Origin of the sequence: Bradyrhizobium nanningense (assembly GCF_004114535.1) — a bacterium.
Classification (GTDB): domain Bacteria; phylum Pseudomonadota; class Alphaproteobacteria; order Rhizobiales; family Xanthobacteraceae; genus Bradyrhizobium; species Bradyrhizobium nanningense.
In genome coordinates this window covers 1-115343 of sequence record NZ_LBJC01000015.1, presented here as the reverse complement: position 1 = coordinate 115343, position 115343 = coordinate 1, and the positions used below count along the sequence as shown (strand labels likewise).

Genomic DNA, 115343 nt, shown 5'->3' with positions numbered 1-115343 from the left:
CAACCATGGTCGTACCGATTCGACCGACGGCCGCGTGTTCCCTTATGTCTTTCCGCTGCTGCTCAATCCCTACAGCGAGACTTCCGGCATCGTGAACTACATTGCCTCCAAAGAAGGAGGTGCGGACAAGCTGAAGGGCAAGAAGATCGTCGTGCTTTATCATGGCTCGCCGTATGGCAAGGAGACGATCCCGATCTACAAGCGCCTGGCGGATAAATACGGCTTTGAGGTGGAACAGATCGAGGTCCCGCACCCAGGCAATGAGCAGCAATCGCAATGGCTCTCCATCCGCCGGGCGAAACCGGACTACGTGGTGTTGCGGGGCTGGGGTGTGATGAACCCGGTGGCGCTGAAGACCGCGCAGAAGGTCGGTTTCCCCGCCGACCACATCATCGGCAACGTCTGGTCCAACTCCGAGGAGGATGTCATTCCCGCCGGTGACGCCGCGAAGGGCTACATCGCGATCACGACCCAGGCCTCCGGCGCCGATTATTCCGTGCTTCAGGAGGTCATCAAGACCGTCTATGGCGCGAACAAGGGCAATCTCGATGACAAGAAGCGGATCGGCAGCGTCTATCACAACCTCGGGATCGTGAACGGCATCCTCAATGTCGAAGCTGTCCGGATTGCGCAGGCAAAGTTTGGCAAGCGCACCTTGACCGGTGACGAGGTCCGCTGGGGCTTCGAGCACCTGCAACTCGATCCGGCGCGGGTGGAGGCGCTGGGCGCGAAGGGTCTGTTCCATTCGATTAACGTCACCTGGGACAATCACGAGGGAGATGGCCGCGTCACATTCCAGCAATGGGATGGCAGCAAATGGAAGGTCGTCTCGGATTGGATTGCGCCGGATTGGGCGTCCCTGCGGCCCATCATCGAGAAGTCGTCGGCCGCCTATGCGAAGGAGCACAACATCAAGATCCGGACCTCCGGCGATGAACCGGTGAGCCAGTAGCGCAAGGCAACGCTTGGGTTACTGCGGGAGCCTCGGCTCCCGCAGTTTCAGACGGGGTGAATCCGGGCATGAGTGACGTTCTGCTTTCGGTTGAAGGGTTGGCGGCAACCTACAACCACGCCATCCGCGCGGTGAGTGACGTATCATTTGCGGTTCGGCGTGGCGAAATCGTCGCCGTACTCGGCGCAAACGGCGCCGGCAAATCGACGACGCTCCAGGCGATCTCGGCGCTGCTGCCGGCTCGGCGCGGCCAAGTGGCCGCCGGGCGCATCATCTTCGACGGCCGCGAAATCGTGTCCGCATCGCCCGCGAAGCTGGTCCGTGCCGGGATCGTTCCGGTGCTCGAAGACCGGCATTGCTTCCCCTCGTTGACCGTGGAGGAGAACCTCATCACCGGCGCCATTGGCCGCGGCGCAAAGTCTAGGGCAATCCGCTCCGATCTGGACGAGGTCTATGAGCTTTTCCCACGACTGAAGCGTCATCGCAGGTCGGTTTCGGGCCTCACCTCGGGCGGCGAGCAGCAGATGACCGCGATCGGCCGTGCGCTGATGTCACATCCGCGCCTCTTGGTGCTGGACGAACCTTCCATGGGGCTTGCGCCGCTCGTCGTTGAAGGCATTTTCCGAGCGCTGAAGCAGCTCAACAGCGAGCGGGGGCTTTCGATCCTGGTCGCGGAACAGAATTCAACGGTTGCGCTGCGCTTTGCCGACCATGCTGTCGTGCTTGAGAGCGGCCGCAGCGCGCTGTCCGGTGCATCAACCGAATTGCGCAGTCGCGACGACATCAAAACCCTTTACCTCGGCGGTTCGCCGCAAATCGATGTCGCCGAGAAGCCGCTGATCCATGCCGTTGTCACGGTTTGACGAACACAGGGGAGAATGACCAATGGCAAATAACAATCTGGCGCGCAAGACCGATTCTGACATCTATTCTCGGCTGGACGCCGCGATCGATGCGACCGTAAAGGTCAACGCCGATCGCAATGATCTGGAAAGTCGCTTTCCAAAAGAAAATCTGAGGGCATTGGCGGAGGCCGGCTGGACCGGCGTGTTGAACGAAACGCGCTTTGGGGGCCTCGGTCTTAGCCATGTTGATTTTGCCGAAGCCGCTTACCGCATCGGGCAGGCCGATGCGTCGACCGGCCTCGTCTACGTCATGCATGTCGGCGCGGCTCAGACGATCAGTCTGTTTGGTAACGACGACCAGAAGGAGCGCTGGCTCAAGGCGAACAATGGCGGCCTGCTTGGCACATATTCGACCAGCGAACGCGCCACCGGTGGGCACTGGTGGTATAACCTCTCCGAGGCTTCGCGCGACGGCGACAATTATCTTCTCAACGCAGAAAAGTCGTTCACAACGAGCTCCGGCCAGGCTGATTTCTATGTCGTGCAGACGCGCAGCCCGGGCGCCAAGGACCAGACCGACATCGTCTTCTTCATCGTTGACGGCAAGTCTGAGGGTATCGAATCCAAGCCTTGGGACGCGCTCGGTGTCCGCGGCAATCACTCAGGTCCGATCCGCTACAAGAACGTACGGGTGCCGCAGCGTGACCGACTCGGCGCTGAGGGACAGGGCAAGGAGATCATCTATGATGGCGTGTCCCCTGTCTATCTGATCGGGCTCGGTGCCGTCTGGGAAGGCGTCGCCCGCGGCGCATTGAACGCAGCGGTCAAACACGCCACGAGTTTCGTTCACAAGGATCGAAACAAGAACCTGTCGGACTATCAGGCCATCCGGCAGGAGCTCGGGGCGGCCAAGGTGTTGGTCGAAACGTTGCGGCCGTGGCGCCTGGAGCTTGCGGCAAGGCTTGATGAGCTCTGGCGAGCCGGTAAGCCGCAGAGCGAGATCCTGATTCCTCTGACAGAGTTCAAGGTCCATGCCGCCGAGGTTGCGAACAAGGTCGCGGCAGCGGCACTCACGGTCACGGGAGGTTACGGCTATCACCGCGGACCCATCGAGCGCGCCTTCCGGGACGCGCGGGCGGCCATCGCCATGGGACCGTCGAATGTGATCGCTCGGGACTGGATCGGCAAGGCGCTGGTCGGGCTGCCGCTCGAGCTGTTCTACGACGGCGGAGAATAGACCCAAATTCGCCGAGCCGGCGGGGCGCTGGGCCCCGCTCGCTCCGGCCTCAGCGGCACGCGCCGCTTCGAAAGGGCGACTTCGTACCGTTCTGGAATCCTGCGCCACACGTGTGGGCTGCGCTATTGGAGGTGCATTTGGACGCCGGAGCCCACTGAGCAGCGAGAGTTCTCTTTCTCTGAAGAGTCGAAATCATCTGGATGAGCGTGTCTGCGAAGACTTTGCCGCAGCTGTCTATCTTGCCCTCTGCAAGCCCGCTCTCCATCGACCGCTTTACGCGATCGCTCGCTATACCGCCGAGCTTCCGCACGGCGACCGCGGCGGCAACGCCGAGATGCTCGTCCCTGCGTCAGCTGCGCCCACGCAGCGAGGACGTGCTGAAAGCTCTGGCGTGTCATGTTTCAGCACGCAAATCGGTGGAGCAATCTACGTCGGCCAGACATTGTCGCCAGTCTACGAACCGTGTCCGAATCGATCCGACCGATAATGTTGGTGCGGACGTAGATGGCAACATCCCCTTCGCTGAGAAGGTGCCGGGCAGCGCCTTCGATGAGACGCAGTCCCTTCTCCAGCTCAGGATCTGAGCCTGAAGATTGGCAGTGGCCCTCTGTAACCGTTGTAGCGCTGCATCCCGCCACTGCGTCGTGCGGAATAGGTTTTTCGTAGGGAATGTGACCTAGGCTTGGCGAATTTGCTCTGCGAAGCGAGCCAATCGGCGGCGTGCTTCCTGCGAAGGCAAGCGACATCGCGGATGGGAGAAGAGAGTATTCAAACCATCATGCAGCGTGCTGAAAGCCACGTGATTGCCGTCGGCGAACTGGTCGAATAGCCATAAGACCCCATGGATATCGATCCGTTCGGCGACGGCGAGCTCTCGCAATATCCCATCGCCGGTAAGCAAGGTCCATTGGCGGGACTCGGCGATCGCAAAGGCGAAGGTATCCGGAACAGAGAGACGTGCATTGCCCCGCCGAACTGTCGTGGCGCGGCTTAACTCGTCAGGCGTCAGGACCTCCACGCGAAGTCCCAACCCCACCAGCTCCTCGCCGAGTGCGCCGGTCAGCTCCCGATCAAAAAGTAGGTCGGGCACGGCAAACTCGAAAGGCAAACGGAACAAATCCTTTAGGAGCTGCGCTCGCTCAAGGTCAATCAGGACCGATGTGTCGGAGACGAGAACTGGGACTTATCAAGCCGCCACCTGATCCAATCTGGCATCAAGTTCTCGAACCGATATCCCCAGTAGTTCAGCAGCCCGCGACTCCCCGATCATGCCTTCGGCCAGGGCTCGATAGCACAGCCGCTCAAAGCGCTTGGGTTCTTCCAGCTCCGGCTCCATCGTCTCCGGCTCCTGAAACGGCGCCGTCCTCCAACCTCGCTCTGCGAATATCTTGAACAGCCGGGCAAAGGCCGCCTGGCTGATAATTCCGAGATCCTTGCAACGATAGACGAGCGCCTGAATGCTCACGCCGAAGCGCTTCTTCAGAGCCACAAGCTCTCCGATGCTGATCGACGAACGATGGGCACCGATTTCGGCTCGCAGCACGTCGGCCGGCACCAAAAAGGCGCCGGCAAAGCGATGTGCCGCCTTTTCTTCGTCAATCCCTCCTGACGGCGCGATGACCATATGGCCGAGTTCGTGCGCGAGATTAAACCGCTTTCGCTCCGACCACGTGCTGCGCTTGATGACGATGACGCGCGCGGCCGCACGATCTTTGCGCCTGACCTTGGCAGCAAGGCCGTCGATATCGTCGAGATCGAACGAAAAGATCTTGATGCCACGCTCCTCGAGCAGTTCAGCAAGCTGGGGAATGGGGTCATTGCCGAGCCCCCAATCCTCGCGCACAGAGCGGGCCGCATCTTCTGCGTCGCGCAAGTCGGCAACGGGATGGGGCGCGCTGCGCGGCTGTTCCCAGTCGATACTGCGCATCTGAAGGAGATCCTCGACCGCGAGATAACGCTCGAGCATGTGAATGGCACGCGCCTCTAGGACGGCCTCCTCCTTGGACGAGGCTCCAACTTTCTTCCTGAAATCCACTCCCTCCAGGGCGATCTCATCTTCGTTAAGGAGATATTCTTCCGTCACACCGAGAGCCTTTGCCAGCGCAATGAGGACACGTGAGCTCGGCATGTCCTCATTTCTTTCATATTTTCCAATGGCTTGCGCTGAGACGATCCCGTCTATGGCGTCCGAGAGACCCCGCAGCGACAAGCCCGACGCCGATCGGGCGACTTTCAGCTTGTTTCCGATCATGGCGACCTCCTCTCGCTTTTGTTGGTTTCCAAGTCTACGATATATGTACAATTTTGTAAACTGGAAAGCCTTGAAATCGGGTAAACCAGCCCGCATATGAGGAACGATGTTGGCCCCTGTTGCCGGTTTTGTAAACCAGCCGACAACGGCGGCTCGCGGCATGATCGCGCCAGATTTGGGCGCCCGCCGGCTGTAGCCGAGCGGGAAGGAAGGGGTGAAATGGCGTTAAGCAATACCGAACTGCGTTACTACGACAGTAACGTCCTGCGCCTACCAGACGACAAGCGGAAGGAATATCACGAGCAGGTGGATCGCCTGATCGCCGAACTGTGCAAGGGCGTGCGCGACAAGACCGAGATCAAGATCACCAAGGTTGTGAAGGCGGGCTCGTTCGCCAAGTACACGATCCTGCGGAAGACCAGCGTCGATCCCGTTGATGTGGATGTCGTGTTCTACATTTCGGGGCGCGACGCCGACAAGGAGACGCTCGATAATCTGAACAACACTATCTACGACCTGCTGATCAAGCAGTACCCCAACAAGTCGGTTGAAGATTTCGAGATTCAGCGCAAGGCCGCGACTGTGACATTCGTCGGCACGGGGCTGAGCGTGGATATCGTCCCCGTCATCGAGGATGAAAAGCGGCCCGGTTACGGCTGGCAGTTCGATATCCATGATGGATCGAAAATCCAGACCTGCGCTCCCTGCCAGATCAAGTTCGTCCGCGACCGGAAGGATAAGGACACTGACTTCCGCACGCTAGTGCGCCTGGCGAAGAAGTGGCGCAATCATGCGGAGATCAAGCCGCTCAAGTCGTTCGCGATCGAGTTGATCATGGCCCATGTGCTGGAGACGCAGGGCAATTCCGGAGGCATCGAGCAGCGCTTCCGCAACTTCCTCCTCTATATCGCCCAATCGGGTCTAAAGGAGCAGATCAGCTTTCCCGAGAACAACCCGCCGTTCGGCACCTTCAATGATCCGGTGGTCATCCTCGATCCGGTTTACAGCCTGAACAACGTGACCAGCCGGATTTCCGAGGCCGAGCGCAAGGAGATCGTCGCGGCTGCGGACGCGGCATGGGAAACTGCCAATTTCGCATCCGCTGAAAATGACAATGAGGTCTGGAAAGAAATCTTCGGTCCTCGCTTCAAGACGGAGGACTGAGATGAGTCAGACCAGAACTGCGAGTGCCAGCGCTACCTATACATATGTCGACGTCGAAAATGTAGTGCGCCGCGTCAAGGCGGATCTCATCATGATCGCCGACAGTACCGGCGCCTGGACTGCCACTGAGGCAACGAATTACGCCCATGACATCGAGGTTTTGGCCAAAGCAGGCTATCTCAAATGGGTCGATGTCACGCTGTTCAGCCATGGCGTCGAAGTCAAAGCTGTCAGGTTCGAGGTCGATACCGATGCCGGGTCTCTGACGACGAGCCGGCCAGGCGGCGTCCGATGGCCGAAGGTCGAGGGGGCGCATCTTCGCATCGTTCTTAGTCATACCGATGCGTACACAAGCACAGCGCGCGAGGCCACGAAAGACAAGCTCAAGATGGGATGGGGACCGTCTTACGACGATACCAGTCATTCGTCGCTGACTTCTTCAGGCGGCCGCAATTACGTAAGCAACGCCTATGGCGTGCAAAGAAAGGATTGGGCGGAGTGAGTCAGCCGAGCATTTTTGATAGCGAAACCCCACTCCCAAGTGAGGCGCTCTCCAGGCGGGAAAACACGCTGTTGGGGTTTGCTGCACGCTATGCTCGCGTCCATGATCAGCTTCGGCTCTTGCTGAACGTGGGCGGTCTGGGCGAATGGAACCGCAAGCACCATGGCGGCAAACTGGCGATCTGTGATCTCGTCGCCGAGCAGTATCCGCTCGTGATCTTTCACGGCGATGTCGGAACCGGCAAGACGGCGATGGCCGAGTGCATTGCGAACAAGCTCGTGGCCGAGGCGCGAAGCGAAGATTCCATTCTCTTCAAGCTGTCCAACCGCGTCCGCGGCAGCGGGATGGTCGGCGAGATGGGAACACTCATCGCTGAGGCGTTTCGCAAGGTGATCCAGTCGGCCGGCAAGACTCGCCGGGCCATCCTGATCATCGATGAGGGCGATAGTCTCGGCGCCTCTCGGGCCCAGGATCATAGCCATCACGAGGACAAGGTGGCGGTGAACACCTTGATCCAGGGCGTCGACGATCTCCGGCAATATGGCGGCCGCATCGTTGTCATCCTTTGCACAAACCGGCTCTCGGTGCTCGACGCCGCACTCCGCCGACGCGCCGCAATCATCGAGGAGTTCAGGCGCCCGACGGATGAAGAGCGTCGGCAGCTCTTTCAGATGGATCTTTCTGGGCTGCGTCTCCCCCCGACCCAGATCTCGGAACTGGTGGCAGCAACGGGTGCGCGCGGCAGTTATCCAGCGTGGACCTATTCGGACATCCGCACGCGACTGTATCCCGCGGCGCTGGCCAAAGCCTTCCCACAGGAGCCGCTGCGGTTCGAACACCTGAAGTCAGTGGCTGCAGTGCTTCATGCCTCGCCTGTGATGGAGGACAAGTGATGGCTCGGTCTCCGCTGCTCGGTCGGCGCATCCATATCTCCGGCAGCATCGTTGAGGATGCGGCCGTAGCTACCGCTAGCGATGTCAACGCCGCGCGCGACCTGGTAGCCGCTTTGGTCAAGGAGCTCGTGAAGCGCGGCGCGAATTTCGTAATTCCAGTCGATGCTGAACCGGTGCGGAAATGCGATAGCCTGCCGATCTGCTTTGACTGGCTGATCTGGACGACGATCAAGAGTAATCTGACGCTGCGGCCTGCAAACGTACCGGGCCCGCTCGCAGTCGCAGTGCAGCATCACAAGTCAGAAGATCAAATTCCTGAGGAGTATGGCGCTCTCTGGGACGAGCTGCGCGCCTCGCCGCTGGTCAAGATCGAGAACGCTGCCCACTGGAACATGGCCAGCAAGCGCATGGAAGCGCAGGCGCGCTTCGGTGACATCTTGGTCGCGCTGGGTGGCTCCGAGGGGGTCCTCTTCCTGGCCAATCTTTATCATGATGCGGGCAAGCCCGTTGTTCCGCTCAACCTGGCTATCTGCCCCGAAACGACAGGCGCGAGACGCCTCTACAATTTCGGGCTGACCAGCAGCCAGAGCCGGCGGCTGTTTCAGATCGTCGAGGACGGAGACGTGCATGACTGGATCAACAAGATCCGCTTTCCGCCACGACAATCCATTTCCGATCGCGTTTCCGTGCTAATAGATCTCCTTGAGTCACTTGAGCGTCCCAAGGCCTTTGCCGTCCGGCTATTGAATCCTGATCTACCCGACTATGCTGACGTTCAGAATTACTTCGACACCGTGGTTCAGCCAGTGATCGAAGGCGAGCTGGGCTATCGCCTCGTCGTTATCGACGGCCGTCAGGCATATGAGCATTCCCGAATCGATCAGGAGATATTCGCGAAGCTCTATCGCAGTAGTGTGGTCCTCGCGGACATCACGGGGGCGCGGCCGAACTGCTTTCTTGAGCTTGGATATGCTCTCGGCCGCGGCCTGCCGACCATGCTAATGGTGCGAGAAGGCGCGAGTCTGCCTTTCGACATTACGACCTTCTCGGGACTGCATTGGAAGACAGCGGGCACTGTGGATGACAGGCGGCGAGCTTTCCGCGAACACTGGCAAGCCATCCGCAACCGACCCTCACTGGTTCAAGCGAAGCCTTTGATTTCATGAACAACAAGCGCGAGGTCTTCGTCTCGGTCGATGTGGAAGCCGCCGGTCCAATTCCCGGCGAGTTCAGTCTGTTGTCGATCGGCGCCTGCTCCGTCTACCAGCCAGAAAAGACATTCGCCTGCGAGCTGAAACCAACCAGCCAGAACTTCGATCCTAAAGCCCTGGAGGTGAGCGGGTTGTCTCTGGACGAACTCGCGCGAGGAGGGCTTGCGCCTGCCGATGGCATGCAAGCCTTTGCTGACTGGCTCTCGACGATCACCGGTCGAAATGAAACGCCGGTATTCGTCGGGTTCAACGCGCCGTTCGATTGGTCTTTCGTAAACTACTATTTCCATCGGTTTTGTGGAAGAAATCCCTTTGGCTTCACGGCGCTTGACATCAAGGCACTGTATATGGGGGCGACCGGCTGTCGTTGGGTCGATACCCGCTCGAGCAAGATTGCCGAAAGGCTGAAACCAGTCTTGACTGGGACGCATGATGCCCTTCGCGATGCATTGTATCAGGCCGAGATCTTTCGGCTAATTCGGTCTGAGCTCGTCGGCAGAAACTGATACGAGGTCTCAGCCCTGGCTGCTGTCGCGCATCTCGAAGCCGTCGTATTCAGAAGCTGCGATGACTGCGGTCGCGCCCCTATGCCGAGTATGCATAGCAAGACAGGCTAAGAACACAGCAAGATCGCCATGCACCTCTTAAGAACATCTTGGTCGGACTTTCGGTCAGCCGAACGACAAATCTCCGGAAAACGCGATACACCACTTTCGCCGATCAGGCCTTTTGACGCAATAAGGCAACAACCTGTTGCACAAATTCGGTCCATGCATCAGCGAACGTGCGCATATGCTTGAGGTTCGGGGCGGATAGCCCGGTCATCTCGGCGAACGCGCCGAAGGTCTTCGCCTAGGCGTCGATGACCTTCGCGCCCACTTCCCATATCGCGTCCGATGATCAGTAAGCGAGATCCAGTCACCGCGCGCCGGAACGTAGCTGTATGCGCATTCGGCTCCCCCTTCAGTCCGATATCGCCGAGGTTCTGCAGGCGAAACGCAGGCCGCGCATGCTATGTCCAATCGATGGTGATCTCCGGCTCGGTTCGGAGTGAGCTGTGGCCGCGCTAGCGGGTCGTCGCGAGAGGGGGATGAGGGGCGGACGCTTATGCGGCTTCTTGCAGCACGGTCTTCCGTCTCTTCTTGGCCAGCAATTCGCGGACGAACTTGTCCCACCTGATCATGGCCACACGCTTCTCCGGCATATAATTCCAACGGTCGTAGCTCTTGGAGCTAACATCCTGGAGGGTGTGGTTTTGCAATCGGTCTCGGATCTCTTTCGACAGGCCGGCCTTGCCGGCGAGTGTCTTCCATGTCCGTCGAAGGTCGCGGTTCGTCACCACAGGAATGACTTCGCGGTCCCGTTGGCGCCACATGAATGAATAGAGCGTACCGTGGCTGACTGGCTTGTTCGGATCGGTCGCCGACGGGAAGAACCACCCATGCTCATTCGGTTTGATCGCCTCTATGAGCTCGGCCGCAATTTTTGGCACGGGAATGGCGTGAGGTTTGCCATTTTTCGTCTTTGACCAGTCGATTATTCGCTCCGCTGCATCCCATTGGTCGACATGCAATCGAGCGATCTCTTCGACGCGCTGACCGGTCAGCATGAGAATTCTGACAGCGCGTGTGTAAGGCGGGTGAACCGGCGCATCGGGGCATTCGAGCCAACGATAGAGACGCACGAATTCTTCTTCGTTGAGCCAGCGCGTGCCCACGTTTTTGGGTTCTGTTGGAATGCCTGCAGCCGGATTGTAAGCGAGACGAAAGCGGCGGGGTGACGTGGTGCGGTAGTCGTGTTCGGACTTCAAGCCCCAGCTGTAAGCCGATCGGATGTAGCTGCGAACGTGATCAGCCATTGAACGTTTGCCGCGTTCATAGATCGGGCGGATGACCTCTCTGATTTCGTCAGGCTCGATGTCGCGGGCGGGGCGGTTACGGCCGAGAATATCGGCGATCTTGTTCAATCCTTTTTCCGCTTCCTTCCAGGAAGGCTTTCCTTCAGCCTTGAGCGAACCGACGTAGGCTTCGAATAGATCGGCAACGGTACCGGGCCGCGTGTCGCCCGCGATCTTAATGCTCCGGCCCTTTTGGATCATGTCGGCGTAGTCGCGCTTGAATACTTCGCGCGCCTGGCTCAGGCTCATCGAGGGATAGGAGCCAAGCTTTTTCTTGAGGCGCTTCTGGTCTCGCCACTGCTGCGCCATCCAATCCGCCGTGACGCGGGTTGGCATCGGCTTCATCACAAGGATGAGGCGACCCGTCCCGTGACCGTCGCCATCCACAAGGCTCAGCTGCTTTCCGGCCTCTTCGACCTGCTTAAGAGCGCGGCGTATTTGGCCATCTGTGAGGCTCGGCACTGGGGTCTCCCTTGGGCTTTGGAGTGGGGTCAGCAGATGGGTTGCAGGGGTCTGCAACTGGGGTCAAAAAGCGCTTCGATCCCCCTTAAAACCGACCCCAATATGCCATAGTGTGCGACTCTGCGACAAGCCGAAAAATCGTTGTTATTCAAAGTGCTGAGGCGTGATCAGGCGTGATCGAAAAGGGCCGAGTGGGATGGTTGCCCGTAAGCCTTCGTGGCGGGGCTAAGCTGAACCATCGCCATGCTGGCTGCCCGATGATGCGCCTGGCACGGCTGCTGCCAATTCGTGCATCATTTGTCGGCGGTCAGCGGCCGCCAATGCGCAAAGCCCAGATGCGTTTGCCTGACTCGCCATCGAGAGTGATGGCGCACCCGACACGATTCGAACGTATCGGAGGGCGCTCTATCCAGCTGAGCTAAGGGTGCATTCCACTTGTCGTCTACGCCGGTCGACCAGCGATGGTCAACTGCGTCGGCTCGCCTCCGATCTCCTTCGCGGCCCAAAAGAACTTGACACCTGCCTTCGAAGAGCAAAGCCAATCCGTCCAAGCACCGAGCAACTATCAAACCTCAGAGGTGACGGACTGAAACAGCAGGCGTATCGAGGCAAGGTGATGATCGTCCGGAACGGGATTGTTTGGGCGCCATGAACGAGCCAAAAAAATGCCGCTTCGTCAACGAAACAAGCTTAGTGTCCTCGGCGAGATCGGGCATGCTCGGCGCGGCGGGTTCAGGAAACGCTGTCAAACTCGCTTTCTTCGACGTGGGGAACTGGATGTGTGACGAATACGTTTGATCGAGCCTAACCCGACGACAAGGTTATCTGCACGGTGGAAACGGCTGCCGACTGAAACCGCAGCGCTCAGGAGATGTCACCGCGTTCGGAAGGCGGTGTTTTCGGCAAACTGAAGGTTCGCGACTTGCTAGGTACAGCGGGACTCGGTCCCCTTCGGATGAACGCGAAGAAACGGCTGACGCTAGCGCCGAGGCACGAGCGATCTCAGTGCAGGCTTGACTCATTTGCTTAAGGCACCGGACGTGCGTTCCGTTCGCCGCAAAAAAACAGTTCGGCGGGTTGCATGTATGACGTGGTTGGTATCGGAATTGGTCCCTTCAATCTCAGCCTTGCCGCTCTCGTAAAGCCGACGGGCCTGCGGTGTGTGTTTTTTGAAGATAAGCCCGGTTTTTCCTGGCACGCCGGCATGGCCTTTTCCAGCGCCAGGTTACAAGTGTCACATCTCAAAGATTGTGTGTCGCTCGTAGATCCAACCAGTCCGTTCTCATTTCTCAATTTTCTGCTACAGACCGGACGACTCCATGCGTTCGTCAATCGACGGTCCGGCGGGGTCTCCCGCAATGAGTTTGGTCAGTATTACGCCTGGGTTGCAGATCAGCTTCCGTATCTCAGATTTGGACAAAAAGTACTGGACGTGTGCTCCGAAACCACACATTTCCGCGTCTTGACAAGCCAGACGGAATGTCGCGCTCAACACGTCGTGCTTGGGCTCGGAATCTGTCCTGACGTCCCGGATTGCGCGCGGCCGTTGTTAGGCGAACGTGTCTATCACGTAGCAGAGTATCTAAATAGACCGCCGCTAGCCGCGGGAGAACGGGTCTTGCTCGTGGGTGCCGGGCAAAGCGGCAGCGAGGTGATGGAACAGTTGCTCTCCGGCCCACCCCTGAAGCAGATACTTTGGGTTACCCTCTACGATAACCTCGAACCAATGGATGATTGCGCATTCACGAACGAGTTCTACACGCCCGCCTATTTGCGCCACTTCCAAACTAAGGCCCTCTCGCGTCGACGAGAATGGGTGCAGGCCAAGAGGCTGAGCAGCGATGGAGTGTCGCGGGATCTCGCAAATCAGCTATTCTCCCAAATATATGAACACCGCTTCGTCGAGAACAAGAACGCCGGCGTCCAGCTGGTTGTCAGTGCTCGCCTTGACAGCCTGCGGCAGAACGATGCGGCTTTCGAAGCTGTCCTCAAGTGTACCGAGACAGCAGTAACGCGCAGGGTGGCGGTCGATCGTGTGATCCTTGCCACTGGTTTTGTGTCAAACACTGCGCCATTTCTTGACCGGATCATGCAGCTCGCCTGCACTGAGAATGGTTTGCCCAAGATCAGAGCAGATTGTTCACTGGAGAGTCGGATTGCCCTACCAGGCAAGATCTACCTCCAGAACAGAACACGCATCCAGCACGGTTTACAAAACCCGAATCTGTCTCTCGTCGCGTACCGCAACGCAACCATCATCAACAGCATCATGGGAAAGGAGTTCTATCCGCTGAACTCGAACCGCTCAATGCTTTCGCGTGTGACCGAATTGCGAGAGGATCGATGAAAAAGCTGCGCGACAACGTGGCTACCCGCCACTTCAACGCATCGAAGTTCTCTCTCGAGAGAGGCGAGTCCACAAGCTTTGACTGCCATGCCGATCACGAGATGCTGTTCGTGTTCTCCGGCGTCGGCGAGGTTACCTATGGTGACGGAACGCTTTCCACGGAGCAGCTCACCCCCGGAGACATGATACTGATGCCGCCGTTCGCTGCCCATCTTATAAAGAACACAGGAGCAGAAACCCTTGTGATGGGAAATGTGTGGTGGGAGGACCGGCAGACCATTGACGAACGGGTCAAGGCACCGAAAAGCGAGCGCCGTCTGCGCGTGGTTCTGCCAAGCTTTACGACACCCAATGGACGCATGCATCTCGGCCATCTGGCCGGGCCGGTCGTCGCTGCTGACATATTTACCCGGGCGCAACGGACACTCGGATTCGATTGTTACCAGCTTTGTGGCTCATTGGGCTTTCAGACGCATGTGGGGATAACCGCTGCGCGCGAAGGGCGAAGCTATCGTGAAACGTCGCGAATGTACTCGGATGATTTCCTCGCCAATTACCGTCTGCTGAAAATAGATTTCGATGTGTTCGCGACGCTGGATGAGCTTCCGCGGTTCGAAGAGATCGCGCGCGAGTTCTTGAGCGCCCTGGACGCCTGCGGCCATCTGATCGAGAAAACCACTCGCGTTCCGTACTGTGAGCATGGGCACGGATACCTGTTTGAAGCAAACGTGCGAGGCTTGTGTCCGCACTGCGGCGAAAAAATAAGCTCGGAATGTGAGAACTGCGGGCTGTTTGTGCCTGATGAAGAACTGGTGGATCCGGTGTGCAATCACTGCGACCGCGCAGCAGCATGGCGCCCGCTAAAGCGCATGTTCGTGCCACTAGAGCCGCATCGGGTCGTGCTCGAGCGGCTCCTGATGTCGGGGGCCTACGTCGGCAAAATGCCGGATTTCGTCGCCAAGGTGCTGCAGCACAAGCTACCGAACATTCCACTCGGAATCTCTTCATCGGAGGGAGTCGCTCTCCCGTTCCGCGGGCAAGAGGACCTGAAGCTCTATTCGGCTGTTGAGCTCGTCCCCCGCTTCTTGACGGCACAGGATATGCTCGCCTCCAGTGCGGAACTCGGCTCGGGCGAAGTAGAGCTTGCGCTGTTCTTTGGCTCCGACAACGCGTATCTGCGCTGCATCATCTTTCCGATTTTGCTGCACCTTTTTGATGCCAGCAGATTTCGCATCGTGGGGTTTTTTGCCAACGAATTCTACCAACTTGACGGCTACAAGCTCTCCACCTCTCGGGGCCATGTCATATATGCTGATGATCTCATTCGCCGGGGAATTCCCGCCGACTGGCTGCGCTTATATGTTTGCCATACGCGTCCTGCGGTTGCCGCGACGAGCTTTAGCCTTGGTGAAGCGTTCGATTGGATCGAACGGCGCCGCAGACGACTCGCATCCGTCATTCAGATTATCAGCAACGCGGTCGAAACGCATCACCGCGGGACAGTGCCGGAGCCCGGCACTTGGGAGCGCCTGCATCGCGCATTTTATCAGCAGCTTTGCGAGCGCCGGCATGAGGGCGGGCGGCTATTCTCGGTCGAAGGTTTCGAGCCGCGGCAGATCGCAGAGTTAATCGATCGCTTGCTTCGCGATCTTGACAGGTTTGCAGTAGAATCGCTGCACTCTCGCTATCATCCGGGCATCGAGCGCGCCGCTTGCGCTCTCAGTCTTGTGGGCCTGCGGCTGTGGGCGACGCTTGCCTGGCCTGTGATGCCTGAGCTGTGCACCGCAGTCCTAGCGCGCCTCGGGAGTCGAGAAACGCCATGTCTGAACCGCGCCTTGCAGTGGGTTCCCGCCGGGCGATCCTTTGACATTGGAGGCTGGGCTGCATGACCGAGTTTCTACTCTATATCAATTATCGCCGACTCATACGAGAAAGCATTCGTGCATTCGAAGCGGCGCATCGGCTCGGTTACCGCGTTGCCGTGCTTGGTCAGCCGCTGCCCCCGGAACTTGCCAGCTACGTCGACGAGTGGCGTCAATGCAATCCGGCGAGCCTTGACTCGCTTGAGAGCGCGGTCGAGGAGTTCAGAAACTCTATCCAAATCGCCGGTGTAGTCTGCTTTACGGAAACTGCTGTCGAAGCCTGCGCCATCGTTGCCGCGAAATTGCGGCTGCCCGGGTTGCCGCGGGCATCCGTGTCTGGGGTGCGGGACAAATCGATACTGCGCGAGCGAACCCAGTCGGTTTCCGGCGTCACGCACCGCCTTTTGCACAATGATAGCGATCTGGAAGAGTTCATCGGTGTGGCGGGGCTCCCCGTCATCGTCAAGCCGTTGAATGCCTCGGGCAGCACCGGAATTTATCTCATTCGCGAGTCTGCCGACCTGGATGTCTTTCATTCCAGTAGCAAGAAGATCGGAAATCCGACGTACGACCCGACCTTGCGCCGGGAAACGCTCACGTTCCTGGCCGAACGTTATATCGCCGGGCAGGAAGTGAGTGTGGAAGGATACGTCTCCCACGGTGAAGTCACCGTTGTCGGGATCACGCACAAGCTCACCTCGGATCCTTATTGCCTAGAGGTGCGGCATATCTTCCCTGCCGACCTCGACGGTGAGATGCGCGGCATGATTGAAGAAAAGGCCAAAGACTGCGTGCTGGCGCTGCGTCTTGACAATGCATCCTTCCACCTCGAAGGCAAGTACGACGGCCCGCAGTTCACGGTCATTGAGGTCGCTGCCCGGCCGGGCGGGGATTACATCGCGTCGCATCTTGTCCCGCTTGCGTTGCAATATGACTTTTACGAAAACCTTGCTCGCATTGCAGTGGGCACGGTGCCTCTCCCCCCGCCCGCGCCGCAGCGCGTGGCAGGGATCCATTACGTCTTGGCCCAACAGGAGGGGCGGCTGCTCGGCTACCATGGCCTTGAGGCGGTTCTCGATCACCCTTGGGTTGAGCAGGCGATCGTCGAAACATCGGTCGGTACACACATTGTGCTTCCGCCAAACGATTTCCGTCTTCAACGTCTGATCGCGGTGATCAGCACCGCGCCGAGCCAAGCACTGCTCACAAAGCATCTCGATTGGGTATCGAAGACGATCACCCCGGTCTTCGCCCGCGAGTGAAACATGCAGGCTGACGTCATAGGCGCTGGTACGATGGGCAGGGGAATGGCAGCGCTGCTGCGCGAAGCGTTTCCGCGGTGGACGGTCCGTCTCATCGATCGCGATATGAGCGCGCTCACAGCTGCGCGAGACGCGTGGAGATGCGAGATCTTGTGCACCGACCAGCCGCAGCACGCAGGCCTCGCACCCGTCGTAATCTGTGCCGCCACGTGGCCGGTAACGCTCGGCGTGATCGAGAGCCTGGCGGGCCGCGCTGCACGTGGCTTGCTTGTGAGCATCAGTCGGCCCGCTAACAAGGACATGCCACGCGTGCAGCAGGCGCTGATCCAAGCTCCGACTCTTGCGGTGGTTCTGCCCTGCGGGCTGGAGCCGGGGCTGACGGAGATCCTGGCCTGCTATTTGCTGGAATCCACTCAGGAGGTGCAATCCCTTCGTATGTGCTGCGGTGGGATTGTGGTGCCACGCCCGGCCAATCCTCTCGGCTACAAAAGGCTCTTCGGAACTTCCCACCTCCCGCTCGCGAAGCGCGACGCCTATTGCATCCGCGATGGCGCCCTCTGCGTCGTTCCGCGCTTTTCCGATGTTCAGCAGCTCGCCTGGCCCGACATCGGAGTTCTTGAGCACTGGCATGACGGGATGCAACCGAGGCTATCGGAATATCCGAAATTGTCTCGGCCGGGAGCCAATGTCGACCAACGCACGTTGCGTTGGACGGGACATGCCGAAGTGGTCGCGTTGCTACACCATCTCGGCGTCCTGGCCGAGGATGCCGTAGATAGAGATACCGGGCTCACCTCAAAGCAGCTTTTCGAACGCGCCGCTCAGCGGACTCTTGGCCTGGCCGAAGGCGAACAGACAGTGACGCTTCTAGCAATCGATCTCGCCGGGCTTCGGCACGGACGACGGCACATGCACAGCTTGCGGCTTAATTTCACCGACCGCCCCGATATACGCTCGATGGCTCTTGCTACCTGCTTGCCAGTGATCTTCCTGATCAACTGCCTGATCAGCGCCGGAAACGCCGTTAGCGGATTGCATTACCCTGAAAACATCATCACGCCCCGGATGACGCCAGGCCTGCTCAGATGGTTGGCGCATCAAGGTGTGGCAATAACAATGGATAGATCCGGTGACAATGCAGAAAGAATTGCTGGTCTTGGGTGGAGTAAGCGCGATTCAGTCCCGCCACGTTTATGATCAGGCGCGCGCGCAAGGCCTGCGGGTGGTGTTGACGGACAGGCCCGAGCGTCTTGAGCCGGCCGGTCAGCTGTCGGATTTCGCCGATGAGGCCCATCCGCTCGATTTCGAGGATGTGAGCGCCTGCCTCGACTGGGTCAGTACCTATCCCCGGCGTGAGCTCCTTGCAGGAGTATTCAGCTTCAAAGAGAAAGCGCAGCCGGCGATCGCCGGACTTGTTCGCCGCTTTGGATTCAGGGGCCCGGGTGAACGTGCGCATGAGTGCACCACCAATAAGTCGGTTTGCCGCGAAACGTTGCGGGCAGCCGGGTTTGCGCAGCCGGAAATGGTGGTGTGCCGATCAGGCGAGGCGGTCGATCGAGCGTTCGCCGAGCTCTCGCGCCGGTATCGCAGGCTTATTCTCAAGCCGATGACCGGTTACGGCAGTGAGAGCGTCTTTCTGCTGGATAGTGCGACGTCTGTTGCCGTTGCGTTGGCGCAGGTTAGGCCGTCGGCCGAGCGACCATTCCTGCTCGAATCGTTTGTCCAGGGGCGAGAGTTCAGCGCGGAAGGGGTGTGTGTCCGTCGCTTGCCGATGGTCTTGAGTCTGACCCGAAAATTCCTGATCGGTGATCGCAATTTCGTCGAGTGCGGCCATGTCGCGCCGGCAGATCTCGCACCTTCCCTGAGTGAGCGCGCGATCAGCCTTGTGCAGGGCGCCGTTCACGCCGTCGGGCTGACTTTCGGCATGTTCCATGCGGAATTCTGGGTTTGCGATACCGGTGAGATCATCATGGGCGAAATTCATTCGCGACCCGGAGGCGATTACATTACGCACCTGACCCAGTACGTGACCGGCATCGCGTATTACGGCAGCGTCTTCGCCCAGATGCTGTGCCCGGAGGCCGGCCTGGTGATGCTTTCATCGGAAAGATACGGCGCGGCCGGCATCCGATATTTCCTTCCGCCCGCTGGCAAGGTGCGGCAAATAGCCGGATATGACCGGTTGGCCGAAATGCCCGGCTATGCCGGTGCCGAGTTGACGATCAAGGTCGGCGATACCGTGAAACCTGTCTGCCACTCGTTCGATCGTGTTGGTCATGTGCTTGCCACCGGGGCAAGCGCTGGCGAAGTCGATGACCGGCTCGCCCGTATGATTATGACGGTCACCATCGCCGTTCAATAAAAAGCCTGTGCGCCACCATGCTGAAACTGAAACCCGCACAGCGAAAATTCTGCAATGTATTTGCTCTGAATTTCCTCAACAACTACGGCTACTTTGCGCCGCTCTCCGCGCTTGGCCTCTATCTTCTCGATCGATCCCTCTCGGCGGCTCAGGTCGGTACTCTCTTGCTGCTGCTGTCCGCTTCCGGGCGAGCCTCACGTGCCGTGTTCGCTCCGCTGCTTGATCGCACGCCCACCCGTTACGGTCTGACGATAGCCTATCTCGTGATGGGCGCGGGCCATATAATGGTGGCAGAGAGCGCCGCGCCTGTCGGAACCGCGCTCGGACTGGTTTTGGTCGGCACTTCTTACGGCGCCTGCAGCCTCCTGCTGCGGCTCATTACGGTCCACCTGGTGGAAGATCGATCAGTCCGTTTGACGCTGGCGAAGTTCGCCGTAGGAACGAATATCGCCGCCACGCTCGGACCGTTGCTCTCGAGCCTGATGTACGTGCAAATCGCACCAAACGCTCCTTTTCTCTTCACCGGCGTGGTGATGTTATTGGCTGGACTGCTCTGCCATGCCTCGTTGGGCAAGGGTCTGCACGTTCCGGATCGCCCTGGCAGTTGGTGGAAGCCACTGCTGCACAGCATAACGCGGTTCGACCTCCGTCTGGTATTCGTTGCAACTGCATTTACTTGGTTCGCTTTGGCCCAGATCTTCTCATTTGCACCGATCGTACTCGGCCGCTTGCTGGCAGGCCCGCAGATTGTTTGGACGATTGCCGCCCTCAATGCAGCCTTGGTAGTTGGGGCATCGATCCCGTTAATGAAGACGCTCGATCGCGCGCATGCAGACGACGTCGACATGTTGATCTTATCGGCCGTCCTGATCACGGCGTGCTTCGCGCTGTTATCAGCCCTTCTGAACTTGTTTACGCTTTACCTCGCCGTCGTATTGTTGACAGTTGTGGAGATTGTCGCCCTGCCATCGTTGTCTGTATTGCTCGTACGGAATACCCCAGGAAGGGATCACCTCGCCTTGCTAGGCATTAACGCTGTCGCTATGGGTATTGGAGAAGCGCTCGGCACATTTGCTGGCGCTCTGCTCAGCACATCAGGGCTTCAAAACACGTTCGCTTTCGCGGCGATCGCCGCCCTTTATGCCCTGGGCACGATTTGGCTCTACAGCTTTCGCGGTGAGATGCGGGGCCGGAAACCCACGCAGGACGGCGTTGACCTCGGGTAGCAGTTGAGGAGATTCCCTCACCCTAGAATTACGAAGCTGCGCATAAAGCAAGCGACATTTGCACATCCGTGCATGCCGACCTTACACAGTCCCGCGGCTCGCACCATGAGTCTTGCTCGCCGGAAGCGCATCGCCGAAGTCGATGAGCAGCTCGATCGTAATAGAGTATGACGTTTACGGTTTTTTCTTCACCGAGCGTCCTGTGCCAATCGCGTCGTTGGCACCAACCCGCTCCTTCTACGTCACGTCCTACTCCAAATGTCTTGCGCCAGCCTTTCGGCTGGGCACATTGGCGGTCCCGGCAGCCTACACTGCTCAAACTGAGCTCCTTCTGCACGCCTCCGCCTGGTTTGTGGCTCCGATACCGCGTGAGGTGGTGGTGCGGCTGATCGACGGCGGTCAGCTTGAAACGCTTCTGCGCGAGCGGCGCCTGCAGGCGCTTGAGCGCTACCGCGTGATCCTGCATATCTTTCCGAAAGCCGCAAAACTCCAGTTTCCGGCCTTCTACGGATGGTTGCCATTGCCTCAGGAGTGGTCCGCAGATCAATTTGCCGCCGCCGCCGCCCGCGGTCGCGGCATACTTGTGATCCCACGCATTGCGGCCGCGGTTGGGAAGGGCGACCCCGGCGCAAGCCGCATTTGCCTTGGCGCGCCTAGAGATGTTGTCGCACTGTCTGATGTGCTCCAGACTCTGCGGAATATCCTGGCTCGGCACGCAATAACGTTGTTTCTGTAGCCTGACCTGGGATCCCGTCGGCCAGAGGAAAGACTTACGCTACGCAGCCCGTCGCGGAATCGTACTCTCGACCAAACGCAAGAATCGGGTGTTGCGAGCCCCGGCAACCACCAACTCTTGCGTAACCGGCGACGGCACTCCGGAAAAGGCGCCGCTCGCGTCCCGAGTTCCATTTCGCAGCGATCGGGTGTTGCGCCTCCCCGATTTGAACCTATCGATCGATGGCTGGTAGTCGCAGTTGACCCCTGTAAAGTCCGAGTAGCGCGTGTTCGGATATCCGGCAGTGCAATCACTACGATCGTGCGACGAATGCCCACTTTCAGTCGGATAAGCCCAGTGGTGCGACCAGTAAGTCATTGATTGTTCTCAACCCGTGGCTATCTCTTAATCAGCGGGTCCCAGGTTCGAGCCCTGGTGCGCCCACCATCCCAAGCCCCTGCTGATGCAGGGCTTTTCGTTTCCGGGTAGAGAACAAGGCGCGTCTCGTGCAACGCTTTCTGGTCGGAGGCAGCACGACCACTCTTGCGCGCATTTTCCTTTGTTGTTGTATCTTCGCCGATTCGATACGGCGCGCAGACCCTTGAGCAAAGGTCGGTCACGTCCTCGTCGTAGAATAGGATATTCGGGCGAGCAAAGCGGACGATCTATTCCAGCGGTCGCCGCAGGATGGCGTTTGCTGCAGAACCAGAAACTGGACGATGGGGCCTCAGTCTGGATTCTCTCCATCGATTCGAACCCGACCTCTCGCAGGCGGACTCCTCAAGTGCAGGGAGATCTCCCGGCCACTGGCAACAGCAATTACAGGGTCATTCGATCAAGCAGGTGAGCGCGCCAGACATGCAAGCGCTGCCATCGCATGCAGGAAATTCATTGATGCTGTAGCGAGTAGCGGGATCGCCCGTCCCGGACTGCTCTACGGACCAGACGCAACTGAATCGCCAGATCGCATCCCGCATCTTGCTCCGTCGCGCGGCAAGTTCGGGATCTCCGTACTGGCCAGAATCTCAAGCAATTCTGCGGATGCCTGCTTCTGAACAAGCCGGGTAAGTGATCCCAAATGCTGGAGTTCGTGAAAAACTCCGGCGCCGATCGTGACCGCGCCGGAGGACAAGCTTCGCGTCGCTGGCCCGCATGTCGCTCAGATTCGCACCGTGCCGCCGAGACCGGGGCCCTCGCGTTTGCGGTCAGAAAATTGGCGCGCATGTGATTTAATATAAGGAGGCCTAGTTAACAGGCCCGAACGGAGAGAAGTCGCGCGATTCATTATGTCCGTATTATTTCGGTAATCCAAGTGGATTGTTGGTTAATTTCGCATGCCATTGTAAGAAAAAGATTTTTTATCGACGCGTCGTCAAATCCGGCGTTATCGGTCGACGTTTTTAAACTAATCTGATTATTAAATATTGACTAAGAATAATATTTAATGAAGAGTTTGCAAGGTGGCGAGGCGGTCATCGCCCCCAGCCGCTGAAGTTTGCCAAGGGTGTCTGAAGCTTCATCTCGAGAGAAAGGTTTTTCCTATGTTGCAGTATTACATCAAGACCACCGACGCCTTGAAGCGCTTGCGTGCCGACCAGAATGGCGTGGTGTCGTTCGAGTACATCATCGTCGCGGTTTGCATCATCGGTGCAGTGTCAGCTGTGTTCGGCGTTGGAGCTGGCGGTGCGATCGGAACGGCGCTGACGGGCGGGATCACGGCGATCACCACCGCTTTTACTGCGGCAGTTTGATCCGGCCATCTGACGCCAGAGGGGGGCATCGGAATGTGTCCCCCTCGAATGTTCTCTCTCCATTTTGAGTGTGCCTTCCACCTCCTCGAGGCATGCATGGGCTGGGTTTCTTACATCGCCTCGATACTGGAAATCCTGTTGCTGCTGTATGTCGCAATGCTCGATGTCGCGACCCGTTTGATCCGAAATGACGTCTGTCTCGTGCTGGCGCTGTTCGGGATCGCCGGTCAGCTTGCCAGCCCGGTGCAACTTGCCCAATCCCTCATCGCCGCGACGATCCTGTTCGTGCTGCTGCTCGCGCTTTACCGGCGTGGAGGGATTGGCGGGGGCGACGTCAAGTTGCTGGTAACTTTGGCCATTGGCCTGACGCCGACGGGCCTGATCCAATTGTTGACCGTAACTTCGCTGGCGGGGGGCGTTCTTGCCCTGCTGCATCTAATGATGCGCGTCCTGCCATATCCGAAGCTGGCGCCAGTCGGATCGTCGCTCGCACGTCGCGTCTACGCGATCGAGCGTTGGCGCCATGTGCGACATGCGCCCTTACCTTACGGCGTCGCCATAGCGTGCGGTGGCATCTGGACCATCTTGAGCAGAGGATTTTGACATGTCATCCGCGTTGCGCCTCTCAATCATCCTGGTGCTTTTGCTCGCAACCACCGCGTTCGGGCTGATTGCCTACAACATGAACCTGCCGAAGCAGGTTCCGGTAACGGTTACAGAGCAGGGGCCGGCGCCTCCTTCGACTGTCGGGTATTTTGTTGCGGCACGTCCGCTGTCGAAAGGTACATTGGCTCGCGAAGAAGATTTCACGGTGCGCTCGGTGTCGCCTGAACGCCTTCCTGCAGGGGCGATCCTAGAAACACCTGACTCGAAGGCCGGACTTCCCGGCTCTCTGATTCGCAAGTTCGTTGAAGCTGGCAGTCCGATCACCTTGCAGGACGTATTGCGACCTCGAGATCGTGGTTTCCTAGCCAGCGTCTTGGCACCGGATAGCCGTGCAATCAGCATCAAGGTGGATGAGGAGTCCGGCGTGTCGGGGCTGATCAGGCCAGGTGATCATGTTGATGTCTTGCTGACCCAGGTGTTCGAGAAGGCAGATCCCGCGCGTCGAGCCCTGAGCGAAACCGTTCTAGGCAACGTTCGAGTCATCGCGATTGACCAGGAGATTATGCAGGGCGGCCGAACCGTAAGCTCGGTGGCGGGCTCGGTTGCCGGCAAGCAAGCGCAGACTGTGTCGTTGGAGCTTGCGCCAGACCAGGTCAAGAAGATCACAGTCGCAAGGCAGCTCGGAACGCTCTCCCTGGCGGTACGGGCAGCAGTCGAGCAGTGGGACACGGCGGACACTGGTGCCATGTCCAGCTGCGATGTGTCGCCGGAAATCGCCCGCCAGAATGCAATTGCCGGCCGGACTGCAGCGGTCGTCGTTCATTCTGGTGGTCAGACAAAGCAATACTCGGTCAGGAAACAGGATTCAGCCGACGGCGACACTCTGACCAACTGCGACGGGTCGGAAGTTTCCCGCCGCGGCGGGACGATGGTGGTCCAGGCAGGCAAGTTGCTGGAGAAACGTTGATGAGCGTTAACATAGCGGCCCTCAGTTCGCCTGAAGAAGCGACCTCTGTTGTCGCGCGCAATCGAATCGTCTGCTTCGTAAATGACGAGCTGAGTGCTGCGGCTCTACGCAAGGGCCTCGAAGGCAGCAACTTATCGATCAAGCGGGGCACGATCCGTAATGCCATACGGATGCTCGAAACCGATACCGAGCTGCTCGCGCTGGTGACTGACATCAGCGGCATCGATGATCCATTTGCCGAACTGGAGAAGTTGGCCGGCGTCTGCCCGCCCGATGTCCGGGTGGCCCTGATCGGTGAAAGCAGGGAGATCACCTTCTACCGCGCGCTTATGGAGCTCGGCTTGACCGAGTACCTGCCGAGGCCGATCACGCGGGACATGGTGCTGGACCAGCTGCGCCCAAAGCTGCTTGGCGACCGTGCGCCGGGTCCGACCGACCGAGGCGGGCATGTGATCTCGATCTGTGGCGCGCAGGGCGGTGCCGGCGCAACGAGTATCGCCATCAATCTCGCACTGCAACTGGCTGAGACCACCAAGGCCAAGGTCGCGCTGCTCGACCTTCATCTTCAAGGCGGCGAAACAGCCGTGATGTTGGGTGTTCAGCCCGGACCAGGCCTGCGCATCGCTTTGGAGAACCCAATGCGGGCGGACACGTTGTTCCTCGAGCGCGCCGCAATTGCAGTCAACGAACGAGTTTGCCTGATTTCCGCCGATGAGGACCTGGATGCTCAGCTCGACATCACCGAAGCGGGCGTGAGGCACGTCCTTGGTCTGCTCCGCCAACGATTCAATTACATCGTTGTCGATGTCCCGGTCCCGTTTCCGCCATCCATCCATCCGGTGATCTCTCTTTCTCGGCACGTGTTGGTGCTGCTGGAGGCCGAGGTGACCGGACTTCGCAATGCTCATGCATTGCGGACCGCCGTCACCAACATTGCCGGCAGGGATCGGGTCTTTACCTTGCTAAACCGTGCAAATCGCCCCGGCGGCCTTCCCAGGGCCGCGGTGGTAAAGGCGCTGGGGACTGAGCCAGACATGGTTGTACCCGATCTCGGGAAGGGGATGACCCAGGCGGTCAATCTCGGAATCCCAGCGCTGAAGCACGTATCAGGATTGCGGCGCCACCTCGCGCCGATCGTACGGGAGATCACCGGGCTCGGCGTCGAGCGCAAGGGAAGGCTGAGGAGGCTGCTCGGATTATGAGAAGGTTTGGTAGGCGCGAAGACGAAACGTCGGTTCGCTTGCCTGCAATGATGCCGGGCCTGGCTGCAGCGGTGCCGAGCGTGCCTGCATCAATGTCAAGGCGCGAGGACCCCTTGATTGAGCGGCCAGTGATGCCGGCTTCACTGCGCGAACGCGTCATCGGGCAGATTGAGCCATCGTTGGCCGCAACTGTCTCGCGTGACGTCCTTCGGCGGCAGATCGAGGAAATCATCCATGGCATCGCCAACGAGGAGCGGCTCGAACTATCGGGTCGCGAGCAGCTTCAACTGGCGGATGAGATTGCTGACGACATGACCGGCTACGGGCCGCTGCGCCCGCTTCTGCTCGATCAATCAATCAACGATATCATGATCAACGGACCGAGCAGCGTTTATGTCGAACGGGCCGGCAAGCTGGAGCGGATCGCCGTGCGCTTCCGCGACAATGATCACATTGCATCGGTAGCCCAGAAAATCGCCGCGCAAGTTGGGCGGCGCATCGATGAATCCAGTCCAATGGTGGATTGCCGCTTGCCCGATGGCAGCCGGGTCAACATCATCTTCCCGCCGCTGGCGATCCATAGCCCCTGCATCTCGATCCGAAAATTTCCAAGCCGCCGTTTGGATGTTGCCGCAATGGTCGAAAACGGCTCGATGACCGAAGCCATCGGACAATTACTGGAGATCGCCGCCCGGTGTCGGCTCAATGTTCTGGTCTCCGGCGGCACCGGGTCCGGCAAGACGACGCTGCTCAACGCCATGAGCCAGTTCATCGATCACAGCGAACGCGTTGTCACCATCGAGGATGCGGCAGAGTTGCAGCTTCAGCAGCCGCACGTGATCAGCCTGGAGACCCGGCCTCCCAGCCTCGAAGGCACGGGGCAGGTGACACAACGCGATCTCCTCTGGAATGCGCTGCGCATGCGTCCCGACCGGATCGTCGTGGGTGAGGTGCGCGGCGCTGAAGCGTTTGACATGCTGCAGGCAATGAACACCGGCCATGATGGTTCGATCTCCACGGTCCATGCCAATAGCGCCCGCGACGCCCTGACCCGCATCGAGAACATGGTGCAGATGGGGCAGGTGAATCTTCCGTCGCGAGCCATCCGAGCTCAGATCGTCGCTGCGCTGGATCTCATCGTGCAAGTCGAGCGCATGCGCGATGGACAACGTCGCATTGTCCAGATCAGCGAGGTGATGGGGTTAGAAGCGGATGTGATCACCACCAATGACATCGCAGCCTTCGAGTACCAGGACGAGGATGAACATGGGCGGATCTCGGGCACCTACAGGGCCACCCTTGCAGTCCCGAAATTCAAAAGCCGTCTTGTCTATTTCGGGCTTGATCGTGCCTGGGCCGAGGCCGTGAGGCAAATATGATACCTGAGTCCATGATCGTCGCTGTTCTGGTGCTTGCGATCTGCGCAGCCGTTTGTTCGTTGTGGCTCGACGGCCGGGAGCGACGCATGCATCGCCGGCTGGCTGTAGCTCTACCGGCCTCCCATCCGGCGAGCCTGCCATCCATTCGCCGGTCGGAGACCGGCTCGAGGTCCCTGCTTCTCCATCGCTTAGCCAATTACAGGGCCGGGATGATTCACGCCTTTCATCCGGCGTATGTGCTGCTTGCCTCAGCGATCGCGGTAGCCGCAGTCTTTTATGCCAATCACCTGCTGGGATTGTCCGTATCCTACGGGGCTGTCGCGGCAGCAATTGCCGCCATCGTCGTCGTGCGAGGTCTGTTTGGATGGCAGCAACGCCGCTTTGCGAGTCAACTTTTCCGACAGCTGCCCGACGCGATCCAGCTGGTAACGAGTACGGTTCGATCGGGTCTGCCTGTGCACGAGGCATTTCGCACCATCGCGCGCGAGATGCCGCAACCAACGTCTGGGCAGTTTGCCATCGTATGCAGCGAAGTGAATCTGGGAAGACCTCCGGAGGAAGCCGTCGAAGCCGTCTATCGGCGGACGCAAGTGGCAGAATATGCGATGTTTGCGGTGACACTTGCGGTCCAGTTGAAGTCGGGCGGTAGCTTGGCCGAAACCTTGCAGACGCTGGGCGACACAGTGAGTCAGCGTGTTGCGCTGGCTGCTCGCGCCAAGGCGTTGGCAGGAGAAGTGATCTTTTCCTCGCGCGCACTCACAATCTCGCCCCTGATTGCCGGAGCATTGCTGTACGCCGCCAATCCGCAGAATGTCGATCTGCTGTTCTCTGATCCGACCGGAAACAAGCTTCTGGCTTACGCGATAGTCTCGGTGCTTATCGGGCATCTGGTGATAAGTTGGATGGTCAGGCGGGAGACGGAGCTATGACTTTTGGTCTCGGTCTGGTGGCCCTGGCAGTAGCAGCCGGGACTGCGGCCTGCATGTTGACCATCCGCGAACTGCACGTCCGTGCATTGGACACGCGGGTGTCAAATGCCGTGATGGGTATCCCTTACCGGTCAGCCCCCTTCAAAGACCTCACCGGTTGGTTTTCATGGCTGGGCACGCGATATCGGCGCTTCTACGCCGAGGAGAATCTGGAAGAACTACGAACGATCCTCCACTCATCTGGTTTCAATCATCATCGAACCTTGCCGATCTGGATCGGCATCAAGGTCGTCAGCATGTTCGCTTTCCCGGTCATTGCGCTGTTTCTGGCGCAACTTTCGGGAGGGGGGGCTGCCGACGTGCTGGTCTTCACGCTGATGGGTGTGGTGGTCGGAATCTTGGGTCCGCGATTGGTTCTGTCGATGATGAAGCGGCGCTTTGATGCTGCCATTCGGCTAGGCACGCCGGATATGATCGATTTGCTGATCGTATGCAGCGAAGCGGGAATGGGCCTGGAAAGCGGGCTGGGGCGTGTCGCCGAAGAAATGAAGTCGACCAATCCTGCCATGGCCTGGGTGCTGCACCGTCTCCTTGATGATCTCCGGATACTGCCAAGTCGCGTCGACGCATTCGAGAACTTGGCGTCCACTTCGGATGGTCTTCGCCGGTTTGGCACAATGATCAGCCAGAGCCTGCAATATGGAACGCCGTTGGGCCAGGCGCTTCGCAGTATCGCGCTCGACCTGCGGCGGGAGCGCATCACCAAGCTGGAAGAAAGAGCGCACAAGTTGGGCGCCAAGCTGACCATTCCGATGGTTCTGTTCCTGCTCCCAGCCATGTTCGTCATCATGGGAGGAAGTCCCGTTCTGCATCTCGTGCGTTCGTTCGCAAGCTTCGGTAAGTAGCCATGAGCACAATTGCCCTCTCTAAGAGCGGATCTTACGATCGAATGATGCGGCTGCTTGGCAGCTTGTGGTTCGTGTTGCTGGCACTTTGCGTCGCCGTCAGAATTGGGGCGTCGCTGACCGATTCATGGCCCTCGCTGTTGTCGAGTTTTTGCCTTGGCATCTTCTACGTGCTCCTGGCGCTGTTGATCATGACGCGCTCGCCGGCAAAGGCGCACGCAGACGGGCTGCTTCCAAGAATAGCTGCCTTCGTCGGCAGCTATCTGCCATGGACGATCAGCTTTCTCGGCAAAACCGACGACACGCTGCCCAACCTGGCATCGACGGTTTGTGTGCTGGTCGGTACGATCATGATGCTTGTCACGATCCGACATCTGGGTCGTTCGTTCAGCCTGGTGCCACAGGCGCGCTCGGTGGTGCAGACCGGTCCGTATCGATGGATCAAGCACCCGCTCTATGTCGCAGAAGAAATCGTGGTGCTGGGCGTCGTGCTGCAATACCTGACACCGGTTACGGTGATCGTACTGGTCCTGCATATAGGCATTCAGGTCTGCCGAATACTTTACGAAGAAGACCTGCTTCGGCGCAATTGCCCTGAGTATTCGAGTTACGAAGCATCACGTTGGCGGGTGATCCCTTACGTTTGGTGAGCGGCTATGCGTGGCCGGATTGTCGTGGACATGATTCAAATCGCTGCGGTTAGGGCGGCGCGATCGCACATGGTATGCCCCCGTCGACGCACGCGCGCGTATCGGAGAGTGTCCTTCATCGCCGATCAGCGCGGCGCCGTCGCGTTCGAGACAGTCATAGTTTACATTTTCTTGGTGACGAGCCTGCTGATGCCGCTCGCCGACGTTGCCGCCGCGGGCTTCCGGTTTATTTCCGCATGGACGGCCCTGCGCTCCTTCGGGCAGTATATTCAGTACAAGAATCCGCCCGACCCGGCGAATCCGGGGACCTGGGTGGCAGCGCTGCAGACAACGGTCGCAGGGTATACCATCGGCAACATCCAGGTTATGTGCGGAAGCACTGTCTGCAACTCCGGCAATCTTGGTGCGACTCCCAAATACTTTACGTTTTCGACAACTGTCACTTTGGCCCCGATTGTGTTGACGTCGGTGCTGTGCCCCAACAATTGTACGTACACGCTGCCTTACTCTGAACGTTTCCAGTAGGTGTTTTCATGCGTAATCTGCTCCGTTCCAGACGAGGCTCGGCCGCATTCGCGACAGTCGTCGCACTGGTGCCTCTCATCGGCGTGGTCGCCCTCGGGGCCGAGGCCGGATCGTGGTACGTCACCAGGCAGCACGCGCAGAATGCGGCAGATGCGGCGGCCTACTCGGGCGCCTTGCGGCTTGCATGCGCGAATGCCGGTGTGCTCTGCGATACATCGGTCGATTATCACGCAAAGGAATTCGCAGCACAGAATGGGTTCTGCAACTCCGGCGACACGGCCTATCCGGGCACCAACTGTGTGACGAGCCTTCCAACAGGAATCTCGCGGGCCGTGCAGATTGATGTCGGCAGCTACAGTGCCGGCGCGTTCACTACGCCGGCTGCAGGAGGCGGCAACGCCGTTCGGGCCAGGGTCAGTCAGCAACAGCCGGCCTACTTGTCGGCAGTGCTGGGTTTGACGACCATCAACATCCCCGCCCAAGCCATCGCTCTGGTCGAATTGCCGAGCAAAGTGTGCGCCTTGGCGCTTGGACCTGATCCAAACGGCGGCGGAGGGGCACTTAAAATTGCGGGTAACGTCAGCAACAACGGAGCGGGTTGCCCGGTGATGTCGGATGCGAGTGTTCAATTTGCCAGCACCGCCACTTTCACGGGTTCGGGATGGGCCGTCTTGGGTGCAACGGGCTGTAGTCCAGCCAGCACCTGCGCCAATCCCGGCGTCACGCACAATTATTTCATGCCGTACGCCAACAATCCGCTTAGCAAACTGGACAGCGAATCCTTCAACAGCTTGACGTCGAGCGGGAAACCAAACGATCTGCCATGCAGCGGTACGTTGACGCCCAATACCCCGCCGAGCAGCACTAACCTGTACCGCAACCTAACGTGCACGACCGGAAACGCAGTAGATCTTACTCCGGGCACGTACTTCTTCTACAATGGGACAATAAAGTTCAATGGCGGAACCATCACCTGCAATGCCTGTACACGCTGGCCACCGGCGGGCACTGGTTTAGGCGTAACGCTCGTATTGCTCGGGGATTCGAGCATTTCCATCTCTGGCGGTGCGGCCGTTAATCTGTCCGCGCCTTACACCAACAGTTTCTCTTCGGATCTGAACGGCGTTCTGATTGATGATCAGGCACCGAGCAAGAGCAGTAATCAGGTGACCATCACCGGTGGTGCGGTTAAACTTGGTGGTGCGATGTATTTCCCGCACGTCGACGTTACGTGGAACGGAGCGGCAGAAAGTACTAATACGACGTGTTCACAAGTGATCGCCAAAACACTCACCATGGGTGGTGGCGGCTACCTGAGCACGGATGGATGCAATCCGGTCACCGTCCCTTACACCCAAGTCGTCCGCTTGGTGCAGTGATGAGAAAGCTCGATCAGCGGGGCACCGCATCGTTCGAATTCATCCTCGTCTTCGTGTCCCTTTTCATGTTGATCTTCGCCATCTTCGATCTCGGACGCTATGCGATCACAATGCAGTCCTTGCGGAAGCTTGCGAGCGCCGGGGCTCGGGCGGTCATGATCAGCTGCTACACGCCTGCCTTGCTTCAAAGTCCGCCCCAGTCGCCGTCAAGCTGCACGGGCGATCCCATGTCCACGACCGACAAGCAGAACGCGGCGCCGTTCCTGTATTTCGGCGGTCTCACGCCGACGTTGAGCGTGGCATCCAGCGGCAGCAATTTGACCGTGACCGCTTCTCAAGCAGGCTTCACCATGCTGATGCCGATATGGGGCACGGCACTCAATGCGCCGATCGCGTCGACGCAAATTCCCTTCTAGCGCACTCCCGAGCATCAGCCGATGAACACCCGACCGGCCCCTGGCGATGCCGATCACGATGACGGCGGATGCGAAGCCAAGACACGCCATCACACCAAGTGCCAGCGTGCGGGCACCATTGGCGTAGGCTCGAATATGGCAATATACCTTACATATATTGGACCCACGTCGCACCAGGGTGGCGCGGATCGACATGGCCAACCCTTGGACATCGAACTGCGCCAGAGCAATCTGCACCTGGCCAAGCGCATCTCCAAAGACTGCGAGCCAACGCCGTTCGATGGTGGGCGACGACGGAACCTCGCGCCCAAGCTGGCTAGTCCTGAACAGAGTTGCAGAGAGAATGATGCTCGCTGGCAACATTGGAAAGTTTTCTTTGCGGCTTGTGGCTGTGCGGTAAGCGTCTCATCTTGCAAGCAGGCAGCATGAAGGACGATGATCTTGGAAATACGAAGTAACGAATTGTAGTGGGACAGCTTGTAAGCTCTGCGACGTCGTGCGCAGAGGGGAACTGTTGGGGATATCGAGCACGTAGATTTGCGGGAATGCCGCGGATCGCAACGGGGGGACTCGAATGGGTGGCGGTCGCATTTCGGGTAAGAAGGCAAGGGGGGTTCTCGCCTTCAGCGTGATGGGTCTTGGCGCGGCGCTCGCCTCCTTTGCGTCCGCTGACCGCGCGACGGCTGCAGACCGGCGGGGCTCCTCGGGCGGCGTCTTCGTCAGCGAGATGAGCGACGTCCAGCGGGTCAAGGTGGTCGTCAACAAGTCGCGCACCTTCAAGGTCGATACGGCCTTCTCGACCATCGTGGCCGGCTCGCCGGATATCGTCGACGTGAAGTCGCTCAGCGATCACCTGATCTACGTCCAGGGCAAGCAGACGGGCACCACCAACGTCATCCTGTTCGACTCGTCGATGAAGCAGATCGGGATCCTCGACGTCGAGGTCGTGATCGACACGGGCAATTTGCAGCAGAACATCCGGTCTAGCACCGGCGGCCAGGGTATCCGCGTGTCGGCTTCCGAGGGCCAGGTGGTGCTCAGCGGAACTGCGGCCGACGCGGTTACGGCCGAGCGCGCCATGGCGATCGCCACCAGCACGGTTGCGAAAGGCGGCGTCGTCGTCAATGCGATGAGCGTTGCGGCGCCGCAGCAGGTGATGCTGGAGGTGCGCTTTCTCGAGGTCACCCGGGACGCGGGCCGCGACCTCGGTGTGAACCTGTACGCCGCGAACGCCAATGGGACCAATGTCGGGAATACCGGGCGTGGTGGTGCAACTGCCGCAACGGGCCGACGGCCGATCGGTGGTATTAATACGGTCCAAAATCCCATTGGTAATACCGGCGGCACACCTGTTGGTGCTTCGCCTACCGGCAGTCTTCCGATACTCGGAACGGCGGGAACGCTCTTGGGAACCGCGGGCGGCATAGCTCCGGCACCTTTCGGAAGCCTGTTGACCAGCATTGTCAGGACCAGCGGCGGCGGCTCGGTAGACTTATTGATCTCGGCGCTGGAAACCAAAGGATTGGCCCGCAGGTTAGCGGAGCCAAATCTGACCACGCTTTCCGGCGATGCGGCTCGCTTCCTTGCAGGCGGTGAATTTCCGGTGCCGATACCAAACACGACGACGAACGGTTTTCCCACCGTGACGATCGACTACAAGAAGTTCGGTGTCGAGCTGGCCTTCGTCCCCACCGTTCTCTCGCGCGGCGTGATCAACCTTCGGGTTGAGCCGTCGGTCAGCGAGCTCGATTTCGCCAATGCGGTGACGATTCAGGGGACGACCGTTCCAGCATTGACCCGCCGCGATGCGCGCACGACGGTCGAATTGCGGGACGGCCAGAGTTTTGCCATCGCCGGCTTGCTGCAGACCCGCAACCGTCAGGACGTTTCGCAATTGCCCTGGATCGGCTCGGTACCCGTGCTTGGAGCCTTGTTCAGCAGCAAGTCGTACCAGCAGGAGGAAACCGATCTCGTCATCATCGTGACGCCGCGCCTGGTCGCACCGGCCGCGCCCGGTCAGCAATTGGCGTCGCCGCTCGACTCCCGCCTTCCGGCCAACGACGTCGATTTCTTCCTCAACGGCCAGATGGAAGTCCGCAAACGTTACAATGACTACGTCAATTCCGGAGGCGAGGTCAAAGGACCCTATGGGCACATCATCGCTCCTGAGGTTACTGCGACCATTCCGGCACCGGCCGCTGCGAACCAGCCGGTCGTGAAAACGCTCAACTGAGAAGGAAGCGGGAGATGACCATGAGGTATCTGGCTCTGTTCGCACCGCTCCTGCTCGGGGGATGTTACGGGCTCGCCGGTCATGACGAGGTGGACCGCTACTTCCAGCGTTCCGACACCATCACGATGAGTGCCGGCAATGCCAAAGAGGTCAACGCCGCTACCCACACCATCCATCCCTGGCCGCGTAACGTCGGTGATCGCAGGATCGCGTACGACGCTCGGCGCGTGGGGGCAGCCGTGACACGCTATGGCAACACGCAACGGCCGGTAGATCAGCTTCCCGATATCGGAAATGCGACCGAGGCGATGGGCCCGCGGGGCCAGAATGTTAACGTAACTGGATTGCCGCCTGGATCGCCTGCTGGAGTGTCGTTGCCAGTAGGCGGAGGCGGCAGGTAATGACTTTTCGTGGGCAGTTTTGTTGTTTGCAAACGGTGCAGTGAATGCTGAGCCGTGCGGGGGACGAAGGGGTTATGCGGCGCATCATCTTCATGCTGATTTGTTGCTGGCTGGGGATAGTCCTTGCGGGGTGTGATCAGACACTGAGGGATGCCGCCGTCGTGGCTCCGGTCGAGCCGCCTGGCGGGGACCCCGTGCAGGAGCCGACCGACGTCAAATATTATCCCTCGGACGAGCCGGTACGGCTGGGCCTGGAGCATTTCAACCGCGGCAATTACGGGATTGCACAACGCTACTTCAAGGACGGCGTGGAGAAATCGCCCAAGGACGTGACCGCTTGGGTCGGGCTGGCTGCGAGTTATGATCGGATACGACGGTTCGACCTGGCTGACCAGGCCTATGCCCAGGCGATCCGGCTGGGCGGCGAAACCGTGCAAGTCCTGAATGACCAGGGATATTCGTACATGCTGCGCGGCAATCTGAGTGCGGCGCGGCGAAAGTTTGAGAAGGCCTATTCGCTCGATCCAGGCAACCCGGTTATCGCCAATAACCTCGAGCTTCTCAATGGCAGCCGGCGTTTCATTGAAAGGCCGCCCAACAATCAGCCGTAGGAAGAATCGATCACGGATCGGTCCCGAGATCGGAGAGCCATAGCTGACGGTTTAGGGCATCGAGAGGCCTGAAGCGTGCCCGTGGTCAAGCCTAGTTCGGCCCTAGCACAGCGTCAGCCCGACGGCTGTCTCGTTTGACGATGATGATCGCGCCGTTGCGGATTGCAAATCTGGCCCCGATCAATTTGGGCACCTTCTCAGTGAGAGGAGAAGGAAGGGGGATGGTTGGGCCAATGATGGGATCACCCACGTTCATGGGCGTACTTGCCGGATCCGCTGACTGAGCTGGCTTGATGTAGTCTCGTATGATCCGAATCTCGTCGGCCGAGAGATTCAGGGCTGCTTCTTGTGCCAGATTGTCTCCGGACTTGTTGTCTCCGGACTTGGCCCACCCGGTGTTCGCTTTCTCGAGCTGCCTGGCCTTCTCGGCCTGATCGATGCGCGCCAATCGTTCCTTCAGCGATAGCACTTCACGTTGCAAGTAAGCGATCTCCGATTTCGTTGACCTGAACTGCATCACGACGGCAGCGGCTCCGGCGCACATGGCAAGCAGCATGAGGCTCAGGAGCGCGATGACGGCGCCGATCGCATTCCGGCCTCGATGCTGCATTTTCCTGTCCGGAAGCTCGTGTTCCAGGTGCTTGCGCCACAATGTACCGAAACGCCGGAATGTGGCAGCGATGTCCGGGAATGCGCTGCCTTTCCCTGAGCGGATCTCCGACGCCGATTCAGCAGCAGATCCGAATCCATGCAGGGAAGAAGGCTCATCGACAGAGGTCGCGCGAAAAACAAGAAAGCCCTGATCATCCCTCCAGCTTTTCGCGTCGATGGTACGAGATGATTCCTGTCTCAACTCCCTCAGCGCGTTCAATGCCGATCGCCCGGTGTCGGTGATCTGCAAACCATCACCATCAGGAGTCACAAGTCCCGCTCTGAGAAGATCGATATCATCGAGAGCTTCTTCGTCCGGCAGTGACTCGCCTTCAATGCGTATGTCCCGCTCTATTTCCTCAAAGCTCGCACGTCCTCGCGGGCGCGTGGCGAGCAGAGCAAGAACTGCAAAATTGGGCTTCACGGAGCTATCGCGGGTCCCTAGCGGCAGCAGGATTGGATCTCCATGCTGCCGAAAACGAGCTTACCTCGAGACTGGCGATTAGCAGCTACCCTGCAGCCTGAGTCAAGTCGCTGCCGGCCGTCACATGGACTTAGAATCGCGTTCATGAGCGCGGCCATGCATCAAGGCGAGGGCGTGCAAAGCGGGCAACTTGCTCTGCTCGCCGCCGTCGGACATCAAACCGAGCGTTTAACTTCCGTCTTCAATAAACGTTCGACTACGACGGAAAATCGCGTGGCCTTCGTCTCTTTGGCCGACCGGAACGATGTAGACCCCGGACCTCCTGCTGTTGAAAGAGCTCTCCGCAGAGTTGGCGCAACCATTGGCTTGCCGGGTCGTGATGGAAACGGGCGTGCCAATATTGCTTCACCGTAAAGCCGGCGATCGCGAGTGGGCAGTCGAGCACGCGCAGTCCGTAATAGTGAGCCAACGTTTCGCCGATGTGCCTTGGAAGTGTGGCGATCAGGTCCGTCGTCCCGACGATTGCGGGTAAGCCCAAAAAGCCCGGTAGCTCAAGCGCAACGTCAAGGACCATCCGCTGCTCCCGTAGCGCGTCCCCGAGCAACTGATGTCCGGTGCCGGAGCGAATGAGGACGTGGGCCTCACGCCTGAAATCCTTTGCGGTGATGCGGTCGCGGATTCGGGCATGGTTTGCGTTCGCCAAGCAGACCCAATCCTGCGGAAAGAGCACCTGCTGGAAGTGCCCAGCGTCGAGGTCCGAGATGTAGCCGAGCGCCAGATCGGCCTCGCCAGACTGCAGCATTCGCGGGGTATCGCCGCCGATCTGCGCCGCCTCAATGCGGATACCCGGCGCAACCCGACGAACGTAGGCGAGGATGGCCGGAAGCAGCGTGATGTGGCTCGCATCCGTCATGCAGATCACGAAGCGGCGCTTTGCGGTCGCCGGGTCAAACTCGGGGCGAAGCTCCGCCAGACGACGTAGCATCTCCAACGCCTGTCTGGCCGTGCCGATGAGAGCCTCGGCGCGCGGAGTCGGCAGCATTCCCTCCGCTGACCTGATGAAGAGCGGATCGTCCAGTTCCTTTCGCAGGCGCGCCAGCCAGATCGAAATGGTCGGCTGACTTTGACCGAGCTTCTCGGCTGCTTTGGTGACACTGCCCGTGGAGAACAGTGCGTCAAAGAGCCGAAGCAGGCGCGGCTCCAGCAGGTTCGTCTCGGCGAGATCCCGGTGCTTCATTGCGATCTGCAATAATGGATATAAGAATCATAGCATATCCAAATACTGGGCAGACTGCTACCACGCTTCGGACGGCCGAAATGGGCCAGGGAGAAGCGTTCGGATGAGGATCTGCTTTATCGGAGCGGGAGCCCTCGGCTCGACCATCGGTGGCACCTTAGCGCGCGGTGGGGCCGAAGTCTGGCTGATCGATCCGTTCCAGGCTCACGTCGACGCGATCAATGCTGGCGGTCTCCGGATGCTCGAAGGTGACGCCGAGACGGTTGTGAAGGTCTCCGCCAGCGCCTCCGCGGCCCACGTCGGCATCGTGGCGGACCTCATCATCGTCCTCGTCAAATCCTACCACACGCGGGATGCGATCCGGGCGGCAGCGCCGATCATCGGGCCGCAGACGGTTGTGATGTCGCTTCAAAACGGTCTTGGTCACGAGGACATCCTTTCGGAGGAAGTTGGTCGTGACCGGGTCATGGCAGGCAAGACCTACGTTGGCGGCGTGCTGCTCGGCCCCGGTCACGTTCGCTCGGGGGTCATCGGCAAGGAAACTATCATCGGCGAACTTGATGGACGCTTGACGGAGCGCGCGCAGCGAATTTCCGAGACTTTCAATCGTGCCGGCATTCTCACGCTGCTCAGCGACAACATCTTGGGCACGATGTGGGACAAGTTGTTCATCAACGTCGCCGGAGGAGGAATTACCGCCGTTACCGGACTGACTTATGGAGGCCTCTATTCGCTAACTATCCTGGAAGATTGCGCGCTGGCCGCCATCTCAGAGAGCATCGCGGTCGCGCAGGCTGCCGGCGTGAAGATCTCGATTGCCGATCCGCGCCTCGCCTGGACGATGGCGTCTGCTGGACTGCCGCCCGAGTTCAAGACGTCGATGTTGCAGAGCTTGCAGTCCGGCAATCTGACCGAGGTCGATTACATTCACGGCTCCGTCGTGCGTTGGGGCGCCAAGCTCAACGTGCCGACCCCCGTCAACTCTACCCTCGTCGCGTTGGTCAAAGGGCTCGAATACGCCCGCAGCGATTATCCAGGAAAGGCCTGAGACGATGTCGTTGCCTCGTGCCTATGTCGAACACGTCGCGATCCGCGTGCCGGACGTTGATCGTCACGTCGACTTCTTTCGTGAGGTGCTCGGTCTTGCCATTCGCGACGAGCAACCCGCCGATGGTGCGCGCCCACGTCAGGTATGGGTGCTCGGAAGCGTGCAGCTCATTGAAGATCCGAATTTCGTCGGGCCGGAGGGGCGTCTCGCCCATCTCGGCATCATGGTCGACGATTATGAAGGTGTGCTCGCCCGTGCCGCCGCGTGGGGCGCCAAGGCGTTGCCTGCCGGGCCGAACTGGCTCGAGCTGCCGGGCGGGCTCAACGTCGAAATCTTGCAAGCCAGTGCAGGTGCCGTGGAAGCGGCCCTGGCGATCAATCCCCGTGCCTAGAGGAAGACGCGACATGACCGATGAGCGCTACTGGGACGATGCCAAGATCGGTGACGAGTGCGTCACCCCGTCAGTGAGGGTCACCGAAGCGATGGTGAATGCCTATGCCGAACTGACAGGTGATTTTACGCCTGTGCACGTCGACGAGGAATACGCCAAGACCACACCTTTCGGCACGCGCGTCGCGCACGGGCTGTTTGGTCTGTCGCTGGCTGACGGATTGAAGACTCGAGCCGACTACCGCTTCCTTCCGGGAATGTCGCTGGGCTGGACGTGGGATTTCAAGCTGCCGATCAAGCTCGGCGATACCGTGCATGTGAAGTTTCGCGTTGGTTCAATGCGCTCCACGAAGCGGGAAGGGTGGGGCATCGTGGTGCTGCCCTCGGAGCTCATCAATCAGCGCGGCGAAGTGGTGCAGGCTGGTGAGCATCGACTGATGATTCCGATGCGCCCGAAGGCCAACGCCGCAGGAAAGCAGGCATGACCGCGCAAGATCTACCGCTTAAAGGCATTCGGGTCATCGACTACAGCCATTTCCTGGCAGGCCCGTTCATGGGCCGCTGCCTCGCCGCGATGGGCGCGGACGTCATCAAGGTGGAGCGTCCGAAGGCGGGCGATGCGGGCCGGGCCCACGGCTATTTCAAGGACGGACAATCCGGCTACTTCCTGCAGCAGAACATGGGAAAGCAGGGATTGTGCATCGACCTTCGCGACACGCGTGGTCTCGACATGATGATGAAGCTGGTCGACACGGCCGATGTCTTCATCGAGAACTATCGCCCCGGCGCACTCGAACGCCTCGGGCTCGGTTACAAGGCGCTATCGGCGCGGAATCCAAGGCTGGTTTACTGCTCGGTCTCCGCCTATGGCCACACCGGCCCCTATGCAGACCGTCCGGGCTTCGGCCTGATCGCAGAGGCGATGTCTGGCGCCCTGGCGCAACTGGGCTCCCCCGGTGAAGCGCCGCCGCTGCTGCGGATGCCTCTGGCCGACATGTATACCGGCATTCACGGTGTGGCCGCCATCAATGCGGCGCTGGTCGGCCGCGCGTCGTCCGGGCGCGGCCAGCATATCGATCTGGCGCTGTACGACTGCATGGTCTCGATGCACGACTATGCCGTTCAGCGCTACTTCCTCTCCGGGGGTAGCGACCTGCCGAAGCAGACCGGCAGCGGACAACCGGACTCGACTGTCTACGGCGTTTTTCCGGCCAGGGACGGCAATCTCGTCATCGCTGCCCAAGTCGATGATGCATGGCGGCGATTGGCGAGCCTGATCGGGGGAGACACGTTGGCATCCGACGAACGCTTCGCCAAGCCTGCTGCGCGCAACGCCCATTATGCCGAAGCCATGGAGATTGTGCGCAACTGGACGCTGTCGCAGCCGTCTCGGGATGCCTGTCTTGCGGCACTTGAAGAAGCTGGTGTGCCGTCGGCTCCCGTGCAGACCATCGAAGAGGTCGTGAAGGATCCGCAGATCCACGCGCGCGGCATGCTGGTCGAGCAGGAGCATCCGGTGCTCGGCAAGGTAACCCTGCCGGACCTGCCGTTCCGGTTCTCCGATTGCGACACCACGGTACGCGCTCCGGCTCCACTGCTCGGTCAGGATAATCGCCGCGTTGCCGTCTCACTGGGACTGTCGGCCGAAACCATCGACGCGATGGTGCGCGATGGCGTGCTCTACAACGAACCCGCCGTGAGGGAGTGAGCGATGACTGACCGCTATGCCGTCATAGGCAATCCGATCGGGTTCACGAAATCCCCCTTCATCCACGGGACGTTCGCCAAAGTGACCGGACAGGACCTCTCCTATGAAGCGATCGAGGGCCCGATTGGCGGCTTTGCTGCACGGGTCGATCAATTCCGCGCTGAGGGCGCCAAGGGGTTGAACATCACCGCCCCGTTCAAACTTGATGCTTTCGCCTACGCAAACGAGCTTTCGGAGAGCGCCAGACGCGCTGGCGCCGCAAACTGCCTGAAGTTCGAGGGCGATCGGGTCATTGCCGAGAATTTCGACGGGATCGGTCTCCTGCGTGACATTACTCTCAATCTCGGCGTCAAAGTGGCCGGCCGGCGCGTCCTGATGCTCGGCGCCGGAGGAGCGGCGCGTGGCGCGCTGCTTCCGTTCCTGCGCCAGGACCCATCCGAACTGGTTCTCGTCAATCGAATGCTGTCGAAAGCGGTAGCCTTGGCCGAAGAGTTTGCCGGCCGTGGTCCCCTGATTGTCAGTGGTTATGCTGAACTGGCCGATCTTGCCGAGGGTTATGACGTCGTGATCAACGCGACATCGGCCAGCCTGCGAGGTGAAATGCCGCCGCTTCCAGGCAATGTCTTCCGCGGTGCGGAACTGGCGTACGAACTTGCCTACGGCAAAGGATTGACTCCTTTTCTGCAAGCGGCTCGCGCGGAGGGCGTAGCCAAGCTCGCCGACGGCGTCGGCATGCTGGTCGAGCAAGCGGCGGAAGCGTTTTCCTGGTGGCGTGGCGTTCGACCGAGCACGGCCCAGGTCATCGCCGAACTGACCGTTCCATTGAGCTGACGGGCCATGCCGAACATGCATCCGAACTCCAGCTTTCTCGTCGGTCTGATTGGCAGCGGCATCGCGGCGTCCCGCACGCCGCCCATGCACGAAGCGGCCGCTGACGCCGCTGGAATCCGGTATCTCTACAAGAAGATCGACCTGACCGAGTTGAAACTCGGCGTCGAAGCCTTGCCCGAATTGCTCACGGCCGCAAAGCGGATGGGCTTTGACGGCTTGAACGTGACCCATCCCTGCAAGCAGGCGATTCTCCCGCTTTTGGACGCGCTCTCGTCGGATGCAGAGGCGCTTGGTGCGGTGAACACCGTAGTCATCAGGAATGGCCGAACGAAGGGCCATAACACGGATTGGTTCGGCTTCGCCGAGAATTTTCGCCGCAACATGCAAGGTGCCCCGCTCGGCCGCGCCGTGCAGTTCGGCGCGGGCGGCGCAGGCGCGGCGGTGGCTTTCGCGCTGATGAAGCTCGGCGTGCAGGAACTGACCATCATCGATGTTGACTCGGCGAAGGCGGAAAGCGTGGCCGACAGTTTGTCCTCTCGATTCGAAAAAGGACGCCTAAAGGTCGGCCAGGATGTCGCAGCGGCGGTGGCTGCCGCGGACGGAATTGTCAACGCGACGCCGATCGGCATGGACAAGTATCCAGGGACGCCGCTGCCGACGGCCCTGCTGCGTGCCGATCTGTGGGTCGCCGAGATCGTCTACTTCCCGCTGGAAACCGCCCTGCTGCGCGCGGCGCGCGCCCTCGGCTGTCGCACCGTCGATGGTAGTGGCATGGCGATCTTCCAGGGCACGGAGGCATTCCGCTTGTTCACGGGCATCTCACCTGATCCCGACGTCTTCTTCGCGACTTTCGCGTCCCAGGGAGGATGACACCCCGGCCGATGGGCGAGCGGCACGCACAACGCCCGAGAGGAAACGAAAGATGGGCTACACGCTCGATTTCTCGGTGGTTTGGCATGCGATGCCCGCACTGCTGTGGGGTTGCGTGGGCACGTTGGGCCTGGCGCTCGCCGGCATGACGCTCGCGATGATTATCGGTGTCGCCGGCGTCGCGACGCGCGATGCGAAAGCGGCTTGGTTGCGCGCTCTCGTGATCGGCTTCGTCGAGATCGTGCGTAACACGCCTTTCCTGGTGCAGATCTTTTTTCTGTTCTTCGCCCTGCCGCTCGTCGGATTGAAGCTCAATCCGACAGCCACTGCCATTATCGCACTCGGTGTCAATGGCGGCGCCTATGCCATCGAGATCATCCGCGGCGGCGTCCAGTCTATTCACAAAGGACAGGTGGAGGCCGGCTACGCGCTCGGACTGCACAAAGGACAGGTATTCCGGTTCATTGTGCTCAAGCCCGCACTTCGCGCGATCTACCCCTCGCTTACGGGTCAATTCATCATGCTGACGCTCACCTCGTCGATCTGTTCGGCTGTGTCCGCCTACGAACTGACATCGGTCGCGCAGCGCATCGAAAGCGACACCTTCCGCAGCTTCGAGGTCTATTTCTCCGTCACCTTCCTCTATCTCGCGATCTCCTGGCTGCTGATGCTTGGCTTCGCGGTCATCTCTCACCGCTTCTTCGCATATCCGACACGCTGAGGGCGAGATCATGGTACCGCATTTTGGCCTTCCGGAGTTCGGTTTCCTGCTGCGTGGCCTGCAATGGACCGTGCTGCTTACGCTGGTCGCATTCGCAGGTGGCTGCACGGCGGGGCTCGCTATCGCATTGCTGCGCACCTGTGGCCACAAGGGAGTGGAATGGATCACCCGCATCTACATCGGGATATTCCAGGGCACTCCGCTGCTGCTGCAGCTTTTCGTCGTGTATTACGGGTTGGCGCTAACGGGGTTGAAGCTCGACGCCTTCGTCGCGGTGGCGATCGGTTTCACCGTGAATGCATCCGCCTTTCTTGGTGAGATTTGGCGCGGCGCGATACAGGCCGTGCCGCGCGGCCAGACCGAAGCGGCAATGGCGCTTGGACTGCACTATTCGTCCCGCATGCGCGATATCGTGCTGCCACAGGCGATCCGAATCTCGCTGCCGGCGACCATCGGCTATCTCGTGCAGCTCATCAAGGGCACCTCGCTCGCCGCCATCGTCGGGTTCATCGAACTCGCCCGCGCCGGTCAAATCGTTTCGAACCAGACCTTCCAGCCGTTGCTCGTTTTCGGCGTGGTCGGCGCAATGTACTTCGTCCTCTGCTGGCCACTCTCATGGTGGGGCAGTCGGATGGAGGCCAGGCTCGCCCTGGCCAGTCAAAGGTAGGAACGGCGCACCTGCTCAAAATATACAGCCATCACCAGGAGGAGATATTCATGTTGTTTTCACCCAATCGTCGCCAGCTCGGGGTCGCGCTATTGGCATTGGCAGCTATCGCCATCGCAGGCGAATCGCAGGCGGGCACTCTGGAAGACGTGAAGAAGAAGGGCGTCGTCGTCATCGGCATTCAGGGCGATAATCCGCCTTGGGGCTATGTCGATAGCTCAGGAAGGCAAGATGGCATCGATGCCGACATGGGTCGCGCCTTCGCTGAATATCTCGGCGTCAAGGCCGAGTTCGTCCCGCTGGCGGTGGCCAATCGTATTCCGGCGCTGACCACAGGCCGCGTCGACATTCTGTTCGCAACCATGGCCATGCTGCCCGAGCGCGCAAAGGCGGTGCAGTATTCCAAGCCGTATGTTGCCAATGAGATCACGCTTGTCGCTGCCCAGGCGACCCCGATCAACAGCAATGCCGACATGGGCAAGTACGTTATCGGCGTTCCGAGGTCCTCCACGCAGGATACGCAGGTCACCAACAGTGCTCCAGCAGGCACCGAAATCCGCAGATTTGATGATGATGCGGCCACGATCCAGGCGCTGCTCTCCGGTCAGGTGCAGGCCGTCGGCGCAAACAGCTTCTACCCGCAGCGTCTGAACGCCGCAAAGCCGGAACTTGGGTTCGAGCCCAAGCTTCACTTCACCGCGCTGTACAACGGGGCCTGCACCCGCCTAGGAGAGAAGGAGTGGAACGAGACGGCCAACAAGTTCATCGACCAGATCAAGTCTAACGGCAAATTGGCCGGCTTCTACGCCAAATGGATGAAGGCGCCCGTGCCGACCTTCCCCGACTCGGTGCCCGGCGTTCCGTTCACAGTTCAATAATGAGGGCGAGCGGCCGACGCAATGCGCGTCGGCCGTCGTCCGATAGTGGAGGCCGAATCCATGCAGGATCATATCCTGATCGAGATGATGGGTGTGCAGAAGTGGTACGGCGGGTACCAAGCTCTCCGCAACGTCGATCTCACCGTGCGCAGGGGCGAAAAGATCGTGCTCTGCGGCCCGTCTGGCTCAGGCAAGTCGACGCTGATCCGCTGTATCAACCGGCTGGAGGCGATCCAGCAGGGCAGTATCGTGGTGAACGGTCATCGGCTGGACGACAGCATCAAGGCAATCGATGTCGTACGCCAGGACGTCGGCATGGTCTTTCAGAGCTTCAACCTTTTTCCGCATATGACGGTCTTGCAGAACTGTACACTCGCGCCGATTCGCGCGCGCCGCATCAGCAAGACCGAGGCGGAAGCGACCGCGCGAAAATACCTCGAGCGCGTCCGCATCGGTGACCAGGCTGAGAAGTATCCGGCTCAGCTTTCCGGCGGTCAGCAACAGCGTGTCGCGATTGCGCGTGCGCTCTGCATGCAGCCCAAGGTGATGCTATTTGATGAACCGACGTCAGCTCTCGATCCCGAAATGGTCAAGGAGGTGCTTGATACGATGATAGGCCTCGCCAACGACGGCATGACCATGATTTGCGTCACCCACGAGATGGGCTTTGCCTGCCAGGTTGCCGATCGTGTGATCTTCATGGCTGAAGGCCAGATCATCGAAGAAGGCGCGCCCGACGCCTTCTTCCGCAATCCACAGCACGTCCGCACCAGGCAGTTCCTTGGCGAAATCCTCGCCCATCACTGAACGGAGTACTTCCATGAGTCGTCTTGTTTATGTCCTCAATGGGCCCAATCTAAATTTGCTTGGCAAGCGTCAGCCTCACATCTACGGTCACGAGACACTTGCGGACGTCGAGCGGGAATGTCGGGCGCTGGTCAAGGAGCTTGGCCTGGAGATCCGCTTTCATCAAACCAACAGGGAATACGAGCTGATCGACTGGATCCACGAGGCGCGCGAGACGGCTGCCGGTATCGTAATGAATCCCGCGGCTTTCACCCATACGTCGGTCGCCATCCTGGATGCTTTGAACACGTTCGAGGGGACGGTGATCGAGGTGCATATTTCCAACGTGCACAAGCGCGAGGAATTCCGCCACCACTCGTTTGTTTCGAAACGAGCCGATGGAGTTATCGCAGGCTTCGGCACTCAGGGTTATCTGCTCGGCTTGCGTCGTGTGGCCAGGCTGCTTGACGAGAAGGGATAACATCGCATGAGTGCACCCGTCCGCCTGTCGGCGATGGGAGCGGGCCTCATCGGCAAATGACACATCGAACACATTCTCGTCCGGCCGGAGGCCGTGCCTTTTATTCGCGGCATCGGGCCACGAGCAGCCGAGGCATCACTAGCGAAGATATGCTTAACGGCGTAAGCTGCCGAGACCTGCCCTTCAGAGGCGGGGGTATTGTCGGGAGGACGCTAATATGTTGCGCGCCATAGGATTGTCGTTTGCAGCCGCCATGCTGCTCGGTACGAGCTTTAGCACTGGGCACGCGAAGCCCCTCATGATCGTCGGCCTCGATGAAAAACTGCTGTGGGACGAAAGCGGCAAGCCCATTCTGTCCGCACCTGGCAAGGACCAGATTCTGATCGTCGATCTCGCTTCTCCTGAAACTCCCAAGATCGTCGCTGCTCTGCCGCTCAAGAACTCGGTGGTCGGACCGCCCGTGAATGTGGCGATCGATCCCAGCGGGACAGTGGCGCTGGTCGCCGACTCCGTCGATGTCGTCAAGGACGGCGAAGCGCTGAAACAGGTACCCGACAACAAGATCTACGTCGTCGACCTGCAGGCCAGTCCGCCGAAGCTGGCAGCTACGCTTACTGGCGGGAAGCAGCCTTCCGGGCTCAGCTTCAGTCCAGATGGCAAGATGGCACTGGTCGCCAATCGCGGCGATAATTCAATCAGCGTCCTCTCCGTGAACGGCACAGACGTCAAGATCACGGACACCGTTGCAATGCCGGACAGTCCGTCGCACGTGACGTTCACCCCGGATGGCAAGCGAGCCTTGGTCGCCCGATTTCCTGCTCACAAAATCTCCATGATGGACATCGCGGGCGACAAAGTGACGTACAACAAGATCGACCTGCCGGCCGGCCAGTGGCCCTACAATGTCGCGGCAGTACCCGGGGGGAAACTCGCCCTGACGTCCGACAATGGCAACGCAGGTGCCTCCGATGGAAGTGTGGATACCACGAGCGTCATCGATTTGGAGGTCAATCCGCCGCGCATCATCGATCGCGTTGTGGTGGGCGACGGCCCAGAGGGACTTGCAATCAGCCCTAAGGGCGACGTCGCGGTTGCTGTGATTCTGCGCGGTTCCAATATGAAGAACGCGTATTTCTACGAAAAGAATGGCAGCATTTCGGTGCTCAAGATCGACGGCAAGAAAGTGAGCAAGACCGGAGACATCGAGGTCGGCGGCTTGCCCGAGGCGGCAGTCTTCACGCCCGACGGCAAGTATCTTCTTGTCGGCAACTACCTCACGCAGGACTTCTCTATCCTGAAGGTCGATGCCAGCAATGTCACGGATACCGGCAAGCGCTTCAAGGTGCCCGGACATCCCGCCTCGGCGAGAATGGGACCGTAAAGGTCTTGGTCCATTCGAGTCCGTCAGAGGCCGCTTCACTGCGGGCATTTATTGTGTCGTTGACAACAGTAGTTAGCCGGGCGGTAGCTTTGAGTTGGCCAGTGCGATCGACGCGCGAGCGCATCATGTGCATCGATGCGTCGGTAACCGCTTCGGGTCAATCGCGCTGCAGAACCTAGCGGATCGCCACTTCCGATGTACCCAAGAAGCCGACCTGACCTCAAGGAGGCCAATCGACAGGAACGGGCCAAAAGGCGACGATCCGCGCTCAATCTGGACCGCTCGCTCTCGCTCAACCGGATCTTCAAGGCGCGCAACGTCGACATCGGACGGGCGACCTTGGAGCAGGCCTGGGCCTGGGGCTTCTCGGGCGTGGCGGCGAGGATCGGGCGCTGCCTGGGACCCGATACAAATGCCTTGCTTCTATTTGCCTCGCCGCGCTGAATCCGGGGGTCTAACGCGGACGGTGATTTTGTCCGATACGATTGGCGGATCGAAAGGATAGTGCTTGGCATCCCCTAGCACCAGTTGGAGCGTATGAGTACCGGGCGGAAGCTCAAGGAAGGTCTCAGTCTGTCCTGCTCCAAAATGGAGATGCGATTTATCCTGAAGAATGGGCTCCTTTGCATCAATGGGGTCGCTGACATCAACCAGCAAATGATGATGACCCGCGTTCTGGTAATCGTCGCCCGCATGCGTCACGCCCATGTTGCGCAACCCGAACCGAACCCAGAACCCGGCTCGGATTTTCTGACCATCATGCGGGGTAATGAAGTAGAGCTTTGCGTCCTTGGGGGCCGTCTTGCCCTGTGAATGTGCGACAGCCGGAAGCAATGCGAGTATCGCCGATAACGCAACGCAGCGAACGATTCCCATTGGGCCTACTCCAGCAACTAAGGATCGAGCGCAATACGGAAGCCGTGAGTCGGGTAACGAACATTAGTGTCGTAACCATCTCGATTTGCAGGCCGTACATATCTTGAATCATTTTTCCAGGATCCCGAGCGCAGAACGTGCGAAGTGCAGTCAGGACTGCTCCATGCCGATCCATCGCCGGGCGCACCCTGATACGTCTTATGCCAGCAATCCTCAACCCACTGATCGACGCCACCACCCATGTCGTAGAGTCCGAACGGATTAGGTTTGTAGATCCCCACTTTCGCCGGCTGCTCAGCCGCCATATCACCGCAATCCTTGCATCCAGCCATTCGCGGCTGGAGCTTGTCGCCCCACCAATATTTAGTTTGCGTTCCACCGCGCGCGGCATATTCCCATTCAGCTTCGCTCGGGAGGCGATAAGGCTTCTTCGTCACCCGCGCGAGCCAGGCGACATATTGCTGCGCGTCGGTCCAGCTCACATTGCTCATCGGCGCATCGTCAAGGCCGCTGCCGGAGAAGGCGCATGCCTGGGCGGCTGCGCAAGTGTTCCACTCCTGAACCGTCACTGGGTACTTGCCTATTGAGAACGGCCTTAGCGTGACCTGGTGAATAGGCCTTTCGGTCGGATCATCATTGCTTCCCATTACGAAACTGCCGCCGCGAACGGCGACCATCTCGGGTTCGCGAACAGGCGTCGCGGATTGACTCGGCGCTGGAGATGACGAAGGTGACGAAGACGATGAGGGGGATGGTTGCGCAATCTTCGTCGGTTCGCGCAAGGGAGGCTGCGGCGGAATAACCGGAGGAATGGTTGGCATGGCGACCTGCTCGGTCATTTTATCATGCGGTAAGACCAGCAGATACCACAGCACGCCGCCGGCAATGACCAGCAGCGTGATACTCAGGAGAAAAATCAGAGCGTTCTCTCGGCGGCCGCGCGTCCTGCCGACCGCTTCGGCATCCGGTAGCACGCGATAAACGCGCACGGGATCCGTGATGTTCTTGACTTTGCGATCTCCAAGTGACTCGTAGCTGCACACGACCTTGTGCTTGATCTGCTCGTAGATCGCACCTGAGATGTAGACGTGACCGGGATCGGCTAGACCCTCGATGCGTGTGGCGATGTTAACACCGTCTCCGTAAACGTCGTCTGGTTCTACAATGACGTCCCCGAGATTAACGCCAATTCTGTACTCGATGCGGGAGTGCTTCGGGAGCGAAGCGTTGCGACCGATGAGATTTTGCTGGATGACGATGCTGCAACGAACAGCTTCAACCGGGCTATCGAAAATGGCGATGAAGCCATCGCCCGTTGTTTTTACGAGACTTCCGTGATGCTCCGCGATACTGGGCTGGATGAGGTCCCGCTCTATCCGTTTCACGCGGACATGCGTTCCTTCCTCATCGGCCTGCATCATGCGACTGTAGGATGCGATATCGCCGACGATGATAGCTGCAAGGCGACGTGGCCCGACGCCCAGTGGCGGCGACTCATCCTGAGTTCCGGATTTGAAGTTGCGAATTTCGCCCATAGCGGGGATCCACAAGCTTTCAACGCGAGCTCAGCTTACGACTTCAAAATGCAGCCGTCTGTGAAAGCTATCACATTGGCCAATTGAGACAATAACGAAAGCATTGGGTTCCGCGAGGCGACGTTTCCTCGCCAATTGAACCTTTTGTCCTTGGCGTCGACCAAGCCCGACACGATATTCAAACCTGAGCCTCGTGCTTCCCTGCAAGGCCGCAAATTCGAGACGCGCCCGTGACACCACGGCGCAAGCATCGTTTAAATGCGAAGTCGCCATCTGCCGGAACGGCGCGCTCGCAAGCAGCTTGTCAGAGCTCTACCGGCCTACGCAGCGGCAGCGGCCCAGGACCCCAATCGTTCACCAACTGGGCTCGGGGGTACCGGCATTGAAACGCCTGGCCCACGTTCAGGGCCGCCGGCTGCTTTGGATTGGCGACGCACCGTTAGGCCAACGGTTGTGCGGACTGCTTTCAACCCGCGGCGCGAGGATTGACAACCGTGTAGCCGCGCAATGATCGCGGGTGCATCCTCGTCGCGTGTCCGCCTGAGTTGGCGTCATACGCCATCCAAATATCGCCTCCGAGATGCTGTTCTAGAACGAAGACGTGCCCGCGCCGCGCCGCGACCATTCCGGGCGCGGGCGGCGTGCGGGGGAAACGTAGCCAATTGGCCGCAAGATTTAATTCAGGCACGACACGACCAAACACGCGCAGGGCTGCGCCACAACCACAGAATGAAGACGGGCAGCCGGCCGGCCGGCCGCCGACAATCCGGCTGTCAGCACGGGCACTCCCGGCCGCTACGCTGTTGGACGTGGCTAATGTGAGTTGTTGTGGGCGATGCTCCTGCAGTGAGTAGCGTAAAATTCGTTCGCGGCGCGCCTGCGTAAACGAGAAGTCACATGGCATGATGACATTGCATTCGGGCACTTGGCTGATGCGGTAAGGTCTTGCTTCTGAACAGATTGTACTGATGACAACGAAGAAACACGCAGAAAATACTCGCTTAAACATTGCAGGACTCCGAGCTGAGATCCTGCCCCGTCCCAAGCAACGAACAATTTTTGGGCTGAAAAGAGGCTAAAAGGACGGCAATTCCGCTGCACTCTTGTCGATCCTCACGGCCAGACGTTGCGACTCAATCGATTAACCCGCTGAGGGAGTGCGCGTTGAATCTTTCCATTGATCAAGTCTGCTGCGGGTTAAAAGCGTCAGTCCGCTCTGAGACGAGCCGTCGTCCGGTTTGCTCCTGATGCAGAATCGTTAGGGCTTAACCGCCAAGAACTCACCTCGAGCAATTCGAACTCGCGCTGTCCGATCAAGCGCACTTCAGTGGGCCGAAGCCGCGTGCGAGCTCACTCGATCGTCGTCTGCGCGGGAATGCAGCGCGCGTGCCGGCCCTACTAAGCTCTGACAGGCATAGAGCCGCTGCAAGCCACGACTACCGGATTACGAAAGCACGCGGAAGCCTTCAAAGTCGATAAAACTCGACCGCTCGTTGTTTCAGCGAAACCCTAGTTGCAAAGCCTGCGTGCAGCCACGCCATAGACTGCGTGTGACCTTTGCGCGAACTCTCGTTTCCCCACCATGCACTGAACTTGTAGGCTGATGGTGGTAATGGTCTACGGAGAATTTCTTCGATCTCTGAGAAGGTCAGCCGGATCGTCTGCGCACCCATGCGACGCTGCAACTCCTTCCGCAGTGGGTCGTAAACGGAGACACTCAGCTCGTTAGCAGTCACGGGCATGTTCAAATCCAGGGCAAGCTCCAGCTCGGGCTCAGTGATCCGCTCAAGCCGTGATCCGAAATTGCCCTTGAAGTGATCCCGCGGCTAAAGCATCTAAAGCCAGTAGAAATCGTTCTGAACATTTTCGCTGCAAGCAATTGAATTGCCCTTAGTTCGAATATCCGATGATTCAACGGCACGCGAAGAACAGCGATCAGAATTCGCACGCTTGGTCGACTACAGCGACTATAACGCAGTGAATTTAGATCACTGCACTTTTTGCCCGAGGTCTCTTAGCAGCGTGTGGAGAAAGTCGCTGGCATGGTCGTATTGAGCGTTCCCGTGCGTGTGTTGACCAAGGAACGGATCCATTAACCGACCGATAGTCTCGGAGCCGAGTAGCTCACTTCTGCGCGGCCACTGCAGCAGTAGAGGATCGGGTACGTCTTCTTCAGATCCGAACAGCCCTAAGAGGCAATGTTCACTCCGAGGCTTATGGTCGTGATGAGCCTTTGCTGCATAGAAAGCGAGCAGTCCACGGAAGGCATCACGGGAAACAAAAGGTTTTCCCATCGGAACTTCCCTGAATAAAATCAATAAACGCAAGTCTGAAGCCAATATGCGGGAAAAGCTAGCAAAAAATTTGAGTTCGCGCGTGTCCTCATAAAATGGTGCTGATTGCGATTAATCTGGAAGTCAGCGCTCATTACCTGTCTTGTCAAAACCCTCGAACGGGCGCGCTTTCGGCGGTCTTCTCGCTGATTTAATCGGGCGGCGAGGGGATTTATTTGGCTGGATAGCCACGCAGAGCTCGAATGGCAGACCGCATTGGCAAGGATAACACCTCGGCCCCGTCGCGAGCCGGGAACAAATGGCATATTTGACGATTGCTTCCGTGCTCTGGCGTCCACCGCCCCTGAAGCCGGAGCACGCCACGGCCTCAGCCGCCCAAGCTGAGGCCGTTCTTTTGCATGCCATCTTCCGATCCCTTGCGATCCGCTGCCTATGGTCAAGACCGCGCTAGATCGGCCGAAAAATAGCCAAGAAGCTTGGAAGACAAGTGGGGGCGATTGCACCGCGCGCAGCTTGGGGCTTCTACTCAGAAGATGATCAAGTGCGATGCCGATGGCGGGAGTGCGGCCCCGGCACGGCACACTGGAGGGAGAGACATTGCCCGGGGCCGCCCCGCGGATCCAACGTGGACCAGCATTCGAGCAACCGGGAGTTCGGGGGGATCGTTCCTAAGTGGTAATCAGCCGTTGAAGCGCTAGTTTCGTGACTTGGGCGTCCCCCGGACGCCCAATGTCCGCCGAAACGTCGCAATCCAATTCTCGGCCACATCGTGCTCATCCTCGACGTTGCATGCGTAGCTTCGGGGCCACCGGCGCGCTTGCGCTCACCACTACGCGCGTCGATCTGATCGAGCATGTGGTCGGCCAAACGGTGCGCCTTCCAGTAATTCAGCTGGTCGGTCATAGAGAGGGTTCAGTCAATTAGAGTGAACGGGACGACGTTGAAGCGCCTTCAACGAGCAGGCGGTCCACATAATTACCTTCTGCAGGGGAAAGCTTCAGAAGATCGAGGTCTGGCCAACGGTGCGCCCATGTCTTTGCGCAGGATTGTCTTTCAGCCACTTGCAAACCACGTGTCTCAACGCCACGCTCTCTGGCAAGCTAAACGGCTCTAGAGTGCTGCCGGGCTCAAAATATACGTCCCGGCAGCGATCCATTCTCAACTCAGCACTGAAATCCCAGTTCATTCTAGTTGTTCAATATCTTCGTCATGGGGCTTTTGGCGCGGCCGCCGTCACGCCGGCGCGCTCTCACTCTTCAGGGCCGGGCGAGCTTGGAGCGCATCCCAATCAGCAGCGTATAGGCAAGCCTGCGCCAAATCATGTTTACGAGAACTAGCATAGTGGCATCCCGCGTTTTGAGGGTACCAGCGTCGTCCCGCTTTGTTTCAGGGTCATTTCGTGGAGGGACGAAATGGCTTCACGCCCCCCTTCCTCGGCAGAGGGCAGCCGGGGGACCCCCGCATCACGCCATGAAGGCCGTCGTCGGGGCGACTTCATTTTCGTGACGGGAAGATTTGATCAGCCGCCTTCGCAGCATCGACGTCAACGAAGCGACCGATGTTTCGGATCACCAACCCGTTGCGATCGAACTGGCGGAATAGAGAATGGCGGAATTATCAAAACTTGGCGTCGCAAGGAGGGGCAGGGCGCGCCAGAAGGCTGGCGGAGAACAGAAAATAGGTTTGCGCATCCACGCCGGTTATCAATCCGGCCAGCATAGTAATCAGAAACGCACCGACTGGGGAAATCCCGCGCGTACCATACCCTTGCTTCTCAGCGCCTTCGCGCGCCCGACGAGGACACTGACCGCCGTCTTTCGCCGGAGCGCCGTGCTTCCGCCCTTCGTACTCTCTCCCGGAGCCGCCTCAATTGAGCCAGCAGGCTAACGAGTTCGATCCTCGTGTCACGCAGAACAGCCAGGCTGCAAAACCCACTACTCACTACAACACCCTCAACAGGCCCTCGGCGAATCCGTGACGGAAAGCTGATGATATCCTGATAAGGTCTAAGCAATGGATTCTAGAGCCGTCCGTTCGCTTTACGACGATACCCGGAAAATAGTTTGGGTGTTCTAATGCGTTGCAACACAAATACCTGAATCTGGAGGATGGGAATTTGAACGCACTCTCAGAAACGACCTTCAGAAACGGCCTCGGCATTTGCAGCAGCACGAAGGAAATCCGTCGTCCGAACGGTTGGCTCGTCGACCCAGGCCTCGCGGGCGAACCAGTTGTGATTGGCCTCACAGATTGGGCAACGAGTATTGCCGAAAAAGACGACACTCCGCTGGAAAGTCTCGCGATCGGACTTGATGCCAGTTGGGATCCCGCGACCCGTTTGCGGACACTTGATCATGATCATACCCATGCGCGCCTCCCTTAAAGGTATCGGTTGATAAAAAGGGCCGGTCGGCCGGAGTGCGCTCTCGTCGGTGCGGGTTACTTGGGGGGCATCGCACCTGGGGTCGTTGTTTGAGCAACGGGCAGATTGCTCATGAGGACGCTTCTCCAACCGACCGGATCTCCTGCTTGGCGAATTCTCGGGATACTGCCTACTTTGGCTGCTTCGACCTCAACCAAGAGCTTCTGGGAGGTCCCTCACAATTAATATGTACAAATCCCTGTGGCTTCGTGCCGAATGTTCCGCTCGCAACGAAACCCTTTATCTTCCTGTCAACGTTCAAATCAGCGGACCGGATCACTGGCTTCACTCCCTCATTAACTTCATTATATCCTACGTTTTGATTTAATGTACAAACTAAAATTTGGATCCTCGGTCCGATTTGTGACTCTCCGCTGATTGTTTTGCGGTTCTTGAGGGCACGAGATACTCTCACCAAGAATATCCGGCCCTCGCAGCACTTCAGCCGTGATTTGGCTTGGTAGCGGAGGGTTGGGCGTTAAATATGAAATAATTTTTGATTTTATGGTCGACCTGTAAATCTCGTTGTTAATTGCTGCCGATCACGTAAACTGACCCGTCCAGGTCTCGTTTCGGCTGGAGGAGACGATGTGGGAATTAAGTCTTAACGAATGCAACCACACCTTGAATGAGCCACACTTGGCTCAGATGCGCGCGGAATTGGTGAGCATTGGCGAGAAGGAGCGCATTCTAAGAGAGCGCAGTGCCGATCGCGAAGCATATCGGTACCTATTGGATGCTCATCGCTTGATCGCGAGGGCGAGTCATCTTCCAGAGCAGGTGTTGAACATTTCTCCGCCGGGAGGAGACAAGAACGGTCAGCTCGCGGCATGACCGGCCGGCTTTCCTTTTCAAACCGCGCCCGGTCGGGTGGCGTGTTCGGCTGAAGGGGAAATACAGCGCCGCAGTCCGCGCTAGAGAATCTCGCAGGCGACGGCAGTCCGTTGTGAAGCGCGGCAATGGCGCTTCCCGGACGCTGTCGCCACCTCGTCTGTAAAGGGCGAGGCAGATTTGTTCACAATGGTTGAAGCCGTGCTGGAAAGATCGTCGGCACAGATGGTGTTGAGACCGGCTCCGGACGTGGCGTTCGCGCTGCTGGACGGCCGATCAATGCTGTTCAGTGAAGCAGGGCAGAAGATCTTTGAACTCGACCGAGTAGGAGCATTGATTTGGTGTAAGTTGATGCAAGGCGCCTCTCTGGAAGAGATTTATCAAGAGCTTGGGGCGCTAGACATTGACGAGGACACGGCACGCCAATTCACGCGACAGCTCATAGATGTCTGGATCGATCGAGCGCTGCTCCAAGTCGATTGGCGAATGTCGACCGATTGCGCCTTCTCGGCGATTTTAGGTCGGCACAGAATAAGCGTCCGGGCCGCAAATCGGGACCTCCTGAGACGGCTGCTGTCGCCATTTTGTATTTCGGACCAGGGCGGCGGGAGCGACGGGGACATTGCGATCGAGGCAATGATGCTGGACGAGCAAGTGTTCTTGCGCGGGGAGGATTGCAGCATCTTCAGATGTGAAGTCGAAGCGCTGGCTCCTACGATCAAAGCGCACATCACCGAGCGGCTCATTCGCAGCAATCGTTGGGTCTTCTCCCTTCATGCCGCTTCCCTCGTGAAAGACGGTATGGGCCTGTTGTTGTGCGGCCAACCGGGAGCTGGAAAGTCTACCCTCACACTGCAGCTGGTGGACGCCGGACTCCGGTATGCCGGAGATGACGTTGCGCTGGTTGGTGCTGACGGAGCGATCTGCGGCATCCCGTTTGCTCTCACCTTGAAGGAGGGATCGTGGGACTTGCTCGCACGATTGCATGGTGACCGGTACGACACGACGCATCGCCGCTCCGACGGCATTTCCGTGCGCTACGTGCCCATTCCGGATGCGCACAACCAAAGCCTTTCCGCAAGGTGGCTTATCTTCTTGAACCGCGTCGAGAGCGGTCCGGCCGAATTGACCGCGATAGACCAGTTGGATTCGATGAGGCGGCTCATCGATAACGCATTTGCTGCTGACGGAACACTGTCGCGGGCCGGCTTCTTCGCTTTGAAGCGGATAGTCACCGGCGCGCGATCCCTTCAATTGACCTTCTCCGAAGCCGTGGAGGCTCGGCGCATGCTTGTGGATCTATGCAATGGCAAGGCATAGCACGGCGCTGACGAGCCTCTGCAATTGCTTGCAAGGCCTGCCACCTGCCGATGTCGAGTGGACGTCGGTGATCGGGCTTGCAAATCAGACTCTGACGACGCCGGCGCTCATCGATTTTGTCGATAAATTTGCATCGATCCTGCCGGAGGACGTCGGTGAATATATTCGACAGATCCACCGCCGAAACGTACTGCGCAACAATCGGCTCTTCGTTCAACTCGAAGAAGCCGTCGTTGCCATGAACGGCCACGGCATTACGCCGATCCTGCTCAAGGGGGCATCGACGCTGGCGACCGCGCCCGAGGCGCGAAAAGGCGTTAGGTTAATGTCCGACCTCGATATCATGATCATGCCAGATGAGGCTAGAACGGCGGTCGCCGCTCTATGTGCAATTGGTTACGATATTCATGACCAGGCCCCTCCCGAAAGCCAGAGATGGCATGTCGAGCTGAATCGCTCACAGGATGTCGGGGCCATCGACCTACAGCGGGCAGCTCCAGGTCCCGCGTACCTCTATCAGAGCTTCGGGCATGCGCTGAGCCATTGCGTCCCTGCGACGTTGGGGCGGGGACGCGTATATATTCCCACGCCTATCTATCGCGCGCTCATGTTGATCATCCATGATCAGTTTCAAGACTATGGTTATTGGCTCGGCGATCTCGACCTGCGGCACCTTGTTGAACTGCGCGATCTAAACAATTCTGCCGAGGGCCTCGATTGGAGGGAACTTACCTCTCTTGTCTCGGGCGAATTGATGAAGAACGCGGTTGAAACTCAGCTGCTCGCTCTTGCTGAGTTGCTTGGCGTCGAGATTCCGGAAGAGTTTCGCTCTCGGCTGATTCCCCGTCTGCAGTTCGTGCGACAGTTGATGCAAGCGCGCTTTCCGGTCACACGTGTGCCCTTCCTCGCAATGATGGTGCTGGATCTCGGAAATTACCGGAAGGTGGCAAATGACACCATTCAACCCGCCACGCACCGGCGTGGGTTGTGGTCCTTGCCGAGGATGGGAACCCTGCAGTTTCTGTTAAAGGCGGCCGTCGCGGTGCGCGCAGGGAAGACCTGAACCACAAGCGGCTTCGCCAGTGCGGCAGATTCGCTGGGCCGACGCTTCAATGGCCGCGTTCGGAGTGAGCTGGTGCCTTCCATCCGTGGGCTAACGACATCGCGCATGCCGGCATTTGTAGTGGCAGGGTTATGAATGCTCGTGACCACCAGCATTCCGGTTGGAGGCTTCCCCGTTGTCGTGAATTCTGAACTCGTCCAGCGTGTGCCCCGATTGTAGCGCGGCGACCAGCCAGCGCGGCTGTTTGCCACGCCCAGACCAGGTCTCTGTCGGCTTGAGGGGGTTGAAGTACTTCGGTACGACCTTTGGGTATTTGCGGCGAGGCGGTTGGCTTGGGCCCGTGTCGGTTGCCCCGCCTTCCGCCCCTCCGAATTGATCCGGTTGATTGAGTTGCGCCAGGCGCTTCTCCAACTCACGCTTTTCGGCCGTGATCTTTTCAGCAAGAATCTTTGTTAGCTCCTCGTGGAGGAGCCAAAGCTCTTCAAAATCCATGGCCTCGAGATCCTGCCTGCGCATAGCATTCTCGTCACCGTTCGACCGCCGCCTCCCTACCTTCATCTCACGTGAATACCGATTTTCGAGTGAACAACATGGCAGGGCAAGGCTGGTCATTCAAATTGACGCGAGAATAAATAAATAATATATTATTTAATATATATTGCGAGGATTATTTTCACCGCTCTATTGATGGACGAAAAACCTTGCTGCAAGCTCGAAAAGAAGCATTCGATGTTGTCGGCTGCCCGCTGGTACGTCTTCAAGCGGCAGTGAGTGAGTTTATAGCTCCTTCGGGTGCAGGGACCGACATCCAGGCTTTGAAGCTACAAATCCACCTGCGAAAGCTCGCTTTGAGAGACATCGCAGTCATAAGCTCGCGTTTGCAGCGGGCCGATGGTCGAACTTCAGGAGGATTGCCAGCGAAGCGCGGCCTGGCGCACCGGTCATATTCGCCAGGAATGCGGCGTGGCAGATTGATCAGGCGCCCCGTTTAATCAGCCATTTTCGCTTGAGGTGGGGGGACGGTGCACGTAAGGCGCGTGTTCCCAGTTCGGCTGCTATTAAATTCAGCTGATAATTCATTTTTCAGTCTTGATTGGAACCGGCGACGCAGCTATGTGGAGGCCGCACTTGCCGTTCGGTTCCACATATTTTTTGGGTACAACCCGACACTGTGCTCTTGATTATCGGGACGGGGACGATATTAAATGGGCGCAACTACAGGATGCTAGCATGTCGACCAAGAAGCTCGAACTAGAAGCGCTGTCCATTGATGACCTATGGTCGCTTCATGAGGAAATTAGCGGCATTTTGTCGGATCGGATCAGGGCGGAAAAGCAGGAGCTGGAGAAGCGCCTGGCGGTTCTCGGCGGCGGGGCGGCTATGCTAGCCGAAGCAGGCGGGGCGGGCGTCTCTCCGACCGGCAAGCAGAGGCGCAAATATCCGCGCGTATTGCCGAAATATCGTAACCCGCAGACTTCCGAAACCTGGTCAGGCCGTGGCAAGCGACCGCGTTGGCTGGTCGCTGCCATGAAATCCGGTCGCCGGATCGAGGATTTCCGTATCGGGGAAGCGGCTCCGAAGCTTCGGCAGCGGGCATGAGGACAAGTTGCGCCAGCGGCTGCGCAACTTGGTGTGTGGCGATCTGGTCTAGTAAGCGTTGCGCCCGCGCAATACTTCCATAGGAGTTCGCAACAGGATTGCGAGATCCAGCCCAAGACTCCAATTGTCGATGTACCAGAGATCGTACTGTACTCGTGCTTCGATCATCGGCGCCGTGGGTGTTGCGCCGCGGCAGCCGTGGACCTGGGCCCATCCGGTCAGCCCCGGCCTGACCCTGCGGCGAAAGGCGTAGTTTCGCACAAGCTTGTCAAACTGTCCGTCGTGCGCCAAGGCATGGGGACGCGGGCCCACCAGCGACATGCTGCCCTCAAGAACATTTAGCAGTTGCGGCAGTTCGTCAAAGCTCGTCCGACGCAGCCACTTGCCTACGCGGGTGACGCGTTGGTCGAGTGGGGTGGCCTGAGCGATTACGCTGCCGTCCTCGAGCACATGCATGGTCCGAAATTTGCGGATCAAGAATGTCCGACCATTGAAGCCACAGCGTTGTTGTCGGAAGAATACGGGGCCTGGAGAATCCAGCTTGATTGCGACTGCAGCCAGCGCAAGCAGTGGTGCAGATAGCGCCAGCGCCAGCCCCGCGCCGACAACATCAATGGTTCGCTTGGTGGCGCACTCAAGGTAGGTAAGGGGACCGCGCTGCAATTCAACGCAAACAGCACTTCCCAGACTTCGCGTAGGATGTCGAAGCAATTCGGATGTCGTGCCGACGGGCACGAACATGATCGGGAACGGCAATACCCGCAGATCGGCGACAAGTGCTCGAAGCTCGGGCCATCGCTCCGGACTGGCCTCGACGACCACTTGGTCGAGCGGGGCGTTGCGAATATAGTCGATTAGGCGAGAGGCGAGCCGCTTTCGACCGGCTGGCCCGAAGCCAATCGGCGGCAGGCTGAAGCGTCCCTTGATGCAATAACCGTGCATAGCCAAGGCCTCTGGCAGGCCGGCGTTTTTCGAAAGCGGTTGGTCGCTGATTAGAACGATATTGGTGCTAGCGAATTTTCGTTCGCTCAGACCTCTTACCAGCAGCGTCCTGACCCCCCATCGCTCGGCCACAAGTAACGCCAGGCCGAGGATGGCGAAGACTGGGGCTGTCTCCTGAGATGCGCCGGGGCGGATTGCAAAGCCGTACGCGGCCCAAATCAAGAGCGACAATGACGCCCAGGTCGCGCAGACGGCCCGAACCTGGTTCTTGAGCATGAAGAGCTCAATTGGGCGATAGAGGCCCTGAGCCTTCAGCGCTGACGCCACACACGCTGCGCTGACCAGTGCCAAGCCAAATGCGTTGCCCTGTTCCCCCCCGGTCTGCCCGTTCTGGAACCGGTCCATAAACGTGACGACGACGCTCGCAAGCAAAATCGTCACGATATCGGCACAGAGCGCAACGTGTTCGATCCGGTCATAACGCAGGGGCCATTTGTGCCGGGATACCAACGGCTCAAGGCTGACACGAGCCGTATCGTTTTGATCGGGGAAGTGTCGGTTCACGAAGTTCATGGCGTGGTACTCGAAACAGGTATTTAATATATTATTAACTGATTGAATATATCAAGTTAAAATAACGATCATTTATATCGCGCGCCGCATCGCTTGGGTTCGAATCTAGCGCATGTGCTCCGTCGTCCGCATGTCGAGCGGAAACCCTTTGGTGTTATCGCGCTGTCCCGCGGCCCGATACTCGGTTCGGCGGAGGGAGGTCCGTTCCGGTGGATGGAACCCGAACTTCCTTGCTCATGCTCTGAAGGGCAGCTGAATCCCGCTCGGTGGTCAGTTTGTCCACCAAGCCCTTCCCGTCCGCCGACGCCGATTGATAGGCGGCGTTAAGAGCGGGGCGGAGACTGGGCTGTTTGGCAAGGACAATCCTGACGTCACGCTGCACCAGTTCACGCAGCTCAACCTCGCTTGCGGCCGAGACCTCGCCGAGAGCGACAGTGAGTCTCAGCGGAAACAAGGCCAACTCGTTTGGTGCTGTGTAGTACGAAAGTTTCAGCAAGGCCGCGACATCATATTCGGCTGATCTCTGCTCTCTCGAGAGAGCCGCAAGCATAAGCCAAAGATCACCTCGTAGCGGCGAGTACTGCAGTGCCTGCGCCAATGCGGTCGGCGTGGCCGGGGCGACTTTGATCTCCGGCCTCGACGCTGCCGCTTCATTGGCGTTGAGCTGCGGCGCAGGTGCGAGCCCCCCGGGACGCAAGTCGCCGTCAGCGCGAAGTGAGCTCGGAAGGAGCGCCCTTAGAATGACTTGGCGTGCCGCTTGGCTGGCGGCCGCTTCGATCGGCAAACCACCCGGATTCCGTTGCTGAGCGAGCAGCCAGACCGTTTGCGCGATCAGGGCGACTGCGAAGCAGCCCAATCCAATACGCATCGTCGCCGTGCCAATCTCATAAGTGCGTGTTGGAGCACATGTCGGACCTCGACTATCCGGTTCACTTACAGGTCGCGTTGATTGCGACGGCAAGGCGGCAGTGCCTGTATCACGTTGACTTTGAGCGACCGCCAGTCCGAACATGGCGGCGGCGAGCAGCGATGCGTCGAACTCGAGAATGCCGTCCTCGACCAAGGCCAGCATGGCTAGTGCAGCCGCAGCGCCGGAACCGATGGCCGCGTAGACGTAGTCACGCCTTCGCCGCAGAGAGCATCTGAGCAAAGCCGCGGCGCCAAGTACCGCAACCGTCAACACGCCATACAGAAAGGGGCGGCCCATTTCGATTGCGATGGCAGCGGCAGCCGTCGGGCGCTCTGGCGACACCGGCGCGCCGATATCGCGATGGATCGGCAGCAGTGCCACGTACGTTCCTGCACCGGTCCCGGCTTGGCGGGTGTTTTGCAGCATTCGTTCAGTCGCCGTCGGGGGATGCGCGGATAGGGCGATCGTGAGATCGGTATTCTGCCTCACCGGCAGCAGGGTGAACGCCGCCAGAAAGAGAATTGCAGCCGTCGCAAGCACGCTAGCCATTCCCCAAGGACCATAGAACCAGTTCTGGATCGCGAATGCGGCGAGAACGATTCCCACTCCGAGCAGTGCAGCTATGGCAGTTCTCGTCGAGTCCTCCCTGGCAAGGATCGCCGACAGGCAGAGCAACGTCGCCAGGAGTGCGAACGACAGGGTCGTCGCCAGCTGAAATGAGATTTTCTTGGCCCGGCGGCGTTCCTCGAACGCACGGGCCGTCATCGCCGCAGACAGCACCAGGCCGAGCACTGCCGGTACTGCACCGGCCACGACTGGCAAGGGAGTATCGCCGGGCGAGAGAAAGTCCGCTCCCATCGCCTGTCGCATTAGCAAGTACGCACTGACGATCGTTGCGAACGAGACTAGCATGGTGAGGAGCTGCCAAGCACGCTGTCTATCCAGCGCGACAACGGTCGCGACGAGCGCGAGGGCAACAGCCGTACTGTAATGCACGAATGCCCGCATGGTTGCGCCGATGTCCACCGTGAGCCGTTCAGCAAGGGGGATGTTCAAGGCGGCAGATGCGGTGGCCCATATCGGATTGCCGGAGCCGTGGATAGGAATTGGGACAAGTTGAATAGTCATGTAGATCGCCGGTACAACGAGAATGACGAGGGGAAAGAGCAGTAACCGCCGTACCAGGCGAACGATTGCGGAGGATGAGGTGAAAACTGCGGTTGCAAGCACCCCGATCGCGAGAAGTGCAGAGCATAGAGCTCGCGCTTGTGGGATCTCGGGCATTGCAAAACCCACGGCAACGGACACCAGGAGTGCCACCATCAGGAACCTGTCGAGCATACAACGTCACCTCAGGGGTTGGCGTTTCTCCGAAGGCTCGGGCACAGCAGACTCTTCGACGACAAATCAGCAGGTCGTATGGCGACAGGCCGCTCAGGAGCTCGAAAGACCATAGCGTATATAGTGACTGTCATCGTAATAATCGCTTCGGTGGGTGTCGTATCGCGCCATCGCCTTGATGTCAGTCTTGTTCAGTACTGCGCCGATCAGCGAGTCCGAGATCGTCGGGGCGGTGTGCAGTGCATGCTGCACGACGTCGATCTTGGTGCGTCCCCACTCGACGACGAGAACGTAACAATCGATCAGGGGAGCTGTTACCCGTACGTCGACAAGCGGACTCAGCGGCGGAAGATCGACAATGACGTAGTCATAGCTTTGTCGCAGGCGATCAAAGAGTTTGCATATCGACCCGTCGGACAGAAGTTCGCTTGAGTGAAGCACTCGGCCGCGCTGAACGGCCGGAAGGACGGCAAGAGTCGTGTTCGGATCCCGCCATACGACCTCATCGAGTGAGCGATCGCCTTTCATGACTTCAATAATGCCATCCAAAGCCTTGGGGACGAGACGGGCCGAGAGCGATGGATTCCGCAGATCGCAGTCGACTATGATCACCTTCTTCCCGCTGTGCCCGATAAGTTGCGCCACGGAAGCGGCAATCGTGGTCTTGCCCTCATTTGGGAGGGCCGAAGTTACGCCAATCACCTGGTTGGGGGTCTTCGCCGGGCTATGGTCGATCGCAATCTTAATCGATCGGATGGCCTCAGTGTACCGAGAGAGAGGCATGCCCACGACGGCGCGATGGATGTCCGGAGCGCTCGAAAGTATTCGTTGGTTCGAGTCTTCCTGCGTCTGTTGCGGCCGAGCTGCCGACCTCTGCTGCCTGGGCAAACTCAGGATCGGCACGAGGGATAGGCACGGCAGGTCCAGCGCTGCCTCAAGCTGGGAAGACGTGCGGAAAACGCGATCCATTACGTCCCGCACGAAACCGAGGAGCAGTCCCAGCGCGAGCCCTCCCAGAAGTCCGACGCTCAGCACCACCTTGGCTTTCGGTTTGCTCTTGGTTTGAGCGGCAGAAGCGGGGAAGATGACCCGGGTTTCCGAGATCGGGAAGCTTTCCTGCTGGGCCGAGCCCATGTACTGCTGAAGGAAAGTGTCGTACAGACCCCGTAAGCTCTTGGCCCGACTCTCAAGATCTCTTATCGTCAGCTCTGCCGAGTTTGTGAGGCGCGACTGCGCAATGGCCACAGAGAGACGTTTTTCGATCTCCTGCTGCCGCTGCTTTGCAAGTTCGGCTTCGCTGCGGCTGATCTCGGAGAGTCTCTTAACCTCGTCCAGAATGGAGACGCGAAACTCACGCAGCCTGTTTCGGATGTTGACAACCGCCAGATGATCTCGACCGACGCGGGCGGATAACTCGGCCTCGCGCCTGGCAAGCTCGAGATATTGCTGGCGTAGCGACGTAATGATCGGACTGTTCATCGCGTCGGAGCCTATGGCATCCAGATTGCCGATCGAGGATGGTTTGGCCGGATCGACGGCAAGGAGAGCTTCGTAACGCGACAGCTTGGCCGTGGCTTCTGAACTCTGTGCGCGCGCGGTAGCCAGCCGCGTGTTGAGTTCGGTGATCTGCTGCTCGTCGATCGGCTTTCCTCCGGACGAAACGATGTTGTTTTGAGATTTATAAGCCTCGACTGCACGTTCAGCGGTCAGCGCCTCCTCACCGAGGTTTCGCAGTCGTTCCCGCAGCCAGCTCGTTGCAGTTCGAGTGGCTTCAAATTTCGCCTCGAGCTGGTCGTTGATGTAGGCTTTGGCAATTGCGTTCGCGATGTCCGCCGCCAGCGCTGGGTCGCTCGAGGTGAACGCGATTTCAATAACGTGACTGTAGCCAACTCGGCCGGCAGATAGGCGATCCAGAAAGTTCGCAATTGTGGCTTCCGAGGGCTGCTCTGGCGGAGTAGGTTGCGCACCTTGTGATGGAGCGGACCTCCACCTTCGAAGCAGGCCCAGTAACCAGGATTGCAGCGGCCGTACCTCCTTGAAGTCAGGGTGATCGGCCAACGTCAACTGCTTGATCACAGCCGCAGCAGTCGCCTGCGACTTGATGATCTGCAGCTGCGTTTCGATTTGGGTAACGTCGACGGTTGGTTCGGATAGAAGCGATTGCTTCTGGAGGAACTGCGCCCTTGGATTTTCGAACAGGACCTGAACCTGCGCGGTATAGGCCGGTGAGACCAATCGTAAGTATATGAGGCTGGCGGCACTTGCGAGGAGAGTGGCGAAAATGATGACGAGGTACTGTCGCCGTATAAACACGAGCGCCAATTTAATGAGCTCGCCGATGCCCGCGGCGTTTTGTCGATCCGGCTGCATTTGTGCGGCGGAGGGGAGACGTGCCCCGTCGGTCTGGAGCGTATTGGTCTGAAGCATCGGACAATTCTCTCGACTGTCGACAATCGCGCGGGAGCAGCCCGTGGCCGCGTATTGGCGCCACGGGCTGATTTAAAATAATATATCAGATAAAATTTGTATTGCCAATTAAATCCGGCTCAGGCATTAATTGCCGAATAATTAATTTGAATGACGGAAGGGCCTGGCGTCCGATTAACTCCTGACATTTGTCGCGACCAGAGCGAGGCCGAACTGGTTCGGCCGGAGTGCTCGATGCGCGGTGCATTGAGAGGATCAGGTCGACCGCCCGGGCGATAGCGCTGCGTATCGGAGCGTGCAGTCATGCTGGAAGTGCGAAGTTTGGCGATTCCGGACGTCAAGATAGTCCGATCGAAGCGCTTTTCCGATATGCGGGGCTATTTCTGCGAGACGTTTCGCCGCTCTGCCTTTGCCGAAGAAGGAATTTCTCACGACTTTATCCAGGACAATCAGTCCTGCTCGGAGCGGGTGGGGACGGTTCGCGGATTGCACTTCCAGAGGCCTCCGTTCGCACAGGCCAAGCTCGTCCGCGTGTTAAGGGGCGCGATCCTTGATGTGGTGCTCGATCTTCGGAGGCGATCGCCGACATTCGGCAAGCACGTTTCGGTGAAACTGGATAGCGAGAGTGACGAGCAGCTGCTCGTTCCAAAAGGGTTCGCTCACGGCTTCTGTACGCTCGAGCCTCAAACCACGGTCTTTTATAAGGTCGATGAGGTCTATTCGCCGGACCACGATGGCGGCGTCTATTGGGCGGATCCGGAGTTGGCGATCGAGTGGCCGGTTAAGGCCTCGGAGGCGCAACTGTCGCCGAAGGATCGAGCACTTCCGTCCTTCAATCAACTCGCTTCAGTGTTTGAATAGAGGGCGTGTCATGCGTGTCCTGGTGACGGGTGGAGCGGGATTTATCGGGTCTGCGGTCTGTCGCCAATTGGTCTTGGAAGCTGAGGCCTCGGTGGTCAATGTCGACAAGTTGACCTATGCGGCCAATTTGGCCTCGCTGGCATCAATCGACGGCACCAGCCGTTATCGATTTGAGCAGCACGACATCTGCGATCACGAGGCGGTCACTCGTCTATTCTACGAATGGGAGCCGAGCGCAGTCATCCACTTGGCGGCAGAGAGCCACGTCGATCGATCGATTACCGGCTCGGCAGCGTTCATCAGCACCAACATCGTCGGCACCTATACTCTGCTGGAAGCAGCCAGGCGATATTACGACGGGCTTTCGAGCCAGAAACAGAGACAGTTCAGGTTCATTCACGTGTCGACGGACGAGGTCTACGGTTCATTGGGGCCGGTCGACTGCTTCCGGGAAGACACCCCTTACCGGCCGAGTTCACCCTATTCGGCGAGCAAGGCCGCCTCGGACCACCTCGCGCTCGCCTGGCATAGGACCTATGGCTTGCCGGTGATCGTGTCGAACTGTTCGAACAATTACGGACCGTTCCAATTCCCGGAAAAGCTCATTCCTCTGACGATTCTCAACGCGATTGAGTACAAATCGCTGCCCGTCTATGGCGACGGCAGCAATGTGCGCGATTGGCTTCATGTCGACGATCACGCAGCCGGCCTGATCCGGCTGCTATTCGAGGGCAGAGCCGGCGAGAAGTACAATTTCGGAGGCGATAGCGAACGCTCGAACCTGGAAGTCGTCACCCGGATCTGTGACGTGCTTGATCGTTTACGTCCGGGGCCGGCAGCCAGGCGATCGTTGATCTCGTTTGTGTCGGACCGCCCGGGACACGACGCGCGCTACGCGATCGATGCGTCCAAAGCTCGCAGCGAGCTGGGATGGAAGCCGACCCGAAGCTTCGAACAAGGTCTCGCCGACACGGTGGAATGGTATCTGGCCAGCGGCACCTGGTGGGCGCGGGCTCGCAATATGGTCTACGACGGTTCGCGTCTTGGCCTCCCGGCCACCCGACACTGAGGTTGCCAATGATCGAACAACCGATCCTGATTGCTGGTCGAAGTGGCCAATTGGGCAGTTGCCTTCATGATCTCGCTGCGCTTAGCGGCGTGTCTGCGGTCGCGCTCGGACGTGAGGAGCTCGATCTTGAGGTCCGCGAGGGGGTCGACAGAACGATCGCCTCGATCGCCCCCTGCATGATCATCAATGCCGCGGCCTATACGGCTGTGGATCAAGCTGAATCCGAGGCCGGAAAAGCCTTCAGTATCAACCGCGATGGTGCGGCTGCGTTAGCGGATGTCGCATGGCAGAGAAACATTCCATTTGTGCATGTGTCGACCGATTATGTCTTTGACGGTGCTAAACGCGAGGCTTACGACGAGGCCGACGTGCCAGCGCCGTTGAACACATATGGTGCATCAAAATTGGCCGGCGAGGCGGCCGTATTGGCGGCGCACCCTCTCGCGACCGTCGTCAGATCGTCTTGGATCTACAGCTCAACAGGCACCAACTTCGTTCGCACAATGTTGCGGCTGGCCGAAACGCATCCAATGGTAAGGGTCGTCTGCGACCAACACGGAAGCCCGACGTCGGCGGCGGAGCTGGCCGCAGCGCTCCTGAAGATTGCGAAGCGGTCGCTTGCCGATGATCGCCGCATCGCGGCAGGCATCTTTCATGTGGCCGGCCAGGGGACAACAAGCTGGCACGGCTTTGCCGAAGCAATCTTCGATGGCTTGTCCCGTCGTGGAGTGCGGCCGCCGGCGCTGGAAGCGATCACGACAGAGCAGTATCCCTGCGCCGCGCGCAGGCCTCTGAACTCGCGCCTGGATTCATCTAAAGCGGAGCGCGTGTTCGGAATTCGATTGCCGGCCTGGCGCCACTCTCTCGAAAGCTGTCTCGACCAACTTGTCGGAAAAGGAGACACCGATGCTGAAGGGAATCGTCCTGGCTGGCGGCAGCGGAACTCGGCTCTACCCGATCACGCGTGTGGTCAGCAAGCAGTTGCTGCCCATCTATGACAAGCCGATGATCTACTACCCGCTGTCGACGCTGATGCTGGCAGGAATCCGCGACATCCTGGTGATCACGACCCCGGCGGACCGGTCTCAATTTGAGCGATTGCTCGGCAATGGAAGCCAGTGGGGAATTCGGCTCAGCTATGCGGAACAGCCTCGTCCCGGCGGCTTGGCGGAAGCGTTCATCGTAGGTGCCGATTTCATCGGAACCGATCGGGTCGCAATGGTGCTCGGAGACAATATCTTCTTCGGCGGCGGCTTGCGCGAACTACTCGCAAGGGCCGCAGCCCGCGAGGAGGGGGCAACCGTGTTCGCGTATCACGTACGTGATCCGGAACGATACGGCGTGGTCACGTTCGACGACCTGGGCCGCCCACTTCGAATCGAGGAGAAACCGAAAGAGCCGACATCGAACTGGGCCATCACCGGTCTCTATTTCTTCGACAACCGGGTCGTGCGATATGCCCGCCGTGTCGAGCCGTCGCCGCGGGGAGAGCTCGAGATCACCGATCTGCAAATGCGCTATCTCGCGGCCGGCGCTCTCCACGTCGAGCGCATGGGACGGGGATTCGCATGGTTGGATACGGGCACGGTCGAGTCGCTTATCGATGCAGGGACCTTCGTACAGACGCTCGAAAAGCGGCAGGGCATGAAAGTGGCGTGTCTCGAGGAGGTCGCCTTCCGGCAGGGATTCATCAACGAACATCAGCTCCGCGGACTGATTCAGCCGCTGGAGAAGAGCGGATACGGCAGGTATCTCAATGAAATCCTGCGGTTGCCTGAGGCTCGTTCCGGCGCCGCAATCGAGGTCTGATCTGTGATTTAAATTTGCTTTCATTTAATTAATTGACCGATGCCGCTCTTTTAAATTAAATACTAAACTTGCGAAATTTGAGGCTGGCCATGTTAAATCAGAAGGCGAGCGTCTTTTATCGAGCAGCAAGGCTTCTCCTCGCGGAAGAGGGTGATTTCGCCCAGATAAATGCGGGCTTGCCGGATGCGCCGCCCTGGAAAGCGACCTGGAGCAGAGACGCTGCTTGGTTGTGGGGGACGGCAGGCACGCTGACGCGCCCCGACGGCATCGGCTCGCTGCTGTCTTCCGGCGCCGATCCGCAAGCGTTGGTCGCGCCATCTCGTTCGCGCGCCGGTGCGACGCATTGGATCAATTCGAGCGGCGGCTATTGGAATATGGCCGCGAACTGGAGTGCGGGCATTCCAAACGCCGCGTCGGGCGCCGTCATCGACGCGCCAGGATCCTATGTTGTCACGACCAGAGCCAATGTCGATGTAGGCAGTTTGTTCGTTGATGCAGGCGTGACGATCGCGCTCGGGCGGGAATCGTCGTTCGTCGTGGAAACTGACGCCATCAACAACGGGAGCATCAAGCTCGGATCGTCTGGCGGCCATGGAGCTGCCACAGCGGATTTTAAAGGCGATGTCCGCGGGTCGGGCGCCTTCGCGATCTCGGACAGATCGTCGCTGGAGATCGGAGGCGCGGTCTCCGGGCAGTTCGTGAACGGTTCGTTTGACGGAATAACCGTCTCGTTCGAGACGGAGGTCGGCACCCTGATCCTCGATCACTCCGCCCAATTCCACGGCCTGATCGGAAGTTCGTCGCCGGATCGAGCGCTTTCGGATGGCAACCTGATTGACCTCAAGGATTTCGCCTTCACGGCGACGATGTCAGCGTCGGTTCACTACGACCAGAGCTCAAACATCAGCACGGTCGATTTCGGCAACGGGGCCGGCAATGTCACCCTGTTGTTTTCCGGGAACGATCCAAATTGGACCTTTGCAAGCGATGGGCTGGGCGGCACCATCGTTGCGGATCCGGTGACGAACCCGATCGTGCTGGAGAATCAGAAGCAAGGCACGTCGAAGAGCATTTGGCAGATCAGCCCGGGTGAAGACTCGACGAACATCCAAGGGTTCACCACGGCGATAAGTACCAATGTTGGCGGGGCCGTCCAATTCAAGATCAACAACCAGACCGGCGCTCCCAATTATCACATCGATATCTACCGGCTTGGCTATTATGGCGGCAACGGTGCGAGGCTGATTACGAGCCTGCAGCATCAGGCTGCTGCCTCCGTGGTGCAGCCGGCGCCCTTGAAGGACGCGTCGACCGGGCTCGTCGACGCCGGCAATTGGAGCGTGACCGACTCGTGGAGCGTGCCGACCGACGCGGTTTCTGGCGTGTACATCGCCAACGTCATCGACGGAACGCAGGTGTTTCAAATTCCATTTGTGGTCCGCAATGACGCGTCGCAGAGCGCAATCGTGTTTCAGACGGCCGATCAGACATGGCAGGCCTATAACCCCTGGGGCGGAGCCAATCTCTACACCGGCAACGGACCCGGCGTGAACGGTTCCGCTTATGCTGTAAGCTACAATCGTCCCATTACGACTCGTGACGGCGGGCTCGAGGGCTCCTCGAACGACATGGTATTCTCCGCCGAATATCCGGCGATCTACTGGCTCGAGCAGAATGGATACGATGTTTCCTACATCTCGGGTGTTGATGCGGCCGCAAACGGATCGCTGCTGCTCAATCATCAGATCTACATGGATGTGGGGCACGACGAATACTGGACCGACAGCCAGTTTGCCAACGTCCAAGCCGCCGGCCATGCCGGTGTCAATCTGACGTTTCTGAGCGGCAATGAGGTGTTTTGGCAGACCCGGCTGGCAGCCAGCATTGATCCCAGTCACACGGCCAATCGGACCTTGATCTCGTACAAGGACACCCATGCCAACCAATTAATCGACCCGACAGGAACGGCGACGGGAACGTTCATGGACGCGCGCTTTGCGTCGACCGGAGGCATGTCAGGCATCCCCTCCAACGCGCTGACCGGAACGGTCTTCCAGGTGGACGGGGATTCCTACGGCACGATCAAGATCCCATACGGAATGACCCAGTTGAGACTCTGGCGCAACGCGCCGATTGCCGGGACTGCCCAGGGCCAGACTGCGTCCCTGACCCCGAACCTGCTCGGCTATGAATGGAATGCGTCACCGGATAACGGCTTCCGCCCGGCTGGTCTGGTAGATGTCTCCTCGACCACTCTGCAAACCACAAAATACCTGTTGGATTACGGCAACACGACCGGCAACGGTACAGCCACTCACAATCTGGTCGAGTTTCGGGATCCGGTGAGTGGTGCTCTTGTCTTCGGGGCGGGCACTGTATTCTGGTCCTGGGGCCTTTCATCGGATCACGACCAGTACAACATAGCCCCGCAGACGTCGACTGATCGGAATGTTCAACAGGCCATGGTCAACCTGTTCGCTGACATGGGCGTGCAGCCCGCAACGCTGCAGGCCAGCCTGGTGATTGCCGCCCAATCGACCGATCACACGCCGCCGACCTCCACGGTCACCAATCTCTCCGCCGCAAGCGTTGTGGAGGGCCAGTCCATCACCGTGACCGGAACGGCGAGCGATTCTGGCGGAGTCATCGGTGGTGTTGAGGTGTCATCCGACGGCGGCAACACCTGGCATCCGGCCAGCAGCACCGTCGGCGCTGCCAATGTCACCTGGACATATACGTTTGCTGCGGGCGCGCCGGGACAATTGAAGATCCGGAGCAGAGCGGTCGACGATAATTTGAATCTCGAAGTCCCAGGCGCGGGCGTTGCTTACACGGTGACCCCTTCCTCGAACCTGACGATCTTCAGTCCCACGGACACGCCTGCGGTCGTCAACACTCCAGACAGCGCTGCTGTGGAGTTGGGAGTCAAGTTCGTTGCCGCCATCTCCGGCGATATCACCGGCATCCGGTTCTACAAGAGCACCCAGAACACGGGAACGCACCTCGGCGATCTCTGGACGGCAAACGGGACGCTGCTCGCAAGCGCGACATTCACCAACGAGACGGGAAGCGGCTGGCAACAGGTCAATTTCACCACGCCGGTCCATATACAGGCCGGGGTGACCTACATCGCCTCGTATCACACCAACACCGGCCACTATTCGACGACCGATTTCTATTTCGACAACCCAGGTCATACCAACGGCTCTTTGACAGCGACGGGGAACGGCCTGAACGGCGTCTACGCTTACGGCACGGGACCGATCTTCCCGTCCTCCATCTCGATGGCAAAGGGTGACAACTACTGGGTCGATGTTGTCTTCAAGGATACGAGCCAGCTGCCGCAGGCCAACAATGACAGCGGGTTCACGGTCACGCAGAACGGTGTGCTGAATATCCCGGCATCGGCGCTCCTCGCCAATGATACGGATCCAGCCGGTCTGTCCTTTTCGATCAGTGGCGTAAGCAATCCGGCTAACGGCACCGTAAGCTACAATGTCCAAACCCAGACGGTGACATTCAGTCCAGCCGCCAATTACGCGGGAGCGGCACAATTCGCTTACACGATCACGGACTCCGCGGGCGCCAGCGGAACGGGCCAGGTCTTCCTCAATGTCAACTATCCGCTATCCGCCCAGAGCCTGTTCGGCACCAACGACACACCGAGCGTTGTCAACTCGGGTGACACAAGCTCGGTCGAGGTGGGCCTCAAGTTCAGCGCATCGGCCGGCGGGACTATAACGGGGCTGCGCTTCTACAAGGGCTCGCTGAACACAGGTACCCACGTCGCGCATCTCTGGAGTTCGACGGGAGCGTTGCTCGGCACCGCGACCTTCGCGGGCGAGACCGCCAGCGGTTGGCAGCAGGTCAGTTTCTCGAGCCCGATAGCCATTACCGCGGGCACGACATATGTCGCTTCCTATCACACCAACGGCAATTATTCGGACACTCAGAACTATTTCACCACGTCAATCTCCAATGGCCAGCTGAGCGCCCCCGCCACGGGAAATGGCGTGTATGGCTACGGAACCGGAGCCATATTCCCAACCAACGTCTTCAAGGCAACGAACTACTTCGTCGACGTGATTTTCAACGGATCCGCGGGTACCAACACGCCGCCGACGGCGGTTGCCGACACCGGCGACGCCACCGAGAAGGGCGGAGTCAACAACAGCACCGGCGGTTCGTCTGCCACGGGAAACGTGCTGACCAACGACACTGATCCAGACGCCGGCGACACCAAGGCCGTGACTGCGGTCAGCTTCGGTTCGACCTCCGGCACGCTAGGTTCCGCTCTGAACGGCGCGCATGGAAGTCTTGTGCTCAACGCGTCAGGCGCCTTCACCTATACGATCAATGAGACGGATGCTGCCGTGCAAGCCCTGCGGCTTGCGTCCAACACGCTGACGGAAGTCTTCAATTACACAATGCGTGATGCCGCCGGCGCGACATCCTCGACAACGCTCACGATCACCATTCACGGTGCCAATGATGCACCGGTACTGGCGATCCAGACCGGCAACCAGACCGCAACGGTGGGTTCGGCCTTCTCGCTGACGCTGCCGGCCGGCACCTTCACCGACGTCGATTCCGGAGACACACTCACCTACACGGCAACTGCGGCCGACGGCTCCGCGCTTCCTGCCTGGTTGGCTTTCAACGGTTCGACCCGAACCTTCAGCGGTACACCATCGTCGGCCGATGCCGGCACGCTCAGCGTGAAGACGACCGCGACCGATCTCGGTAGTCTTGCTGCAAGCGAAACGTTCAATATCACGGTAACGACGACCCCGAACACGCCGCCAACAGCGGTTGCCGACACCGGCGACGCCACCGAGAAGGGCGGAGTCAACAACAGCACCGGCGGTTCGTCTGCCACGGGAAACGTGCTGACCAACGACACTGATCCAGACGCCGGCGACACCAAGGCCGTGACTTCGGTCAGCTTCGGTTCGAGCTCCGGCACGCTCGGCTCCGCTTTGAACGGCGCGCATGGAAGTCTCGTGCTCAACACGTCAGGCGCCTTCACCTATACGATCAATGAGACGGATGCTGCCGTGCAAGCCCTGCGGCTTGCGTCCAACACGCTGACGGAAGTCTTCAATTACACAATGCGTGATGCCGCCGGCGCGACATCCTCGACAACGCTCACGATCACCATCCACGGTGCCAATGATGCACCGGTACTGGCGATCCAGACCGGCAACCAGACCGCAACGGTGGGTTCGGCGTTCTCGCTGACGCTGCCGGCCGGCGCCTTCACCGACGTCGATTCCGGAGACACACTCACCTACACGGCAACTGCGGCCGACGGCTCCGCGCTTCCTGCCTGGTTGGCTTTCAACGGTTCGACCCGGACTTTCAGTGGCACGCCGACGTCGGCCGACGTCGGCACGCTCAGCGTGAAGACGACCGCGACCGATCTCGGCAGCCTCACAGCCAGCGAAACGTTCAATATCGCAGTGGGCACGGCCTCCGTCAGCTTGTTCTCTGCTTCCGATACGCCTTCGGTGCTGTCGACGTCCGACACATCTCAGGTCAATCTTGGCGTCAGATTTACGTCCTCGGCTGCCGGCACGATTACCGGGATCAAGTACTACAGGAGTGCGAACGATACCGGCACTCATACCGGCTCACTGTGGAGCAGCACGGGAACGCTGCTCGCGAGCGCAACCTTCTCCAACGAGAGCAGCAGCGGTTGGCAGACCCTCACATTCAGTAGCCCGGTATCGATTGCAGCCGGAACCACCTACGTCGCGAGCTTCCACAGCAACGGCCACTATGCCGATACGCCGAACTACTTCACCACCGCGCACACGAATGGCCCGCTCACGGCCTCCGCGACCACCAATGGTGTGTACACCTATGGAACAGGTAATCTGTTTCCGACGAGCACATTCAGTGCGACCAATTATTGGGTCGATGTCTTGTTCAGTAATTCAGCTGGCGGCACGAACCAGCCTCCGATCGCCAACAACGACAGCGGCTTCAACGCCACCCAAAACGTACCGCTCAGCATTTCCGGCTCGGCGCTTCTCGCAAACGATACCGATCCAAACGGGGACGCTCTGACAATCACGGGCGTCAGCGGGGCTGTCAACGGTACCGTCAGTTTCAGTGCTCAGAACAATACGGTGACGTTCACTCCCGCCAACGGATATACCGGGCCGGCGTCGTTCAACTACGCCATTTCCGATGGCCAGGGCGGTTCAGCAAGCGCGAGTGTGGGCGTAACCGTTTATGCGCCGTCGGCAACCACCGTGAGCCTGTTCAGCTCCAACCCAACGCCCAGCGTCGTCACCGTGAACGATCCGAATTCGGTAGAGCTTGGCATGAAATTCCAGGCGTCCACGTCGGGTGACATTGTCGGCCTGCGCTTCTACAAAGGGCCGTCCAACACCGGCCAGCATGTCGCCGATCTCTGGAGCAGCACAGGGACCCTGCTGGCCACTGCCACCTTCACCAACGAGACGGCGAGCGGCTGGCAACAGGTCAACTTCGCGACGCCGGTCACGATCGCCGCAGGGACGACCTATGTCGCCTCCTACCACACTGCGGGCAACTATTCGGACGATCCAAACCTGTTTGCCAATGCGGTGACGAACGGACCACTAACGGCCCCGTCATCGTCGTCGAGCGGGGGGAACGGCGTGTATGCATACGGATCCGGAAGCCTCTTCCCCACCAACACCTTCAGCGCGACGAGCTACGCAGTTGACGTCCTCTTCAGGCCGCAGCTCATAGCATAGGAGAATCGCAATGCATGCAGAACTCTATACTGACGGGATTGACGAGGTCACAATTGGCGGATCGATCGTGCGGGTGGACCTCGTCAGTCTCTCGCCCACGGAGCGCGACGCTAGCAACGCGCCCAGGAAGGTCTTTCGGCAAAGGCTGATCTTTTCCGCCGAGTCGTTCGCGAACTCTGTGGAAGTGATGCAGAACGCGCTCCAGGGCTTGGTCGACGCCGGCGTCGTCCAGCGCCCTCGCCCGAGGACGCCGGCCGCCGCGCCGCAGGCGAGCGCGCGGGTCGAGCCTGCCTCGTCAGTTTCAGACAATCCGCGATCTCCCAATGTCTCAAGCAACTTCCGTTGAAATCGAGAGGTTCGAAGCAGAACCGCCGTCGTCGGAGGGCGAGCCGCGTCGGGCTGCTCAAACCGCCCTTGAATGTCTGTCAAGGGTCGCTGCCCACCACGGTATCGATCTGCCGTCCGATCGGCTGCGGCACGCCTACGCGGTCGACGAAAGCGGCATCTCGACCGATCTCTTGCTGCGCATGGCTCATGAGGCGGGCCTTCGCGCCTGCACGGCGCAGCTCGATTGGAAGGCCATATGCCAGCTCGGCGAAGCCTATCCAGCCCTTGTTCAGCTCTCGAACCTGAACTGGGTGGTCGTGCTCGGAGCCGGGCCGGAATGCGACGCGGTAACGGTGTTCGATCCACTGGCCGAGCGGAACTCTGAGCACCTGCTGATCGATGCGGACCGCTTTTGCGCCAACTGGTCCGGAAAGGTCGTTCTATTCAAGCGCGAGAGCTCTCCATCGCGGGACCATAGGTCCTTTGGGCTGCGCTGGTTCATACCCGAAATGCTGCGGGAGTGGCGGCTCTTTTCCGACGTCGCAATTGCTGCGGTGTTCCTCTATGCGCTGGGGCTGACGCTTCCGATTTTCTTTCAGCTCGTCATCGACAAGGTTCTTGTCCACGAGAGCCTCACGACACTCTACGTGCTCTCGGGTGGCGCGATCCTAGCACTCTGCTTCGACGCCACCTTCAGCTTCTTGCGACGCTACCTGCTGCTCTATGCCACGAACAAGATCGACATCCGGGTCGCGACCAGGACGTTTCGGCATCTCTTGGGACTTCCGATAACCTTCTTCGAGCGCATCTCGGCCGGCGTCTTGGTGAAGCACATGCAGCAGGCCGGACGAATCCGCGAGTTCCTGACCGGCCGTCTGTTCCTGACGGCCCTAGACGCGTTGTCGCTGGTCGTCGTCCTGCCGATCCTCGCGCTCTACAGTATCAAACTGACGTGTGTTGTTCTGACCTTCACGGCCGTTAGTGCGAGTGTGATCGCCATCTTGATGGGACCGTTCCGCCGGCGGCTCTACCAGCTGTATCAGGCCGAGGCCAGTCGCCAGGCCTTGATGGTCGAGACCGTGCATGGCATGCGCACCGTGAAGTCGCTGGCCATGGAGCCAAGCCAGAACAAGGCGTGGGACGATCGCTGCGCGCAATCGGTCTCGATGCGATTTGGCGTCGAAAAGATCTCGGCGGGCGCTCAGGCGCTGACCGGGTTCCTCGAGAAGATGATGACGCTTGGTATCGTGGCCTTGGGTGCGCTCGACGTCTTCGGCGGCGAGATGACGATCGGCGCACTGGTCGCCTTCAACATGCTGGCGGGACGGGTTTCGGGGCCGCTGGTGCAGATGGTGACCATGGTGCACGAATATCAAGAGATCGCGCTGGCCGTTAAGATGCTCGGCGAGGTCATGAACAGGGAGCTGGAACGGGACGGCCATCGCGAGGGCCTGCGGCCCGATTTCGCCGGGCAGATCGAGTTTGAAAACGTCACGTTTCGCTATGGCGAGGGAACGCCGGCGCTGGACGAGGTGTCGTTCTCGATCCCTTCCGGCTCGATCTTCGGAATTGTCGGCCGGAGCGGTTCGGGCAAGACGACGCTGACGCGGCTTATCGCGGGAATGTACCCGGTGCAGCAGGGATTGGTGCGCATCGACGGTCACGATTCGCGTGAGATCGACCTCGCGCACCTGCGGCGGAATCTCGGGATCGTGCTCCAGGACAACTTCCTATTCCGGGGCACAGTGCGCGAAAATATCGCCTGCGTGAGGCGCGACGCCCCGTTCGAGGAGGTCGTCCGGGCGGCTCAGCTCGCCGGCGCCGACGAATTTATTGAGCGGCTGCCGAGAGGGTTCGATACCATGCTCGAGGAGCAGGCATCAAACCTGTCTGGCGGACAAAAGCAGCGGCTTGCCATCGCGCGGGCCCTGATTGTCAACCCGCGTATCCTGATTCTCGATGAAGCCACGAGCGCGCTGGATTCCGAGAGCGAGACGATCATTCGGCGCAATCTGCGGCGAATCGCGGAGGGACGAACCGTCATTATCGTATCGCACCGGCTTTCGATGCTGTCGGACGCAAGCCAGATTTTGGTGATCGACCGTGGACGTATCGTCGATGTGGATCGGCATGACGCGCTGCTGTCGAAATGCACCTTCTACAGGCATCTCTGGAACCAGCAAACGAGGCAGGTCGCATGACCGCGGCTGAAAAGACCAGAGCTGAAGCAGCCCCGGGCAGATCCGGGCTTCCGTCCGATCGACGGACGAGACGCCGGCTCTTGAGCTCCGGGCCGACAGGGGCTCGCGTTGTCGCGCGATTTCAGTCCGACGCAGCCGAGATCGAGCAATTGACGCCACCGCGGCTGGGACGGATCACGCTCTATTGTGTCGTCGCCCTGATCGCTGCGGCGGTCACATTCGCATGCGTATCTCGCGTTGATATGATTGTGACTGCCCAGGGTAAGTTGATCACGACGAATCCCAATCTGGTCGTACAGCCGCTGGAAGCGTCGGTCATTCGGGAGATTCGGGTCAAGGCCGGCGATATCGTGAATCGCGGCGACGTGCTTGCGGTTCTCGATCCGACGTTCTCTCAGGCCGATCTTGCCCAACTGCGCGGCCGCCTGGCAGGCTTCGACGCCTCCATCGATCGGCTGCGAGCCGAGTTGGACGGCACGGATTATGGCGTCGATGAGACGGCGAATGCCGACCAAGCTCTGCAGAGAAAGGTATTCCTGCAGAGGAGGGCGGCTTACGACCTTCAGATCCAGAACTACGACGCGCAGATTGCGTCCGCACAGGCCAATCTCAAAACGGCGCAGAACGAGGAACTGGTCCTGGCTGAGCGGCTGGATACGATGCAGTCCATTGAAGCCATGCGGAATGCGTTGATGGCCAAAGAGGTCGGTTCAAGATTGAATTTCCTGCTGTCACGCGATGCGCGGTTGGAGGTCGAAAGCAACCTGGCGCGAGTTCGTGGCAGCATCGTCGACAACACGCATCGTCTGGACAAGGCCCGTGCAGACCAGAAGGTGTTCGCCGCCGAGTTTCGCCGCACTGCCTATCAGGAACTTGTAGAGACCTTGCCAAAGCGCGATGGCACGGCCGAAGAGCTCAAGAAGGCGGAGCTCCGCCGGCAACTGATCGTGCTGACTGCACCGGCGGATGCGGTGGTACTCGACATTGCCAATCGGACGGTAGGTTCGGTGGTCCGCGAGGCCGAGACGTTGTTTGTGCTGGTCCCGCGCGACGAGGCGCTCCGTGCGGAGGTCAATGTCGAGGGAAGGGATATCGGGCAGGTGGCGGTCGGGCAAGTCGTCCGAGTCAAGTTCGAGGCATTTCCATTTCAGAAGTACGGCACTGCGACTGGCGAGGTCGGCGTCATCAGCCGGGACTCATTCTCGCCAGACGCGAAAGCCGAAGGTGCGCGCCGGTCGTCAGCTCCCTATTATCGCGTACTGATCGATCTACGGGACGCGCACCTTCGGCTGCCGGCTGAACGAGTTCATTTGATACCCGGCATGGCGGTCACTGCCGAGATGAAGGTTGGACAGCGGACAGTGATTTCATATTTCCTCTATCCCCTGCTTCGCGGCTTGGATGAAAGCATCCGGGAGTACTGAGCCGGATTTACCATGGTGGACCGTCGATGATGATCAGTCCGAATTCTAGGGTGAAGCTCATAGTGCCCGCTCCAGTGCAGGAGCTGTCGCCAAACTCGCCTCTGGTGAACTACGCCCTTAGGGGGCTGGAACGCTGCTGGTTGCCGAAGGAGCGCCGTTGGTCCCACATTTATCACCTCGACGGGCGCGCCTCGCCAAACGAGTCGATAGCGCAGAGCGACGTGTTCTATACCCTCAATGTCCTGCTTGGAATGTCGCGGGTCGCGCACCTTCCAGCTGATATTGATCTTCCAGAGATATTCCATCGGAACGCCACGGATCTCACCGCGTTTCCCGTGCGCAAATATGCGTTCGGCATGGCTTTGTGGGCCGCCGCCGAACTCCGCCTTCCCATTCCGGATCGGGTAAGGTTCGCGCTGAAAGCGATTCTTTCGGATGAGTCGCAGTGGCGGGCGTTTCGGGCCCAGGACTTGGGTATGCTGCTGACGGGAGTCATCGCGCAGGCCAGGGCAGGCGAGAGGGAGTGGCTATGCTTCGCCGGCCCGCTCTACCGTTTCCTGAAGGAGCGTTTCCATAGCGAGTCTGGATTGTTTTTCGATGCGCCGGCCGGCTTCCGTCGGCGCTTTGCATCATTTGCGACGCAAACCTACCTTTCAATCGCCTGCTATCAATATGGCGAATTCACTGGAGATGTGTCCGCGCTCGTCATGGCCGACGCCTGTGTGCGCAATTTGATTGCGCTTCAGGGACCCCAGGGAGAATGGCCGTGGTTTTTCGATGCGATGAGTGGCCGCGTCCTCGATTTCTACGAAGTCTATTCGGTCCATCAGTATGGAATGGCGCCGGCCTTGCTGGAATGGGCCGAGCGTTTTGGACGACGGGGAGCGCGGGATGCCCTGGTCAAAGGATTCAACTGGGTGCTTGGCCACAACCAATTGGGCCGCACCATGCTCGTGCCGGAACTTAGCCTGACGATCCGTTCGCAGGTTCGCAAGAATGAACTGAAGACCAGGGCTCCGCGGATGTTGCGCGCGCTCAGAAACACTTGGCTCGAAAGTGGGGAGACGTTGGCCGACAGTGCCGACGTGGGAGTTCGACTCGAGTGCCGCAGCTACGAACTCGGATGGATCCTCTGGTCATTCGGCCGGCGTACCGATTTGCGGGATCTCAGTCACAACGCCGCTTTCGAACAGCCATCGTGCCTGCCCGGTGGTCAGTCCCAACACAACGGCAGCGGCATCAGTTAGCGATTCCAGACGACCGCGCCCTCTTTCCGAAGCAGGGCGAGCATCTTGGCCGTTCGATGGCTCCGAACTGCGCACAGAACGGCGATCGCTTTGAGGCGGGCGCTGATGCCATGGAGGCGACCGCTCGTCATAACGGTGATCGCGCCGACCACCGGTGATGCGAGGACGACCAAGGCCGTGGCGAACCAGCGCAGCTGCCAGCCGCGCGCGCCTTGTGCCATGTTGCGGTAGTGCGTGATCTGCCGATCCCACTTTGCATAGAGCTCCTGAAGAGAGCGCCGCGCAGGGTGAAACACGACCATCCCGGGGACGTAGCGAAATTCGCAGCCCGCACGGAGAGCCATTTGTCCCCATTGCATGTCTTCCGCGAACTGAATGCCCGGGAAAGGTCCGACCCTCGCAAAGTCGGCCCGGCGAACCGCGAGATTTGCCGTCACCGAGTAGCCGTGCCTGGTGACGTACAGGCGATTGCGAAAGCCGAAAACGCTTTCATAGGCCTCGATCGCGGTGAAACATCCTTCGACGGCGGGCCGGATGCGGACCTCTCCGCCGAGGATCGTCGCCTGCCCGACTTGCTGGAACGCGTTGTGTATCGCGGTCAGCCAGTCCGGATGAGCCCGGCAGTCCGCGTCCATAAAGGCGAGAATGTCACCTCTCGCATAGGCCGCGCCCGCGTTTCGCGCCGGACCCGGACCGGGATGCGGTTCGTACATCAACTTGGCGTCGGGATGGCCGGCCACGACGTCCATAGGGGGGATGGCCGAGCCGTTGTCCACCACGATGACCTCGAACAGGTCCCGGGACAGGGTCTGTGCATCCAGGCTTCGCAAGCAGGCTTCCAGAGCCGCCGCCTGGTTGAGATGGGGAATAATTACCGAAATCATTTCATCGGCCCCTATTTAATTGCCGTTTGGAACTTTGCGTATCCGCGGCGCGGCAGCGCTCATTTTTCGCTTGATTGAAGCACTGCATTTAATCCTTGCAATTAAATATTTGCCATTTATTATCGTTATTATAATCTTAAATACAACTTAGGCAAAGTTGCATTTTGGGAGGTCGATTCAAATGCGTGCATCGTTCTTGGCGTGCCCCATCGACCTCCTGACAATGGCGGAGACCGTAGAGTTGGCGCGCGGCGCCATGCGCAGCCGCGGCCGCCTGCAGCACGTGGCGCTAAACGTCGCCAAATTCGTCAAGATGCGATCCGATCCTGTGCTCGCGGCCGATGTCGCCAACAGTGATATTGTCGGCATAGACGGCATGGGGATTCTCTGGGGCGCTCGAGCAGTGGGGCTTCCGGCGAGGGCGCGAGTCGCCGGCGTCGATCTCCTGGCCGAACTACTCGCAGTATGTGCGCGGGAAGGCTTCAAACCGTATTTCCTGGGAGCTACCCAGGCCGTACTGCATTCGGCAATGCAACGCGCGCGCGAGAGGCATCCCTCACTTGCCTTCGCGGGCTGGCATGACGGCTACTTCAAACCCGAGCAGGAGAGTGACGTCGTTCGGGACATTCGCTCTAGCGGGGCCGACTGTCTCTTCATCGGCATGCCGACACCGCGGAAGGAACGCTTTCTGGCCGCTCACCGCGATGATCTCGGCGTACCCTTCATCATGGGCGTGGGCGGCGCGTTCGATATTCTTGCAGGTACGGTTCGACGCGCGCCTGCACTGGTTCAGAGGCTGGGCCTCGAGTGGTTGTACCGGATCTATCAAGAACCCGGGCGGATGTGGTGGCGATACGCCACGACGAACACGCTGTTTGCGAGCATCCTGGCGCAAGCGCTCGTCAAGCAAGCGATTCAGCATACGCTTGGCGCGCCGGGCTCCGTCCCTCCGGGCGCGAGCCGGATCGGAGGGTGAGACGTGCACAAGCATTTCTTTGTCCTCTTGGGGACTCGGCCCGAAGCAATCAAGCTCTTTCCGGTCATCAACCGACTCAAGGCCGAGAATAGCAAGGACATTTCCCTGACGATCTGTGCGACAGCACAGCATCGGCAGCTGCTTGATCAGGTCCTCAAGCTCGCCAAAGTGGTTCCGGATTTTGATCTGAACGTCATGACGGCCAATCAGACGCTGGATCATCTCACCGCTCGGCTGCTCGGAGAGGTCGGTGAGCTCCTCGAGAAAGTGAAGCCTACCAGGGTTATCGTCCAAGGCGACACAGCGACTGCCATGGCTGGCGCACTTGCGTCCTATTACCACCGGATACCGGTGTCTCACATCGAGGCCGGGCTGCGCAGTGGGGACATCTTTTCTCCTTGGCCGGAGGAGGTGAACCGCAAGATCGTCGGCTCAATCGCAGATCAACATTTTGCCCCAACAGAGCGCGCTGCGCGCGCGCTGCGCTCGGAAAACGTCTCGGATGATCGAATCCACGTCACTGGAAACACGGTGGTTGATGCTCTCATCCTCGCAAAAGCCATGGTCGAATCCGATCCGGGGCTCTCGGGCCGCTGGGACGGCATCAAGAAGCGCCACGGCAACCGGCGCATCATCCTGGTGACCTGCCACCGGCGGGAGAATTTCGGCGGCGGTGTGATCAACATCGTCAACGCCTTGGAAACGATCCTGTGCAGGGAAGACGTTGCCATGGTGCTGCCCGTGCATCCGAATCCGAATGTTCGCGACTTGTTTGCGTCCCGGTTGTCGGATCACCCGAGGGTCGTCCTCACTTCCCCCCAGGAATACACGGACTTCGTGAGCCTGCTCTCGCTGTCGCATCTGGTCTTGACGGATTCAGGTGGCGTCCAGGAGGAGGCCCCCACTTTCGGAAAGCCAGTCCTGGTGATGCGCGATACGACCGAGCGTCCCGAGGGGGTGGAAGCCGGGACGGCGCGTCTCGTCGGCGCGAACTACGACAAAATCGTTGCGGAGACATTTCGCCTGCTCGACGACGACGAGACTTATGCGGCCATGGCCCGTTCGCATAACCCGTTCGGTGACGGGCACGCGAGCGAGCGTATCGTGAAGGTGCTTCTCAATGCCTGAGTTCCAGAAGATCAATGTCGTTGGACTCGGTTATATCGGGCTGCCGACCGCGGCCCTCATTGCAAGCCGAGGAATGCAGGTGGTCGGTGTCGACACCAACGAGCGCATCGTCGATACCGTTGCATCCGGAAGAATTCACATCGCCGAGCCCGATCTCGATGGTCTCGTTTCCAAGGTCGTGTCGAGCGGCGCCCTGACGACATCCACCAAGCCGCAGCCGGCCGACGTCTTCATTATCGCGGTGCCGACGCCGATCGATCGCGAGAACCGTCCGGACTTGTCAAGTGTGAACGCCGCTGTCGACCAAATCGTCGACATCATTGCGCCCGGCAATCTCGTCATCCTCGAATCGACGTCGCCGATCGGCACCACCGAGGCGATCGCCAAGCGGATCATCGACCGCAGGCCAGATTTGCACATAGGCGTCAACGGCAAGGAAGACGCGGCGATTTACATCGCCTACTGCCCAGAACGCGTGTTGCCGGGCCGGATCCTGACCGAGCTCATCAACAACGACAGATGCATTGGGGGCATCACACCAACTTGTACGCGCCGTGCTCAACGATTCTACAAGATGTTCGTTCGCGGGGCCTGCGTCGGGACTACGGCGCGCACGGCCGAGTTGGTCAAGCTGACGGAAAACGCATTCCGCGACACCAACATAGCCTTTGCGAACGAACTCTCGCTGATTTGCGACAGGTTCGACATCAATGTCTGGGAAGTTATCGACATCGCCAACCGCCACCCCCGCGTCAACGTATTGCGGCCGGGACCTGGAGTAGGCGGGCACTGCATTGCGGTCGATCCCTGGTTCATCATCGACTCCGCGCCGGACCTCGCCCGGGTGATGCGGACCAGCCGCGAAGTCAACAACACCAAAACGCAGAAGATCATCGAACGTACCGAGGCGCTGATCGACGATCATCCCTACGCAAGCATCGCCTGCTGTGGATTGACGTTCAAGGCCAATGTCGACGATTTGCGCGAAAGTCCCGCCATGGAAATAGCCACGCATCTTGCGGCAAAGTATGGAGAACGGGTCAAGATCGTTGAGCCGAACCTTCGTCGTTTGCCGCCCCAGTTGGCCGATCATCGTGTCGCTTTCGTGAACATCGAGGAGGCTCTGCGCAGCTGCGAAATCGCGGTTCTCCTCGTCGATCATGACGAGTTCAAGATGGTACCCCTGTCGGAGCGTCGACATCTCGACGTCATAGATACGCGGGGCATCTGGCAGGACATGCCGGCACGGACCTAGTGCCCGGCGTGAGCTGATCGTCTGCGACGGAATGATTGGAAGCGTATTCTCTGGATGCATCGAGGTTAGCATGCGAGACAGTCAATTGGGGATCGGCGTTGTGGGCTACGGTTATTGGGGTCCCAATATCGTTCGCAATTTCTCGATCAATGCCGCCACCCGCGTCGTCGGCGTGAGCGACCTGAACCCAGGAAGGCTCGGCGCGGTAAAGCAGCTTTACCCGGGAGTGGAAACGACCAGGCGCTACGAAGATCTGCTGAAGGACGCCAGCATCGATGCAATCGCTATCGCGACGCCGGTGCATACGCATTACGAACTGGCACTTGCGGCGTTGAGGGCCGGAAAGCATGTACTGGTCGAAAAGCCGCTTGCGACGAGCTCCGAGCTCGTCACCCGCTTGATCGAGGAGGCGGATCGACGCGGGTTGACGCTGATGGTCGATCATACCTTCCTCTACACGCCGGCGGTCCAGAGAATCCGGGAGCTGCTGCTGAGTCGGGAAATTGGAGACATCTACTACTACGACAGCACGCGAGCGAGTCTCGGGTTGTTTCAAAAAGACGTAAATGTAATCTGGGACCTGGCGGTGCACGATATCTCGATTATCCACCATATCCTCGATAAGGACCCGATCGCCGTCTCGGCGACCGGGTCGTGCCACGTCGTCGGCTCGCCAGAGAATATGGCGCACATCACGCTGTTTTTTGCCGACGCGTGCGTCGCTCACGTCAGCGTCAATTGGCTCTCGCCCGTCAAGGTGCGCCAAACGTTTATCGGCGGCAGCAGGAAGATGATTGTCTACGACGATCTCGAGCCGACGGAGAAGATCAAGGTCTATGACAAGGGAATCACACTTGATGGGTCTCCCGAGGATGCGCATCAGTTCCGGATTGGCTACCGCGCCGGCGACATGTGGGCTCCGCATATCTCGCCAACGGAGGCACTGCAGACGGAGGTGGAGCATTTTGTCGATTGCGTACGCACCGGTGGCCAGCCGATTTCCAGCGGCGTCTCGGGACTTCGCGTGGTCGAAGTCTTGGAAGCGGCCTCGTGCTCGATCGCAAAACAGGGGGCGCCGGTATTGCTGCGAGAGCCTCACGGAATCCGGCAGCGCGCGAGAGCGATAGCATGAGGCGTGCGGCGACCTAGCTGACCCAATCGACATGGCAGACAGTGCAATGAGGTCCGTGCAGCGCTCGATCCTGTTCTCCGCGCTCGATCGTTACATCGGCCTGCTGCTGGTCTTTGTCGCGACCGCCGTGCTTGCCCGTTTGCTGTCGCCGGAGGAGTTTGGCATCTATGCCGTGGTTAACGCCATCACATCCATCATTGCCGCCTGTTTCCAGGAGTTTGCAGGCGCAAGCTATCTGATTCAGAAGCGCGAGTTGTCGCGTGCAAGCGTACAGACTACGTTCACGATTACCCTCGTGATCTCGGCGGCCACCGCCATCATGCTGTTCGTGTTTGCGCAGCCCATCGCGCATCTCTTCGAGCTGGACCGCTTGCGCCAAGGCATCGAGATTTCCGCGCTGAATTTTCTCTTGCTGCCGTTCTCCGGAACCATAGCCGCGTTATTCCGGCGTGAGATGCAGTTTGGAACACTGGCAGTCTGTAACCTTGCCGCAAGTACGACGATCGCTGTCGTTTCGATCGCTCTCGCGATGGCCCACTTCAGCTACATGGCACCGCTCTGGGGGGCGGTGGCTGGCAACGCGGTGTTGGCCGTGATGTTGCTCATATGGCGGAAAGATTTTGGTGCAATGCGTCCGTCCCTGGTCGATTGCCGGGAGATCGTCGGCTTTGGCCTCTATTCGGGCGCGGTGAGTGTTGTAAATGTGTTCTATGGCCTGGCACCGCAGCTGTTTCTGGCCAGAGTGCTCGACTTCACGGCCGTCGGTCTCTATAGCCGAGCCACTGCATCGACGCAGATATTCGACAAGCTGGTCACGCAAGTCATAAGTCCGGTCGTCATGCCCGCGGTTGTCGCGCAACGTAAAGCAGGGGGCGATCTCAAGGCCGTCTATCTGGAGGCCATTCAGTTGCTCTCCGCGGTGCAGTGGCCGTTCCTGGCCTTTATGGCAATCATGGCCCGACCAATCATTCTGATCTGGCTCGGTCCGACGTGGCTGGAGGTCGTCCCGCTCGTGCAGCTGCTCTGTATTGGCAATCTTGCGCTTTTCGCCGCCTGCCTGACCTACCCGGTGTTTGTTGCGGTCGGAAGGGTGCAGGATGCGCTGATCTCGTCCTTGATTTCGTTGCCCCCCTCGCTTCTGGTGATCTTCGGCGCATCATTTCTGGGCGTGCACGCCGTTGCGGCATCCGCGCTGGTGACGTTGCCATTTCAAGCAGCGGTGGCGTTTCATTTTCTTGGACGACATCTCGACCTTGGGATCCGCGAATTTGTACGCACCCTGCTCAGAAGCGGGGCCGTAACGGCTCTTGTGATTGCCGGCGTATCCATCTGTGCGGCGCTGACGGACGCTCAAGGACTTATGTCGCTTGCGCGCTTGGCGTCAGCCTTCTCCGTCGCTGTGCTTTGTTGGGGGCTGGGACTGGCGATAACCGGGCACCCGCTCTTGCAGCAGTTTCACTACGCCGCAGCCGGCTTGGCGAGAATGGTGCCGGGGCTGTGGCGTTCGCGGACGGCATCATAGCGGTTTCGGTGACATCATTCGGAGTTCGTACATGCCCATCGGAAAAGACGTCGAGCTTGGTCGCAGTGTTCGCATTCCTCACCCGGAGCTGGTCAATCTGTACGGCTGCACCGTTGGTGACGAGAGCGGGATCGGAACGTTCGTCGAAATTCAGGCGGGGGCAAAGATAGGTGCGCGCTGCAAGATATCCTCGCATAGCTTCATCTGCGAGGGCGTCACGATCGAGGACGAGGTGTTTATCGGTCATGGCGTGATGTTTACAAATGACAAGCATCCGAGGGCAACGACGGCGGCGGGCCGTCCTCAGCAAGCTTCGGATTGGACGCTGCAGCGCACTCACGTCAAGAGGGGCGCTTCCATCGGCTCCAACGCTACCATCTTGTGCGGTGTAACAATCGGTGCGGGGGCATTCGTCGGCGCGGGCTCGGTTGTGACGAAGGATGTTCCAGCGGGCGCCACCGTCGCGGGAGTGCCGGCTCGGACCCTGTCCCGAGCGGGCGCTATGGCCACAGCCGATCATGCCTTCGTCAGCGACGCCTCGCAGGTCAAATCAAATTAATCACCATTTAATTTCTGAAAAAATAGCCTTGATTTAAAAATATAATTCGAGTTAATTCTTTATATATGGTTGACCAATTTCAAGGTGTTGAATCTTGATACCTTTCCTGGATCTGAAAACCCAATATCTTCAAATCAAGCCGGAAATCGACGCCGCGGTGGCAAGAGTCATCCGCAGCGGGCATTTTGTGCTCGGGCCGGAGGTGGCAGCCTTCGAGGGTCGCTTTGCGGAATATTGCCGGACTTCGCATTGTCTCGCAGTGAATAGTGGGACCTCTGCGCTCCACCTTGCGCTGCTGGCAGCGGGCATCGGACCCGGTGATGAAGTCATCACAGTGTCGATGACCTTTGTGGCGACAACCGCCGCCATTCTCTACAGCGGCGCCAAACCGGTTTTTGTCGACGTTGACCCGGTCACCTGGACGATGGATCCCGGTCTGATCGAAGCTGCGATAACACCTCGAACCAGAGCCATCCTGCCGGTTCACCTCCATGGATTGATGGCCGACATGGATTCCATCATGTCGATTGCGCGGCGTTACGGCCTGGTCGTCATTGAAGATGCCGCGCAGGCGCATGGCGCGGAATACCGGGGACGCCGCGCCGGCTCGATCGGAGATCTGGGATGCTTCAGCTTCTACCCGGGCAAGAATCTCGGGGCGTTCGGCGAGGGTGGCGCCGTCGTAACCGATCGGCCTGAATTCGCACGCCGAGTGTCGCTGCTGCGAGACTGGGGGCAGGAGGCGAAATACGACCACGTCATTGCCGGATACAATTATCGCATGGACGAGATCCAGGGCGCGGTACTGAATGTCAAGTTGGACTACATCGAGCGTTGGACCGAGGCCCGCCGATCGTTGGCAGAAAGATACAACGAACTGCTTTCCGCGCTCCCATCCGCGTGTCCGCGGCCGCCCTCGCACTCGCGTCACGTGTATCATGTCTATTCGGTCAGATTGCAGCGGCGTGACGATGCGCTCACATTGTTGCGGGAGGCCGGCATCGGAGCAGGAATTCACTATCCCATTCCGGTGCACCTGCAGAAAGCCTACGCAGAACTCGGTTATCAGGCCGGCGATCTTCCGGTAACCGAGATGCTTGCGAACGAATTTCTCTCCCTTCCCATTTATCCGGAGTTGCTGCCGGACCAGGCGACCGCAGTTGTCTCCACTTTGAGGAACGCCGGGGCATTGCGATCCAGCGAAGCCGTCAGCAACCAAACGCAGCCGTCACAAAGCTTCACAACAAGGTCCTGCAAGAGGAGGGCGTCTTGATTGAGCTCAAGGGAAAGCGCGTTCTTGTCACGGGCGGGGCAGGGTTCATCGGCTCCCACATCGTTGATCTGCTCTGCGAAGAGGGGGGCATCGAGATCGTTGCCCTCGACAACATGGTCAGGGGCCGGCCGGAAAATCTCCGGCGCGCGCTCGGGCGTGGACCGGTGAGACTGGTTCACGGCGACATACGCGATCGCAAGCTGATGGAAGCCCTGGTGAAGGCCGCCGATATCGTCTTTCACCAGGCCGCTCTCCGCATCACTCATTGCGCGGCAGAGCCGCGTCTGGCCAAGGAGGTCATGGTGGACGCCACCTATGACCTCCTGGAGCTGTGCATCAAGCACGACATCGAGAAGATCATCGCGGCCTCCTCGGCATCCGTCTATGGCATGGCAGAGGAGTTTCCGACAACTGAGCGACAGAATCCGTACAACAACCGGACCCTCTACGGAGCCGCCAAGGCGTTCAACGAAGGGCTTTTGCGGGCCTTCAACGACGTATGCGGCCTCGACTACGTGGCATTCCGATATTTCAACGTCTACGGTAGCCGGATGGACATACACGGACGCTACACCGAAGTTTTGATCCGCTGGATGGAGCGGCTCGAGGCCGGATTACCGCCCGTTATCTTTGGCGACGGCCGTCAGACCATGGATTTCGTTCACGTCCGCGACGTCGCGCGCGCCAACATCCTTGCGGCCAGGGCAAAGGTCACCGATGAAGTCTTTAACGTCGGAAGCGGTACTGAGACCAGCCTGACGCAACTGGCTACGGTGCTTGCGCGGGTGATGGGACACCGCAGCCTGACACCCGAATTTGCGCCCGAGCGCTCGGTCAATCCGGTACCGCGACGGCTGGCATCGACGGGAAAGGCCGAGCGACTGCTGGGGTTCCGCACCACTGTTTCGCTCGAACAGGGGCTCGCCGACCTCGTGAAATGGTGGCGATCAGAACGCGATCACGCATCGGACCGTCAGCGGCAGGTGGCAGCATCGTGATCCCGATCGCAGCGCCGCTGCTCGCGGACGAAGAGGCCGATGCTGCTCGCGCGGTCGTGCTGTCAGGCTGGGTATCGCAAGGTCCGCAGGTGGCTGCGTTTGAGGACGAGTTCGCCGCACTTGTCGGCGCCCAGCACGCCTGCGCGGTCGCGAATTGCACGACCGCCCTGCAGCTCGCCTTGGCTGCCCTGGGGATCGGCAGGGGCGATGAGGTGATCACGGTCAGCCATTCCTTCATAGCAACGGCGAACGTGATCCGATATCAGGGCGCCACCCCTGTTTTTGTCGATATCGAGCCCGAGACATACAATTTGGATTGCGCTCGGTTGGCCGAAGCCATCACCGAGCGCACGCGCGCCATCATCGCGGTCCATCAGATGGGCATGCCGTGCGACATGGCCGCGCTCATGGCTGTGGCGCGTCGCCACGGGATCGCTGTGATCGAGGATGCGGCCTGTGCGGCGGGATCGCAGATCTGCATGAACGGGAAGTGGGAAGCGATCGGCAAGCCGCACGGAGACATTGCCTGCTTTTCCTTTCATCCCCGAAAGGTGATCACGACAGGTGAAGGGGGAATGCTCACCACCTCCGATGCCGAGCTCGATCGCAAGTTCAGGCTTCTGCGTCAACACGGGATGAGCGTTCCGGACATCGTGCGTCACGGGTCGCAGCGCGTCATTTTCGAGGAGTACCTCCTCGTCGGCTACAATTATCGAATGACGGATATGCAGGCTGCGATCGGACGCAAACAGCTCGAGCGGCTTCCGCAGTTAATTGCGCAGCGACGCGCGCTGGCATCCCGCTACGCTGAACTGCTCGGCAATATTGAGGGATTGCGGCTGCCGTTCGAGCCGGCGTGGGCGCGATCGAACTGGCAGAGTTACTGCGTACGCTTGCCCGATCGCCTGGATCAGCGGGCGATGATGCAATCGCTGCTCGACCAGGGCATCGCTACGCGCAGGGGCATCATGTGCTCGCATCGCGAGCCGCCCTATGCCGGCACGGTGTCGCGCCATGATCTGCGGCAGTCCGAAATCGCTCAGGATCACGCGATCCTGCTTCCACTCTATGCGCAGATGGATAGCGCAGACCAGGACCGTATCGTGGATGCGGTCAAGCGTGAACTTGCCCGCTGAAATCGCGGTGCTGCCGTGGCGGGTCAAGAATCGGTTTGCCGGGATACCTTGCGAAGCGAATCCGGCGCGGCTCCGTCTGATCGAGGGGCGATGGCTGTTGCGGACAGCACCGCAGAGATTCGCGCCCGATGGTTGTCGTCTTCGGTGGAAGCCAAACCCATCCAACGCTGATATTTTCGCTGCACCTTATAGCTGGCAAGCCTGGCCGCGCATCGGCCGGCATCTGCCAATCGTTGGCTGGTTGAGGACTTGCTGCGCAGGGCATGCAGATAGGTTTGCTCTATCGTTTTCGCCGCGTGCGCGAGGCTGAAGCGGTGCTCCACCAGTCGCCGGCCGAATCCGCCGAGTTCCTGACGGAGCGACGCGGAAGCGAGAATGGTCTCGAGAGCCGATCGGAGTGCGCTGGCGCCGGCTCCGCGCGAACCCTTGCCCAATCCATACCAGCCTTGTTGCAGGAAGGTCGATGCACTCTCGGGCGTCAACAGCTCGCTGAACCCGTCCTCGCCAACGACCACCAGCGGCTTACCAAAAGCCATACCGCGCAGCGCCGAACCGCCCTGGCCAATGATCACGTCCGCGGCGGCATAGCCAGGCCGCGGATCGGACATCTCTCCCACCAATACGACGACGTTCCGGCCGACCAGCGAGTTCGTTCTGGCCGCGCGCGCTTCGACGCTAGGGCGCGCGGGTCCATCACCAATGATCAGCAGCCGCACCGGCGGACCGCCAAGCGCTATTTCGCCAACGGCGTCGCACGCGGATAGCAGACCCTCCAGTTTAAGGTCCGGCACAAGCCGGCAGACCATCGCAATGACGACTTCGTCCGGACCAATATTCCGGGCCGCGCGAAAGTTCGCTCCATTCACGAGGGGATGGTCGGAGCTCGTATCGACTGGCGGCTCGAGCAAGGTAACATCCTGATGTCCTGCAGCGATCGCAGCACGACGGATCATCTCCGTTCCCACGGTCAGAGGAAGGCTGCGCGGCAGGAAGGAAGGGACTGACATCGACATGACGGTTCCCACCACGGCAGCTCTGGTCGATAGCCCAACGCTCAGAAAAGCCTCGACAATGGGGGGCCATTCATGACCGTGCACCACGTCAACCGCGCCTTCGTTAACGATGCTGCGGAGCATCTGGCTGACGCGAGGCGAGGGCCGGGCCCGATGCCGGGGAATTTCAATGTGCCTGAGACCCGTCTCCCTTACCCTGTCCAGAAGCGGCCCGGTCTCCGACGCGACGGTGACATCATGACCGAGGGCCCGAACCGCCTCGGCAAGCTGGATTGCGTTGAGCTGCGACCCTCCCATTTCCATGGAATGGGGATAGACCAGCACCTTCATGCGATGGGATCTCCCGGGCGCCAAACGCCGAGACCAAGCTGACATTGCGAGAACCTTATCGCAATATAATCCGATTTTAAATAATAATAAATATCGACCGATCCGCTTTCGCTATATAATATGCGCGGAATTAAATTTGAAACCGGAATAAACCTTCACGGGATGCCAAATGCGATGAATGAGCATGTTGCCCGGCATGTCGCCCACCGGGGCGGCCGCCGCCCGCCTCGCGTATTGGTCGCGATCGCAAGCCACGGAACCTCGAATGACTGCTATCTCGAGCGGGTCATCCAGGAATACCGGACGATGTCCTTCGTCATTGATATCGTCGTGTTGTCGAACATCGACAAGCGCGCGAGAAGCGGGGTGGAATGCATTGTCGGCCTGCCCACCAGGAACCCGTGGTCTCTGCCGTTCATGCACAAGAAGCTATTTGCGCAACGTCATGACCAGTATGATCTGTTCCTCTACTCGGAAGACGACATTCTGATCACCGAGAGGAACATCCGCGCCTGGCTCGATCTAACGCAGCTTCTAGCTCCGGACGAAGTTGCTGGGTTTCTGCGGGTCGAATTCGGCGAAGATGGCGAGCGAAACTATCCCGATATTCACGCGCACTTTCACTGGGATCCCTCGTCGGTCAGGCGGCGCGGCGACTATATTTTGGCGCATTTCACCAACGAGCACGCCGCCTGCTTCATCCTTACGCGGGACCAGCTGGAAAATGCCCTGCATTCCGGTGGTTTCGATGTGGCTCCGCATGAGGGAAAGTATGATCTCGCCTGTTCGGCCGCGACGGATCCATACACCCAATGTGGTTTGAAGAAGCTGGTCCCGATCTCACACCTGGAGGATTTTACCGTGCACCACCTCACTAACCGGTATGTCGGCCGGATGGGAGTTGGGGCGGAAGAACTTGGCAGGCAGAACGACGTTCTGCTGCAAATCGCGGACGGCCGTCGCTCGCCGTACGCGTTGCTTCCAACCGAGACGCGCCTTCGCCACGCGAGTTTTTCCAAGGACTATTATGAACCGGAATCAGAGGCGACGATCGCGCTTATGCCGGCATGGGCGCGCAGCGTGCTTTCGATTGGTTGTGGTTCTGGCAAGACAGAAAAGCGGCTGCAGGCGCGAGGCCTGAACGTCACGGCGATTCCACTCGATCCGGTGATTGCAGCCGGCCCCGCCAGCGACGGAATCGAGATGATCTACGCCGATCTGGAGAGTATCGGCTCCAATCGCGACACCTACGACTGCGTTGTCTGTCTCAACCTGTTGCACCTCGCTCCAGATCCGCCAAAGCTGCTTCTGAGGCTGCGATCGGTCATGCACGAGCGATCGATAGCCGTGATCCAGATGCCCAACACGATGTCCCCCAGGGGTGTTCGGTCGTATCTCAGGGCGAGGCTCCAGTCCGGGCGCTCCGGCGGCTACGAGGCTGCGGGCGCTCATTTCGCTTCGGCGCGCAAATTGGCGAGTTGGTGCGTCGAGTCAGGCCTGCAAATCGAGGCGATGTTTGGAGTTCCGGCAGAGCGTAACGACGGACTGTTTGGCATGACGTCCCGGTTGGGCCAGCTCGGACCGCGGTTTCTTTCGCTCGGGCTCGCGGCCTCGATCATCGTGACCGTCTCCGGAGGAAGGCCAGGCGATGACAAAATGGCCAAATTGGCGGTCTCGCCCGAACCAACCGGTCCGGCCGACGAGGTCCGCGTCGGTTGAGGTGGTCATCGTATTTAATTGCTTTCGATATTTAATATTATATAATCATCAAATGACAAATAAATCATTCCGGGTGAGAATACGATGATTTCGATCGGGACGACGACGATCGGCGATCGGCTTGCCGTCCTTTCGGCCAGAGGCCCCGGTTTTGATCAGATACGGCTTGTCGCCGCACTCACGGTGGTCGCTCACCATTCCTGGTGGGGAGTCAACGACATCCTCTACCGGTTCAGCGGCGGGTTCATCCAGCTCGGCTTGTTTGCAGTCGTTATCTTCTTCTGCGTCAGCGGCTTCCTCCTGGCGCCTGGCCTAGCCCGATCCGGCGATCTCGTCAGGTTCGGCGTAAACAGAGCGCTGCGCATCTTGCCCGCACTGTCCGTCGTGGTCATCGCGTCGATGTTCGTGCTGGGGCCGGTCCTGACGACATATTCGTTAGCCGACTATTTCGGGAGCGCCGAGCTTTACCTCTACCTGAAGAACGCGATTACCCTGATGTCGCACTACCTGCCGGGCGTGGTGCGACATGGACAGGAAGTGCAGATCAATGGACCGCTGTGGACGCTCAATATCGAAGTCTGGTCCTATGCGGTGCTGGCGGTGATGAGCGTGGCGGGCTTTCTCCGCCGACGTGCGCTGACAATCATCAGCTTCGCGCTGGTCTACCTCGCCTATGTCGGGCTGGCGCTCTCGCCATCGCTGCATGCCGCTTGTCCGCAACGGCTCTTGGATTTCATCGGTCTCTTCGTCTACTTCATCGCCGGTACGAGCCTCTACCTCTACCGTGAAAGTATCCCGTTCTCCGGAATCGGGGCCGCGATTGCCTTGGGGGGTGCGCTGATCGGTCTCGCGAGCGGGGTGGGGGCGGTCGTGCTGCCGCTGTGTATACCCTACGTCGTGGTCTACCTCGGGCTCTCCGAGGTCGCCAGTCGAGTGCCACTCAAGCACGATCTGTCCTATGGCGTATACCTGATCCATTCACCGATCATATTGGCGCTCCTGACCCTGTTCGATCTTACGGTCGGTTGGCCGTTGGCCTTGCTGGCGGGATCCGTGACTCTGGTTCTGGCGTATGCCTCCTGGCGATTTGTCGAAGCGCCGGCGCTGAAGCAAAAGGTGTGGGTCTCGCTTTGGCTGTCGTCGCACCTTGCACGTCCAGGCCGCGGACGGGGCGTTGGAGGTCAGGCGCGCCGTGACGAGCCGAGCAACAATCTGACAGGAACGATCGAGGCCGGCGCAGCGGAGTGAGACGATGCCAGCACCTGAGCTCGGGTCCGAAGGTGATAGCGCGACGAGCGGCACTGTCGTCGAAAGGAGCAGGGTTGCCATGAGCAACGCGTACCGTGATGACGAGCGTCCGGGAGATCGGCAGCTGGAGCTCTCCATCATTATCGTCAGCTACAACACCCGCGACCTGACCCTCGACTGTCTGGCATCGATTGCCCTGGAGACAACCAGGACCAAACACGAGGTCATCGTCGTCGACAACAACTCATCCGACCAGTCAGCTGCCGCAATTGCCTGTCAATTCCCGGAAGTCCGTCTGATTGCATTGGACACCAATATCGGCTTTGCGCGCGCCAACAATCTGGCCGCAAAACAGGCGCAGGGCCGCCGATTGCTTCTGCTCAATCCCGACACCATCGTTCTCGATTGTGCGATTGATCGTCTCTTGGAATTCGCGGACGCAAATCCGTCATTTCAGCTCTGGGGCGGACGCACGGTCTTTGCGGACGGCAGCCTCAATCGCACCTCGTGCTTCCGAAGAATCAGCTTGTGGAATTTGTTGTGCTTTGCGCTGGGGCTGACCTATTTCGGTCGTCGCAATCCGATTTTCAATTCCGAGGCCTATGGCGGATGGGATCGCGATACCGCACGGCACGTCGACATCGTTACGGGGTGTTTTCTGCTGATCGACCGGCTGCTGTGGGAGAGGCTCGGCGGGTTCGACCCCGCGTTCTTCATGTACGGAGAGGAAGCGGACCTTTGCCATCGCGCGCGATCGCTCGGTGCGCGGCCCGCAGTCACGCCTGAGGCGACCATCGTCCACTATGGCGGGGCCTCGGACGTCGTGCCCGTCGACAAGAGGGTGAAGGTGTTCAAGGGAAGAATCACCTTGATCAACCGGCACTTTGGCTGGCCGGCGCGAGTGATCGGACAGGCGCTGCACCTGATCGTGCCGCTCACACGCTGGTGTGGTTACGGCATGGCAGCCGCCCTGGCACGGAACGCCGAATGGCAGAAGAATGCGGCTTACTGGGAAGCCGTCTGGAGGCGCCGGCGAGAGTGGATCGGCGGTTACGAGGCAAAGAGAGTCGAGCCGGCTTGAGGCGTCGGGCCGTTTCCAGGCGAGAAGATGATGAGATCAAAGAGCGCAGCGGAACAGGGACGGAGATGGGGAAGGGCGAAAGGGCTCGCGCTTGGCCACGCGCGCTGGTGTGGGATTGTGCTCGGGTATGCCCGCGTTGCAGCTATGCTCGCGGCGCTGCAAATTCCGGCGGCTGTGGCAGCTGAACCGAACAGCCTGTCCGAGCCAGCATTCGCCTTCCAATGGCCCGACGCAAGCAACACGGGGCCGCCTCGTGATCTCCAGCTGAAGCCGTCCGGACCGCTCACGATTGCCGTTGCCGGCACGACGATTTCTGGACTGGATATCCAGGGCGACGTCATCGTCAACGCCGACAACGTGACCATCGAGATGTCCCGTATCGCGGCCAGCGCTTGGGCCGTCATCAAGATCGATCCGCATCGGACTGGAATTGTCGTCAGGGATTGCACGATTGACGGCCGGGGGGCCGGTCCCGATGGCAATGGCAACCAGGGCATCATGGGACAGGGGACGTTCCAGCGCAACAACATCTCCAACGTCGAAAACGGCATCGTGCTGACCGGAAAGGACAACCTGATTGAAGACAATTTCATTCATGATCTCAACGCCGGTGGAGCACCACACTATGATGGCATCCAGATCGATGGCGGCATCTCGGACACCATCATCCGGCGCAATACAATCATCAATTCTCACGGTGCGGCCGGCGCTATCATGATCGACAACGAATTTGGCCCAGTCTCCAACATCGTCATCGAAGGAAATCTTCTCGCAGGCGGCAGTTACACGGTCTATTCTGACGCGAAGTTCAATGACAATCCGATCTCGGGAGTCTCGATCACCGACAACCATATCGGCCCCGGGCAGTATGGGCCTACTCTGTTCCGGAGAAACCGGCCCACCTATCTTCGAAACGCGACTGACGGCTGGCGCCTGGTGCGCAATCTGAAGTTTGGCAGCGTCGCGACGCAGGAGGCCACCAGATGAACCGCTGGCGTGCTCCGCACCAACTGAAATGCTCGTTGGGTCTAACGGTCCGGTCCGGTCTGTTCGGGGAGATCGCGTCATGAGCTATCCTGGCGATGCTCTCCTCGCGGGGCAGCCGCGTATTCGCGCGATGGGGGCGGGGGTCCAATCGACCATTCCCAAACGTCTCGGTCTGGCCGTTCCGCTCCTTCTCATCGGCATCGTATTGCCGTCGAGCTTCCAGGTGCTGATCGCCGGGGCAAAGCTGACGCCGACCAGGATAGGCCTCATGGTCCTGCTGTTGCCGGCGGTTGCGCGGCTATTGCAGCCGAGCCGGCGGCTCCTGCTGTCGGACGGGCTCGCGGCGACGCTTGCGCTCGCCATGGTGGGGGCGGCCGGTTACGCCGCCGGGCCTCAATCGGCATTTTCCGCAGTCGCAGAGGCACTCGACTTTGTCGGGGCATATTTTGTCGCGCGAGCCTTCGTTCTGGAGCCGCCGGCGGTCCAGCAGTTCATCCGTTTGGTCAAGGCGTTCACCGCGATTGCGATAGGCGTTGCGTTGGTGGACGTGCTGACGGGGCATTGGATCGTCCGCGAGGCCATGGCGGCACTCATGCCGCAACCTGAGGCGTTCGTGGACGACGGGACGTCGAGCGCGGATGGCGTGCGAGCGGGGCTGCGACGCGCAATATCGACATTCGATCATCCTATTCTCTATGGCGTATTCTGCTCGCTGGCCGCAGCTATCGTGCTGTTCTCGACGACAAGCCCCGTCAAGCGGCTGTCGTGGGCGTGTCTGTGCCTCTTCGGCGCATTGTTGTCGCTCTCCTCGGCCGCCGTCATGGGGATGGGCCTCGTCATGTCGAGCTACGTCTACGACCGGGTGTTATTCCGCTACTCCTGGCGATGGCCTCTCCTTTGGACGGGGGCGGGCATGTTCCTGATGGCCGTCATTGCTGTGACAAACAACCCTCTCAGCTGGCTGCTGTCTCACGCGACGCTGGAGCCTCAGACTGGATTCTATCGCCTCATGATCTGGGACGCTGTCTCGGCGCAGGTGTGGCAGTCGCCCTTGACGGGAGCAGGCTTCGTGACGTTTGGCTATTACCTGCTCGATCGTACCGTTGACAGCGTGTGGCTCGTCACGAGCCTCCATTACGGCCTACCGGTCACCATCCTGCTGATTGCTTTGAATCTCTCGGCGGTGTTGCCGGTGCCCGGGCTTCGTCCGACGGAAATTCAAAGGGGTTTTACGATCGCCTGCATGGTCTTCTTGTTCACAGGTTTGACGGTGCATTTCTGGAACTACATGTGGACGTTTTGGGGCGTCTGCATCGGGGTGCGTGCTTCGCTCAGGGAATGGCAGATGTTAGGAGCGCAAGATGAGCAATTTTGACGTGGCGCTATCGCCGACCGGAGGCATCAAGGGACGTTTGCGACCTTATGTCTGGTCATTGCGCAGCGGGCTTCGGACGATCCGCTTCCTGTTCGGGCGATTTGAGAGATCGTGTCCGGTATGCGGATATCGCGGCCGCTTTTTCGCTTACGCAAATCCGCTGGCATTGGGGATCAACTTCGATTCGCTCTGTCCGAATTGCCTGTCGCACGAGCGGCACCGGTTGTTGGCGCTCTGCGACGCCGAACAGAGCCTGTTTACGGGGAAGGATATCCTTCACTTCGCGCCTGAAAAGGGACTCACGAGGTATATTGAGGCGAGAAAGCCCCGCAGCTACGTCACCTGCGAGTTCGGAGGCAAGGGCGCTGATCTCGACATCAATATCGAAAGGATAGATCTCGAAAATGACAAGTTCGATCTGATCATCTGCTGCCATATCCTCGAGCACGTGAACGATCGCCTGGCGATGCCCGAGCTCTTTCGGATCTTGCGTAAGGGCGGGACACTGATCGCGATGATTCCGCTCATTGAAGGGTGGCAAGAAACGTTCGAGGATCGATCGAGGCAGGAAACAGAAGAAGATCGGATACTGTACTTCAATCAGCATGATCACGTCCGCTTCTTCGGCCGTGATTTCCGGCGCCGGCTGGAACGTGCGGGGTTCGTCGTTGATGAATATACCGCGGTCGAACCGCAAGTCGCGAAATATGGGCTCATCCGCGGTGAAAAAGTATTCTTGTGCCGGAAGGCTTAAGCGCATTTGCAATGCTTTGATGATTGTCGACGAAATGAAGCCGCAGATCGCGGGGGCAGCTCTTGCCGACGACCTCGTCCGTGATGATGGATGAGTGAACTCTTTTTCTGTGCCTCTGCGTTCAAGCAGAGTCGAAGCGGTCGCGCTCTATCACTCTAGCCCACTCACTGCGCCATCCTGAGCAATTGCGGGCGAGGATCACAGCCACTCGTGCGGATTGTCGAGCTGCAGTTTGCTGCTGGAAGACGCTTCGCGTGATGCATTTAATGCGTGCCTCGTTTATTTATACATCCATGTGTTTATTTAATACATGCCGGCGCGAGTTGAATAGACGCTTGGAGCCGCTTGACGATTGCGATCGTCGGCCGGGGCGTAAGCTCTAAAGAATTTTTCTGTGAAATGCTTGGCGTTCGCATTTTGCAGCAATCCGAACGCGGTTACAACGAAATTGCGTTTAATTTCCGTAACGTAGATTTCCGCGTCGTATTTCCGGAAATGAGAATCTGACGGTACTTGCGGCGAAATGACCTCAGGGGGGCCGTGGTCTCGTCAAAAAAAGGCCGTCTGCTGACGACCATTAACGCCGCGCAAGCACGGCACTGGCATGTCCTCGATCATGATTAAATCGAGTAGTAAAAACTCACAACAAGCGCTGGTGTCGATTAACGGGGATAATACAGAGAAAGACGGAGAAACTGTTTTGGCAACGACAACGAATGCATGGCCCGATGCGACGAACACCGGCGTGCCGGCGGGGGTGACGCTTACTCCTTCGGGAGACGTGGTGATTACGCAGGCGGGAGCGGTGGTTTCGGGGCTCGACATCACCGGAAGCGTCTACATCAAGGCGGACAACGTGACGCTTGAGAATTGCAAGATCACGTCCGGCGGATGGGCTGGGGTGACCATCGATTCCGGAGTTACGGGTGCGGTCGTCCAGAACTGCACGATCGATGGTACCGGTCAGGCACCGGATGGCACTGGCAATCAGGGCATCATGGGCAGCGGCACGTTCATCGGGAATAACATCTTCAACGTGGAGAATGGCATCGTTCCCGGAAGCAATTCCGTCATCCAAGGCAACTACATCCACAATCTCCAGGCAGGCGGATCGCCGCACTATGACGGCATTCAGATCGATGGAGGCCTTTCCAACATTCAGATCAGCGGCAATTCGATCATCAACCAGTGGGGATGGACCTCGGCGGTCATGATCGACAACGGCTTCGGGGCGGTCTCGAATGTCACAGTCACCAATAATCTGCTGACCGGTGGATCCTACACCGTATATGCGGATTCCAGCCTAGGTACCGCCTCGATTACCGGCGTGTCGTTCACCAACAATCACATTGGTGGCGCGCAATACGGTGACGCGTTGATCCGCGGGAACAATTCGGTGTTCTCGGGGAATTACACGGACGGCGTGCAGCTGGAGTCGACGCTCAATACGTCGGCAAATAGCGGTACGACGACTTCACCGTCCCCGGTCCCCAGTGCGCCCGTCGTAGCCTCGTGGTCGCCTGACACCGGTGTGACCGGGGACGGCATCACTGACGCTGGTCAGATCACTTTGCACGGCACCGCCACGGCTGGCAGCACAGTGAAAGTCTATGACGGTTCGACACAGATCGGTACGGCGACCGCGACTTCGGCCGGAAGCTGGGACTACATCACCCAGGTCTTGACCGATGCGAAGCATACGTTGACAGCGACTGCGACCAACTCGTCGGGTCAGACCAGCGTGGCATCCGCTGCGGTGGCCGTCACCGTCGACACCAAGGCGCCAGCTGCACCGACGATCGCGAGTGACACCGTCAACTCTGCCAATCAGGTCGTTGTGTCGGGGACCGCTGAAGCTAACAGCGCGATCAAGGTGTTTGACGGAACGACCCAGGTCGGGACGGCGACAACCAACTCGAGCGGTGCGTGGAGCGTTACGACGTCGGCGCTGTCGGACGGTTCGCACGTCCTCACGGCGAAGGCGACTGACGTTGCCGGCAACGTCAGCGCTGCGTCGACGGCTGTGGATCCGGTGATTGGCTCTGGAACGACGACGGGCTCCACCGGTTCAGGCACGTCGGGCACGGGCACCACGCCGCCCGCCGCGCCGAAGATCGCCTCGTTCTCAAACGATACCGGCACTGCCGGTGATCACATCACCAGCGACAATACGCTGACCCTGGCGGGGAGTGCGGTCGCCAACAGCACGGTCAAGGTGTTCGACGGCACCACCCAGCTCGGCACGGCCACGGCGGACGCGAACGGAGCGTGGCACTACACCACCGCCGCGCTACCGGACGGCAAGCACAGCTTCACTGCGACGGACACGGTCTCTGGCGTCACCAGCAAGGCATCGACTGCGCTGGATGTCACGGTGGATACCGCTGCCCCCGATGCTCCGGTGCTGTTGAGCGATCCGACCACGCATAACCGCGCCACGGTCTCCGGGACGGCGGAAGCCGGCAGCTTGATCAAGCTCTACGAGGGCACGACCCTGCTCGGCACGACGACCGTTGCAAGTGACGGTGGCTGGAGCGTGACGACCCCGAATCTCAAGCATGGGTCACACACCTTCACCGCGACGGCGACCGACGCCGCCGGCAACACCAGCGCCTTGTCGCAGCCGATCGATCCGCCGATCGGCTCGCACAGTGGTGGCGGCACCAAGGACGCCTCAACCGTCGAAGTCACTAATGTACGCCAACATTGGGATCACACCGCGACGATCAAGGGCACGGCCGATCCCAGCAGCGAGATCAAGCTGTATGACGGCACGACCTCGGTCGGTTCGGCCACGGCGAGTGCCGACGGCAAGTGGAGCTTCCAGACGTCCGATCTGTCGGGCAAGAGCCACGCCTTTACCGCGGAGCAGGTCGACACCACAGGCCACGTGGTCGGAACCAGCTCGGGCGAGGCGATCATCGGCTCGGGCCGCAGCGACACGTTGACCGGCACCACCGGCAACGACGTCATGGTGGGCAAGGCGGGGGCGGATACGTTCCAGTTCGCGTCGAACTTCGGCCAGGACGTGATCAAGGACTTCGCTGTCCGTGGACCTGCTCACGACACGATCGAGTTCAGCAAAAGCGTGTTCGACAGCTTTGCGAGCGTTCTCTCCCATGCGGCCCAGTCGGGCCACGACGTCGTCATCGCGACGGGGAGCGACACCCTCACGCTGAAGAACACGCAGCTCGACAAGCTGAACAGCCACGATTTCCACTTCGCGTAGGGGACGGGTCGGCCACCAACTGGTACTCAACAGCTGTCTCGGGGGATCTCTTCGGGGGATCCCCCGACATAGGCATGACTAAAGGGCAGGTGCCATGACTGACGTTGGACGGCGGGGGATGATCCCCCCGCCCGTGAATCTTTATCGAATCTCGATTATGCATTTGTCTGGGCTATGGTCGGCCGGGCGCCGGCTGGCGGACGATGCCGAACTGCCGACGTCGCGGCTCGTCGGCTGGGCAAGACGCGTAGTTGAAGCCCTTCGGCAACGGATCTTCGTCGGCCGTTTCCGGCCGACGGAGGACTATGAGGAGCCGCACTCGGAAATGTCGGCATTTCTGCGGTCTTGCCGCCGGATATTCTGGGCGCTCGCGGCCTTCAGCGGGATGAGCAATCTCCTCATGCTCACCGGCTCGTTCTTCATGCTGCAAGTGTATGACCGGGTGCTGCCGGGGCGCAGCATACCGACACTGATCGCGTTGATGGTTCTGGCCACAGTCCTCTACCTCTTTCAGGGTGGGCTCGACTTCGTCAGGAGCAGGATCAGCGCGCGGGTCGGCCGGTATTTTGATGAACGGCTCGGCATTCGCATATTCGACGCGCTTGTTCGCCTGCCTTTGAAGACCAGGGCCGATGGCGACGGCTTGCAGCCGGTGCGAGATCTTGACCAGGTCCGCAGCTTCCTGTCGAGCGGCGGGCCGACGGCGCTCTTCGATCTGCCGTGGATGCCGATCTATCTCGGCGTTTGCTTTCTCTTTCACTTTTGGATCGGCGTCGCCGCGCTGACCGGCGCGCTGGTGCTCGTCGGCATTACGATGCTCACGGAGACCCGGACGCGGGGGCCGGCAAAGGCATCCTCTCGTCTCGCAGTCTCGCGAACGGCATTGGCGCTCGAGGGCCGACGAAATGCCGAAGTTCTGCAGGCCATGGGCATGCGGCAGCAGGCGGCGTTGCGGTGGCGGGATGTCAACGCGAAGTATCTCGCGGCCCATGAGCGCGCCAGTGATGTCGCAAACAGCCTCGGAGGCGCCTCCAAGATATTCCGAGCGATCCTGCAGTCGCTGGTTCTTGCCGTTGGCGCAGTCCTTGTCATCAACCAGGAATCGACGGCCGGCATCATCATTGCCGGATCGATCCTCAGCGCGCGGGCGTTGGCGCCCGTCGAACTGGCCATTGCGAACTGGAAAGGGTTCGTCGCCGCGCGGCAGTCGGGACAACGGCTCGATGCTTTGCTGAAGCTTCTGCCCAGCGAGGAAGAGCGGCTGGCATTGCCTCCTCCTGTTGAAGCTCTCACCGTCGAGCATCTCTATATTGGCGCTCCGAACTCGGAGAGGCCCACCGTCAATGAAGTGTCGTTCCAGCTGCAGAGCGGGCAGGCGGTCGGAATCATTGGGCCGAGCGGATCCGGAAAATCGACGCTCGTACGAGCGCTGGTGGGTGTATGGCCGTGCATTCGAGGCCGGATACGGCTGGACAACGCCGCGCTCGAGCACTGGTCTTCTGACGCCCTCGGCAAGCACATCGGTTACCTGCCTCAGGATGTCGAATTGTTCGACGGCAGCATTGCGATGAACATCGCGCGGTTCGATCCGCAGGCGACCGCCGCCGCTGTTCTGGAGGCCGCGCATGCCGCGGGCGCGCACGATCTCATCCTTTCGCTTCCCGATGGCTACGGCACGAAAATCGGCGAGGGAGGATTGGCGCTGTCGGCGGGGCAGCGGCAGCGTATCGGGCTCGCACGTGCCTTCTACGGCAAACCGTTCCTGGTGGTGCTCGACGAGCCCTCCTCAAATCTCGACGCCGAGGGCGAGGAGGCGCTGACAGAGGCGATCCTGAACGTCCGTCGCCGCGGCGGGATTGTCGTCGTTGTTGCCCATCGTCCGAAGGCGCTTGAAGCCGTCGACCATGTCTTGTGCCTCGGTGAGGGCAGGGTTCAGTCCTTCGGAAAGAGAGAGGAGGTCCTCAGGAAGGTCTTGCGGAATCCCGTGCCGCTCAAGGTGGTCGCGGAAGCTCAAGGAGGCAACCGATGAGCGGCCAGGTGGAGCCGGCGATGCAATCCATCCAGCGCTACATGATCGTCGGTATGATCATGTTGGGTCTGGTTACTTTTGGGATCGGCGGCTGGGCAACGACGAGCCAATTGTCGGGCGCGGTGATCGCTCAGGGCGTGGTCGTGGTGGATTCCAGCGTCAAGAAGGTTCAGCACGCCACTGGTGGAATCGTGGGAGAGTTGCGCGTGCGCCAGGGCGACCGGGTCAATGCAGGCGACGTCTTGATCCGCCTCGACGAGACGCAGACGCTCGCGAATGCGACGATCGTCACCAATAGCATCGATGAGCTGCTGGCACGGCAGGCGCGTCTCGAGGCCGAGCGCGATGGTGCCGAGCAGGTCGTGTTTCCAAAATTGCTGCTCGACCGGGCCAAGGAGAGCAACTCCGAAGCGAGCCGCGCGATCACTGCGGAGCGGAAGCTGTTCGACCTTCGCCGTCAAGCGAGGAGCGGCCAGAAAGCGCAGTTGCAGGAGAAAAGCGCGCAGCTGGAAAACGAGATCAAGGGCTATACGGGGCAGACCGAGGCCAAGCAGAAGGAAGTCGAATTCATCCGCCAGGAGCTGGAGGGCGTGCGCAGCCTCTGGCAGAAGAATCTGGTGCCGATCACGCGGCTCAATTCCCTCGAGCGTGACTCCGCGCGTATTGAAGGCGAGCGCAGCCAGTTGGCCGGCATGATCGCGCAGTCGAAGGGCAAGATCTCCGAAATTGGACTCCAGGTCATTCAGATCGACCAGGACCTGCGAACGGAGGTCGGCAAGGACCTGATCGAAACGCGCTCGAAACTCTCCGAGCTGGGCGAGCGCAAGACAGCAGCGGTCGATCAGTTAAATCGCGTTGATATCAGGGCGCCACAATCTGGTCGGGTCCACGAGCTCAGCGTCCACACGGTCGGAGGTGTGATCTCTCCCGGAGAGCAAATCATGCTGATCGTCCCTGATGCTGACTCGCTTGCGGTCGAGGTCAAGATCGCACCGAAGGATATCGACCAGGTCTATATGGGGCAGACGGCAACGATGCGCTTTGCTGCGTTCAACCAAAAAACCACGCCCGAAATCGACGGCGAGGTCAGCATGGTCTCGGCAGATATCACGCAGGATCAGCGCGCCGGCACGAGTTACTATACCGGCCGCGTCCTGCTGAAGCCGGAAGAGCTGGCGAAGCTCGGCTCGGCCAAGCTGCTGCCAGGCATGCCGGTCGAGGTCTTCATTAAGACGGCAGGTCGGACCGCGCTTTCATACTTGCTCAAGCCGCTGCAGGATCAGGCGGGGCGAGCGTTCAAGGAGCGCTGAGTTGGTGCAAGATGGCAGCAGCGCTCGATTGCATGTGTTCTGGACCGGCGCCCTTTCCCTGGGCGTCGGCGTCGCGACCAGCTCCGGAAAGCACGGCCGGGCGGTCACAAGCGCCGGAAGCGGACGTGCCGGTCCAACGAGCAGGCGTCTCAATCCGGACCGGCGTCTGCGGCCTGATTTGAAGTATCCGCCGCAGCATCCTGGTTATCGGTACGCCGTGAGAAATCGGGTGGAGCGAACGTGATGAGACCGCCCACCTCGCGGTGAACCGCAGTAAATCGCGCGCCTTTTGATTGGGCGACCGCGCTGCACGGCTGTTTCCTCCAGGAGGGACGACGGGGTGTTCGAACGATCGTCCGCTCAATACGTCCGTTCGCTTGGTATGCAGGCTCATTGCGACGACGAAGCCGAGTATTGAAGCTTCAGCTCCGAGAATGACGAGTAGCTCGACCGGCATTTGAGATAGGTCCTGCCCGAGAAAGCCTGTTGGACGGTTTGGCGCCCGTGAATATTTAAATCAACACAAAAATATATCGGGGACAAATTAATTGTACGTCGCGTGGTGCGGGGCCAGCGTCGCGCCGTGCCGCCCATGCTTTCTCCGAGCGCCCATCGAGGCTGTCTCGGCTCCATCCCTCCTATTCGTTCCCACCTGTCCTTGCAGGGCCCTCAAGGCGTCGCGGTCGTATCTTTTGCAACCGGCCGCCGATTTAATATTTATTGCCATTTAAATCAACTGGATTTACAAATAAATGATTAAATGATGTTTTGGGTGGTCAGGCGGCTCGCCGGCTGGCGTACGGAGGGGGCGGTAGATGCAGCGAACCTCGGGTCCGGTCATCGCCGCCGCCATAGCGATCGTGATCGGGGGCGTCCAGTGGGCGCGTGCGGCATTGCTGGTCATGCCAAGGGCTCCCCGAGCGGACCTTGCACACATCGAGCTGGGGCGTCCCGCTCTTCCGCCCCTCACTTATACGGTGTTTTGCCTGCGCTATGAGGCCGAATGTCGCCCACGACGCTTCTTCCGCGGCGGACCGATCCGGTTGACTGAGAAGCGATGGGCGGACCTGTGGGACATCAACCGTTCCGTCAATCTGGCGATCGAGCCGGTTCGCAACGAACTTGGTATCGCGGGCGAGGCTTGGACACTCAACCCCGCACGTGGCGACTGCAACGATTACGCGGTGAGCAAGCGCCATGAGCTGCTTCGGCGCGGATGGCCCGCGCGTGTCCTGCTATTGAGCGAAGTCGTCGTCAGTTCCGGCGAACATCATCTGGTACTCCTCGTGCGTACCAAGAGCGGCGATCTCGTCCTCGACAATCTCACGCCACAGATCAAGCCGTGGCTGCGGACGCCCTATCGCTGGGTTCGCGTGCAAAGCCCGGGGCGCGACGGGCTGTGGGTCACGATTGGACGAGAAGGGGTGTGAGCCTCGATCCGCCTTTGGCAAGAACGGTTGCGCTCACTCGTGAGCGTATTCGAGCTGCTCGAGCGAGGCGAGCCTCTCTTCAAGCGCGACGATCCGGCGAAGAAGATCGAGCCGAGATAGACCCAGGGTGGCGCGCGTCGATCCGATGACGGCAGCGGCAGGACATGGTTGCTCGGAATTGGGAGGAAGGACGCTGAGCATGCGCAGGACGCCGTCACCGGTCAGCACATCCACCCAGCCTTCGGAAGGTGACCGTCCTACGATCCGGCCTGGTACGCGGCCGATATAGCAGGGAGCATCACGCCGCGGCGAGGCGTTGGTGATGACGAGCCGCTGCCCGTCAAGGTGGGTGAAGGCACCGGGAAATGGCGGCGTCAAGCCGCGGATCAGCCGATCAATGGCGTCGGTAGGCTGCCGCCAATCTATTTCTCCATCTTCCGCAACACGGGCACAGCCATAGGAGACATGGTCGGAATCTTGGGACGTGCCTTGGTAGCCGGTGATCGCACGTACAACGACCCCGCCGAGCTCACGTTCCTGAATAGCGTTAAGCCGCTCGTAGAGCGCGGTGACCGTGTCGTTCGCGCCGATCGGGATCGCCTGCTGAAACAGCAGATTGCCACCGTCAAGCTCCGGGATCACGAGATGAATGCTGATGCCGGCAGTCGTCTCGCCATTGATGATCGCCCAGTTGACGTTGGCGCGACCGCGATAATGCGGCAGAAGAGAATAGTGAACGTTGACGAAGCGACACAATGTGAGAATGTGCGGCGGAATGATCCGATCGAACGAAGAAATCACAACGGCCGCCGGGCGTGCGTCCGCGATTGCTTTCTGCAGTTGGGCCAATTCCTTGAGCTCCGCGACTGGGATGCCGCGGTTGTTCGCAAATGACCTCAGTGCGCCCGCGTCGGGCTGGTCCGGCTTCCGGAAGATCTGGACCACGCGGCACCGCGCCGCCAACGAGCGAAGCGCCGTGAAGCCGGTCGGTCCGTCCGCGAGGAGCACGACGTTGGGCTGCAGTGGCTCCGTCATGTCACCGCCGGCCATGGTACGAGCTGGGCGAAGCCATCCCGTGTAACGGCACCGCCGCGGGAAACCCATTCGGCCGCGCGCAAGCCGCCAGTCTGCAGCCGTACGATCGGCTCGGGACCAATCTCCGACAGCAGAATGCCCATATGGCCCTGTCCGACCGATTGCGTGGGCCAGACCGCGAGGCCATTGGCGGCCAACGCTGCCCGATCGATGTCGCCCCAGAACTGCACGACTACGGTGCCGGGTGGGGCGCAAGCGGCCAGATGCGCGGCCTCCGCCTCGCCGACGCGCGGCATGTCTGCAGGCTGCAAGGCGACAACGAAGGCGTCCCATGCGCCGGGAAGGACCGCCGCAACGTTGTTGAACGTCTCGACGTTCGCCCCCAGGCTCGCCAGCCCGTTGTGCAGCGGGGAGAGGAAGTCATTGTCGCAGAGTAAGCCGATTCTGTTGCCAAAGACCGCCAGACCACAGTCGTGCAGCTGCTTGACGGCAAGCGGGCCAAGGAATGAGAAGACATCGACGGCGGGGTGCCGCTCGTTGACGCCGACCACTGGGATCTTGCGCCGGGCACACGCTTCGATATCCAGGTCCTCACGACGAAATTCCCAAGCCTCGAACATCAAGGCAATCACGGCGTCGTCGCGCAGCTGGGCGATCAGCCCAGCCGTGAGAGGACGAAGGTGGCCACTATTGGTCACGATGTCGACGTTATGAAGTACCTCAGGACTGACCTTCTCCAGAAACTCGATGCGATCAGCGACCCCAAGAGGGGCCGCGAGCTCCAAAGTCTCCCGTTTGGCATCGGACACGGTCCCATGGCGGCCAGATTTGGTGAACGCGTAGACGTGCTTGGCTCCGGCCATTGCAGCAAGGACCGGGGTCACGGCATACGCGCCGGTCGCGGCTTCGGTCAGCACAGTCATTCCCGACATGTCCAGTCCCGTTTCAGCGAGCGCGCGCTTCATCAGCATTCGCAGTCGAATGGGCGAGAAGCCTGGACTGCGAAGTGCGCTCGCATTCGCATCGACAGATCGCAGTTGCGCGACTGAGGTCTTGGTCGCGGTCATTGATGGGTCTCGCTGTTGTCGCTGAACGATGCCGGCTTCATGGTGTTCTCGACCGGTGCGCGCTGGATATCCAGTCGCGCGCAGACCGAAGCATGTTATAGAGCGGATCGGGTATGAGCGCGCGCAGGTGATCAGGCCAACTCATTCGCTCGATCCATTGATCTTCGCCGGGGCGCGCGGCCCAATACCGCACGCGGCGCTCGCCCGATGCCGCAACGCGGCGCGTCGTCGTGTAGTAATAGGATGCGACCGATAGGCGCGTTCGACCAGGCGGGCAGCTGACCGGATCCGGAAGGCCGTGGAGGGTGGCGCCGTGCGTCTCCCAGAGGATCATGGTGTTGAACCGCGGGAAGATACGGCATCCAAGCGCTGACATGTCCGCAGGCCACAATTCCAGGCTGCCGCCGTAAGCTTCGGGCCAATCCCGATTGAGATAGATGAGCAAATTGACCCGGTGGAACAGCCCGGTCGTCGGGTGAACCTCGAAATCGCGGTGAATCTTCGTGAAGCCGCCCGGAGGCGTTCGATGCACCCCCGCAAATTTGTGCGTCGGATCGGAATGGAGATCGTGAACGCCGGTGACTGCCGAAATGAATTCTCGGAAGCGGGCACTGTCCACCAGGTTCAGCAGATGCTGGGTGGCCGGCCCCAATCCATCCGATACCTCTTGCTTCACCAGGCGATCGGTGTTCGTGGTAATCAGATGGGTCTCTTGGAGGGCAGCGCATTCGGCCGCGACCATATCCAACAGCTTCTCGGGAAAGGCGTCATTGACGACAATGTGTGGCCAGGGTTTTGCACCTACGTATTCGGCGCGCAGGGTGCTGGCTCGGGCAAAGAGGCCGCCCAACGAGTGAAGCTGGAGATCAGCATGCAATTCCGCAGATTCCCGCAGTGCCTGGGACATTATCCGGCCCGCCAACTGGCTCTAAATTAAATTTAATATTATCGCTCCAAAAATTAAATGTCAAAATAAATAGCTCAACGAACTTGCAGGTTCCTGCAGTTTGGCGCGACAACAATGAATCTGCTGTTCCACCCTCGGTCCAAATCTGGTGCCGCAAAATTAAAAGTCCGAAATTATCATATTTAATTTGAAGGGTGGCAATTGCAGCATTACCTTGAACGAGGGCTGGATTAGCAGGACGAGCCAATGACCCATCTCGATGAAGGCGATGATCGTCGTGAATTCTTGAAGAGCTGCGGAAAATTTGCCGCCGTTACCCCGCCGACCATGACGCTGTTGCTCTCCACCTCGCTGACCTCAGCCGCGATAGCCAGTTCAGGCGGCCGCATTGTGCGCGGCAACAATGGTTTCGGCAATGACGGCGGTGACGGCAGCCCTAACGGGAAAGAGGATCGTGACCGCTAATTCTGCGGTCCAACGGGCAGCCGCAGGTATATAGGCCGCCGCAGCGGGGCCGGGGTTCAGCCGGCCCGGCGGCGCCTTGGTGCGGACGATCGATCGATAAGGAGATCATTTAGCTTCTTCCCGGCTCGAAGTTGAGCTTTCAGCCATCGGGGCTGCTTGCCGCGACCGGACCAAGTCTCGGAGGGATTCTTCGGGTTCTTATATTTCGGCAGCACGGGGGGGTAGGGGCGGCGAGGACGTTCCTGGTCCTCGGTCGCAGCGGCCGTCCCCTCAATCTTGCGCAGCCGCTCTTCAAGCTTGGCCTTCTCCGCGGTCATCCGCCGACCAAGAACGGTCGTGACCTCATCGTAGAGTCGCCACAGCTCGGCTGTGGGCATGGATGCCCAATCCTCGTTCTCCATGGAAGCCGTCCCCAATTACCTCCGAACCGAAACAGGAGGGGGATTATCAGGTCAAACCGGGGTCCGGCAAGCAAGATCCACTCGCGCGCCTGCAGCGATCTGCAACGTGGTGGTCGGAGTTACGGGCTGAGCCCGTGCATTCGAACAAGTGGCCGCCTCCCAAGCGCCCTCCGCCTTTGGGCTCGTGGTCGCCTGGGCGCGAGCAATCGCTGCTCGGCCTTCAACACGCGGCTACGTAGGTTCTGCAATTCAGTAAATTGAACGATGAGGGCTTGATGAGTTTGACGCAATACAGCCGAAGAATACATGTGAATACCTACTCATTGCCAACGATGCCTCCTGCGACCCGTTCATTGAAGGTGCTGAATTGAGGAAGATACACCTCCAACGTGGGTGAGCAGCTTTCATCGGTGCTAGACGAGCTGCGAACAGACGCAGCAGCTATTTTCGGAGTTATTTGCCCAGCTTTGCTTTGATGAATAGTATTACTTTTCTCCCTTTCAGAAGCGAGGGGTCTCCCAATCGCCTCGCTTTTGCTAAAACTGCGTCGAATGTTAGATTTGAATCGTGAAGATCCCAATATATCATTCGTAATAACGACGCGAACGAGGTTAATTGGATGTGACCATAATGCTAGGCGACCAATCGGCACGGCGATGACATTTTCTGAGCGAATCTCTCGATCTAATCTGCCCAAAGTCGACTAAGGCGCGGTTCTTGCATTCGGGATTTCCGGACCTCAATTTTGCGGGAAGCACCGCATTCTTACGGTGCTGCGCGCATTCGCTGCCCAAGTTACGGTAGCGCGACGTTGCCGGACAGTCCAAGACTTGACGGCGCGGCGTTATAGTCGAGCGGACTGGTTTTCCTCGCGTATTTGAAAAGAGAGTCTTGGATTAAACGGCTGCACGGGGGGTGTCAGCAATAGGCAGGGGCAACATGCGCCGCATCAGAATTGTCATTGCGGATCGACATCCGATCGTCTTGCAAGGCATCAGGAGCGTTCTTGCGATGCATCGTGATTTTACGGTCGTTGCGTCGTGCAGCGATGGTGCAAGCTGCATCGAGGCAATCCAATTCCTTGTGCCGGACGTCGCGCTTGTCGATGCTGCACTGCCAGACGTCAGTCGACAGCAGATTCTTGCTCCTGCAAACGCTGTAAATCCAGGGATGCCGATAATCTTCTTCGGGACCACGCGCGACCGTGACTTACAACGGCTGGCCTTGGACGGCGCCTGCATCGTCCTCCCGAAAGACGCAATTCCGGAGATGCTGGTCGCGACCCTGCGGGAGGCTGCGCAGGGCCAAACAGCGGTCTCGCCGAGCGCCGGGCAGGCCAGCGAGGAGCCCCGCGCCGGTGACCAGGCCCTGACACAACTCACGGACCGGGAGCGTCAGATCGTGCGGCTCGTGTCGGAGGGTCTATCGAATAAAGCGATCGGGCGTCGGTTGAACCTTGCCGATGGTACGATCAAGGTCCACCTCCATCACATCTTCCAGAAGCTGGATATCAGCAATCGCACACTGCTTGCGGCATTGGCGATTTCGCGAAGCGAGCTGCATGCAGCGTCACGTGAGCCGAAGCCTCCCGATCTGTTACAGCAGGATCTGCTCGGGGAGTAACGGGGCGGCTCGCGCTTCCGGAGCGTGCGCCAAGCGGCGGGCTATCGCGGCGCCAGATGCTCAATTGTGCTGCGGCAGGCCCCCTCGGCCTCGGCTAACGTTCGAAAGGGCGAACCGCCAATCTTGATTGCGGCCTGGTTCTTGTAGAGCGGACGCCAGCTCGCCAGGTAGCCGGTGCGGCCGTGAAAGCCCGGACCTCCGGGGCTTCCAAAACTGATCACGAACGAGAAGCCGGCGCTGCTCGCGCTCCAGATCTCCATCTCGCCCAGGGACCGGTGGAATTGCAGCGGCATCGCAATGATTCCATTATAGTCGAAGCTGCGTTCAATTGCATTAAATTCAGAATAACTATATTAAATGCTGAACGCAACCCGAAATCGCGCGCGAGCGACAGGAGTGCCCGGAAGTCGAGGGGCGAGCCCGGAAATTACCGGCGATCTGACTGCGGCGCACGTTCAGCAACGTCATTTAGGTAAAGAAAATTACTGGTTGAAATGGTGTTTAATATATAATATCATGGATTGAATTTTTAAATCGAGGAGTGCGAATCGTGACCCGGGACGGCAACGAAGACGATGACCGGCGAGCGTTTTTAAAGACCTGCGGAAGATTTGCGGCCGTGACACCCCCAGTGATGACTGTGCTTCTATCCACGTCTCTGACCTCAAGAGCCATTGCAAGTTCGGGCGGCCTGCGTGGAGTGACGCAGAACGAGCGGGGGCCGTCGATCTTCGACAACGATCGGCCGTCCGCGGCGGGGCCGGGGAGTTCCAGCGGCGGAAGCTCCAGCGGCGGGTCATCAGGAGGTGGGGGAGCGCCTGGCGGCGGCTCCGCTGGATCATCTCGCGTCGCAGCGACATCCGGCGGTGATGGCGGATCCGGTGGTGGCGGCGGATCCGGTGGTGGAGGCAATGCCAAAGGGCCTTTCGCAACCGGCGGCGGCTCTGGAATTCCCAGCGCCGATGGTGGGGTCGATTGCGCCGACGAAGAGAACGAGGAAAGGCGCAAGGCCGACTGCCCCGGAGCTGGTACTCGGATTTCCAGTGTAACCGGATCGGGCCGGTAGGAGTCTTTCTCAGCAGCGTATGCGTCCGTGGGCGGCTGTATGGCGAGGTAAGGCTGGGCTCCTGATCCGGAGTGCCAAACGGATCAGGAGGCGCGTCATGAATAGCCCCGTTCAAGCCGGCGATCCCAGGGCTCTGCTTCGAGAGCGTCTCGAAGCGCTTGTCTCCCAACTGGCGGAGCTTGAGAAGCTGCGAGAGTGGGTAAGTCGAGAGGAGAATCGTCAGCGCGAGCTGCGCGAGGCGGGTAGGTCGCATAACCCAGCTCGGTCCGTGAGCGGTCGTTGTGATCGTGTCCCGTGGCGTGGTGTAGCTGGCGGCGGGTCACCGCGTTCACCGGCAAGAGCCGGGCCGGTCAGCTGGCGATAGCCGGAAGACTGA

The 115343-nt window shown here is 59.5% G+C and carries 95 protein-coding genes and 3 pseudogenes (1 of these 98 running past the window's edge); 76 read left to right on the top strand and 22 right to left on the bottom strand.

Annotated elements, in window-relative coordinates; all coding sequences use genetic code 11:
• The 3 genes from XH84_RS10255 to XH84_RS10245 all read left to right on the top strand — a co-directional run.
• Nucleotides 1-952 carry the 3' portion of an ABC transporter substrate-binding protein gene (locus tag XH84_RS10255; protein ID WP_430641884.1) on the top strand. Its footprint begins 371 nt before the window's first position, so 952 of the gene's 1323 nt are visible here — the last part of the coding sequence; its start codon lies beyond the left edge, outside the window; its stop codon occupies nt 950-952.
• A 68-nt stretch (nt 953-1020) separates the two neighbouring features.
• Nucleotides 1021-1815, top strand: a complete 795-nt coding sequence (locus tag XH84_RS10250; protein ID WP_128948151.1) for an ABC transporter ATP-binding protein — start codon at nt 1021-1023, stop codon at nt 1813-1815.
• A gap of 22 nt (nt 1816-1837) precedes the next feature.
• Nucleotides 1838-3034 carry an acyl-CoA dehydrogenase family protein gene (locus XH84_RS10245; protein ID WP_128948150.1) on the top strand — a complete coding sequence of 399 codons (1197 nt, stop codon included), beginning with the start codon at nt 1838-1840 and terminating at the stop codon, nt 3032-3034.
• 676 nt (nt 3035-3710) lie between these two features.
• Here XH84_RS10245 and XH84_RS10240 read toward each other — a convergent pair.
• Together XH84_RS10240 and XH84_RS10235 are read right to left on the bottom strand one after the other, a co-directional pair.
• Nucleotides 3711-4196 (bottom strand): annotated as a pseudogene (locus XH84_RS10240) (PIN domain-containing protein); the annotation flags it as partial.
• Between the two features lie 24 nt (nt 4197-4220).
• A complete protein-coding gene (locus XH84_RS10235) occupies nt 4221-5285 on the bottom strand; it encodes a helix-turn-helix domain-containing protein (protein WP_128948148.1) in 1065 nt (354 codons plus the stop codon).
• Between the two features lie 96 nt (nt 5286-5381).
• On the opposite strand from XH84_RS10235, the gene XH84_RS10230 reads away from it, so the two are divergent.
• From XH84_RS10230 to XH84_RS10210, 5 genes are read left to right on the top strand one after another with little or no spacing between them, the layout of a single operon-like run.
• The gene (locus XH84_RS10230; RefSeq protein WP_245471668.1) at nt 5382-6449 is read left to right on the top strand and encodes a CBASS oligonucleotide cyclase; all 1068 of its coding nucleotides are present in this window, start codon (nt 5382-5384) and stop codon (nt 6447-6449) included.
• Nucleotides 6394-6951, top strand: coding sequence for an HORMA-1 domain-containing protein (locus XH84_RS10225; protein WP_347338868.1), 558 nt, complete (start codon nt 6394-6396; stop codon nt 6949-6951). Before XH84_RS10230 ends, XH84_RS10225 begins: the two co-directional genes overlap by 56 nt.
• On the top strand, nt 6948-7844 hold the full coding sequence (locus XH84_RS10220) for an AAA family ATPase (RefSeq protein ID WP_128948146.1): 897 nt from the start codon (nt 6948-6950) through the stop codon (nt 7842-7844). The genes XH84_RS10225 and XH84_RS10220 overlap by 4 nt, the downstream gene beginning before the upstream one ends.
• Complete coding sequence (locus XH84_RS10215; RefSeq protein ID WP_128948145.1) at nt 7844-9010, top strand: hypothetical protein; 1167 nt, start codon at nt 7844-7846, stop codon at nt 9008-9010. Before XH84_RS10220 ends, XH84_RS10215 begins: the two co-directional genes overlap by 1 nt.
• A complete protein-coding gene (locus XH84_RS10210; RefSeq protein WP_128948144.1) occupies nt 9007-9561 on the top strand; it encodes a 3'-5' exonuclease in 555 nt (184 codons plus the stop codon). Before XH84_RS10215 ends, XH84_RS10210 begins: the two co-directional genes overlap by 4 nt.
• A gap of 599 nt (nt 9562-10160) precedes the next feature.
• Here XH84_RS10210 and XH84_RS10205 read toward each other — a convergent pair.
• Entirely contained in the window at nt 10161-11414 is a 1254-nt protein-coding gene (locus tag XH84_RS10205; RefSeq protein ID WP_128948143.1) for a tyrosine-type recombinase/integrase, read from the bottom strand.
• 1081 nt (nt 11415-12495) lie between these two features.
• Here XH84_RS10205 and XH84_RS10200 point away from each other — a divergent pair.
• The 21 genes from XH84_RS10200 to XH84_RS10100 all read left to right on the top strand — a co-directional run bounded on the left by XH84_RS10200 (nt 12496) and on the right by XH84_RS10100 (nt 35142).
• Entirely contained in the window at nt 12496-13761 is a 1266-nt protein-coding gene (locus XH84_RS10200; protein WP_128948142.1) for a lysine N(6)-hydroxylase/L-ornithine N(5)-oxygenase family protein, read from the top strand.
• On the top strand, nt 13758-15650 hold the full coding sequence (locus XH84_RS10195) for a class I tRNA ligase family protein (protein ID WP_128948141.1): 1893 nt from the start codon (nt 13758-13760) through the stop codon (nt 15648-15650). Before XH84_RS10200 ends, XH84_RS10195 begins: the two co-directional genes overlap by 4 nt.
• Nucleotides 15647-16885, top strand: coding sequence for an ATP-grasp domain-containing protein (locus XH84_RS10190; protein WP_128948140.1), 1239 nt, complete (start codon nt 15647-15649; stop codon nt 16883-16885). Before XH84_RS10195 ends, XH84_RS10190 begins: the two co-directional genes overlap by 4 nt.
• Nucleotides 16886-16930: 45 nt before the next feature.
• Entirely contained in the window at nt 16931-18082 is a 1152-nt protein-coding gene (locus XH84_RS10185; protein ID WP_164937345.1) for a saccharopine dehydrogenase C-terminal domain-containing protein, read from the top strand.
• A complete protein-coding gene (locus XH84_RS10180; protein ID WP_128948138.1) occupies nt 18021-19247 on the top strand; it encodes an ATP-grasp domain-containing protein in 1227 nt (408 codons plus the stop codon). The genes XH84_RS10185 and XH84_RS10180 overlap by 62 nt, the downstream gene beginning before the upstream one ends.
• Before the next feature lie 17 nt (nt 19248-19264).
• The gene (locus XH84_RS10175; protein WP_128948137.1) at nt 19265-20473 is read left to right on the top strand and encodes an MFS transporter; all 1209 of its coding nucleotides are present in this window, start codon (nt 19265-19267) and stop codon (nt 20471-20473) included.
• A 142-nt stretch (nt 20474-20615) separates the two neighbouring features.
• Complete coding sequence (locus XH84_RS10170; protein ID WP_347338867.1) at nt 20616-21209, top strand: aminotransferase-like domain-containing protein; 594 nt, start codon at nt 20616-20618, stop codon at nt 21207-21209.
• A gap of 1520 nt (nt 21210-22729) precedes the next feature.
• A complete protein-coding gene (locus XH84_RS10165; RefSeq protein WP_128918739.1) occupies nt 22730-22939 on the top strand; it encodes a hypothetical protein in 210 nt (69 codons plus the stop codon).
• A gap of 96 nt (nt 22940-23035) precedes the next feature.
• Complete coding sequence (locus XH84_RS10160; protein WP_164936172.1) at nt 23036-23542, top strand: A24 family peptidase; 507 nt, start codon at nt 23036-23038, stop codon at nt 23540-23542.
• 1 nt (nt 23543) lies between these two features.
• Nucleotides 23544-24512 carry a Flp pilus assembly protein CpaB gene (cpaB, locus tag XH84_RS10155; protein ID WP_128918737.1) on the top strand — a complete coding sequence of 323 codons (969 nt, stop codon included), beginning with the start codon at nt 23544-23546 and terminating at the stop codon, nt 24510-24512.
• Nucleotides 24512-25714 carry a CpaE/TadZ family protein gene (locus XH84_RS10150; RefSeq protein WP_128918736.1) on the top strand — a complete coding sequence of 401 codons (1203 nt, stop codon included), beginning with the start codon at nt 24512-24514 and terminating at the stop codon, nt 25712-25714. Before cpaB ends, XH84_RS10150 begins: the two co-directional genes overlap by 1 nt.
• The gene (locus tag XH84_RS10145) at nt 25711-27093 is read left to right on the top strand and encodes a TadA family conjugal transfer-associated ATPase (RefSeq protein ID WP_128948136.1); all 1383 of its coding nucleotides are present in this window, start codon (nt 25711-25713) and stop codon (nt 27091-27093) included. Before XH84_RS10150 ends, XH84_RS10145 begins: the two co-directional genes overlap by 4 nt.
• An 11-nt stretch (nt 27094-27104) precedes the next feature.
• Entirely contained in the window at nt 27105-28022 is a 918-nt protein-coding gene (locus XH84_RS10140) for a type II secretion system F family protein (RefSeq protein ID WP_245471667.1), read from the top strand.
• Complete coding sequence (locus XH84_RS10135) at nt 28019-28927, top strand: type II secretion system F family protein (protein WP_128918733.1); 909 nt, start codon at nt 28019-28021, stop codon at nt 28925-28927. The genes XH84_RS10140 and XH84_RS10135 overlap by 4 nt, the downstream gene beginning before the upstream one ends.
• 2 nt (nt 28928-28929) lie before the next feature.
• A complete protein-coding gene (locus tag XH84_RS10130; RefSeq protein WP_128918732.1) occupies nt 28930-29577 on the top strand; it encodes a methyltransferase family protein in 648 nt (215 codons plus the stop codon).
• 108 nt (nt 29578-29685) lie between these two features.
• Nucleotides 29686-30102: a hypothetical protein gene (locus XH84_RS10125; RefSeq protein WP_245471666.1), complete on the top strand. Its 417-nt coding sequence runs from the start codon at nt 29686-29688 to the stop codon at nt 30100-30102.
• An 8-nt stretch (nt 30103-30110) separates the two neighbouring features.
• Entirely contained in the window at nt 30111-31481 is a 1371-nt protein-coding gene (locus tag XH84_RS10120) for a pilus assembly protein TadG-related protein (protein ID WP_128918731.1), read from the top strand.
• Entirely contained in the window at nt 31430-31897 is a 468-nt protein-coding gene (locus tag XH84_RS10115; RefSeq protein WP_245471665.1) for a TadE/TadG family type IV pilus assembly protein, read from the top strand. Before XH84_RS10120 ends, XH84_RS10115 begins: the two co-directional genes overlap by 52 nt.
• Before the next feature lie 574 nt (nt 31898-32471).
• Complete coding sequence (locus XH84_RS10110; RefSeq protein ID WP_128918730.1) at nt 32472-34130, top strand: type II and III secretion system protein family protein; 1659 nt, start codon at nt 32472-32474, stop codon at nt 34128-34130.
• Between the two features lie 20 nt (nt 34131-34150).
• Nucleotides 34151-34531 (top strand): hypothetical protein, encoded by a 381-nt coding sequence (locus XH84_RS10105; protein WP_245471664.1) that lies wholly within the window; start codon nt 34151-34153, stop codon nt 34529-34531.
• Nucleotides 34532-34605: 74 nt separating this feature from the next.
• Complete coding sequence (locus XH84_RS10100; protein WP_206734121.1) at nt 34606-35142, top strand: tetratricopeptide repeat protein; 537 nt, start codon at nt 34606-34608, stop codon at nt 35140-35142.
• A 91-nt stretch (nt 35143-35233) separates the two neighbouring features.
• Here XH84_RS10100 and XH84_RS10095 read toward each other — a convergent pair whose 3' ends face one another.
• Both XH84_RS10095 and XH84_RS10090 read right to left on the bottom strand, forming a co-directional pair.
• Nucleotides 35234-36217, bottom strand: a complete 984-nt coding sequence (locus XH84_RS10095; protein ID WP_128918727.1) for a hypothetical protein — start codon at nt 36215-36217, stop codon at nt 35234-35236.
• Nucleotides 36218-36473: 256 nt separating this feature from the next.
• Nucleotides 36474-37454: a LysR family transcriptional regulator gene (locus tag XH84_RS10090; protein WP_128918726.1), complete on the bottom strand. Its 981-nt coding sequence runs from the start codon at nt 37452-37454 to the stop codon at nt 36474-36476.
• A 103-nt stretch (nt 37455-37557) separates the two neighbouring features.
• On the opposite strand from XH84_RS10090, the gene XH84_RS10085 reads away from it, so the two are divergent.
• From XH84_RS10085 to XH84_RS40645, 13 genes and pseudogenes are all read left to right on the top strand, one after another.
• Nucleotides 37558-38502: a ketopantoate reductase family protein gene (locus XH84_RS10085; protein ID WP_128918725.1), complete on the top strand. Its 945-nt coding sequence runs from the start codon at nt 37558-37560 to the stop codon at nt 38500-38502.
• Between the two features lie 4 nt (nt 38503-38506).
• Nucleotides 38507-38893, top strand: coding sequence for a VOC family protein (locus tag XH84_RS10080; RefSeq protein WP_027571023.1), 387 nt, complete (start codon nt 38507-38509; stop codon nt 38891-38893).
• A 13-nt stretch (nt 38894-38906) separates the two neighbouring features.
• Nucleotides 38907-39377, top strand: a complete 471-nt coding sequence (locus tag XH84_RS10075; protein ID WP_128918724.1) for a MaoC family dehydratase — start codon at nt 38907-38909, stop codon at nt 39375-39377.
• Nucleotides 39374-40600, top strand: coding sequence for a CaiB/BaiF CoA transferase family protein (locus XH84_RS10070; protein WP_128918723.1), 1227 nt, complete (start codon nt 39374-39376; stop codon nt 40598-40600). Before XH84_RS10075 ends, XH84_RS10070 begins: the two co-directional genes overlap by 4 nt.
• 3 nt (nt 40601-40603) lie before the next feature.
• Complete coding sequence (gene aroE, locus XH84_RS10065; RefSeq protein WP_128918722.1) at nt 40604-41431, top strand: shikimate dehydrogenase; 828 nt, start codon at nt 40604-40606, stop codon at nt 41429-41431.
• A gap of 15 nt (nt 41432-41446) precedes the next feature.
• The gene (locus XH84_RS10060) at nt 41447-42301 is read left to right on the top strand and encodes a shikimate dehydrogenase (protein ID WP_128918809.1); all 855 of its coding nucleotides are present in this window, start codon (nt 41447-41449) and stop codon (nt 42299-42301) included.
• A gap of 52 nt (nt 42302-42353) precedes the next feature.
• Nucleotides 42354-43022: an amino acid ABC transporter permease gene (locus XH84_RS10055; RefSeq protein ID WP_128918721.1), complete on the top strand. Its 669-nt coding sequence runs from the start codon at nt 42354-42356 to the stop codon at nt 43020-43022.
• Nucleotides 43023-43032: 10 nt separating this feature from the next.
• Nucleotides 43033-43689: an amino acid ABC transporter permease gene (locus XH84_RS10050; protein WP_128918720.1), complete on the top strand. Its 657-nt coding sequence runs from the start codon at nt 43033-43035 to the stop codon at nt 43687-43689.
• A 50-nt stretch (nt 43690-43739) separates the two neighbouring features.
• Nucleotides 43740-44567 carry a transporter substrate-binding domain-containing protein gene (locus tag XH84_RS10045; RefSeq protein WP_128918719.1) on the top strand — a complete coding sequence of 276 codons (828 nt, stop codon included), beginning with the start codon at nt 43740-43742 and terminating at the stop codon, nt 44565-44567.
• 60 nt (nt 44568-44627) lie between these two features.
• Entirely contained in the window at nt 44628-45374 is a 747-nt protein-coding gene (locus XH84_RS10040; protein WP_128918808.1) for an amino acid ABC transporter ATP-binding protein, read from the top strand.
• Nucleotides 45375-45387: 13 nt separating this feature from the next.
• Entirely contained in the window at nt 45388-45834 is a 447-nt protein-coding gene (gene aroQ / locus XH84_RS10035; RefSeq protein WP_128918718.1) for a type II 3-dehydroquinate dehydratase, read from the top strand.
• Nucleotides 45835-46051: 217 nt separating this feature from the next.
• Entirely contained in the window at nt 46052-47215 is a 1164-nt protein-coding gene (locus XH84_RS10030; RefSeq protein ID WP_245471663.1) for a lactonase family protein, read from the top strand.
• Nucleotides 47216-47485: 270 nt separating this feature from the next.
• Nucleotides 47486-47618 (top strand): annotated as a pseudogene (locus tag XH84_RS40645) (NADH-quinone oxidoreductase subunit D-related protein); the annotation flags it as partial.
• 20 nt (nt 47619-47638) lie between these two features.
• Here the strand turns inward: XH84_RS40645 and XH84_RS10020 are convergent.
• The 5 genes from XH84_RS10020 to XH84_RS10000 form a co-directional block, all read right to left on the bottom strand.
• Nucleotides 47639-48091, bottom strand: a complete 453-nt coding sequence (locus XH84_RS10020) for a DUF4399 domain-containing protein (protein ID WP_128918717.1) — start codon at nt 48089-48091, stop codon at nt 47639-47641.
• Nucleotides 48092-48108: 17 nt separating this feature from the next.
• Nucleotides 48109-49626, bottom strand: coding sequence for an SUMF1/EgtB/PvdO family nonheme iron enzyme (locus XH84_RS10015; protein WP_128918716.1), 1518 nt, complete (start codon nt 49624-49626; stop codon nt 48109-48111).
• A 466-nt stretch (nt 49627-50092) separates the two neighbouring features.
• Complete coding sequence (locus tag XH84_RS39610) at nt 50093-50635, bottom strand: hypothetical protein (protein WP_164936164.1); 543 nt, start codon at nt 50633-50635, stop codon at nt 50093-50095.
• Between the two features lie 457 nt (nt 50636-51092).
• Nucleotides 51093-51368, bottom strand: a complete 276-nt coding sequence (locus XH84_RS41815) for a DUF7662 domain-containing protein (RefSeq protein WP_430641883.1) — start codon at nt 51366-51368, stop codon at nt 51093-51095.
• A gap of 2680 nt (nt 51369-54048) precedes the next feature.
• A complete protein-coding gene (locus XH84_RS10000; RefSeq protein WP_128918715.1) occupies nt 54049-54288 on the bottom strand; it encodes a hypothetical protein in 240 nt (79 codons plus the stop codon).
• Nucleotides 54289-55362: 1074 nt separating this feature from the next.
• Here XH84_RS10000 and XH84_RS09990 point away from each other — a divergent pair.
• The gene (locus tag XH84_RS09990) at nt 55363-56493 is read left to right on the top strand and encodes a PqqD family peptide modification chaperone (protein ID WP_128918713.1); all 1131 of its coding nucleotides are present in this window, start codon (nt 55363-55365) and stop codon (nt 56491-56493) included.
• Nucleotides 56480-57556, top strand: a complete 1077-nt coding sequence (locus XH84_RS09985; protein WP_128918712.1) for a nucleotidyltransferase family protein — start codon at nt 56480-56482, stop codon at nt 57554-57556. The genes XH84_RS09990 and XH84_RS09985 overlap by 14 nt, the downstream gene beginning before the upstream one ends.
• Before the next feature lie 129 nt (nt 57557-57685).
• Here XH84_RS09985 and XH84_RS09980 read toward each other — a convergent pair whose 3' ends face one another.
• The gene (locus XH84_RS09980) at nt 57686-58072 is read right to left on the bottom strand and encodes an H-NS histone family protein (RefSeq protein ID WP_128918711.1); all 387 of its coding nucleotides are present in this window, start codon (nt 58070-58072) and stop codon (nt 57686-57688) included.
• A 714-nt stretch (nt 58073-58786) separates the two neighbouring features.
• Here XH84_RS09980 and XH84_RS09975 point away from each other — a divergent pair.
• Nucleotides 58787-59155 (top strand): H-NS histone family protein, encoded by a 369-nt coding sequence (locus XH84_RS09975; RefSeq protein ID WP_128918710.1) that lies wholly within the window; start codon nt 58787-58789, stop codon nt 59153-59155.
• A gap of 48 nt (nt 59156-59203) precedes the next feature.
• On the opposite strand, the gene XH84_RS09970 is transcribed toward XH84_RS09975, so the two are convergent.
• The 3 genes from XH84_RS09970 to XH84_RS09960 all read right to left on the bottom strand — a co-directional run bounded on the left by XH84_RS09970 (nt 59204) and on the right by XH84_RS09960 (nt 65348).
• The gene (locus XH84_RS09970; protein WP_128918293.1) at nt 59204-60670 is read right to left on the bottom strand and encodes an exopolysaccharide biosynthesis polyprenyl glycosylphosphotransferase; all 1467 of its coding nucleotides are present in this window, start codon (nt 60668-60670) and stop codon (nt 59204-59206) included.
• 154 nt (nt 60671-60824) lie between these two features.
• A complete protein-coding gene (locus tag XH84_RS09965) occupies nt 60825-62921 on the bottom strand; it encodes an energy-coupling factor transporter transmembrane component T family protein (protein ID WP_128918294.1) in 2097 nt (698 codons plus the stop codon).
• A gap of 93 nt (nt 62922-63014) precedes the next feature.
• On the bottom strand, nt 63015-65348 hold the full coding sequence (locus XH84_RS09960) for an AAA family ATPase (RefSeq protein ID WP_128918295.1): 2334 nt from the start codon (nt 65346-65348) through the stop codon (nt 63015-63017).
• Nucleotides 65349-65651: 303 nt separating this feature from the next.
• Between XH84_RS09960 and rfbC the strand changes: the two genes are divergently transcribed.
• From rfbC to XH84_RS09915, 9 genes are all read left to right on the top strand, one after another.
• On the top strand, nt 65652-66209 hold the full coding sequence (gene rfbC / locus XH84_RS09955; RefSeq protein WP_128918296.1) for a dTDP-4-dehydrorhamnose 3,5-epimerase: 558 nt from the start codon (nt 65652-65654) through the stop codon (nt 66207-66209).
• A gap of 10 nt (nt 66210-66219) precedes the next feature.
• Nucleotides 66220-67278, top strand: a complete 1059-nt coding sequence (gene rfbB / locus XH84_RS09950) for a dTDP-glucose 4,6-dehydratase (protein ID WP_128948135.1) — start codon at nt 66220-66222, stop codon at nt 67276-67278.
• 8 nt (nt 67279-67286) lie between these two features.
• Nucleotides 67287-68276: a dTDP-4-dehydrorhamnose reductase gene (gene rfbD, locus XH84_RS09945; protein ID WP_128918298.1), complete on the top strand. Its 990-nt coding sequence runs from the start codon at nt 67287-67289 to the stop codon at nt 68274-68276.
• Nucleotides 68185-69087 carry a glucose-1-phosphate thymidylyltransferase RfbA gene (gene rfbA, locus XH84_RS09940; protein ID WP_128918299.1) on the top strand — a complete coding sequence of 301 codons (903 nt, stop codon included), beginning with the start codon at nt 68185-68187 and terminating at the stop codon, nt 69085-69087. Before rfbD ends, rfbA begins: the two co-directional genes overlap by 92 nt.
• Before the next feature lie 89 nt (nt 69088-69176).
• On the top strand, nt 69177-75836 hold the full coding sequence (locus tag XH84_RS09935; RefSeq protein WP_245471662.1) for a DUF4082 domain-containing protein: 6660 nt from the start codon (nt 69177-69179) through the stop codon (nt 75834-75836).
• A gap of 10 nt (nt 75837-75846) precedes the next feature.
• Nucleotides 75847-76182: a hypothetical protein gene (locus XH84_RS09930; protein WP_128918300.1), complete on the top strand. Its 336-nt coding sequence runs from the start codon at nt 75847-75849 to the stop codon at nt 76180-76182.
• Complete coding sequence (locus XH84_RS09925) at nt 76160-78364, top strand: peptidase domain-containing ABC transporter (protein WP_128918301.1); 2205 nt, start codon at nt 76160-76162, stop codon at nt 78362-78364. The genes XH84_RS09930 and XH84_RS09925 overlap by 23 nt, the downstream gene beginning before the upstream one ends.
• Nucleotides 78361-79788, top strand: coding sequence for an HlyD family type I secretion periplasmic adaptor subunit (locus tag XH84_RS09920; RefSeq protein WP_128918302.1), 1428 nt, complete (start codon nt 78361-78363; stop codon nt 79786-79788). Before XH84_RS09925 ends, XH84_RS09920 begins: the two co-directional genes overlap by 4 nt.
• A gap of 26 nt (nt 79789-79814) precedes the next feature.
• On the top strand, nt 79815-81035 hold the full coding sequence (locus tag XH84_RS09915) for a hypothetical protein (RefSeq protein WP_245471660.1): 1221 nt from the start codon (nt 79815-79817) through the stop codon (nt 81033-81035).
• On the opposite strand, the gene XH84_RS09910 is transcribed toward XH84_RS09915, so the two are convergent.
• Complete coding sequence (locus XH84_RS09910; RefSeq protein WP_128918303.1) at nt 81032-81919, bottom strand: glycosyltransferase family 2 protein; 888 nt, start codon at nt 81917-81919, stop codon at nt 81032-81034. The two genes, XH84_RS09915 and XH84_RS09910, sit on opposite strands and share 4 nt — an antisense overlap.
• Nucleotides 81920-82100: 181 nt before the next feature.
• On the opposite strand from XH84_RS09910, the gene XH84_RS09905 reads away from it, so the two are divergent.
• The 9 genes from XH84_RS09905 to XH84_RS09865 all read left to right on the top strand — a co-directional run bounded on the left by XH84_RS09905 (nt 82101) and on the right by XH84_RS09865 (nt 91898).
• On the top strand, nt 82101-82895 hold the full coding sequence (locus XH84_RS09905) for a WecB/TagA/CpsF family glycosyltransferase (protein ID WP_128918304.1): 795 nt from the start codon (nt 82101-82103) through the stop codon (nt 82893-82895).
• A gap of 3 nt (nt 82896-82898) precedes the next feature.
• A complete protein-coding gene (gene wecB, locus XH84_RS09900; RefSeq protein WP_128918305.1) occupies nt 82899-84023 on the top strand; it encodes a non-hydrolyzing UDP-N-acetylglucosamine 2-epimerase in 1125 nt (374 codons plus the stop codon).
• Nucleotides 84016-85278 carry a UDP-N-acetyl-D-mannosamine dehydrogenase gene (gene wecC, locus XH84_RS09895; RefSeq protein ID WP_128918306.1) on the top strand — a complete coding sequence of 421 codons (1263 nt, stop codon included), beginning with the start codon at nt 84016-84018 and terminating at the stop codon, nt 85276-85278. Before wecB ends, wecC begins: the two co-directional genes overlap by 8 nt.
• A 70-nt stretch (nt 85279-85348) precedes the next feature.
• Complete coding sequence (locus XH84_RS09890) at nt 85349-86410, top strand: Gfo/Idh/MocA family protein (protein ID WP_128918307.1); 1062 nt, start codon at nt 85349-85351, stop codon at nt 86408-86410.
• Between the two features lie 46 nt (nt 86411-86456).
• On the top strand, nt 86457-87932 hold the full coding sequence (locus XH84_RS09885) for an oligosaccharide flippase family protein (protein ID WP_128918308.1): 1476 nt from the start codon (nt 86457-86459) through the stop codon (nt 87930-87932).
• Nucleotides 87933-87963: 31 nt separating this feature from the next.
• Nucleotides 87964-88491: an acyltransferase gene (locus XH84_RS09880; protein WP_128918309.1), complete on the top strand. Its 528-nt coding sequence runs from the start codon at nt 87964-87966 to the stop codon at nt 88489-88491.
• A 94-nt stretch (nt 88492-88585) separates the two neighbouring features.
• On the top strand, nt 88586-89764 hold the full coding sequence (locus tag XH84_RS09875) for a DegT/DnrJ/EryC1/StrS family aminotransferase (RefSeq protein ID WP_128918310.1): 1179 nt from the start codon (nt 88586-88588) through the stop codon (nt 89762-89764).
• A complete protein-coding gene (locus XH84_RS09870; protein ID WP_128948134.1) occupies nt 89761-90762 on the top strand; it encodes an NAD-dependent epimerase/dehydratase family protein in 1002 nt (333 codons plus the stop codon). The genes XH84_RS09875 and XH84_RS09870 overlap by 4 nt, the downstream gene beginning before the upstream one ends.
• Entirely contained in the window at nt 90702-91898 is a 1197-nt protein-coding gene (locus XH84_RS09865) for a DegT/DnrJ/EryC1/StrS family aminotransferase (protein ID WP_128918312.1), read from the top strand. The genes XH84_RS09870 and XH84_RS09865 overlap by 61 nt, the downstream gene beginning before the upstream one ends.
• A 23-nt stretch (nt 91899-91921) precedes the next feature.
• Here the strand turns inward: XH84_RS09865 and XH84_RS09860 are convergent, their stop codons facing one another.
• Nucleotides 91922-93241, bottom strand: a complete 1320-nt coding sequence (locus XH84_RS09860) for a glycosyltransferase family 4 protein (protein ID WP_128918313.1) — start codon at nt 93239-93241, stop codon at nt 91922-91924.
• A 174-nt stretch (nt 93242-93415) separates the two neighbouring features.
• Between XH84_RS09860 and XH84_RS09855 the strand changes: the two genes are divergently transcribed.
• From XH84_RS09855 to XH84_RS09810, 10 genes are all read left to right on the top strand, one after another.
• Nucleotides 93416-94960, top strand: a complete 1545-nt coding sequence (locus XH84_RS09855; protein ID WP_164936110.1) for a class I SAM-dependent methyltransferase — start codon at nt 93416-93418, stop codon at nt 94958-94960.
• Between the two features lie 84 nt (nt 94961-95044).
• The gene (locus XH84_RS09850; protein WP_128918315.1) at nt 95045-96208 is read left to right on the top strand and encodes an acyltransferase family protein; all 1164 of its coding nucleotides are present in this window, start codon (nt 95045-95047) and stop codon (nt 96206-96208) included.
• 79 nt (nt 96209-96287) lie between these two features.
• Nucleotides 96288-97289, top strand: coding sequence for a glycosyltransferase family 2 protein (locus XH84_RS09845; protein WP_128918316.1), 1002 nt, complete (start codon nt 96288-96290; stop codon nt 97287-97289).
• A gap of 144 nt (nt 97290-97433) precedes the next feature.
• Complete coding sequence (locus tag XH84_RS09840) at nt 97434-98276, top strand: right-handed parallel beta-helix repeat-containing protein (RefSeq protein ID WP_164936111.1); 843 nt, start codon at nt 97434-97436, stop codon at nt 98274-98276.
• Nucleotides 98277-98355: 79 nt separating this feature from the next.
• Nucleotides 98356-99651 (top strand): hypothetical protein, encoded by a 1296-nt coding sequence (locus XH84_RS09835; RefSeq protein ID WP_128918318.1) that lies wholly within the window; start codon nt 98356-98358, stop codon nt 99649-99651.
• A complete protein-coding gene (locus XH84_RS09830) occupies nt 99638-100405 on the top strand; it encodes a class I SAM-dependent methyltransferase (RefSeq protein ID WP_128918319.1) in 768 nt (255 codons plus the stop codon). The genes XH84_RS09835 and XH84_RS09830 overlap by 14 nt, the downstream gene beginning before the upstream one ends.
• Nucleotides 100406-101009: 604 nt before the next feature.
• On the top strand, nt 101010-103634 hold the full coding sequence (locus XH84_RS09825) for an Ig-like domain-containing protein (RefSeq protein ID WP_128918320.1): 2625 nt from the start codon (nt 101010-101012) through the stop codon (nt 103632-103634).
• A 325-nt stretch (nt 103635-103959) separates the two neighbouring features.
• Nucleotides 103960-105663 (top strand): type I secretion system permease/ATPase, encoded by a 1704-nt coding sequence (locus tag XH84_RS09820; protein ID WP_164936114.1) that lies wholly within the window; start codon nt 103960-103962, stop codon nt 105661-105663.
• Complete coding sequence (locus XH84_RS09815; RefSeq protein ID WP_128918322.1) at nt 105660-106973, top strand: HlyD family type I secretion periplasmic adaptor subunit; 1314 nt, start codon at nt 105660-105662, stop codon at nt 106971-106973. The genes XH84_RS09820 and XH84_RS09815 overlap by 4 nt, the downstream gene beginning before the upstream one ends.
• 815 nt (nt 106974-107788) lie before the next feature.
• Complete coding sequence (locus XH84_RS09810) at nt 107789-108403, top strand: transglutaminase-like cysteine peptidase (protein ID WP_128918323.1); 615 nt, start codon at nt 107789-107791, stop codon at nt 108401-108403.
• A 33-nt stretch (nt 108404-108436) separates the two neighbouring features.
• On the opposite strand, the gene XH84_RS09805 is transcribed toward XH84_RS09810, so the two are convergent.
• The 4 genes from XH84_RS09805 to XH84_RS09790 are packed head-to-tail and all read right to left on the bottom strand — an operon-like array spanning nt 108437 to nt 111659.
• Nucleotides 108437-109438, bottom strand: coding sequence for a methionyl-tRNA formyltransferase (locus XH84_RS09805; RefSeq protein ID WP_164936113.1), 1002 nt, complete (start codon nt 109436-109438; stop codon nt 108437-108439).
• Complete coding sequence (locus XH84_RS09800; RefSeq protein WP_245471659.1) at nt 109435-110505, bottom strand: hypothetical protein; 1071 nt, start codon at nt 110503-110505, stop codon at nt 109435-109437. The genes XH84_RS09805 and XH84_RS09800 overlap by 4 nt, the downstream gene beginning before the upstream one ends.
• Nucleotides 110506-110542: 37 nt before the next feature.
• Nucleotides 110543-111412 carry a 2OG-Fe(II) oxygenase gene (locus tag XH84_RS09795; RefSeq protein ID WP_128918325.1) on the bottom strand — a complete coding sequence of 290 codons (870 nt, stop codon included), beginning with the start codon at nt 111410-111412 and terminating at the stop codon, nt 110543-110545.
• Complete coding sequence (locus XH84_RS09790; RefSeq protein ID WP_128948133.1) at nt 111372-111659, bottom strand: hypothetical protein; 288 nt, start codon at nt 111657-111659, stop codon at nt 111372-111374. The genes XH84_RS09795 and XH84_RS09790 overlap by 41 nt, the downstream gene beginning before the upstream one ends.
• Between XH84_RS09790 and XH84_RS09785 the strand changes: the two genes are divergently transcribed.
• Entirely contained in the window at nt 111659-111877 is a 219-nt protein-coding gene (locus tag XH84_RS09785) for a hypothetical protein (protein ID WP_128918326.1), read from the top strand. The two genes, XH84_RS09790 and XH84_RS09785, sit on opposite strands and share 1 nt — an antisense overlap.
• Nucleotides 111878-111933: 56 nt before the next feature.
• Here the strand turns inward: XH84_RS09785 and XH84_RS09780 are convergent, their stop codons facing one another.
• Nucleotides 111934-112278 (bottom strand): H-NS histone family protein, encoded by a 345-nt coding sequence (locus XH84_RS09780; RefSeq protein WP_128918327.1) that lies wholly within the window; start codon nt 112276-112278, stop codon nt 111934-111936.
• Nucleotides 112279-113217: 939 nt separating this feature from the next.
• Here XH84_RS09780 and XH84_RS09775 point away from each other — a divergent pair.
• Entirely contained in the window at nt 113218-113901 is a 684-nt protein-coding gene (locus tag XH84_RS09775) for a LuxR C-terminal-related transcriptional regulator (protein ID WP_128918328.1), read from the top strand.
• A 41-nt stretch (nt 113902-113942) separates the two neighbouring features.
• Here the strand turns inward: XH84_RS09775 and XH84_RS09770 are convergent, their stop codons facing one another.
• A complete protein-coding gene (locus tag XH84_RS09770) occupies nt 113943-114194 on the bottom strand; it encodes a hypothetical protein (protein ID WP_128918329.1) in 252 nt (83 codons plus the stop codon).
• A gap of 341 nt (nt 114195-114535) precedes the next feature.
• Here XH84_RS09770 and XH84_RS41810 point away from each other — a divergent pair.
• Nucleotides 114536-114739, top strand: a pseudogene (locus tag XH84_RS41810) (hypothetical protein); the annotation flags it as partial.
• Between the last annotated feature and the right edge of the window lie 604 nt (nt 114740-115343).

What these genes read in the sequence shown, in the direction of transcription:
- XH84_RS10250 (WP_128948151.1), top strand. Translation starts at nt 1,021, where the DNA reads ATGAGTGACGTTCTGCTTTCGGTTGAAGGGTTGGCGGCAACCTACAAC.
- XH84_RS10245 (WP_128948150.1), top strand. Translation starts at nt 1,838, where the DNA reads ATGGCAAATAACAATCTGGCGCGCAAGACCGATTCTGACATCTATTCT.
- XH84_RS10235 (WP_128948148.1), bottom strand. Translation starts at nt 5,285, where the DNA reads ATGATCGGAAACAAGCTGAAAGTCGCCCGATCGGCGTCGGGCTTGTCG.
- XH84_RS10230 (WP_245471668.1), top strand. Translation starts at nt 5,382, where the DNA reads ATGAGGAACGATGTTGGCCCCTGTTGCCGGTTTTGTAAACCAGCCGAC.
- XH84_RS10225 (WP_347338868.1), top strand. Translation starts at nt 6,394, where the DNA reads ATGACAATGAGGTCTGGAAAGAAATCTTCGGTCCTCGCTTCAAGACGG.
- XH84_RS10215 (WP_128948145.1), top strand. Translation starts at nt 7,844, where the DNA reads ATGGCTCGGTCTCCGCTGCTCGGTCGGCGCATCCATATCTCCGGCAGC.
- XH84_RS10210 (WP_128948144.1), top strand. Translation starts at nt 9,007, where the DNA reads ATGAACAACAAGCGCGAGGTCTTCGTCTCGGTCGATGTGGAAGCCGCC.
- XH84_RS10200 (WP_128948142.1), top strand. Translation starts at nt 12,496, where the DNA reads ATGTATGACGTGGTTGGTATCGGAATTGGTCCCTTCAATCTCAGCCTT.
- XH84_RS10195 (WP_128948141.1), top strand. Translation starts at nt 13,758, where the DNA reads ATGAAAAAGCTGCGCGACAACGTGGCTACCCGCCACTTCAACGCATCG.
- XH84_RS10190 (WP_128948140.1), top strand. Translation starts at nt 15,647, where the DNA reads ATGACCGAGTTTCTACTCTATATCAATTATCGCCGACTCATACGAGAA.
- XH84_RS10185 (WP_164937345.1), top strand. Translation starts at nt 16,931, where the DNA reads ATGGCAGCGCTGCTGCGCGAAGCGTTTCCGCGGTGGACGGTCCGTCTC.
- XH84_RS10180 (WP_128948138.1), top strand. Translation starts at nt 18,021, where the DNA reads ATGCAGAAAGAATTGCTGGTCTTGGGTGGAGTAAGCGCGATTCAGTCC.
- XH84_RS10175 (WP_128948137.1), top strand. Translation starts at nt 19,265, where the DNA reads ATGCTGAAACTGAAACCCGCACAGCGAAAATTCTGCAATGTATTTGCT.
- XH84_RS10170 (WP_347338867.1), top strand. Translation starts at nt 20,616, where the DNA reads ATGAGCAGCTCGATCGTAATAGAGTATGACGTTTACGGTTTTTTCTTC.
- XH84_RS10165 (WP_128918739.1), top strand. Translation starts at nt 22,730, where the DNA reads ATGTTGCAGTATTACATCAAGACCACCGACGCCTTGAAGCGCTTGCGT.
- XH84_RS10160 (WP_164936172.1), top strand. Translation starts at nt 23,036, where the DNA reads ATGGGCTGGGTTTCTTACATCGCCTCGATACTGGAAATCCTGTTGCTG.
- cpaB (WP_128918737.1), top strand. Translation starts at nt 23,544, where the DNA reads ATGTCATCCGCGTTGCGCCTCTCAATCATCCTGGTGCTTTTGCTCGCA.
- XH84_RS10150 (WP_128918736.1), top strand. Translation starts at nt 24,512, where the DNA reads ATGAGCGTTAACATAGCGGCCCTCAGTTCGCCTGAAGAAGCGACCTCT.
- XH84_RS10145 (WP_128948136.1), top strand. Translation starts at nt 25,711, where the DNA reads ATGAGAAGGTTTGGTAGGCGCGAAGACGAAACGTCGGTTCGCTTGCCT.
- XH84_RS10140 (WP_245471667.1), top strand. Translation starts at nt 27,105, where the DNA reads ATGATCGTCGCTGTTCTGGTGCTTGCGATCTGCGCAGCCGTTTGTTCG.
- XH84_RS10135 (WP_128918733.1), top strand. Translation starts at nt 28,019, where the DNA reads ATGACTTTTGGTCTCGGTCTGGTGGCCCTGGCAGTAGCAGCCGGGACT.
- XH84_RS10130 (WP_128918732.1), top strand. Translation starts at nt 28,930, where the DNA reads ATGAGCACAATTGCCCTCTCTAAGAGCGGATCTTACGATCGAATGATG.
- XH84_RS10120 (WP_128918731.1), top strand. Translation starts at nt 30,111, where the DNA reads ATGCGTAATCTGCTCCGTTCCAGACGAGGCTCGGCCGCATTCGCGACA.
- XH84_RS10115 (WP_245471665.1), top strand. Translation starts at nt 31,430, where the DNA reads ATGCAATCCGGTCACCGTCCCTTACACCCAAGTCGTCCGCTTGGTGCA.
- XH84_RS10110 (WP_128918730.1), top strand. Translation starts at nt 32,472, where the DNA reads ATGGGTGGCGGTCGCATTTCGGGTAAGAAGGCAAGGGGGGTTCTCGCC.
- XH84_RS10105 (WP_245471664.1), top strand. Translation starts at nt 34,151, where the DNA reads ATGAGGTATCTGGCTCTGTTCGCACCGCTCCTGCTCGGGGGATGTTAC.
- XH84_RS10100 (WP_206734121.1), top strand. Translation starts at nt 34,606, where the DNA reads ATGCGGCGCATCATCTTCATGCTGATTTGTTGCTGGCTGGGGATAGTC.
- XH84_RS10090 (WP_128918726.1), bottom strand. Translation starts at nt 37,454, where the DNA reads ATGAAGCACCGGGATCTCGCCGAGACGAACCTGCTGGAGCCGCGCCTG.
- XH84_RS10085 (WP_128918725.1), top strand. Translation starts at nt 37,558, where the DNA reads ATGAGGATCTGCTTTATCGGAGCGGGAGCCCTCGGCTCGACCATCGGT.
- XH84_RS10080 (WP_027571023.1), top strand. Translation starts at nt 38,507, where the DNA reads ATGTCGTTGCCTCGTGCCTATGTCGAACACGTCGCGATCCGCGTGCCG.
- XH84_RS10075 (WP_128918724.1), top strand. Translation starts at nt 38,907, where the DNA reads ATGACCGATGAGCGCTACTGGGACGATGCCAAGATCGGTGACGAGTGC.
- XH84_RS10070 (WP_128918723.1), top strand. Translation starts at nt 39,374, where the DNA reads ATGACCGCGCAAGATCTACCGCTTAAAGGCATTCGGGTCATCGACTAC.
- aroE (WP_128918722.1), top strand. Translation starts at nt 40,604, where the DNA reads ATGACTGACCGCTATGCCGTCATAGGCAATCCGATCGGGTTCACGAAA.
- XH84_RS10060 (WP_128918809.1), top strand. Translation starts at nt 41,447, where the DNA reads ATGCATCCGAACTCCAGCTTTCTCGTCGGTCTGATTGGCAGCGGCATC.
- XH84_RS10055 (WP_128918721.1), top strand. Translation starts at nt 42,354, where the DNA reads ATGGGCTACACGCTCGATTTCTCGGTGGTTTGGCATGCGATGCCCGCA.
- XH84_RS10050 (WP_128918720.1), top strand. Translation starts at nt 43,033, where the DNA reads ATGGTACCGCATTTTGGCCTTCCGGAGTTCGGTTTCCTGCTGCGTGGC.
- XH84_RS10045 (WP_128918719.1), top strand. Translation starts at nt 43,740, where the DNA reads ATGTTGTTTTCACCCAATCGTCGCCAGCTCGGGGTCGCGCTATTGGCA.
- XH84_RS10040 (WP_128918808.1), top strand. Translation starts at nt 44,628, where the DNA reads ATGCAGGATCATATCCTGATCGAGATGATGGGTGTGCAGAAGTGGTAC.
- aroQ (WP_128918718.1), top strand. Translation starts at nt 45,388, where the DNA reads ATGAGTCGTCTTGTTTATGTCCTCAATGGGCCCAATCTAAATTTGCTT.
- XH84_RS10030 (WP_245471663.1), top strand. Translation starts at nt 46,052, where the DNA reads ATGTTGCGCGCCATAGGATTGTCGTTTGCAGCCGCCATGCTGCTCGGT.
- XH84_RS10020 (WP_128918717.1), bottom strand. Translation starts at nt 48,091, where the DNA reads ATGGGAATCGTTCGCTGCGTTGCGTTATCGGCGATACTCGCATTGCTT.
- XH84_RS10015 (WP_128918716.1), bottom strand. Translation starts at nt 49,626, where the DNA reads ATGGGCGAAATTCGCAACTTCAAATCCGGAACTCAGGATGAGTCGCCG.
- XH84_RS39610 (WP_164936164.1), bottom strand. Translation starts at nt 50,635, where the DNA reads ATGTTTAAGCGAGTATTTTCTGCGTGTTTCTTCGTTGTCATCAGTACA.
- XH84_RS41815 (WP_430641883.1), bottom strand. Translation starts at nt 51,368, where the DNA reads ATGCCCGTGACTGCTAACGAGCTGAGTGTCTCCGTTTACGACCCACTG.
- XH84_RS10000 (WP_128918715.1), bottom strand. Translation starts at nt 54,288, where the DNA reads ATGGGTATGATCATGATCAAGTGTCCGCAAACGGGTCGCGGGATCCCA.
- XH84_RS09990 (WP_128918713.1), top strand. Translation starts at nt 55,363, where the DNA reads ATGGTTGAAGCCGTGCTGGAAAGATCGTCGGCACAGATGGTGTTGAGA.
- XH84_RS09985 (WP_128918712.1), top strand. Translation starts at nt 56,480, where the DNA reads ATGGCAAGGCATAGCACGGCGCTGACGAGCCTCTGCAATTGCTTGCAA.
- XH84_RS09980 (WP_128918711.1), bottom strand. Translation starts at nt 58,072, where the DNA reads ATGCGCAGGCAGGATCTCGAGGCCATGGATTTTGAAGAGCTTTGGCTC.
- XH84_RS09975 (WP_128918710.1), top strand. Translation starts at nt 58,787, where the DNA reads ATGTCGACCAAGAAGCTCGAACTAGAAGCGCTGTCCATTGATGACCTA.
- XH84_RS09970 (WP_128918293.1), bottom strand. Translation starts at nt 60,670, where the DNA reads ATGAACTTCGTGAACCGACACTTCCCCGATCAAAACGATACGGCTCGT.
- XH84_RS09965 (WP_128918294.1), bottom strand. Translation starts at nt 62,921, where the DNA reads ATGCTCGACAGGTTCCTGATGGTGGCACTCCTGGTGTCCGTTGCCGTG.
- XH84_RS09960 (WP_128918295.1), bottom strand. Translation starts at nt 65,348, where the DNA reads ATGCTTCAGACCAATACGCTCCAGACCGACGGGGCACGTCTCCCCTCC.
- rfbC (WP_128918296.1), top strand. Translation starts at nt 65,652, where the DNA reads ATGCTGGAAGTGCGAAGTTTGGCGATTCCGGACGTCAAGATAGTCCGA.
- rfbB (WP_128948135.1), top strand. Translation starts at nt 66,220, where the DNA reads ATGCGTGTCCTGGTGACGGGTGGAGCGGGATTTATCGGGTCTGCGGTC.
- rfbD (WP_128918298.1), top strand. Translation starts at nt 67,287, where the DNA reads ATGATCGAACAACCGATCCTGATTGCTGGTCGAAGTGGCCAATTGGGC.
- rfbA (WP_128918299.1), top strand. Translation starts at nt 68,185, where the DNA reads ATGCTGAAGGGAATCGTCCTGGCTGGCGGCAGCGGAACTCGGCTCTAC.
- XH84_RS09935 (WP_245471662.1), top strand. Translation starts at nt 69,177, where the DNA reads ATGTTAAATCAGAAGGCGAGCGTCTTTTATCGAGCAGCAAGGCTTCTC.
- XH84_RS09930 (WP_128918300.1), top strand. Translation starts at nt 75,847, where the DNA reads ATGCATGCAGAACTCTATACTGACGGGATTGACGAGGTCACAATTGGC.
- XH84_RS09925 (WP_128918301.1), top strand. Translation starts at nt 76,160, where the DNA reads ATGTCTCAAGCAACTTCCGTTGAAATCGAGAGGTTCGAAGCAGAACCG.
- XH84_RS09920 (WP_128918302.1), top strand. Translation starts at nt 78,361, where the DNA reads ATGACCGCGGCTGAAAAGACCAGAGCTGAAGCAGCCCCGGGCAGATCC.
- XH84_RS09915 (WP_245471660.1), top strand. Translation starts at nt 79,815, where the DNA reads ATGATGATCAGTCCGAATTCTAGGGTGAAGCTCATAGTGCCCGCTCCA.
- XH84_RS09910 (WP_128918303.1), bottom strand. Translation starts at nt 81,919, where the DNA reads ATGATTTCGGTAATTATTCCCCATCTCAACCAGGCGGCGGCTCTGGAA.
- XH84_RS09905 (WP_128918304.1), top strand. Translation starts at nt 82,101, where the DNA reads ATGCGTGCATCGTTCTTGGCGTGCCCCATCGACCTCCTGACAATGGCG.
- wecC (WP_128918306.1), top strand. Translation starts at nt 84,016, where the DNA reads ATGCCTGAGTTCCAGAAGATCAATGTCGTTGGACTCGGTTATATCGGG.
- XH84_RS09890 (WP_128918307.1), top strand. Translation starts at nt 85,349, where the DNA reads ATGCGAGACAGTCAATTGGGGATCGGCGTTGTGGGCTACGGTTATTGG.
- XH84_RS09885 (WP_128918308.1), top strand. Translation starts at nt 86,457, where the DNA reads ATGAGGTCCGTGCAGCGCTCGATCCTGTTCTCCGCGCTCGATCGTTAC.
- XH84_RS09880 (WP_128918309.1), top strand. Translation starts at nt 87,964, where the DNA reads ATGCCCATCGGAAAAGACGTCGAGCTTGGTCGCAGTGTTCGCATTCCT.
- XH84_RS09865 (WP_128918312.1), top strand. Translation starts at nt 90,702, where the DNA reads ATGGTGGCGATCAGAACGCGATCACGCATCGGACCGTCAGCGGCAGGT.
- XH84_RS09860 (WP_128918313.1), bottom strand. Translation starts at nt 93,241, where the DNA reads ATGAAGGTGCTGGTCTATCCCCATTCCATGGAAATGGGAGGGTCGCAG.
- XH84_RS09855 (WP_164936110.1), top strand. Translation starts at nt 93,416, where the DNA reads ATGAATGAGCATGTTGCCCGGCATGTCGCCCACCGGGGCGGCCGCCGC.
- XH84_RS09850 (WP_128918315.1), top strand. Translation starts at nt 95,045, where the DNA reads ATGATTTCGATCGGGACGACGACGATCGGCGATCGGCTTGCCGTCCTT.
- XH84_RS09845 (WP_128918316.1), top strand. Translation starts at nt 96,288, where the DNA reads ATGAGCAACGCGTACCGTGATGACGAGCGTCCGGGAGATCGGCAGCTG.
- XH84_RS09840 (WP_164936111.1), top strand. Translation starts at nt 97,434, where the DNA reads ATGCTCGCGGCGCTGCAAATTCCGGCGGCTGTGGCAGCTGAACCGAAC.
- XH84_RS09835 (WP_128918318.1), top strand. Translation starts at nt 98,356, where the DNA reads ATGAGCTATCCTGGCGATGCTCTCCTCGCGGGGCAGCCGCGTATTCGC.
- XH84_RS09830 (WP_128918319.1), top strand. Translation starts at nt 99,638, where the DNA reads ATGAGCAATTTTGACGTGGCGCTATCGCCGACCGGAGGCATCAAGGGA.
- XH84_RS09825 (WP_128918320.1), top strand. Translation starts at nt 101,010, where the DNA reads ATGTCCTCGATCATGATTAAATCGAGTAGTAAAAACTCACAACAAGCG.
- XH84_RS09820 (WP_164936114.1), top strand. Translation starts at nt 103,960, where the DNA reads ATGTCGGCATTTCTGCGGTCTTGCCGCCGGATATTCTGGGCGCTCGCG.
- XH84_RS09815 (WP_128918322.1), top strand. Translation starts at nt 105,660, where the DNA reads ATGAGCGGCCAGGTGGAGCCGGCGATGCAATCCATCCAGCGCTACATG.
- XH84_RS09810 (WP_128918323.1), top strand. Translation starts at nt 107,789, where the DNA reads ATGCAGCGAACCTCGGGTCCGGTCATCGCCGCCGCCATAGCGATCGTG.
- XH84_RS09805 (WP_164936113.1), bottom strand. Translation starts at nt 109,438, where the DNA reads ATGACGGAGCCACTGCAGCCCAACGTCGTGCTCCTCGCGGACGGACCG.
- XH84_RS09800 (WP_245471659.1), bottom strand. Translation starts at nt 110,505, where the DNA reads ATGACCGCGACCAAGACCTCAGTCGCGCAACTGCGATCTGTCGATGCG.
- XH84_RS09795 (WP_128918325.1), bottom strand. Translation starts at nt 111,412, where the DNA reads ATGTCCCAGGCACTGCGGGAATCTGCGGAATTGCATGCTGATCTCCAG.
- XH84_RS09785 (WP_128918326.1), top strand. Translation starts at nt 111,659, where the DNA reads ATGACCCATCTCGATGAAGGCGATGATCGTCGTGAATTCTTGAAGAGC.
- XH84_RS09780 (WP_128918327.1), bottom strand. Translation starts at nt 112,278, where the DNA reads ATGGAGAACGAGGATTGGGCATCCATGCCCACAGCCGAGCTGTGGCGA.
- XH84_RS09775 (WP_128918328.1), top strand. Translation starts at nt 113,218, where the DNA reads ATGCGCCGCATCAGAATTGTCATTGCGGATCGACATCCGATCGTCTTG.
- XH84_RS09770 (WP_128918329.1), bottom strand. Translation starts at nt 114,194, where the DNA reads ATGCCGCTGCAATTCCACCGGTCCCTGGGCGAGATGGAGATCTGGAGC.